This window comes from Paenibacillus hodogayensis (genome assembly GCF_039536325.1).
Taxonomy (GTDB): domain Bacteria; phylum Bacillota; class Bacilli; order Paenibacillales; family NBRC-103111; genus Paenibacillus_AB; species Paenibacillus_AB hodogayensis.
The window spans coordinates 558668-674010 of sequence record NZ_BAAAYO010000010.1 but is presented as its reverse complement, the minus strand read 5'-3'; the positions used below and the strand labels follow the sequence as shown (position 1 = coordinate 674010).

Below are 115343 nucleotides of genomic sequence, written 5' to 3'. Positions count from 1 at the left end.
AGCAGGGCAAATATGATGGCGAAGGCCGCAACGAATGGCGCGATGGCGTCGATGGTCTGATCGATACGTTTCTGCCGGAATACGAAATATTGCCAGATTTTACGGCCGAGCAAATCTTGGCCGCCGGCGTCGAGTCTTTGCGCCCGCAATGGCGCCATCTGCTTAACCCCGACGAGATCGCGGGACGCATCCTGCATGCCCTCGATACGCGGACTCCGTTCTCGCTCGTCCGGGTCGGCGACGGAGAGGTGCTTGCGCTGGCGCAGGGCACCGTGCTCAGCGTGGAGCAGGTGCGGGAGCAGGGGTCTTTCCTCGGCTACGCCGGCATCGACGTCCCGGATTACGAGGCGCGCGATCAATTGAAGGAAGCGATCCGACAAGCCTCGGTCGTAGGCATTCCGAAGCTGCGGGTGCGCAACTTCCAACCGCTCGCGCTGTCTTCCTTCAAGGCGAACGGCATCGACCACGGCTCGCTGACGCTGACCGATTCGCTGATCAATTATTATTTGTACCAGACGGGCTACATGTCCCGTATTCTGAGAGGGCGCCGGGTGCTGATTGCGGGCAAGCTTGGGGAACCGCTGGCCGACTATATGCGGACGAATGGCATCAACGTAACGGCAGTCGTATCCCCGGTCGAAGGGGTCAAGGACGTCCCTCGCGTCATGGAGGAGATCGCTGCCCGCGACTTCGATATTGCGCTCGTAGCCGCAGGCATCGCCGCCGTACTCATCTCGCAGCGAATCGCTACGCAACTCGGCAAGGTCGCCATCGACTTCGGGCATTTGGCCAATGCGATGATCAACGGCGAAGCGCCCTTCAAATAAGCGCGGAAGCGCAGCTGCCCAAAGCGGCCCATTCGGCCGGAACGGAGGAGAGTCATGGCTGCAACAAGGAAGCGAAAGGGAACGCGGGTACGCGTTTCCTTGAACCAAGCGTACGACAACGGCTACAACACGGGATACAATGCCGGGCATTCGCACGGCTTCAACCTCGGTTTTCAAAAAGGAGGCGATGCCTTTGCCGCCGGTTTCGACGGTACGAGCATCGTGATTCCGACCTATAACCAGCACAAGTATTTGGCCGATTGCATCGACAGCATAGGGAGACATACGCCCGAGCCTCACGAAATCATCGTCGTCGACAACGGCTCGACGGACGGCACTGCCGCTTATTTGCGCTCGCTTAGGCGCAGCAACGTGCGATACAAAATATGCGATCGCAATCTCGGGTTTGCCGGGGGCGTCAACCAAGGGCTGATGATGGCTCGGGGCGCTACGGTGCTGTTTCTGAACAACGATACGGTCGTCACCGAAAGCTGGCTCGGCAACCTGCTGGCATGTCTGAACGGCAACGAGCGCTTCGGTCTGGTCGGTCCGGTCACGAACTATATTAGCGGGGAACAGCTGATCGAGACGAAGTACGCTTCGATGGAGGAGATGCACCGGTTCGCCCGGAACAACAACCGGTCTGATTCGGGCAAGTGGAGCGCCGTAGACCGGCTGACCGGCTTCTGCGTGCTGATGCGCCGGGACGTGTTTCAACGCATCGGCTATTTGGATGAAGGATTCGAGATTGGCAACTGCGAGGACGACGATTTCGGCTTCCGCAACCGGCTGCTCGGCCTCGATCTGGTTATCGCCAAAGATACGTTTATTCACCATGTCGGCAGCACGACGATCCGTACGCTGACGCCGGAGCAATTCGAGGAAATGTACAATCGCAATCTGGCCTTCTATTCGGACAAATGGGGAGAAACGCATTCGCTGCTGCATGAGGTAGCCGTACACTGGAGCGGTCGTCCGCTGGCGGTCAACGATTTGTACCCGTCGCATGTGACGGTAAAGGGCACCGGACCGACCGCGTTCTGGGTGGAGCAGGGAATACGGCGTCCGCTGGAGCGATCCGAAGGGATTCCGGCTGTGCGCTTGTCGCAGATCGAGCTGAAAAACTGGCCGACCGGCGACCCTATTTCCGTTGCCGAATGGACAGCCAAGCAGAGCGCGCTGGGGGCGGTGGGAAGCGAGAGCGATCCGTTGACCGAAGGGGGGATCGTGCGCACGCCGGACGGACGGCTTCACCAGCACCGCAGCGGCAAGCTGCACCGTATCGCTACGGACTGGGTATACCGCGTATGGGGATTGGACCGGTACGGCGTCCGACCCGTATCGGATTCGACCGCGGTACAGCATCCGCCGGGCTTGCCGGTTATCGCGCCGCCGGTCATCAAGGCCGACAATATATAAGACGGGGGGGATCGTTCGTATGAAGGCTGTCAGGAAAAAGCCTGCCGCCGCTAGAACGGGAAAACGGCGCGCTGCCCGCCGGTTGAAACGAATCGGCGCCAAGAAACGGCCGGTTGGCCGCCGGCGCCGGCGTCTTCCAAGGCGCGCGGCAGCAAGTCAGGCGGCTGCGCACCGTCCGGGCTTCAAGATGACGTACGACGAGGGCTACAATCTAGGCTATAACGAAGGCTTCGACGTCGGCTTCGCCCAGGCGTTCGAGGAAGGCTATCAGCAAGCCTACGTATCCTGAGGAGCCGCTTCGGGAGACGATAAAACGCATGGTTTGGCCGGCAAGCGACTTGCCGGCCTGTTTTGCGCTGCCCGGATCTGGGGCGGCGCCTCTCCCATTCTTAAGGCCATATATGAACGATGTTCGCTTTCGGCTTGGACATGTATCCGGCGGCTCGTGCGCATTTTTTTTTCGCGACCCGATGTAGTTGTCTATACGGCGGCGGGTACATCTACATATCGTAAAGCAAGCCGAACATGCCGAATTTCGCGAGTAGAAGGAGAGATCAGGATGGACCTTGCCGACAAATCGATCGTCGTTACCGGCGGAGCCGGATTTTTGGGCAAACATGTGATTCGACGTCTGGAACGGCTAGGCTGTAATCGAATCGTTGTACCTCGCAGCAAGGAATACGATCTGCGCAAGGAGTCGGATATTGCGCGGATGCTGGAGCAATCCCGGCCCGACGTCGTGTTTCATCTGGCCGCCGTCGTCGGGGGCATCGGAGCCAATCAGAAAAATCCGGGTTCGTTTTTCTACGATAATCTCGTCATGGGAGCGCATCTGATGGAGCACTCTCGGCGAAGCGGCGTGCAGAAGTTCGTCGCGATCGGCACGATCTGCTCGTATCCGAAGTTTGCTCCGGTTCCGTTCAGTGAAAGCGAGCTGTGGAACGGCTATCCGGAAGAAACGAACGCCCCTTACGGGCTGGCCAAAAAAATGATGCTCGTGCAATCCCAGGCCTACCGGAAGCAGTATGGCTTCAATTCGATTTATTTGCTGCCCGTCAACCTGTACGGCCCGGGAGACAACTTCGATCTGGAGACGTCCCACGTCATTCCGGCGATCATTCGCAAGTGTACGGAAGCGAAAAGACGCGGCGACGCCTCCATCACGCTGTGGGGCGACGGGACGCCGACCCGCGAATTTCTGTACGCGGAGGATGCGGCGGAAGGCATCGTGATGGCGGCGGCCGGCTATGAGGGCGACGAGCCGGTCAACCTCGGCTCGGGCCAGGAGCTGCGCATTCGAGAACTGGCGGACACCATCAAGGAACTGACCGGATACGAAGGGGACATCGTCTGGGACGCTTCCCGCCCGAACGGGCAGCCGCGCCGAAAGCTGGACGTCCGGCTTGCCAAGGAACGATTCGGCTTCGAGGCGAAAACCGATATGCGAACGGGCCTGGCGGCGACGATCCGATGGTTCGAGGAGGATTGCCATGAGCCCCAGCCATGAGCAGCATGCCGGCAAACCCCTCGTCACCGTCGTCACGCCTTCCTATCAGCAAGGCGGCTTCATACGGGAAACGATCGAGAGCGTCATGTCCCAGGATTACCCACATATAGAGATGATCGTCGTGGACGGAGGGTCGCGCGACGGCACGTTATCGATTTTGGAGAAGAGCGCGCGCAAGTACGGCAGCCGGTTCCGCTACGTATCGGAAAAAGACAAAGGGCAATCCGACGCAATCAATAAAGGGCTGGCCATGGCCGAAGGGGAGTTGATCGGCTGGCTCAATTCCGACGACACGTATATGCCCAAAGCGATCAGCCGCGCGGTGGCCGCGTTGACCCGCCATCCCGAATACGGCCTCGTTTACGGCAAGGCAAACTTTATCGACAAGAACGGCGCCGTCATCCGCCCGTATCCCGTAGAACCGGACGTGAGCCGTCGGCGGCTGTTCGATGTATGCACGATTTGCCAGCCGGCCGTATTTATGCGCAAAAGCACGCTCGACCGGGTCGGCCGCATCGACGAAAGCTTGCAATTTTGCATGGATTACGAGCTGTGGGTGCGAATGTCCGAACGCGAGAAGCTTGGTTATGTGGACCACGTGCTGGCCAATTCCAGACTTCACGACGATTGCAAAAGCGCAACGCAATATTTCTCCGTGGGACTTCCGGAAATTATGCGTACCGGCGTCAAGCATTACGGCTCCGTTTCCGCTCATTGGCTCGCGCAATATATTTCCCATTATGTACAGGAAGGCGCGGCATGGCTGATGGACCAGCTGAAGCAATTCGGCGTATTCGGCGACGGCCTGCTCGTCCGGGAGTCCGACCGGTTCGAAGACGGCTGGGTTCCCCCGCACTGGACGCTGCGCGTCGACAATCCTGCCGGTCAAGAGGCGAACGGAATCCTCATCCGAGGGGAGCATCGGCTGCCGAGGCTGGCGGGCAAGTCGACGGGCGATCTGCAATTGACGGTGCGCGTGAACGGCCGCGGCGAGCATAAAGCGCGTTTTGCCGGGGGGCCGTTTACGCTGCATATTCCGCTGTCCGGCAAGGAACGCGCCTATACGGTCGACATTAGCTCGAACACGTCTTTCGTCCCCGCCGAGCTGAAGCTGAACGACGACCGCAGGCGGCTCAGCTACCGGGCCGCGCCTGCGATCGCGCTCACGACGCTCGAAGGCGGCCTGTACCGGGTACTGGACGAGGAGCCGGCTATGGCCGGTTCATGGATCGTGAAACACCTCCGGCGGAAGTGAGCGGGCAGGGCAGGTGCCAATTTAACGACTGTCGGGCAATATGTCCACGTACCCGGCGGATGTCAAGCATAGTATATAAGCAAATTCCGGTGCCTTGCGCATATTTCCGGAAGATGCCTGCGATTCCGGCTTTGCCCGCAAAGCTGGGCGATTGTTGCCGAGGCGAGCTAGCATCGGGCAAAGCTCGGCAGGCGCTTACGAAGTCAGCTTCGCACCCGGCAAAGCTCGGCAGATGCTTACGAAGTCAGCTTTGCTGGAAGCAAAGTTCTTGGGAGGGGAGCATTTTTGAAAATCGTCATACTGGCCGGAGGCTCGGGAACCCGTTTCTGGCCGAGAAGCGTCAAGCAGCGGCCGAAGCAGTTTCTTGCCCTCACTTCCGACGAGACGATGCTGCAGCAGACGTATCGCCGTTTTTTGCAAGTGCTGCCCGCCGACAAGCTATTTGTCATTACCGCCAACCGCTATCGTTCGCTCGTCCAGCGGCAGCTTCCGGAATTGGCCGCTAGCCGCTTGCTGCTGGAGCCCGAGCAGCGCGATACGGGCCCCTGCATCGCGCTGACCGCATTTCACTTCCTATCCCGCGATGACGACGAGGTGCTCGTCACAATGCCCTCCGACCATTTCATGGAGGAGCCGGAGCAGTTGATCGAGGCTTTGCGCCAAGCCGAACAGGCCGCCGTCAGCCACAGGACGATCGTTACGCTCGGCATCGTGCCGACTCGGCCGGAAACCGGCTACGGCTATATGCGGACCGCGGTGCGCAAGACCGACGAAGCGATGCTGGAAGTCACGGCGTTCGTCGAGAAGCCGCCTCTCGCCCAAGCAGAGGAGCTCGTTCGCGATCCCGGCGTGTTCTGGAACAGCGGCATCTTCGTCTGGAAGCCGTCGACGATCGCCCACTATATGCGGCAGCATCAGCCGTACATGTGGAACCTGCTTTCGGGAGGGGAAGATGCGGCTAGCGTCTACGCGCTGCTGCCGAAAATCTCTGTCGATTACGCCATTCTGGAGAAAGCCGATTCCATTCTTACGCTGCCGGTCCGGTTCAGGTGGGACGATGTCGGCATATGGACCTCGCTGGAACGCATCCAGACGACCGATGCCGACGGCAATATCGTGGGCGGCCGGGGGAAGACGTTTGTCGATTCGACGACCGACAGCATCATCTACTCCGACCATCCGAAGACGATGATTATCGGCGTTCGCGATTTGATCGTCGTCTCGACGGCGGAAGGACTGCTCGTTTGCCGCAAATCCGACGAGCAGCGGATCAAGACGATGCTGAAAACCATCGAACAAGACGAAGGAGGAGCATAATCGGATGAAAGCTTTGGTAACGGGTATTTCCGGTTTTGTCGGAAGCCACATGGCCGAATTTCTGCTGCAACGAAACGTAGAGGTCATCGGTACGATCCGGCATCGGAGCCGTATGGACCACATCAAGCATCTGAACGACATTCGCCTCGTCGAATGCGAGCTGAGGGATCCGTTCTCCGTGGAGAACCTGATCCAGGAAATCAAGCCCGATCTGATCTTCCATCTCGCAGCGCAAAGCTTCGTGCCGACTTCGTGGAACTCGCCGATCGATACGATCCACAACAACGTAGCCGGCCAGGTGAACATCATGGAAGCTTTGCGCCGGTTCGATCTGCCGGCCAAAATGCAAATCGCCTGCTCCAGCGAGGAGTACGGCCACGTCGAGCCGCACGAGACGCCGATCCTGGAGACGAACCCGCTGCGTCCCTTAAGCCCTTATGCGGTCAGCAAGGTGGCGCAGGATTACTTGGGCTATCAATACCATAAAAGCTACGGCCTTCACATCATCGCCACCCGCACCTTCAACCATACGGGGCCGCGCCGCGGCGAAAACTTCGTCACCTCGAACTTCGCGAAGCAAATCGCCCAGATCGAGAAGGGCAAGAAGTCGCCGGTTCTGCATGTCGGCAATTTGACGGCGAAGCGGGATTTCACCGACGTCCGCGACGTCGTCCGGGCTTACTGGCTGGCGCTGGAGAAAGGAAGACCCGGCGAGACCTATAACATCGCCTCCGGCACCTGCTGCACGATCCGCGAAATGCTGGACCTGCTGCTCTCGTACAGCAACGTCAAAATTTCGATCCAGGAGGACCCGGCCCGACTGCGTCCGTCCGATGTCGAGATTTTGCTCGGCGACTACTCCAAGTTCCATGCCGAAACCGGCTGGAAGCCGGAAATCCCGTTCGAGACGACCATGAAGGACTTGCTGCAATATTGGAGAGACCAGCCTTAACCGGCTGGTTTTCAACCCCATTTTAACCGACAGAAAGGGTGGATATGATGAAAAGTGCGAGTCATGCCTCGCCGCGCAAACGGACCACAACGAGGGCTAAGACGGTGAAACGCAAGAAGCGGAAGCTGCCGCTCCGTCGCAGAGTGAGGCTGAAAAAACGCAAAAGCGCAGTGCGCGGCAAGCTCCGCCGATTGAGAAAGCGCAAGTGGCGGCTGTCCAAAGGAAAGAGACGGTTTCGCAAAAGCAAGCTGCGGGCGCGCAGAAGACGGCGCAAGGTAGACGCTCCCGTCATCAGCGAAACCGTCGAGCCGATCGTCCAGCCGATCGTCGAGGCGGTGCCGGAAGCTCCGCCCGAGCCTGGCTATGCCAAAGGCGTGAATATTATCGGCTTCATCCGGGCCGAGATGGGCATCGGCGAATCGAGCCGGCTGGCTGCCCGAGCAGTGTCTGCTGCGGAAATTCCGTTCGGCATCCTCAACTTCCCGGTCACGTCGATCCGGATGGAGGATATGTCCTGGTCGCACAAGGAAATTCAGGACCCGGCCTACAAGGTGAACATCATTCATACGAATGCCGACACGCTGCGTTCGGTGCATCATCATTTCGGCCAGGATTTGTTTAACCGGCGGTTCAACATCGGCTACTGGCACTGGGAGCTGCCCGACTTTCCGGATGAATTCTGCGACGGCTTCAACTTCGTCAGCGAAGTGTGGGCCCCCTCCAATTTCGTCAAGGAATCGATCGCAGCCAAGTCGCCGGTTCCGGTCGTGCGCATTCCGCACGGCGTCGAGGTCCATCCGCCCGGAGACGTTAACCGGGGCACCTTCGGTCTGCCGAACGACAAGTTCCTGTTCTTCTCGATGTACGATACGCACAGTTACCAGCGTCGCAAAAATCCGCAGGGCGCGATCGAGGCGTTCAAGCAGGCGTTCTCGGCTGACGATCCTTCCGTCGGTCTTGTCGTCAAGCTGAACCATTCCCACGCCAATCCGTCGGACCTCAACGAAATCCACAAGCTGATCGGCGGGTATCCGAATATTTACGTGATCGACCGGATCATGACGCGTCGCGAAGTTGACGGCCTGCTGAACAGCACCGACTGTTTCGTCTCGCTGCACCGCTCGGAAGGCTTCGGACTCGGTCTTGCCGAGGCGATGTACTTGGGCAAGCCGGTTATCGGCACGTATTGGTCGGGCAATACCGACTTCATGAATTCGACCAACTCCTGCACAGTCGACTACAACATCGTCAAGGTCGGCGAGGATTGGGGACCGTACAAGGCGTATCAGACGTGGGCGGAGCCCGACCTCGGGCATGCCGCGCACCATATGCGCCAGCTTGCTTTCAACGAGACGTTCCGCCACTCCATTGCGGTCAACGGCAAGCAGCATATCCAGACGCACTTCTCGCCGCAGGTCGTGGGAGCGATGATCAAAGAACGGCTGCAGCACTTCGGATTTTTGTAAACCATTGCCGGCGGGCGGTCCCTTTCGGATCGTCCGCCGCATTCGGCAGGGAGGGGACGCAATGGACGATTATAAGCGCATCACGGTCAAACCGGTCATCATGGACGGAAAGAGCAAACTGGAGGTGCACAACCCGACCTCCTATCCGTTGATCGGAGCGGGCGCGCAGGGAGCCGTATTTCTCCTTTCCGCAAAACGGTGCGTCAAAATATACGAAAGCCCGCACAGCGCGGCGGCAGAGCGGGCTGCGCTGGCTGCGGCGAGGGGCTCGGCCTTTTTCCCGAAGCTTTACGAGAGCGGAGAAAAATACGTCGTTATGGAATATATCGAGGGGCCGACGCTACAGGATGTGCTGCGCAAAGACACGTCGCGGTTCGACGATGCGATCGCCGCCCAACTGATCGCCATCCTCAAAGAGATGCGCAGCATGAATTTCGCCCGTATCGATACGCGGATCGGCCATATTCTTATACCGTCGACTGGCGGCATGAAGGTGATCGATCATAGCGGAGCGTTCCGGATTACAAGCAGAGCCCCGTTCCGGCTGATCAAAAGCTTGCATCAGGCGCATGTTCTGCCGGTGTTCCTGCGCTATGCCGCCCGGCATGAGCCGAAGCTGTACAGGAAGTGGCTGCGCAAATGGGAGGAAGGAACGAATATCGAGGGCGTGCCGCCGCTGCCGCCGCTCGAGCAAATGCTCACCGAAGCCGGCCCGGAAGGTCTGTTCTAGACCTCCGGGCGGTTTCTTTTTTTCAGGGCCGTTCCTTCCAAAGAAATGGAAACAACAAGGCATCCCGTTCTTCGCAAGAGGAACGGAATGCCTTGTTCGCGGTTACTTTCTCGCATCCTTTGCCTGCTTCTTCAGCCATTCCAGCCGATTGTTGAATTTGACCCAGTCGTTATTCTGGACCGCCCCCATCATCGAGCTAAACTTCAGCAGATTGGCGTAAAACGTCATGCAGCGGCTCAGAAAGGTCGGATCCGACGGGCCCTTGTAATAACGCAGCACAGCGCGCGAGAACGGTTCTCCGTAGGTGATGCATAGATCGTGGTAGTCATAAGCCGGATCGCCCATCTTCAGCTGACCGAAGTCGATAATGCCGGTCAGCTTGCCGGCGGCGGGGTCGTACAAAATATGATCGTTTTTGAAATCGCCGTGAATGAGGCAAGGCCGGAATTCGAAATGGCCGGGCGGGTACAAGTAGCGGTAGAAGACCTCCATAATCCAGAGCTGCTCCCGCCGCCCGATTCGCGGGAACAGAAGCGTCTCCAAGGAACGGTAATAACCTCCCCAGTTCTTTCTCCAGGACGTTTGAAACGAACCGGTATCGACCCGCGTGATCGGATCGTCGTCAAACAGGTGCAAAGCGGTCAGAAAGCCGGCGATTTGCCGGGCCAGCGCTTCCTGCGTCCGCTCGTCCAGTGCAGCCAGCTTCCCGCCCTCCAGCGATTGCCCGGGCACGAGCGGATAGCCGACGTAGACGGCCGGCTCGGCCGGCTCGGAGCTGTACAGCAGCTTAGGAATCGGCAAGGGAAGCCGTTCCGCCAATTGCGGCAAGATGCGCTGCTCCAGCCGCAGCGAGGATAGGTCGGACGTTAACGGGAAGCGGAAAACGATCCGTTCGCCGACTACGATAATTAAATTTTGACGGCCGGAATCGACGATTCGGAACGTTTCCGCGGCCAGCTCCGGATACTTGGCGCGCAGGTGCGCCACCAGTTTTTCCTTCTTCAGATCCACCATATTGGACCACCACGCTTGTTATGGAGTTGTCGCCGTTGCCGCTCAGTTATAGAAGCTCAAAATAAGCTGATCGAGCGAGCGGCGGGCAAAAGCGTATTTGTCCAGCGTAATCAATTGCTGAAATTCGTCAGACAGGACAAAACCGGCAAATAGGGACGCCCTGGACTGTCCGCTGCGCAGCATGCCGATATAGTTGCCGTAGCTGGCCGTATCGGGGGCGCGCAGCAGGATGTAGCGAAACAGGTCGCCGACGAACGAATCGTCTTTTTTGGCGAACAGGCGCTGCAAGTCTCCGCATACGTGTTCTCCGCCGGAAACAGGCTGTCTCCGGCTGTATAAGGCGAGCGCCTCGTCGCTGAGCAGGAAGCCGGTCATGATCCTGTATTTCGATGTACCGGTCCGCAATTGATGCGCATGTCCGGCCGCTCCGCCAGGATCAGGCTCTCGGTCAAGAAGGCTGCGGTACAACTCGCCGATGAATGCTTCGTTGTTGAGCTGCAGCAGCCGGTGCAGCTTATGGGCAATATTCATGCGTGTCCTCCTTATCGGTCTCGATTCGGAATGCAAGGCTTTATCTGATATATGTATGCAAGCTTGGCTTCGGACGAACCCGGCAATAGCGGAAGGGGAAGCGGACCCGTGCGATGTATCGGACAAATGCCCATTTTGCGTCACGCCGGGGTATCGGTCCATGTGCTCCCGACCGGACCGCATATGATGGAGGAGTGGACTATCTTTGCACAGGTGGTGAATTTATGAATATCGAGCGGTATGCCGCGGATCAAAAGCCGACTCGGTCAGAAGCGACGGAGCCGGTATCGATTCAAGCGGGAACGCCGAGGCCGGCAAAAGCGCAGCCGCCGGAGCGGGAGACGGCGGGACCGCAGGCGCCGGACGCGAAACCGGCAGAGCCGAAGCTGTTGGAAAAGCAGGAGCCGGCAGAGCCGAGACGGCTTCGCCTAGCGGTTGTTGCCGCTATCTCGCCACAATGGGCCGGGAGCGATTCGATCGGAATCGCCCGTCTCCTGCTGCCGCTGCTGGCCGAGTCGTACGATTGCGACTTGTTCGAAGCCGGGAAAGGGACCGTTATACCGGAAGAGGAGAACGGACGGCTTGGCCGTCCCGCTGCGGAATCGTTTATGGAGCGGGCCGGTCGCTATGACAGGCTTATTTATATGCTGGAACATCCGGGGCAGCTGCTGCCGCTGCGCGAATGGTTCGTCCGCCGGCCGGGCATTGTCGTGCTGGAGACGTGCGACTCCATTTCGTTGGGGGCTTTGCAAGAAGGGGGGCAGCCTGTCGGGCAGGAGATACTCGACCTGCTGAAGCAAGCGGACAGCGTGATCGTCCACGAGGTAGGAGTGGCCCGTTACTTGCGGATGAATGGGCTCGGGCGGGTAGCCGTGTACCCGGTTCCGCGCAAGCTGCCCATCATGGTCACCGCTCTCAGCAAGCCGGAAATCGTCTTTGCTTGTCTCGGCGGAGTCAAGCCGTTCTCGCGGCTGGAGCAAGCGATTGCCTGCATGGCCCAACTGGTGGCTATGGGCTGGAACGTGCGGCTGTGGGCGGCAGGAGCTTATGGAGCGGAATACGGGAAACGGCTGCGCGGCATCGCTTGCGCCTACGATATGACCGAGCGTCTGGAACTGCCTGGCCGGCTTGAGCCGGAAGCGTATGCCAGCCGGATGAGCCGCTCCGACATTTGTCTCGGTATCGGCTCCTACTCGGGCAAAGCTCCGGGAGACGAGCTGCTGGACGCAATGGCTTACGGAAAAGCGGCAATCGTGAGCGCGGTTCCGGCCCATCAGCGTCTGCCGGACGATTGCGTCTACAAAATGAGGCCGGAACCCGACGAAGAGAAGGAACTGCTGGCCGCGATGCTCGAGCTGGTGCGCAACGGGCAGCTGCGCAACCGGATGCGCAGGCAGGCGCGCGCTTATATGAGCGCCAATCATTCCGCCGCCAAGTATATGAAACGGCTGAACGGGGAAATCCGGGGAGTCGGCTGCGGCAGCGAGGAAGAGGACCCGGAAGGGGAGTACGACGCGGAGGAAACGGTTGTGCTCCCGACCGCACGGCAGCCGGGCAACGGCGCTTCGACAGCTTTGTCTGCGGCCGCGTCCGTCTCTCCAGTGCTGGGCCGCACGGATTTGCAGCTCGCCCCGAGCAAATATCGCCGCGTACGCAAGGGGCGGGCGGTAAAGTGCTTTTTTTCGTTCGATTTGACCGGTTTGCCGCCGAACGCATCCATTCGCTCCGCGGTCATGCATATCCCGGTCCGAGGCAGGAAGCTGCGCGTTCATCGGATCAGCGCGTCTTGGAATTCGGCGGGCAAGCTGCGCCGACTGCCCCGCGTCCGCCCGAAGCCGATGCACAGCCAAACGCGCCGGGCTTCGAAGGGGACTGCCGTGCTGCAATGGGATTGCACGACGCTGGCGCGCGGCTGGCAGAGCGGGGCGGTTGGCAATTACGGCGTGTACGCCACAGCGGTATCCGCCATGCGTCAGCCTTGGCTGCTGGTCGAGCTGGCGGAGGGAGCGGGGCATTCGCATCCTAAAGAGGGGGAAACGTCATGAGCAAGGCGCTTATTACCGGAGCAGCCGGTTTTCTCGGCTCGCAACTGGCCGCCCGCCTGCGCGCCGAGGGCCAGACGGTCGTCGCCATCGACAATATGAGCAGCGGAACGGAGCAACGGCTGCGGCCATTTGCCGGGGACGAGGGCTTTACGTTCGTCGCGTACGACGCCGCAGACGCCGGGCTGCTGGCGCTGCCGGAGCTGGTTGGCGTGACGGACATTTACCATCTGGCTTCGCCGGCCTCCCCGCGCTTCTATCAGGCGCTTCCGTTCGAGACGATCGAGGTCAATACGACAGGAACCCGGACGCTGCTTGAGCTGGCTCGCCGCACTGGGGCGAAGCTCGTGTATACGAGCACGAGCGAAGCGTACGGAGATCCGCTGGAGCATCCCCAGAACGAAGAATACCGGGGCAACGTGACCACATGGGGGCCGCGCGCCTGCTATGACGAAGCGAAGCGGCTTGGCGAGGTGTATTGCTACGAATATGGTCAACGGTTCGGGGTGGCGGTCAAGGTCGCCCGGTTATTCAATACGTATTCGGCTGCGCTGCGCAACGACGACGGAAGGGTCATCTCCAACTTTGTGGGCCAGGCGCTTGCGGGCGACGATTTGACCGTGTACGGCGACGGCAGCCAGACCCGTTCGTTTTGCTATGTGGACGATACGGTTCGCGGGCTGCGCCTCATGATGGAGAATCCGGCGGCAAACGGTCAGATTATCAACATCGGCAACCCGGTCGAGCATACGATACTGGAGCTTGCCCATACGGTCATCCGATTGAGCGGCTCGACGAGCGGTATCCGGTTTATGCCGCTGCCGCAGGACGATCCGAAGGTGCGCCGGCCGGATATCGCCAAGGCGCAATCTCTGCTCGGCTGGAAGCCCGACATTGCGCTGGAGGAAGGGTTGATGCGTACGATCGAGGTATATCGCGGACGTCGGGAAGGAGGAGGGCCATGAAGGTTGCGGTGATCGGAGCAGGCTATGTAGGGAGCGTGACGGGAGCGGCATTGGCGGATGCCGGACACGAGACGCTCATCGTCGACATCGATACCGCGAAGACCGACCTGATCCATGCAGGCCGCAGCCCGATTTTCGAGCCCGGCCTGGAGGAACTGATTGAACGGACCGTGCGGAAAGGTACGCTTGCCGCCTCCGCCTCGTTCGACGGCATCGGGGAGGCCGAGGTCGTCATGATCGCGGTAGGTACGCCGACCGGTCCGTCCGGCCAGGCGGATTTGAGCTATGTCAAGGCGGCTGCCGCAGCTATCGGCCGGCATATGAGCAGGCAATCGTTTACCGTCGTCGTCAATAAGTCGACCGTACCGGTTGGCACGGCGGATGCGGTCGCGGCGATTATCGAAGCGGCGTCAGGCCTACGCGAGAACGAGCATTTTGCCGTAGCCAGCAATCCGGAGTTTTTGCGGGAGGGCTACGCGCTGGAGGATGTGTACTTCCCGGACCGGATCGTCGTGGGCGCCTCCAATCCGGCGGCCAAAGCGGCGCTCCGGGAGCTATACCGGCCCCTTTTGGAACGGACGGGCACGCGCTTGCCAGGCGAATATTTCGAGACCGACGCCAAGAGCGCTGAGCTGATCAAGTACGCGTCCAATGCATTTTTGTCCGTCAAAATCAGCTACGTGAACGAAATAGCCCGGTTGTGCGAAGCGCTTGGAGCGAACGCGCTGGATGTGGCGAAGGGGATGGGACTGGATTCGCGCATCGGCGCCAAGTTTTTGCAAATCTCGAGCGGCTGGAGCGGAAGCTGCTTTCCGAAGGATACGGCGGAGCTGCTGGCGACGAGCCGCAAATACGGAAGCGAGCTGTCGCTCGTCAGCGCGGCCATCCAATCCAACGAAGCAATGCATGACTTTTGTCTGGATAAGCTGCGCCGCAAGCTGAAATCGATGAACGGCAAACGGATCGGCATTCTCGGGCTGACGTTCAAGCCGAATACGGACGATGCCCGTCAAACGCAGGCGTCCTATATTGTCGCCCGTCTGATCGAGCTGGGAGCCGACGTTGCGGTTCACGATCCGAAGGGAGCGGAGTCGTTCAAGCGGTTGAACGGCCATTTGCCGGTCCGTTACTGCAGCCGGGGCGAGGAGGTCGCCGGGCGGGCGGACGCTGTCGTGCTGCTGACCCATTGGGACGAATACCACCTATTGAACTGGGAGGAGATGGCCGGGACGATGCGCAGGCCGTACGTGCTGGACACGCGCAATGTTTTGAACCGCGAACGGCTCTTCGCCTGCGGGATGGAGTACGAGGGGCTCGGCGTATAATGCCAAATACAATAAAATCCGGCCCAGGCAGCCGGATTTTTTGTTGCGAGAAAGGGAGTCCCGCGAGCTTGCCTGAAACGGGACTTGGAAGAGGCGTACTGCCCGATCCGCAGGAGGAACGGCCGTATGCCACGGCTCGCCGCCGCTCTACAGGCCGGCGAGCCGCAGCAGCCGCTCCAGCCGTTTCGGGCTTATCGTCATGTCGGGCCTGCCGTTGGCAGGAACGACACCCGCCGGCGGCCTTTCGCCTTCTCCGACTTCATAATAATGGCGGTGTCCGAGCGCCCCGCTCAAGATCGGGAAAAACGTATGGACAAAAAGCGGGGAAAACAGCTCGACGACGGTCGTCCCCGGCGGACTGAACACCATATTGGTCAGGCCGGACCCATGCGGACCGGCGATCACCTCGGCCGAGGCGAACAGCTCGATCTGCCGGTCCAGCGGCAGGTGCTCGGGGGTTACGACGTCGAAGCCGAACCGTTTCAGAACGGGGAGCAGCTCGGCCTCGTTCAGTACCCTTCTCTTGCCGGTATTGGCCCGGCTTATATACAGCCGCTTCTTCGTAGGGAGCGGTACGATGCCGCGGGCGGTCATCAGGTCGCGACGCAAAAACTCGTAAACCCAGCGCGGGCGCAATTTTCTCGTCAGCTTTGGGGTGACAAGCCTGCGGGCTTGCATAAAAAGCTGCGGGCCGCTTGTGACGACCTTCCGTTCCGGAATGCCGAGCGCCGCCAAAGCGGCATATTGAAAGTCCGCATTGCGTTTGCCGTAAATGACGTACCGGTCCGGCTCGATCCCGCATTGTCGGAGAATATGAATGCGGGGCAGGACGTCCAGCAACCAATGAAAATAAGCGCCGCTCGTTTTGTCCGCGATAACCGCGACGGTATCGTCCGTCCGCTGCAGAGGCGGTCTGCCGCTGCTCCAGGGCGACTCGGGCAATCCGCCGGAATCGGTCGTCTGCCGGCCATAGCCGAGAATAAGCTTGCCGTCCGGAGTCACGATATCCGCATAAAGGCCGCATACTTGGCCCTCCGGCACAATGGTGACCGTCTGTTCGTTGTTTGCGCCAAAAACGCCGCCCATCTGCTCGAGCCGCCAATGCAGCGGCTGCTCGAGGCCGATCGGGGGCGCGAGCGCGATCGGCTGTTGCCCGCCGATCGGCACCTGCTTCACCCAATCGTGCGGATTCAGTCCCGTGGTGGCCAGCCATTCGCGCGCAGACCGGTAAGCTCCGTTCCATGGAGCGTATTCTTCGCATTCGGTCATAAGTCACCTCCATTGTCATTCGGGTTTTCGATAGCCGGCCGTTACCGGATTCCCGCCTTGTGCAGCAGTCGTGTCAGCTTGCCGACATCCACGACGATATCGTCGCGGCGATCGGGGGGGCGCTCCGGATCAGGCAAGCCGGACGACTCTCCGATCAGGCAATAGTAGTCGGCGTCGAGGTAGCTGCTCAGCACCCAATAATACGGCTTGACGTAGTTGGGCGAGAATAGCTCGATCAACCGGACGCCCTGCGGCGAGAAGAGCAGATTCGTCAAGCCTGCTCCATGGGGGGCGACAATCGTATGCGCCGAGCGGAACAACCCGATCTGCTCCGTTAGCGGCATGCCCTCCAGCTGCGCGATGTGAAAGCCGTGCCGCTTCAGCAGGGAGGCGACCTCTTCTTCGTTCACTATCTTCCGCTTGAGGGCGCCGGCCCGGCTAATGTACACATACGAAGGTCCGTCCGGCTGCCCCTCGGGCACGCTTCGGGCAAACGCCCCGCGGAGGAAGTCGAACGACCAACGCGGGTACAGCTCCTTCCTCGACACGTTGGGAACGACGACCAGCCTGTCGGCCTGCCAATGACTGCCGCTGTATGCGATCAGGAGCTTTTCCTCGGAAATGCCAAGAAGACGCAGCGTTTCAACGTACGGATAAGGTCCCTGCGGGCTTATGATGTAGCGGTCGATCGGCCATCCGCTCAACCGAAGCGGCAGCAGCCGCGGCAGGACGTCCATCATCCAGTGGAAATAGTTATTGACGAATTTGAAAGCAAGCGGGGCGACCGTTCCGGACAACCGTTCGGCCCTGGGCCAGACGCCGAGCGCCCGCATCTCGTTCGCCGCGGAGACGTCCTGCAGCAGCGTCCCGTCCGGCGCGAAAATGACGCCGCGTTCCCCGCGGAATGCCCCGTCTTCGATTGCCGCGGCGAACGGCACCGGAAGTCGCCGGAAGCGGCAGCGGCCGAAGGCCGGATGGGCGACTTCGAGCCCTTTCGGCTGCCGAGGCTGCGGCGGTAGAGAGAAGGGAAATTCCCGGTAGTAGCCGGATGCGAGCCCGGCAGTCTCCTCCATCCATTGTTTCACCGTCCTTGCTGGGGCGGCAGGCATAAGCATTCCTCCCGACTCGCGCCGTGTCAAGCACCACACTCTCTATTCTATGTCGATCGGCGGCAGCGTGTACAAGGCGTTCGTAACGCGAGGACAAAAAAGGGCAGCCGGGGATGGACATATGCGGGTGTCGCGGGGCTATTGGCGGAAATACGATAAAACAAGAAAACGCCCCTTTCCGCAAGGAAACGGTACGAAGGCGGTGCGTTTTATGAATATTTTATTGGAGGGAATGTTTTACAGCGGACACGGTTTCGCCGAAGGAAACCGGATGCTGCTGCGTTTCTTGCATCAAGCGGGACACCGGGTGCGTATAGCCGCGAAAGACGGAAAGGACCGCGATCTCGTGTTAGGGGCCGAGGAGGCCGACGCGATTGCGGCTTTCGAGGAAACCGAGCTGGACTCCCGCGATTTGTACTTGTGCAACATGGTCGGCACGGAGGTCAAGCATAATCCCGATTACCGCTTCAGCATCGTCCGTACTACTTTTGAAACCGACCGTATTCCCGAGGAATGGGTACCGGAGCTGAACAAATTCGACGAGGTATGGGTACAATGCGAGTTTAACCGGCGTACGTTCGTCACTTCCGGCGTGACCGTTCCGCTGCGCCTGATGCCGAATTTTTTCGATCTCGACCGGTTCGTTCCGCAAGGCGACAAGTTGAAGCTGCCGATCGCTCATTCCTTCAAGTTTCTGTCCGTCTTCGACATGCAGCTGCGCAAAGGCTACGATCTGCTGCTAGAGGCTTACTATGCCGAGTTCTCGCAGCGCGACGACGCGGCTCTTATTCTGAAAGTCCGCGACCCGGAGCCAGTCCATAAGCTCACTTCGCTGATCGAGCGGTATACGGCTACCGGCGTGGAACTGCCGGCCGTTTATTTGATCGATCAGATGCTTCGCGAAGAAGAGCTGCTCGGCCTGTACCGGACTTGCGACGCCTTCGTGCTGCCGACGAGGGGGGAAGGGTGGGGGCGTCCGTTTTTTGAAGCGATGCTGATGGAGAAGGCGACGATCGGAACGAACTGGAGCGGTCAAACCGAGTTTATGCATCCCGGCAATTCGTATTTGATCGAGGTAGAGCGGCTCGTTCGGATCGAGGCGCACGAAAATCCGATTTTCAACGGCCATTGCTGGGCGGAGGCTTCCGTTTCCGATCTGAGAACGATCATGAGGCGGGTCTACAAGCGGCGCGAGGAGGCGGCCGAAAAAGGCCGGCGGGCGAGAAGCGAATTGCTGGCCCGATACGGCATGGTGAAGGTTGCCCGCCAAATTGACGAGGAATTGGATAAATACGTTCGGCAATTGGAGAGAAGGGGGGCGGCTGATGAACATCTTACTTGAAGGCATTTTCTATAACGGGCACGGGCTGGCCGAAGGAAACCGGATCCTGCTGCGTTTCCTCGATCAGGCCGGCTACCAGGTGCGCATCGCGGCCAGAGACCGCCAGGAAAAGAATCTGGTGCTCACTCCGCAGGAGACCCGGTACATCTCTTCTTTCGAGCATACCGAGCTGTCTTCTCACGATCTGTACTTGTATAACGGGGTCGGTTCGCATGTGAGGCACCGTCCGGAGTTTTGCGTCAATATCGCCAGAACCACCTTTGAAACCGACCGTATTCCGGCTTTCTGGGTGCCGGAGTTGAACAAATTCGACGAAGTTTGGGTGCAAAGCTCGTTTAATTTGCGCTCGTTCCGGGCGTCCGGCGTGAACGTGCCGCTCAGGCTGATACCCAACTTTTTCGATATGAGCCTGTACGAGCCGCGAGGTCCGGCGCTGAAGCTCCCCGTATCCGAACCGTTCATTTTCCTGTCGGTATTCGACCTGAAGGAACGCAAAGGCTACGATGTGCTGCTTGAGGCGTACTTGAACGAATTTTCCGCCGCCGATCACGTTGCCCTGGTCGTGAAAATCCGCGACCATACGAAAAGCGACAAGGTCGAGGAACTGATCGCCCGCCATCCGAAGCCGGCCCGCGACCGACCGTCCGTGTACGTCATCGACCAGATGCTGACGACGTCCGAGATGCTCGGGCTATACCGGGCAAGCGACGCTTTCGTGCTGCCTACGCGGGGTGAAGGGTGGGGGAGGCCGTTTTTCGAAGCGATGCTCATGGAGCTGCCTTGTATCGGCACCGACTGGAGCGGTCAAACCGACTTCATGCACGGCGAGAATTCGTTCCTGGTCGCCGTCGAGCGGTTCCGGCAAATCGCCAACCACGAGAACGATATGTTCAACGGCCACTATTGGGCGGAACCGTCCATCAGCGACCTGCAGCGCAATATGCGCATGGTCTTGAAACGGAAAGTGGAGGCGAAGCGGAAGGGGCGTACGGCCCGGGCCGAATTGCTGGAGAAATACGCCATGCCGAAAACGGCGGCAAAAGTCGTTGCGGAAATCGCCAAATACGCCACGCGAATACGGGAGGTGAATGAAGCGAGATGGCAGACAACCTCGAACCTTTTGCCATATCGATCTTTGGTCTCGGATATGTAGGCTGCGTCTCCGCCGGTTGTCTCGCGCAGATGGGCCATCGCGTCTACGGGGTCGATACGAACCCCCATAAAGCCGAGCTGATCCGGCAAGGGAAGCCGACAATCGTCGAGAAGGGGATGGAAGAGCTTATCGCTTCTCAAGTTGAGGAGGGCCGATTGCGGATCGAACCGGATATCCGGCGCGTCGTCGCCTTATCGGACATCACGATTGTGTGCGTGGGCACGCCCTCCGGCCGGACGGGGCTGCCGGATTTAAGCTACATTTGGCACGTTGCCCGGCAAATCCGCGATGCGCTAACGGGCCGGGAGCATGGCCGGTTCTATACGGTTATGATCCGCTCCACGGTGCCGCCCGGCACATGCCTAGAATTCGAACGCATTCTGGCCGAGTCCGGGCTTGCGCCCGACCGCGACTTTGCCGTCGTCAGCAATCCGGAATTTCTGCGCGAGGGCAGCAGCATTCAGGACTATTACAACCCGCCGTATTCGCTGCTCGGCACGACCAACCCGCTCGCGCTCGCCATGCTGCGCCGGCTGTACGAGCCGCTAGGCGCGCCGGTCCTGGAGACGGAGAGGGAGACGGCGGAGATGATCAAATACGTCAATAATTCCTTCCATGCGCTCAAGGTCGTCTTCGCCAACGAGATCGGCGCGCTGTGCAAAGCGTACGGCGTCGACTCCCATCGCGTCATGGAGCTGTTCTGCCACGACCGCAGTCTTAACATCTCTCCGGCGTATCTGATGCCGGGCTTCGCATACGGCGGCTCGTGCCTGCCTAAGGATCTGCGGGCGCTGAACGCCCTTGCCCGGCAACAGCATGTCGAGCTATCCGTTCTGTCCAGCGTCGAGCGAAGCAACGAGCTGCAGATCGAACGGGCGCTGGAGCTGATTATCGCTTCGGGCCACGAGCGAATCGGCGTGCTCGGGCTGGCGTTCAAGTCCGGAACCGACGATCTGCGCGAAAGCCCGGTCGTCAAGCTGCTGGAGCTGCTGATCGGCAAAGGCTACGAAGTCATGATTTACGACCCGCATGTGCTCGCGTCGCGGCTGGTTGGCGCGAATAAGCAATATATGGAGACGGCCGTTCCGCATCTGACGCGTCTGCTGGCCCGCGATCCAGAACAGGTAGCCGCGTTTGCCGACGCCATCGTCATTGCCCAGCGGAGCGAGTCTTTTCGCGCCTTCGTCGGCAGCCTGCCCGCATCCAAAACGATTATCGATCTGGTCCGCGCGCTGGACCCGACGCCGGAGGGGAGCCGCTATCACGGACTCCTCTGGTAACCCGTCCGCGGCTTCCGCCGACTTTAGGGCGGATGTCCGCGGGCAAGCCGCCGTTGCATGCCCGAGAGAGTTCGCATGTGTTGGATAGAGCGTTTGCGCCTTGCACATACGCAAGTGAATTTGAAAGGAGAATGAGTCATTCATGAATAACGAGCAGTTTGTTACCGGTATATCGTTCCGGTTCGTTCAGCCGCAAACGCCGGTACCCCAGGAAAAGCTGTACGGCACCGACGCATTGCTGGAGTTTTCCAACACGACATTGCCGGAGGACGAAGAACGGTTCAGAAATGCCGTTAACAGCATATGGAAAATGCCGAAAATGTCCTCTTACGCCATCGCTTCGATCATTAACCGGACGGTCAGTCAATTGCCCGGCGGGCAAAGCTTCGTCAACGTCGGCGTATGGAACGGCTTCTCCTACTTGGCAGGATTGCTGAACAACCCGACCAAGCTATGTATCGGCGTGGACAATTTTTCGCAGTTCAAGGGGCCGCGGGCAGCATTTATGCAGCGCTTCAACAAGCACAAGGGACCGGCTCATTCGTTTTACGATATGGATTATGTGGACTACTTCACCCAGGTACACCGGCTGCCGATCGGCTTGTATTTCTTCGACGGCCCGCACGATTATGACAATCAGCTGAAAGGACTTCAAGTGGCGGAGCCTTACTTCCAGCAAGATTGCATCATTCTCGTCGACGATACGAACTGGCCGGAGCCTCGTCAGGCGACATTCGATTTCATGGAGGCCCATCCCGGGCAATACAAGCTGTTGTTGGACGAGACGACGGCGAGCAACGGGCACCCGACTTTCTGGAACGGACTGATGGTGCTGCAGAAGGTGAACTGACCGAGGGGAGGGCAGGTCGGCATGAAGCAGGAAGCGCCGGGGATCTATGCTACGCTCTGGGATTGGATCAAGACGACGCGGGATGGCAAGAGCACCATCCCCGACATGCAGCAGGTTTTGTATCCGGAAGAGACGCTTAGGCTAATCGCCCCGAAAAGCGTGCACACGCCGCTCCACCCGGCTTTCCGGGCCAGCTCGCTTTACGTGCCGAAAGCCTATGTGGGCGTGCTTCCGCAAGGACGATACCGGGTAGCGGATAACGGAGAGATGACGATCACCGCTCCGGACGGCAAGCCGGTACGGGACGTATCGCTACAGTACGAGCGCTCGAAGCGCAGGCTCCGGGTGGAGGCGGAGGAGGGCGGGCCGCCCCCGGTGAAGACGGAGGAGACGGTCGCCGTGCTTTCCTTCGTCTGGGACTCGAACTATTACCATTGGCTGGGCGAGGTGCTGGCCCGGCTGCACCTGCTTGAGCGAAGCGGCATTGCGATCGACCAATACATCATTAATCGCAAAGGCTCCGCCTCTTTCCAGATGGAGACACTCTCCATGCTGGGCATTCCGCGGAGCAAGACGATACGGAGCCGGAAGGGGATGCATCTGCAGGCCAAGCGTCTTGTCGTGCCGTCGCTGGAAATGTTCCGGCTGGAGCCGTTCGTGCCGCATGCTCTGGCGCCATGGGCATGCCGCTACTTGCGTCAACGGCTGCTCAGGATCGTGAAGCCGGAGCCGCTGCCCGGCTTCGAGCGCATCTATATCAGCCGCGCGGACGCCAAGGTGCGTCCCGTGACCAACGAGGACGCGCTGTACGGTATACTTGCGGCACGCGGCTACCGCAAGGTGACGTTGGCCGGGATGCCGGTAGCCGAGCAGGTGCGGCTATTCGCGTCGGCGCAGGCGATCGTTGCTCCCCATGGAGCCGGTCTGGCCAATCTGATGTTTTGCCGGCCGGGAACGCAGGTGCTGGAGCTGTACGCCCCGGGCTATATGAACCCGGTGTACTGGTATTTGAGCTGTCAGACCGGTTTGGATTATTACTATGCCGTCGGCCGCGGCGAGCCGCAGGCTGCCCACACGGCCAAAGAAGACGTCGAAGGCCGTACGGACAGCATTACGGTCGATCCGGATCTGCTGCATGCGACTCTTAAGCTGATGGAAGCGGGTGAGAAGCATGCGTGAAGTTCCAACGGGCGTCCATGACACGCTGATGGACTGGATCCGGGAGGCGCAGGCGGCCGGCGCGAAGGATTCCGCGCTGAGCCGCGTCCTGTTTCCCGCCCGGTCGCATAGACTGACGGTTCCGCATACGGTGGACCCTGCGCTGCACCCGGTATTCGCCGAGCGGTTGCTGCGTGTGCCCGAAGCCTACGTGGGGGTCATTCCGGGCGGCCGGTTCTGGGCGGACAAGGACGATGCCGCAGCAGTCATAACGCCGGACAACAAGCTGATCCGGGACGTGTCGCTCAATTTCCTTATCCCGGACTGGCCGCATCCGGTATTCCGGCGCCGGCAGCTCGGCGAACCCATGCATAGGGCGGAGACGGTCGCCGTTGTCACATTCGTGTGGAGCCGCAATTATTTCCATTGGATGACCGATGTAATCGGCAGAATCCGGCTGCTGGAGGCAAGCGGTCTGTCCATCGACAAATATATCATTGCGGGAGGGGAGACGGCGCCGTTCCAATTGGAGACGCTGGCTATGCTCGGCATAGGACCGGAACGGATTATTCGGGCGAACGAGGGACTTCATCTCCAAGCCGAGCGGCTGGTCGTTCCTTCGCTGCGTCCTTACCGGCTACTGCCCTTTACGGTCAATCCGCTTCCCCGCTGGTCGGTCGAATATATGCGCGAGCGGTTGACGCAGGCGGTGCGCCCCGAGCCGTTGGGCGGCTACGAGCGCATCTATATCAGCCGCGGCGACGCGAAGCATCGCAGGGTGCTCAACGAGCCGGACGTCGTCCGTCTGCTGGCCGCGCACGGCTTCCGCACGGTAGCGCTGTCGGGCATGAAGGTGGCCGAGCAGATTCGACTGTTCGCGTCGGCCCGTACAATCGTCGCTCCGCACGGGGCGAGTCTGACGAACCTGATGTTTTGCCGGCCGGGGACCCGCGTTGTCGATATATTTGCCCCCAATTACATGTATCCTTGCTTCTGGCACATCAGCAGCTATACCGGACTGGATTATTATTATCTGATTGGCCAAGGGAGACGGTTGACCGCGCAGGAAGGGGTCGGCCTGGTCGGGCACGTTCATGACGATCTGACGGTCGATCTGGCCCAGCTTGCGGCCATGCTCCGTTTGCTCGGCCCCTGAAATGGGCCGGGCGCGCCGGACGAACGTGCGCCGGAGCGAGCGTCTTTTTATCGGCAAAATGCGTTTGTCGCAAGGATAGGAGCACATTCATGCTGGATCGTTCATAAAATAAGGGGAAGCAGAGTCCCGCTCGGCGGGGCTTATAAAGGAGAGGTGGGCTTCGTGCAGGAGGAAGTGACGTTAATTATCGCTCATATGGCCAAGTCGCATTGTGAAATGGCCCGGATGCTCGAAGCGAAGCGCCAATCGATCTTCAACCTGTCGCATATCGTCTCGGCGCTGCCGAACGAAACGGTTCAGTTCGACGGGACGGACGCCATTGCCGGCAATTCGATCGACCTGACTAAAAACGTATCGGCGTATTTGAGCAGCCTCGCGGACCTGGCCGATGCGATCGGTGATCATCTGGAGATGGTCGTAAAGGAAATGTCCGAGCAGGACGAGGAATAAGAAGCGGCGGCGGCTCAGGCTGCCGGCCCGGCAAGGGGGGAGCACGGTGGAACGGTCGGAATCGTTCATGTGGATGCTGCGGGCTTCGGCCAAAATGCAGCACGACATCTCGCTGATTCTGGAAGCGAAGGCGAATGAGGCGGAAAAATCGCGGGACTGGATTTGTGTGCATTTGAATCATCAATGCTACAACAACCACGAGGATCAGCTCAAGAAGCCGCTGGAAATGCACGAATCGTTTGTCGAACTGATCGATGGCTTGACCAAAATGGAAAACGCGCTGGCCAAAAACCTGAAAGTCGTGCTCAACAAAAGCGAAGATTCGGGTATGGACAGCATGGGCGGCTTGGGAGGCTTGTTCGGCGGCATGGGAGACGATACGTAATGGGATGGCTGGAGCGGGAGCGGGAGTTGAAGCTCGATATTCTGGAATCGTTGGCCCGCAGCCAGAAAGCGATGGTCCGCATTATTGAAAGCACGGCCGACTCCAAGGCGGCCGGAGCGGCCGCTGAAGACGGGGAGCAGCTGCGCAAGGATATCGGCGCCATCGTGCGCTTCCAGCAGGCGATCGCCGACAAGCTGATCGGCATCCGCATCGGGGAAGTGCGGTTTTCCCCGCCGCTTGCGCCTTGGACGAACGAAGAGCTGCGCGTCGCCGCCCTATACGGACGGGCCGGCGGCGAACCGCACTAAGAAAAGCACCCGGACCGCTGAACGTGCAAGCGGAGGGTGCTTTTTTTGCCGTAGATCAAATCGAGAATTTGCTCAGCGATTCCTTCAGCGAGTTGGACAGCAGCTCCAGCTTCTCGGACAGTCGGACGAGACCGCCGCTGATGCTCAACTGCTCGGAGCTCAACGATGCGACCTCCTGGGAAGTCGCGGACGATTCCTCGGCTACCGCGCTGACGTTGCCCATCGCCTCCGAGAGCACGATTTGCGAATCTTTCAGCTGTTGGACGGAGACGGTAACTTCCTGCAGCTTGCCGGCGAAGCCGTCCATTTGGGACTGCACCTGCTTGAAGATGTCGTCGGCGTTTTTGACCGAAGAGATCTGCTCCTGGAAGATCGGGTAAGCTTTCGACAAGACGCCTACCGTTTCTTTCATTTCCGTCTGGATACGATCCGTAATTTGCGCTACCACATCGATCGACTGCTTCGACTGGTCGGCCAGCTTGCGGATTTCGTCGGCGACAACCATAAAGCCTTTGCCCGCCGCGCCTGCCCGCGCCGCTTCGATCGTGGCGTTCAGCGACAAAATGTTCGTCTGCTTCGTAATATTGTTGAGCATATCGAGAATTTTGCGGATCGAGCTGGTGCTTTCCTGCAGCTTCTCGACCTTCTCCGCCATGGAGCGGATCATATCCTCGGTCGTGCCTGTCTTCGTGATCAGCTCGGACATGTAGTCGGCGCCCTTGCGGCTGGCCGCCTGCACTTCCGACGCCGCCGTCTCCATCAGGCTGTTCGCGTCCACGACATGATTGACTTTAAGGCTGATGCTTCCGGTCAAGTCGCTGCCGCGTTCCGCCTCGACGGCCAGACTGGAGGCGCCGCTGGCGATTTCTTCCGTCGCAACGGCGATTTCCTTCGCCGAGAGGGACGTTTTCTTGGAAGCGTCGGACAACTCGGTGGCCGTGTTCAGCACTTCCTGGGCGGATACGTTCGTCTGCGAGACAAGCGATGTAATCTGCTCCATCATTTCATTGAAGCTGATTGACAGCTGGCCGATCTCGTCCCGGCGCGAGCTCGTCTTCGTCCGGACGGTCAGATTGCCGCGAGCCCCTTCCACCATCAGATTGCGCACCGCTACGAGCGGACGGGCGATCATGCGGATGATCAGCATCCCGACCGCAATGGCGAGCACCATGGCGACGATCACCATGCCGATCGTCAGTTTGTAGATAATGGAAGCGTCTTTGACCAGCTCGCTGACCGGAATCATGCCGACCAGCAGCCAGCCCGACCTATCGATCGGGTCGTACACGGCGAGAATGGAGTCTTTGTCCCGCGTCGTCTCGAAATTGCCCGACGGCTTCTCTTCGCCGGCAATACGGCTTTTCATATCGAGTATGTAGTCGCCCTCAATCTTGTCCAACTGCTCCGAGAAAATAAGTTTGTTGTCCGTGTTGACGATGCTCACATCGCTTCCTTCGCCAATGGACACGACGCCGAGCGCGTCTCTCAATGCGGCTACCTTGACTTCCATAACGAGGAGACCCTCGATGGTCGTCGTTTTGATGTTGCGCAGCACGCGCGCAACCGCGAACGTATTCGGGGATGTGATGTAGCCCGCTTTGCTGGACGGCAGGAATACCGCTTTGCCGTCCGCTTCGACGACCTTTTTGAACCAGTCGGACTTGAAAACTTCCTCCTTCAGCGTCGAGGAGGTGGTGTACGAGTCGGTGACGCCCGCGCTCATAGGCACGATGTTGATATCCGCCAGTTTGTTGTTCGTCAGCGTGTAGCTTTTCAGACGGTTGTTTATATTTTGTCCGACCTGCAGCTTGTCGAACTGGCTCAGCGATTTGTCCTTATATTTGCCGAGGTTTTCGGCTACCGCATCGTCGGACATGATCTGAACGCTCATGTTCTCGAGGCTTTCCAACAAGAAATCGACCTTGTCCGTCGCTTGCGAGATCGTCTGCTGCGAAGCGTCGGCGACCTTGTTCTTAATGACGCTTTTGGAAATCTGATAGGATAAAATGCCGACCACGAGCACTAACGACACGATGCTCACGAAAAAGATTAGGAGAAGCTTGGTGCCGACCGATTGGATCGGGTTTTGCGCTTTCAATTGTTGCCCCAGCTGCCGCATGTCGGTTGAGGACACGTTGTCTCTCGCCCTGCCCCATAGTCCGGACAGCCGCGAGAGCAATTTCGACAACGTCCCTTTCATAAAAATCCCACCTTCGCTATAGTCATCCTTGCCATAAACCAGTATTCGACAAGAAACTGCATACTCCTTTTCCAAAACGACAAATTTCGTAGAAAAAAGTTCCAATCCGTTCCGGGACAATTCGGGACTTCAAGCTGATAAGTGTGGAAGATGATGGATAACATCGGCGAAATACGGGTAATAGGACCTGATCGGATAGGCCCGGAATCGGAAAAAAGGGTGGTCTCGTCGTCGCTTTTGGCGGGAGGGGGCGAAAAAGCCGGGATGGACAAGTCTCATCGGGAGAACGTGGCGGAATCGGCGGAAGAACGGGCGGCAGCGAGCGTGCAGCGTGTGCAGCGCGCAAGGGGGAATGGCGGCGCAAAGCGGGCGCCGGCAACGCAAACAAGCCTTCGTACGCGAAGGCTTGTCGAAGCCGATTCCATAGAGCGAGCGGACTGGGCGGCGCCTACTAGGACTTCGCAGCTGCGCAAGCTTCCGGCGTGAAGGCGTGAAGGCCCGCTCTCGGTATGCCCGAAATCGTTGACTCTCCTTTATGCAAGCTCCCGGACGCGGAGTCAATCCTTGGCCAGAATATCCGCCATCCGGCCTGCCAGCGATTCGGCCGATTCGAGTCCCGCCCAGAACAAATCCATCTCCGTATCCAGTTCGTCCAGCTTGTCCAGATCGGCGAACAGCTCGTGGGCGAACAAACCGTTCTCGATGCGGCCGCCGGCGATGTTGAGCAGCGCGAGGCTGGCCGGGTCCCATACCGCCTCGTTCACGCCGGGAAGGCAGGACAGGAAGCCCGTCTCCGCCGCAATCCGCTTCTGCAGGGCCGGATCGAGCGCCAGCCGCAAAAAAGCCGCCGCCAGCTCGCGGTCCGGGCACTGCTCGGGCATCATGAAGGCGTTGGCGACAAGCAGCGTCGACGGAACCGGACCGAACGGCAGCGAGGCGATTTTGGCCTCGAAGGGAAGATGCTCGCTGCGCCAGCCGGCCATCTCGATCGTGGTCGTCATCACCATAGCGGCTTTGCCGCGCGGGAAGGCGTCGGCGTTGATGCGCGAGCGCCAGTTCTGGTAGAGCGTCGCGACCCGTTTGCGGTAGATAGCGTCGTGGAAAAAAGCGAGCGATTCCGCCAGCTCGGCCCGTTCGCGTTCGCCTACGCCGCCGAACTTCACCCCGTTTTGCAGCGCGACGACCGGCCAGCGGCTGAAATACGACGAGAGCGACAAACCGTAATAGTCGATCATGCCGTCGCCGTCGAGATCGACGGTCAATTGTCCGGCTGCTTCCAGCAGCTCTTCCTTCGTCCAGCCGGGCCGGGGCTCCGCTACGCCGAACCGGGCGAACAACTCCGGATTGTAGGCCAAATAGACCGGGGAGAAAGTTGCGGGAACGGCCAACTGCGCCCCGCTTTTGCGGAAAGGCTCGATGACGCGCGGGTACATGTCGCCGATCGTTTCGGCCATGATCGCGCTTAGATCGCAAAATGCGGCGGAACCGTCCGCCTCGGCGAAATTGCGGTCGGTGACGAGCACCAGATCCGGCCAAGGGCCGAGTTCCCCGCCCGCGCTCAGCGAGTCCCAGAAGTTCCAGCTCGGAAAGCTGAGCAGCTTGACGTCGACGTGGGGGTAGCTGTTCTGGAACGCCTCGATCATCAGGCCAAGGCAGTTATCGACAAAGTGCGAGGGGGAGGCGGCCAAGATGCGCAGTGTGCGCCGTTCACCGGTCGGAATGACGAGGTCCGGCGCGACGATCGTGCCTTGTCCGACTTTTTTGACGATAAGCCCTTCCTTTTGGAGCTGCTCCAAAGATTTGCGCACCGAGGTGCGGCTCAGGCCGTAATATTTGCACAGCTCGTTCTCCGAGAGCAAGTATTGACCCGGCTTGATAAAGCCCGACATAATCTGCTCGCGAAGAATATGCGCCAGGCGAGAGTAGCGGAATTCGTTGTCGCGTCTCATGCATACCTTCCGTTCTCGTCGTTTTTTTACCAATTATAACGGAAAACGAGGCAATCGAGAAGCGGAATGCGAAATGTCTCTTTATGAAGCGGCCCAGGTGTGATACAACTAAGATGCAGGTTCGGGCGAAGCGGGACGAGTAAAGAAAGCTAACGAAAAAAAAGCTAACTCCGATCGTAAGAAAGATCAACATTTCCCCGTCCAACCTTGGTATAGTTAAAAGGAAAGCTGCGGGCTCATCAAGCGCCCGCGCGAGTCGAAGGGAGAGAGCGGTTTTGGTACTGGATCGGCTGGGGATATTGACGGATGAGGTGTATCCGGATCAATTCGTAAAATCGTTGGACTGGATCGTGGAGCAAGGACTCAAACACATTGAATTGCGCGTCGTAGACGGCGTCAACATCGCGAATATGACGGACGAGCAAGTGGACAAGGTGCGCGCGGAGGTCGAAGCGAGAGGGCTGTCGGTAACCGCTGTGGCTTCGCCGGTCTACAAATGCGCGCTAGACCCGAACCGGCCGGTCGCATCGGGCGACGTGTTCGGACAGGCCGAGGAGAGCGTCGAGGCGCATCACGAGAAGCTGGAGCGCGTCATCGCGATCACGAAGCGGCTCGGAGCCAAAAACATCCGTATTTTTTCCTTCTGGCGGGAAACCGAGCCGGAGTTGCATTTTGAAGAAATCGTCAAGCATTTGAAGAAGGCGGCGGCGATTGCCGAGCGTGAGGGTGTCATTCTGCTTCAGGAAAACGAACCGGCCTGCAACGGCGGATTTGCCGAAGAAATTGGCAAAATCGTGCGCGCGGTCGATTCACCGGCAATGAAGGCGCTGTGGGATCCAGGCAACGAGGCATATGGCGGCAGACCGGCATTTCCGGAAGGATACGGGTTCGTCAAAGACGTTCTTGCACACGTTCACATTAAAGATGCCTATGTGCTGCCCGACGGTTCCTCGCGCTGCGTGCCGGTCGGTTCCGGCAATGTGCCGTTTATCGCCCAGCTGCGCGCTCTGCAGGAAGACGGCTACGACGGCCTCTTTACGATCGAGACGCACTATAAGCCGGAAGGCGGCACGAAGGAGGCGGGCTCGCGGATGACGCTGGACGCGCTGCGCGTGCTCGTACGGGAAGCGGGGGAGCGGGCGTGAAGACTTGGGGATTCGGCATTATCGGCACTGGCTCGATCGCCGATTTTCACGCCGCAGCGATCAAGGAACTGGAGCGCGGCAAGCTGGTTGCCGTCGCCAACCGGACGGAGGAGCGCGCCAAGGCGTTCGCCGATAAGGAAGGCTGCGGCTATGCGACCGATTACAAGGAGCTGCTCGCGAACCCGGAGATCGACATCGTCTGCGTCACCACCTCGAGCGGCAGCCATGCCCCGATCGGCCTGGACGTGCTTCGCGCGGGCAAACATCTGATCGTGGAGAAGCCGATCGCGATGACGACGCAGCAATCGCTGGAACTGATCCGGGCGGCGAAGGACAACGGCGTGACGCTTTCGGTCATCTCGCAGCGCCGCTTCGAGGCCCAGCATGTCGCCGTGCGCCGGGTGCTGGACAGCGGAGCCCTCGGCAAGCTGCTGCTTGTAGAAGTTTCGCTGCCGTTCTTCCGTGCGCAGTCGTACTACGACAGCGCCGAGTGGCGCGGCACGATCGATCAGGACGGCGGGGCGCTGATGAATCAGGGCATCCACTCCATCGATCTGCTGCTCTGGTTCGGCGGTCTGGTCGATACAGTGTACGGCAAGACGGCGACGAATACGCATCGCATGGAAGCGGAAGATCTGGGGCTTGCGCTGCTGACGTTCAAGAGCGGGGCATTCGGCACGATTATGGCGTCGACCAGCATTCAGCCCGGCTTTGCCACCGTGATGAATCTGTACGGAGAAAACGGCACGATCAAGCTGGAAGGGTCCGATATTACGCACTGGACCGTTCCGGGCGTGGAGAAGCCTGATCTTGGCAGCAATACGAGCTACGGCGGCGTCTCCGATCCACGCAGCATTTCCCACGTCAACCACCGCGTTCAGATGGAGAACGTCATCGCTGCCATCGAAACGGGCGAGAAGCTTTATTTGGAAGGTATTGACGGCCTCCGCGCGGTTCAGCTTGTCGAGGCGATCTACGAGTCGTCCGCGAAAGGAGTACCGATTAAGTTAGAAGAGGTGTCCGGATGAGCGAAGCAGTCGAACTGCTGCTTGGGACCGCAAAGATCGACATTACCCCGGAGCAGCCGGTGCCGCTGGCGGGCTTCGGGCATCGGAAAGGACCGTTCGAAGGGATCAACCGGCGGCTCTTCGTCCGCGTCAACGTGTTTGAGCAAGGGGAAGGAGCGGCCCGCCGCAGGGTGCTGATCGCCCAGGGCGACATCATCTGGTGGGGCAGCGAGCGGATGGAGGGTATCCGCCTCGCGCTTGGCGAACGATTCGGCATCGGGGCGTCGGATATTATTCTGAGCGCCCAGCATACGCATGGCGGTCCGCAAACGACCACCTTGTTTTGCGATACGCTCGGTTTGCCGGACAGCGCTTATCTGGAGCGGCTGGACGGGCTGCTGCTGCGCGGCGTGGAGGAGGCGGTCGCCGGACTGGAGCCGGTGACGGCCGAGCGCGGCGTCGGCGAATGCCGGATCGGCATCAACCGCCGCAAATTCGTCGGGGGCGTCATGGCGATGGCTCCGAACTTCGACGGCTTGTTCGACCCGGCGGTCAACGTCGTCCGTTTCCGACGCGGAGACGGCTCGGCCAAGGCGGTCTTCGTTCATTATGCGTGCCACCCGACGACTACCAATACGAACTTCGTCACGTCGGAGTATCCCGGCGCGGCGGCCGAACGGCTGGAAGCGACGCTCGGCTGCGGCACGGTCGTCTCGTTCCTGCAGGGCTGCACGGGCAATATACGTCCGGCCTTGCACCGAGAAAACAAGTTCTATGCCGGCAGCGAGCGCGACGTGGCCCGGCTCGGCCGGGCGCTGGCCAATGAGGTCGAGCGTGTACTCGCCATGCCGATGCAGCCTCTGGCTGCAGCTCCGGTAACCGGCCGGCGAATCGTGGCGCAGCTGCCGTTCCAGACGGTGCCGACGCAAGCCGAGATCGATGGGGCGATTGCCCAGGGCGGCGTCCGGGCGGAATGGGGCGAGAAGCTGAGGAGCCCATCCGGCAAGCTGGGGACACATATTCCGTTTGAGCTTACGTTTATCCGGTTGGCGGAACAATTGTCGTTTCTGGCCATGGACGGGGAAGTCGTGCTCGAATACGGTGATTACATCAAGCGGCTTGCCGGCAACCGCACGCTTCCGATGGGGTACAGCAACGGGATGGTCGGTTATGTGCCGACCGCCGCGCAAATAGCCGAGGGCGGCTACGAAGGGAAAGAGTCGGCTGTCTATTTCGCTTTGCCCGCGGCGTTCGCGCCGGAAACAGAGATTATCATCAGACAAGCGATCGAAGAATTGATTCGAGAGGAAGATTGACATGAGCTTGCAGCCACAACCGATCAAAGCGGAATCAGTAGACAATTTGAAGGTAAACGTATACGCGAACCGGCAGGATTTGGGCACGTCGGCGGGCCGCGCGGCGGCAGCCACGATCAAGGAGCTGCTTGGCACGCGGGACCGGCTGCGGATTATTTTTGCCGCCGCCCCTTCGCAGAACGAATTTCTGGAGACGCTGGCCGCCGACCCGGACATCGACTGGTCGCGCATCACCGCCTTCCATATGGACGAATATATCGGCTTGCCGAACGACGCGCCGCAGAAGTTCAGCCGGTTTCTGTGCGAGCGCCTGTTCGACAAAGTAAAGCCGGGGCAGGTGAACCTGATCGACAGCTCGACCACGATCGAGGAGGAATGCCGCCGGTACGGCGAGCTGCTTCGCGAAGCTCCGATCGATATCGTATGCCTCGGCATCGGCGAGAACGGACATATCGCGTTTAACGATCCGCCTGTTGCCGATTTTGCCGATCCGTATACGATCAAGGCGGTGGAGCTCGATGACGCTTGCCGTCAGCAGCAAGTGAACGACGGTTGCTTCCCGACGTTCGACGACGTTCCGACCCATGCGCTGACGCTGACGATACCGACGATGATGTCTGCATCCTACTTGTACTGTATGGTGCCGGGACCGACGAAGCGCAACGCGGTACAGCGCACCCTGAACGGAACGATAACGACGGAATGCCCGTCCACCGTGCTGCGCCGCCACCCGGCATGCACCTTGTACGTGGACCGCGATTCCTATGGAGCGTGAAACGATGAGCGGGAACGAAGCAGACAATCGGACGACGGTGCTGGAAGGCATTCATTATGCGACCGGCCGGGCCGTGAGGATCGCCGTAACCGGCGGCCGCATAGCCGCGGTGGAACCGCTTACGGCTGGAGACGGGGACAAAGCCGGGGCGCTCCCTTTTATCGCCCCCGGACTCGTCGATTTGCAGATTAACGGCTACGACGGCGACGATTTCAACACGCTGCCGTTTACGGCGGAGATGGTCGTCAAGGCGAGCCGCGCGCTGTGGCGCGAGGGCGTCACGTCCTACTATCCGACGATCATTACGAACTCGCCGGAGGCGATCGAGGAAGCGGCCGGAATCATCGCGCAGGCTTGCGATAGCGACGCCCGTACGAACCGCTCGATCGCAGGCATTCACGTGGAAGGTCCGTTCATCTCCCCCGAGGACGGAGCGAGAGGCGCGCATAGCGCCGCTTACGTACGCGCCCCGGACTGGGATATGTTCGAGCGGTGGCAGCGCGCCGCCGGCGGGCGCATCCGCATTCTCACACTGTCGCCGGAATGGCCGAACAGCGCGGAATTTATCGCCAAATGCAGCGCCAGCGGCGTGACGGTGTCGATCGGCCATACGGCCGCCACGCCGGAGCAAATCCGCGAGGCGGTGCGGGCAGGCGCGCGCATGTCGACGCATTTGGGCAACGGCGCGCATCTCACGATGCCCCGCCACCCGAACTACATCTGGGAGCAGCTGGCGCAGGACGACCTGTGGTCGTGCGTGATCGCCGACGGTTTCCACTTGCCGGAAGCGGTGTTGAAGGTCATTTTCAAGACGAAAGGCGCGCAGGCGCTGATGGTAAGCGACGCGGTGTACTTGTGCGGCATGCCGTCCGGCGAATATACGACGCATGTCGGCGGCAAGGTCGTGCTGACCGAAGAGGGCCGGCTTTCGCTGGCCAGCAATCCGAAGATACTGGCCGGCTCCGCGCAAATGCTGCTCTGGGGCATCGAGCACGTCGTCCGCACCGGGCTGGCCGGCTTGGCCGACGCCTGGGAGATGTCGTCGGTGCGTCCTGCCGGCTTCATGAAGCTGGACGCCGGCTCGGGATTGACGGCCGGGGCGCCGGCCGACATCGTCCTGTTCGACCGGCAGGGAGACCGGATCCGGCCGCTGCAAACGTATAAGGACGGCGAGCTCGTATACGAACTGGAGGAGAAGCGGGGATGAAATTAGCGGCATTCAGCGGCGTTTTGATCGACCACAGCATTCAGGAAGCGATGCATCTGACCAAAAAAATCGGTTTCGACGGCATTGAGATTGCGGCCCGCGAACCGCATTTGTCGGCGACGACAAGCGCGGCCCGCATCAAGGAAATGCGCGCGGTAGCCGACGGCATCGGGCTGGAAATTCCGGTCATTGCCGGCTACATGGGCGGCTTCTCCACCGGAAGCGACAAGGATAGCGAGCAGGCGTTCAGCGACTTCCAGCGCATCCTGGAGGCGTCCGGCACGCTGGGCGCAGACTTCATCCGCGTCAATGCGGGAGGTCCGAACGCTTTTCTGGCCCAGAACTACCACTACGAAAAAGCGGCTTTCTGGCTGCGCAAATGCGCGGTGGAAGCGGCCAAGCTGAATAAAAGCATCGTGCTGGAAATTCATAACGTCTCGCTGGCCGAGTCGGTCGAGTCCGGCTTGCGTTTGGTGGAGCTCGTCGGCGAGAGCAATATCGGCCTGATCCACGACGCGGGCAACATGTACATTACCGACACCGACTACGGGCGCGATTCCGTAATCGGTCTCGGCAAGCGGATGTTCCACGTCCACGTGAAGGACGAGAAGCGAGTAGCCGAAACGGGCGCGCCGGGCACATTCGCGAACTTGACGAAGCACGGGAACGAGAAGTTTCTGCAATGCCGCTTGGGCGAAGGTGGAGCCGACCATCAGCCGTTGTTTGACGCGCTGAAGGAAACCGGGTATAACGGCTGGATTACGCTGGAATGCCATGCGCCTTTCCCGGCTGTCGAACGGCTGGAGCATGATTTGAGCAAAGTGAAGCAAATGCTCGGCCTGGCATAATAGCATAAAGTCCGAAGAAGCGGAATCGCCGCCGGTACTACCGATCACCTGACGGGGATACGGAGTTCCGGCAGGCGGTTTCCGCTTTTTTTGGCATGCATGGAGGGGAACGGACCGGAAACTTTGGTACAATGAAGGAAAAGGTCGACAAATCGGCCGTCGAACGGAGGAACGAGGATGATGGATCAGCCTCCTCCCAGATACAGCGGCTCGAATTATTTCCGAGCCGGAGAACTGTTCAGCATCGTCCGATATCACGAGCCCATGAAGGAACATCGCATCTATCACTCCCACGATTTCGTGGAAATTTGCTATGTCGCGGGCGGCAACGGGTACCATATTTTGGACGGAAAGGAGCACCGTGTCGCTCGCGGCGACTTGTTCGTCATCAACTACGAGGTGTCCCATGCGTTCTATCGCGAGAGCGCCGACAACAGCCTGGTGCTGTACAATATATTGTTCAAGCCCGGATTCATCGACGAATCCTTGATCGACTTCAACGACTTCGACAGTCTTTCTTTGTCGTACTTGTTCAACGGGCTTCTGGAGAAGCCGATTCATCCGAAGCTCAGCTTGCCGTATGAAGAGGTACAGCAATTCGAGGCATTGATTGACAACATCTATGCGGAGTATACCGGGCGGAAATCTGGATATATTTCAATCATACGCGCCTATGTCATCGAGTTTATTATCCATATGATGCGCTGCATGGACCGCAGCCCGGACAACCGGGAGATGGGCCGTCGGCTCGACGCCATCCACGCGGCGATGAACGAGCTGAAGCAAAACTATGCCCGGCCGTTCCATCTGGGGAGTCTCGCTTCCAAATCGTTTTTCAGCAAAAATTACTTCTGCAAGCTGTTCAAAGAAACGGCCGGCATGACCGTAACCGACTATGTGCAGAAGCTGAGAATCGAAGAAGCGTGCAGAAGGATGGAGGACCCTTACGCGAAAATGACGGACATCTCCGCGTCGGTCGGGTTTGCCGATTATAAATCCTTTTATTCGGCATTTACGAAGCGGGTCGGCATGCCGCCGAGCGAATACCGGAAACGGCTGGAGCAATCGGCGCTCCGTACGTAACCGAAGCGAACGGGAAAGGAATATGGACCATCTATCCGAGAACATCCGCCATGTGCATCTCGACCTGCGGACGTTATCCTAATGTTGTTGATTAAGGAGCGAAGGGATGGTTGAGATGGACGTGGAACGCACCGAATGGATCATTGAAGATTTGCGCGTCAACGGGATTGGACAGCCGATGGGCGCAGACGGCGATTCGATCGCTTTCTCGTGGAAGCTGAGCGGGGGGCGCCGGGGAATTTCGCAGGCCGGATACCGGATTCTCGTCTCCGCCGAAAGGCAGGAGGCCGGCCGGCTTCAAGGCGAAATATGGGACAGCGGGTACAAAGAAGGCCATCCGCTATTCGTGCCGTACGAAGGGATGCCTCTCGGCGGACAGAGACGATATTGGTGGAAAGCGATCGTACGGGACGACGAGGGCGGCTTAACCGAATCGGAATCCGTCCGCTTCGATACGGGGTTGTTCCCGGAGCAATGGAAGGCGATGTGGATCTGGAAGCCCGGCGACGTCCGTACGAACGATTTCGCCTACTTCCGCAAAACGTTTCGCGCGGATCGGGAAATCGGGCTCGCCAAGCTGTTCGTATCGGCCCATCACGTGCTGGAGCTGTTCGTTAACGGGCGGAGAGTGACCGGGTACGGCTCGCCGGCGCCGACCAATCCGGAGGAGACCAAATATTACTTGGCCTACGACGTAACGGAGCTGCTGCGCACGGGGGACAACTGTCTGGCTGCCATCGTCCACTATCTCGGCGGAGACGGGCAAAACTACGTGAACGGGTACCCCGGCTTATTATTGCAGGGTCATATCGAGTATGCGGATCGTACCTCGACATCCGTCGTGACGGACGAATCGTGGGATTGTTTGGCCGTGATTCCCCATCGTGCGGGCACCCCCTATCAGCAAAACCGCCGGATCACGGCGGTAGAGGCCTACGATGCGCGCCTGGCGGACGAGCGCTGGACAAGGAGCGAATACGAGGGCCGCTGCACGAAAGCCGTTCCGGCCCTTCAGAACGGGGAATGCCGCTGGCCGATGAAGTGGCAAGCCGTTCCCGAAGGTAACGTTGACGAGATCATCGTTCCCGTGCCGAAGGACGTACAGGAAATCGGGTGTCAGGTGTTCGATGCGGGCAAAATCGTCTCGGGCTGGCCCCGTCTGACGGTCAAAGGATTTGCCGGGGCGACAGTCCGCATGCGCTACTCCGAAGATTTGGACGAGCGGGGATACGTCAAGCACAACGTATGCAACGAAACGTCGGAGCATTATTATGACGAATATACGATGACCGGCGCGGAGATTGAAATATGGGAGCCGAGCTTGTCCTTCAAAGCATTTCGTTATGTGGAAGTGACAGGCTTCCAGGAGCTTCTCGGAGAAGGCGGCGTTCAGATCGTGTCCGCCCATACGGCGCTTCCCCGGACTGGGGATTTCCGCTCGTCTTCCGAATTGCTGAACGACTTGTACGAGGCATGTGTCCAGACGCAAAAGAACAACGCCCTCGGGCAACTCGTCGACTGCCCGCACCGCGAACAGGCTCAATATTTGGCCGACTCCGATCTGCAGGCCGAACTGCTGCTGAATCAGTTCGATTCCGCGGCGATCGTGGAGAAGGTGCTGGCCGACTTCACAGACGGCCAATTGGCCGACGGCACGTTCCCGTTCGTCTATCCGTCCAATTTTGAGCATCACGATTTCCATATCCGTATACCGGAATGGGATCTGCATTTCCCCACGCTGCTGCACAAATTGTACCGGCATACGGGCGATACGAGGCTGCTGCAGCGCTTTTACGGGCCTGCGCGGCGGATGGCGCTGCATTATACCGGCCTTGCGGACGCAGGGACGGGGCTCGTCCCGAGAAGCCGGATCAAGAAGCCGCGGCATTGGCATATCAGCGATCACCCTTACCCGGAAATCGACCATAGCGGCGAATATTTGACCGTCCAGAACATGAAGCTTGCGCATGACCTGAACCTGATGGCCGAGATGGCCGACGCAATGGGCGACGGAGCAGAGGCGGCGCTGATGGATTCGCATTCGCGGGCGCTGAAGGGCGCGATTTTGACTCATTTGTACGATGCCGGCAACCGACGGTTCCGGGACTGCTACGGGTCCGAGAATAGTCATCAAGGGACGAACGCCGTCGCCCTGCATTACGGTTTCGTTCCGCCCGAGCACAAGGAACAAGCGCTGGAGACGGTGGCGGCCCAGGGTTTGCAGACGAAGACGCTGCTGTCTCTCGACTTGCTGCATGTGCTGTTTCGGCAAGGCAAGGCCGAGGAGGGGTACCAGCTTCTGACCAAAACCGATTTCCCCGGCTGGGGGTATATGATCCGCCAAGGCTCCCGGACCATATGGGAAGGCTTTCGCGATATCGAATCCCACTGCCACGCATGGAACGCCTATCCCGCAAAAATGATGGTCGAGTACTTGGCCGGCATTCAGCTGGCGGAGACCGGATGGAGGCGAATCCGGATCAAGCCGTTCGTGCCGGAAAACCTCGATCGCGCCGAAGGCTCCGTCACGACCCCGCGCGGCAAAGTCAAGGTCCGCTGGGAGAAGGGGGCCGGGGGCGCGGAGCTGAAGCTGAACGTGGAGATTCCCGTCGGATCGGCGGCGTCCGTCTGGATTCCGTCGCACCATCCCGGCGCCTTGACCGTATCGGAATCGGGCATGCCCGTATGGACCCGAGGCGCTTGCGTCCCGGACGGGCAGCGGGCTTCGGCAAATGAGGCGTCCGTCTCCCGCAGGTCGAGCGCGGCAGGGATAGACAGCGTGGAAGCCGTCCAGGGAGCGGTCGTCATTCATGTCCGTCCGGGCCGCTACGTCTTTGAAAGCCGGCACGCCTAACCAGTCTATTCCCGATTGCCTCATTTCTTTCGGAGCGCCCGTTATGGTATAGTTTTTAACATAAGGGATGAATGACTGAAATGAGGGACTTGAATCTATGAATTCGACGTTTGAATCGCTCGGCATCGGCTTAGTGCTGTGCGAGACGCTTGCCCGGCACGGGATATCCGAGCCGTCGCCGATCCAGAGAGAGGCCATTCCGGCCGCCTTGGGAGGAGCCGATCTACTCGCCCAATCGCAGACCGGAACGGGCAAGACGCTGGCCTATTTGCTGCCTATATTGGAGCGCATCGATCCGGCGTCCAAGGAGCTGCAGGCAGTCGTGCTGGCGCCAACCCGCGAGCTGGGCGTGCAGATTGCCTCCGAGATCGAGAAGATCGGCGGTCCGGCAGGCATTCGCGGACAAGCGCTGATCGGCGGGGCGGCCATCAGCCGGCAGATCGACCGGCTGAAGCTGCACCCGCATATCGTCGTCGGCACGCCGGGACGGGTCGCCGAGCTGCTGCGGCTGCGCAAGGTGAAGCTGCACCGCGTCCGCACGATCGTCATCGACGAGGCGGATCAGATGTTTGCGCTCGGCAGCGCCAAGGAAGCGGAGGAAATCGTCGAAGGCGCGCTGCGCGACCGCCAGCTGCTGTTTTTCTCCGCCACTCTGCCGCCGGAGGTGCGCCGGATGGCCGGCAGATGGATGCGCGCGCCGAAGGAAATCGAGATCGATCCGGGCCAGCGTACGGCCGGCGGCATCGAGCATCTCGTCTTCGTCTGCGAAGAGCGCGAACGGATCGATACGCTGCGCAGACTGGTCCGGCTGTACGAGCCGAAGTCGGCGCTTGCCTTCGTGAACGACCTCGACGTCATTGCCGAAGTCGCCGCCAAGCTTCAGCATGCCGGGCTGTCGGCGGATGCGCTGTACGGCGATGCGCCCAAGCAGGAACGGACCACGCTGCTGAACCGGTTCCGCACGGGACGGTTGAGCACGCTGATCGCCACCGATGTCGCGGCCCGCGGGCTGGATATCGAAGGACTAACGCATGTGTTCCATCTGCAGCCGGCGCTCGACGCCGACCATTACGTGCACCGGGCGGGCCGGACCGGACGGATGGGCCGCAGCGGATGGTCGATCTCGATCGTGACGGAGCACGAGCTGTTCATCATCCGCAAGTTCGAGAAGCAGCTCGGCATCGTCATTCATCAGAAGGCGATGTTCAAAGGCAAGATCGTCGAACCCGATCAGGTTCGCGGCGCGGCAGCGCGTACGGCCGGACGAACGACGGGCGGCGGCAAGCCGGAAGCGAGCAAACCCGTGACCGCTAAAGGAGCGGCAGCGACCGGCAAGCCGGGGGCGAGCAAACCCGCCGAGGCTTCCGTGAGGGCCGCGCAAGAAGAAGGCGCGCCACGCCGTTCCGGTTCCGGGGAGCTTCCGCCGCTTCGTTCGCGTACGGGCGGCTTTCGGACGCTCGGAGCGGCCAGCCTGCGCAACGAGAGAGAGCTCGATCGGCCGGCGGCCCCGCCTCAGCCGGCCAAGCGTCCGGCCGGCAAGCCGAAGGCCGCGCGGGAAGCCGACCGCAAGAACAAGGGCGCTCCGCGCTGGCTAAAGGAGAAGCGCGAGCAAGGGCAGAACGGCCCCGGCGCACAATAACCGGGCAGGACAGAGAACGGTCAAAGTCATCATATAGAATCCCAGGGGAGAGGGACACCGTTGCTGCGTAAAACGATGATAGGGTTGGCCGTACTGCTGCTGGCCATCGTTGTGCTGTGCGGCGCGGCGATCATGTACGTCAAGCCGACGGAAGCGCTGAACCTGGACTACGAACAGGTGCCCGTCGCGCAAAAGGCGCTGGAGATGATCAAAGCCCGCAAGCTGGAGGTGCGGCTGAGCGAGCGGGATTTGAACGACATTCTGAAGAAACAGCTGGCGGCCCGCGCCAAGATCGGTCCGAACGCAACGATCGAGGGAGCGCGGTTCGAGCAGCGCGGCAGCCGCTTGACCGCTTATGTGAATATAAGGACGGTCGGCGGCATCGCCGTAGGCGGAGCGATCGATTTCACGCTGGAGTGGAAATCACCGGAGCTGATCGTCCGCCCGACGGAGCCGCGCATCCGCGGCCTGAGCGTTCCGGATGCCTGGTTGCCGCTCGAGCCGATCGTGATCCGTGCGGACGAGCTGCTGCCGCCGCTCGTGACGATCAAAGACGTTCGGTTCGAGGACGCCGGCATTACGATTGCCTTCAAGCTGGAATAAGAACAGCCCGCAAGCCAAGCAAGCCCCCGCCGCGCCGGTTAGACACCGGAGCGACAGGGGCTTGCTTGCATGGGGGGTCTTGCCGCAATACCGTTGTGAAGCTAGGTTTACTTGACCAGACCGGCTGCTTTAATCTGCTCCGCGTAAGCGTCGAACAGCTTGCTGCCGCTATACTTGCCCATCAGCTCTTCGCGATAGGCCGGCCAGTTTTTGCCTGATTTTTCCTCGAACACCGCTTTGGCTTGAAGCTCGCGCTGCCGTTTGCGGAAGGCGGCGAGATCGAAGCCGGCGGGAGGCGTCAGACTGGTGCCAAGGAAAGGAGCGCTCGGAATCGAGGCGAGCGTCTTCAGAATGGCGCGGTCCCGGTCCGTCTGCCGCGGGTCGATGACGTTCAGGCCGAAGACGGACGGCGTCTCCGGGGTGAAGAAATCCCAGATGGTCAGCCAGTCGCCCTTCTTGACGATGTCTGCCTGGATGACGTCCGGCTTGAGCGTGATGGTCTTGCCTTCGCGCGTATAATGCTTGCCTTCCTGGCCGTAATGAGTGAGCAGGTAGCCTTCCTCCCCGGCCAGCCAATCGAGAATTTCCGTAATCCGCTTCACTTTCTCCGGCTGCTTCTCCACGATGTTCTTATGGAACAGGAACGGGTTTGCCGGTGCGATGCCGGATTGAAGCGGCGCGTCGCCGAACGGCGTGAACGGCACCCAATCGGCGTTCGGCAGAATCGCTTTCGTCTTGCTTTGCAGACTTTGCGGATTGGAATCGAGGGCGAAATCCTTCGTCGTCCCGAGCACGACGCCGACTTTGCCTTGAGCCGCCTTGTCGACGTGCTGCATCGATTTGTTCAGGAACCAGTCCGGATCGACCACGCCTTCTCCGATCGCTTTCGCGATATCGCTCAACACGCCTTCCATGCGCGGATCGGTCTGCATATCCTTGAACTGGCCGTTTTCCAGGAACGTCGCGAAAATAAGCCCGTTTTTGCGGTATTCCGGCCAATCCAGCCCGATGCCGTCGCCGCCCGCCGCCAGAGAGAAGCCGTACGTATCCTTCTTGCCGTTGCCGTCCGGATCGTTGTTCGTGAACGCCCGCAAAGCCTGCATATAGTCGTCGTACGTCTTCGGTACCGGGAGACCGAGCTTGTCCAGCCAGTCTTTGCGGATATACCAAGCGCGGTAAATTTCCTTGCTGTAAGGAATCGGCGCCCGCACGAACTGGCTATGGATTTGGTAACGCTGAAGCGTCGTTTCGTCCACCCAATATTTAAAATAATTGGGCATCGCCTGAGGCGTGACGAACTTGCTCATGTCGCCGAGCAGGCCGTCCAAGGCGTATTTGGAGCCTCCGTCGCCGTTGGTGTCCCGCCACATGTCCGGGGGATCGTTGGACGTCAAATACGCGTTGATCTTTTTGGTGTAATCGTCACCGATCGGCATGTACTCGATCTGCAGCTTCACATTAAATTTCTTCTCGATTGCCTGTTTGACGAAGTCGTCCTGCTCGGGCGGCAGCAAGGCGCTTCCCGGCCCGTCGATGAACAGCCGCAGAGGCAGCTTCTCTTTGGCCGCGGATTCTGCCGGCTTAGCCGGGTCCGCGCTCTTCGTCGATCCGTTGCCCTCTTTAGCCGAACAAGCGGCCAGCATGGCGCCGGCGAGCAGGAGAGCGGTTCCGGTTTTCCAGGTTCGTTTCATCCGTCGTTCAACCTCCCTTTTGTAGTCGACCCTGTTGCCCCGATGTTGCCTCGATAGCGACCGGTTCGGGTTCGCTTGCCGGTATCGTAACGCGAGATGCCGTTTAATGGATATAGAGCGTTTTTGCGGCGTTCGCCTTTTATGGAAAGCGCGCCGGAGGCGGAAATGGTCCGTTTTTGCGGAATGAATCATTTTTGGAACGTGCCGGAGGCGGCTTGACGCGCCGCCGTATATGCGAAATAATAACGGTAATTAAACGCCCGCGCAAGGTGGAAGCGGTTTCATAATCAGACGGCACGTTCGTAAGCAGGAGGGGAGCAAGGTGAGAAAAAACTGGTTTTACCGCATGCTGTTGTCTTACCTGCCTGTTTTTCTGGCCGTCTGTGTGACGTTGCTGCTTATCACGTTTATCAGCGTCCGGCAGCTGTCGGAGCGTTCGGCCGTCAAGTCGAGCGAGGCGGTAACCAAAAACGCTGTTCAACTCGTCGAGCAGTCGCTTCGCAACATCGAGAATACGCTGTATGCGACTGTTCTCGCCGATCCGCGCCTGACCGCATTCTACGGAGACGCCCAGCCAGATTCCCATAAAAATACCTATGCGGCCGCCAAGGCGCTGGAAGAGTTGGAATACCGGCTGCCGCTCTTGCATTCGGCTTATTTGTACCGGCCGCAGGACGGAACCGTGCTGGGGTCGACGAGCATTGCCGAAATTGAAAATGCGACCGATCAAGCATTTATTTTGGCCAAAATGTCCTCGGATATTCGCTACGCTTGGGGCGATCTCCGCCCGCTTGCGGCTCCAAGAGGAAACGGAGAGGGCAGCCGGGATGTCATATCGCTGGTGAAAATCGCCGACCTGCGCACGAACGGTCTCATTGTGGTCAACGTAAACGTGGACGCGTTGCGTACGTTTCTCGTCCAATCGACCGATACGTCCAGCGCCTACCTGGAGCTGACCGATGCTGCGGGCGTCCGGATCGTCTCGACGATCGCGTCCGACGGTCCGGCGGCCAAGCAGGAACGCAACAAGCTGGCCGCTGCGGCTATGCCCTACACCGGCTGGCACGTTGAAGGCGGCATGCTGCAGCCCGGCCTATTCGGCTGGGTATCTCCTATCCTGTACGGCTCCGTCTCGCTGGGGGCGTTATGCATGGCGCTCGGCTTGGCGTGGATCGTTTACGTAACGCGCAGGCATTACCGTCCGGTGGAATCGCTGCTGAGACAGGTCGGTGCCTTGACATTGAAAAAAACACCCGCCGCCGATACGGAGACGCGCGACGAGTTCAAGACGATCGGCTTGGCTTTGGACAACTTGTGGGACCAATCGAACCGGTTGAGCCGGGAAAACGAGGAGAATCGTTCGTTCAAGCGGGCTCATCATTTCCGCAGGCTGGCCGAAGGGCGGATGGACCCGCAATCCAAGGAAGCGCGGAGGGAAGCGGAGCTGCTCGGCTTGAAGCTGGATGGCGGTCCCGCCTCCGCGGCGATTGTGGAAATCGACCGCTATTACGCCGATGTATGCGGCCGTTTTACCGACCGCGACCGTCAACTGCTGAAGTATGCGCTCTATTCCGCAATGCGGGAAACTATGGCGGCGGCTTGTGTCAACGTATGGGCCGACTGGCTCGGGGAGCATCAGTTGGGCATCATTGCCGCCCATGGGGACAAGCACGGGGCGGAACGCGGGATTGAAGAAGCGCTGGAACGGCTGCGCGGTTGGGCGGACGGCCAATTGCCGTTTACGGTGACGACCGGGCTGGGCACGCCTGTTCCGCATAGCGACCGGATCGATTTGTCCTTTCAGGCGGCCCGCTCGGCGCTCGCCTACAAGGTGCCGCTCGGCCGCAACCGACTGATCCGGTTCGCCGACTTGCCGGGGGAAAGCCAGCCGGGCGTGGCGCGGGAACTGCAGCGCATCAAGGAGCTGAGCCGGATGTTCCGGCTCGGCGAGCCCGGTTGGACGGCGGAGTGGACGGCGCTGCTGGAGTCGCTTCATAGCGGCGGCTTCACCGCCGAACAAATCCGGCACCTGCTGTTCGTGCTGTTGTTTCATGTCCAGCGCGAGCTGATCGAGCTGCCCGCCGAGCTGCAATCGGCTTGGCTGGCGGCAAGCTCCCACCTCGAGGACGCGCTTCGCGAGGGCGAGACGCTGGAAGAGATCGGAGAAGCGTTTGCCGCCGTATTCGCTTCGGTGGAGGAACGGCTGCGCGAGTGGCGCGAGTCGAAGCAGAGCCACAGCGTCCTTCAGGAGGTAAAACGGTACATCGACGAGCATTATGCCGATCCCGGCTTGTCCCAGACGATGCTGGCCGAGGCGTTCCGGCTGCATCCGACGTCGATCAGCCGCTTGTTTAAGGAGGAGTTCGGGGTCAAGTTTGTCGAATACGTCAACTCCGTCCGTCTGGATCGGGCAACCGAGCTCATGGAGACTACGGACCTGCCCGTACATGAAATCGCTCAGGCAGCAGGCTTCACGCATAGCCAGACGTTTATTAAAATGTTCAAAAAAAGCACCGGCTTTACGCCCGGCTCTTACCGGAAGGGGAAACCGGAAACCGGCTGACCGCACCCGGTTCTCGCGTTTCCCTTTTCGACCATCCGGGGTAGGGCGAACGATGGGCGGGCGCAGCCCGTGCGCAATCGGTCTGCAGCAGGAGGCAAAGCCTTCCCGTTTCTGTTACACTGAGTGACGGATTGCCGCGTTCCCGGCAATAATTCGTTACGGAATACGGAGGTTCATCCCATGCCTGCCATTAGCCATTACGCGCTCCCTGCGGTGCTGATCGCTTGGATCATCTACCGGCGCACCCGCAGAAGCATCGGTTTTCAAAAGTTGTCCGTCCGCCGCATGAAGGTGCGGCTCGGATTTTTCGGGCTTGCCGCCGTCATGCTACTCCTGCTTGCCTTCCAGCATCCGGTCATGCTTGTCGGATACGCCGTCGGCATCGCCGGTGGACTCGTGCTCGCTTATTACGCTACCCGCCATTTGCTGACCGAGGTCCGCGATGACGGTTTGTATTACCGCACCCATATCTGGATCGAGGCGACCGTTCTCGCCTTATTCCTGGGCCGCATCGCTTATCGTCTGATCGAAGCGGTAGTCATGCAGGGGGATACGGCGTCGATGTCCGATCCGAGCGCGTTCGCGAAGGACCCGCTTACGGGAGGCATTCTGTTCGTCATTCTGACCTACTATTACGTCTATTACTTGTACGTCATGCGTGCGGCGAAACGGATCGGAGTTCCGGAATAAGCGCACAGCGCAGCAGCCCGCACACTTAAAACGAGCCCGCTTCCCCGGCAAAAGGGAGGCAGGCTCGTTTGTTTTTTTCTCCCCGCTTTTGCGTCCGTCCCCGCATCCGAATTCAATGACGCGCTTGAGCCCCTGTTCCCGAATGATGTCGTTAATGACCTGAGCTTTAAAATCGGCCAGCACCCCGTAAGATCCGCTGCCCGATGTACCGCCATGGGTATAATTGTTTTCCCAATACGACTTGTAGTCGAAAGGGGATTTTTGTTCTCCGGACATGTCGGTCGCACGCCTCCTCTTATTCTTCCTTTCTTCCTTCCCTTGCCATCCATCAACCGGGCTATAGCGAGAACTGCGTCGTACGAAAAAAACACGAAGAGTGGCAAGCGGGGCCGCATATATTTAGAAATGGGGATTGGCCGTCTTCATCGGAAGCTTCGCCGCATACCGTAAAAAGCGGGGGGATCGGTCCGGCATCATGCGAGTCGATGGGAACGGAAACGAATAGTCAGGGAAAGGCCCAAAACACGATGGAAAAGGAGCTGCTGGCATGAATGGACGAAACGGCAAGCTGACTCTTTCCATGATCGTCAAAAACGAAGGCGGGCGCTACTTGCGCCGCGCTCTCGAAGCGCATCGGGAATGGATCGACGAAGCGGTCATCATCGACGACGGAAGCACCGACGATACGACTGACATTTGCGAGCAGGCGCTGGCCGGCATTCCGCTTCGGCTGATCCGCAACCCGCAATCCCGTTTTGCCAACGAGGTCGTGCTGCGCAAGCAGCAATGGGACGAAACGGTCGGAACCGATCCGGAATGGATTCTCAATCTGGACGGAGACGAGATCATGGAAAGCGGGTTTGGCGGACAGATTGGCGGCATTATGGAGGGCGGGTACGACGCCATCTATTTTCGGCTGTATGACATGTGGAGCGAGACGCATTACCGGGAAGACGTTTATTGGAAAGCCCACCAGATGTACCGTCCGTTCCTGATTCGCTATAAGCCCGGGCTCGCCTACGAGTGGAAGGAGACGCCGCAGCATTGCGGCCGGTTCCCGCTGACCATCGGCACGTTTTCGTATTGGTGCCATCCGGCGCGTGTCAAACATTTCGGCTGGGCTCGCCGCGAAGACCGGCAGGCCAAAGTGGACCGTTACTTGGCTCTGGACCCGGGGGCCCGCTTCGGCTGGCAGGAGCAATACGACTCCATTCTGGATGAACATCCCCATCTTGTGGAGTGGGAGGAATAAAGCATGCTTGTTCGGGATATCGAGAAAGCGTACGCGGCCTTTGCGGAAATAAGCTGGAACTACGGTCCTGCGGTTCCTCGCGGCGCGCTGGTCCATCTATGCAGGCGCATCGACGCATGCAAGGGCCCCGTCCGCGTGCTGGAGCTCGGCGGCGGCTTCTCGACGCTGCTTTGGCAAGCGCTGGATCGGCTAGGGCTGCTTGAAGCGCAGGTGACGACGCTGCTGCACGAACCCGGGGAAGCGGAGGCGCTGCAGGGGCTTGTTCGGGAAAGCGGAATCGTCGACATCCGGCTTAGAGGGCTAAAGCAGCTTACCGACGAGGAGCGGGAGCGGGTATTCGCCGATCCGGCTTCTTCGGCGGCGCAGTGGGCTTCGTTCGGGTCGCCGGTCCCGCCCGACCAGTACCGGCATTATACGATTCGCAACGCTTTTTACGACGATATCGGGCTCGAACTCCCCGATCATGCGGTCGATGTGCTGATCGTAGACGGCCCCCACGGCAACGGCCGTTCGCTCGCATACCCGCTGCTCGGCCTCAAGCTGAAGCCGGATGCGCTCGTGCTGGTGGACGATTTCGACCATTACCCGTTTCTGGCCGATATGGCCCGCATTCTGCCACATCGCGAGCTGTACCGCGATATTGTCGGCGACAAGCGGTGGGCGCTCGTTCGGCTGGAAGAAGCCCTTCCGGCGCTAGGGAAGGAGGAGAGCGGGCGTTGATCACGATTAGCTTGTGCATGATTGTCAAGAACGAAGAGAAGTCGCTCGGGCGTTGTCTCGAATCCGTCCGGGACATTGCGGACGAAATCGTCGTCGTCGACACCGGCTCGACCGACCGGACGAAGCAGATCGCTGCCGCTTTCACCGCCCGTCTCTACGATTTTGCCTGGGTGGACGACTTCTCGGCAGCGCGCAACTATGCATTTGCCCAAGCTACGCAGGAATATATATTATGGCTGGATGCGGACGATGTGCTTGAACGATCGGATCGGGAAAAGTTCATGGAGCTGAAGCAGACGCTCGACCCGGCTACGGATAGCGTGATGATGGACTATCATCTCGCCTTCAACGACAAGGGGCAGGTGACCGCCAGCCTTCGGCGCAACCGGCTCGTTAAGCGGGAACGCGGGTTTCGCTGGGAAAAGCCGGTCCACGAGCTGCTGATCGTCAGCGGCAACATCGTGCAGAGCGACATCGCCGTTACGCACCGGAAGGATAAAGCGCACACGGACCGAAATTTGCGCATTTATCAAAAGCGTGCGGAGGCGAACGAGGCGTTCGATGCACGGGACCTGTACTATTTTGCCAACGAGTGGAAGGATCACGGTTTCTATGCCGAGGCGATCGACTACTATGAACGGTTCCTCGACACCAAGCAGGGCTGGAGTGAGGATTGCATCGCCGCCTGCATCAAGATGGCCGACTGCCACGGACGGCTGAACGACCGTCCCCGTCAATGGAAATCGCTGCTCCGCTCGCTGATTTACGGGTCTCCGCGAGCGGAGATGTGCTGCCGGGCAGGAGCCTTCTTTTTGGAGGACAACCGGCTCGACCAAGCCATATTCTGGTTTACCGCAGCGACGAAACTGGGTACGCCGGACGGAATTGCCGGCATGGTCGAGCGCGAGGCGTGGACGTGGCTGCCGCATTTGCAGCTGTGCGTCTGTTACGATCGGTCCGGGGATACGGTCCGGGCCCGGCAGCACAACGATATCGCGTACGGTTACTATCCGACCCATCCGAGCATCGTTCATAACAAAGCCTATTTCGACCGCCTGCCGACTTAAGCCGACGGTAAAAAGGAGGGACCCCGTTGTGAGAAAGAAACGCGTGCTTGTGGCGAGCCCGGTGCACCAGCGTCCGGCTGTTCTGCAGCTGTTTCTCGAGTCGCTGTCGGGGCTGGAGCAGCAGTCCGCGAGCGTCAACTTTTTGTTCATGGACGACAATGAAGATCCCATCTCCAGCGCCCTGCTCCGGAAGTTTGCCGCCGATCGCGGCAGGACTGTCGTCGAACGGTATACGGAGGGCGAAGCGTCCGCCTATAGCCGAGACGAGTATACGCATTACTGGAAAGAAGAGCAAGTATGGAAGGTCGCCGGGATGAAGGACGCCATGCTGCGCCATGCCTGCGACCGCAAATACGATTACATCTTCCTCGTCGACTCGGATCTGGTGCTTCATCCCCGCACGCTGGAGCAGTTACTTGCGGACAACAAGGAGATCGTGTCCGGCCTATTCTGGACCCGGTGGCAGCCGAATACGATCGAGATGCCACAAGTCTGGGTGCGCGACGAATACGACATGTTCGTCAAACGGCGCCATGAGACAGTTTCGGAGGCAGAGGCGTCCGCCCGTATGACGGCTTTCTTCGACCGGCTGCGCAAGCCGGGGGTGTACGAAGTCGGGGGCTTGGGCGCTTGCACCTTGATCAGCCGCAAGGCGCTCCAGGCCGGCGTCAAGTTTGCGGAGATCGACAATGTCTCGTTCTGGGGGGAGGACCGTCACTTCTGCATACGCGCCCGCGCGTTAGGGATCGGCCTGCATGTCGACACTCATTATCCGGCCTTTCATATTTATCGCGACTCGGACATCGTCGGAGCCAGGGAGTTCCGGCGCCGGACGGAGACTGGCGCGGAACTTGGGGCTAGCGATGTGCCTTCCGTCTCCGATGAGCGGCCCGGTATTTCGGTGAGCGTGTGCCTGATCGTCAAGAACGAGGAGGACTCGCTGCCGCACTGTCTGGAGTCGGTCCGGAGGATTGCCGACGAGATCGTGATCGTGGATACTGGCTCGACCGACCGGACGAAGGAGGTGGCAGCCTCCTATACGGATTGCATTTACGATTTCGTCTGGATCGACGATTTCTCGGCGGCTCGCAATTATGCCTTCTCCAAGGCGACCCAGTCGTATGTGCTGTGGCTGGATGCCGACGATGTGCTGAAGGAACGGGACCAACGGCTTCTTGCCGAACTGAAACGGACGCTGGACCCCGAGGTGGACGCCGTCTCCATGCACTACCATCTGGCGTTCGACGAGGAAGGACGCGTGACTCAAAGCCTTAGACGCAACCGTCTAGTGAAACGGGAGCGGCACTTCCCTTGGATCGGTCCCGTCCATGAATATTTGGCGGTGGGCGGGAACATCTTGCACAGCGAGATCGCCGTCACCCATGGCAAGCAGAAAGCTTATACCGACCGCAATCTGCAAATTTACCGCAAGCGGGAACGACTTGGGGAAGCGTTCTCCCCGCGCGATCAGTATTACTTTGCCAACGAGCTGAGGGATCACGCATTTTATGAAGAGGCGGCGCAGCAATACGAGACGTTTCTTTCCTCCTCGCTCGGTTGGAAGGAAGACTGCATTGCGGCGTCCATGAAGCTGGCGGACTGTTGGGGGCATCTGTGCGAGCGCGAACGGCAGATCGCCGCTTTGCTCGATTCCTTCGATTACGACTTGCCTCGGTCGGAAATATGCTGCCAGCTCGGTGCCGTATTTTTGGAAGAAAATCAGCTTCAGCAAGCGGCCTATTGGTATAGACTGGCGACGACGCTCGTGCCTGGCGAGCAGCAGATGGGCATGATCGACCATGCCTCCCGCACCTGGCTGCCCCACCTTCAGCTATGCCTCTGTCTCGACCGGCTTGGTCAACGCGAGCAAGCAAAGCTTCACAACGATATCGCCCTCGGCTACAACCCGACTCACCCCAGCATGCTGCACAACAAACGGTACTTCGAGCAAGCGTTTGGCAAGCAAACGAGCTGAACCTGCGGCGACTACGGTGGCGAGGTGCAGCAAGAAGAGCGGCGTAGGTGACCCCCCTTTTTTCGACGAGCCCGTGCCAAATGCAACCTGCCGCATATAGTAGTACATGCTTTGATCCTCCTTCTATTTAGTCATGCTCAGGGAAAAGCAAATCCTACAAAGACGGATGGTGAAAAAAAAGCATGCCAGTCTATAACCTCGTGATTAACGGTGACTTTGAGACCGGTTCTCTCAGTCCGTGGCTTACTCTTAACACCTCGATCACGACAAGCGGCACGCATAGCGGATACTACGCAGCCCTTTTGCAAGGGGGAGAAGTCGATGCGGTGCTGTCGCAATACGTACCGGTTTCGTCGGGCGAAGCTTTCCAACTGTTCGCTTCCCTGGCCACGGCGGGCTCCGCTCCGAATCCGCTTATTCTGGTAACGGTCAGCTTTTACGACAATGCCTATAATTTCTACGGATTCAGCGTGGTGGATGCAATCTACCCGGGGCGTCTGCCGAATGGCTTGGACAATCAATGGATAACCGTATATCCGACCACAGATATAGTAGTACCGGCCGGCGCGACGCAAGCGCTGGTCGTGGTGAATAAAATCGCTACACCCGGGGCTGCCGACACGCTGGTAGATAACGTTCTACTGGTGGAAGGCGGAGCAGGTGGCGGCGTGGAGGGTGCCACGGGGGCCACAGGCGCAACCGGAGCCACAGGTGCTACTGGTACGACCGGAGCGACAGGAGTAGGTTTGGGCGGAGCGGTCGTGTATAATCCGGCCTTAGCGCCGACGTATCCGGTCGGTCAGGTGGTGCTGTACGACGGCAGCACGTATATTGTGAATATGGCGCCGCCGACGGGAACGCCGAGCACGTCGCCGGACTACACGCTGCTGGCTGCTGCGGGTGCAACAGGTGAAACCGGAGCTACAGGTACCACGGGCGCAACAGGAGCTACAGGAGCAACCGGTGAAAAGGGAGCGACAGGAGTAGGCTTGAGCGGAGCGGTCGTGTTTGATCCGGTCTTAGCGCCAACGTATCCAATCGGTCAGATTGTGTTGTACAACGGCAGCACGTATATCGTCAATAACGCGCCGCCGACGGGAACGCCAGGCACGTCGCCGGACTACACACTGCTGGCTGCTGCGGGTGCAACAGGTGAAACCGGAGCTACAGGTACCACGGGCGCAACAGGAGCTACAGGAGCAACCGGTGAAAAGGGAGCGACAGGAGTAGGCTTGAGCGGAGCGGTCGTGTATGATCCGGTCTTAGCGCCAACGTATCCAATCGGTCAGATTGTGTTGTACAACGGCAGCACGTATATCGTCAATAACGCGCCGCCGACGGGAACGCCAGGCACGTCGCCGGACTACACGCTGCTGGCTGCTGCGGGTGCAACAGGTGGAACCGGAGCTACAGGTGCCACGGGCGCAACAGGAGCTACAGGAGCAACCGGTGAAACGGGAGCGACAGGAGTAGGCTTGAGCGGAGCGGTCGTGTATGATCCGGTCTTAGCGCCAACGTATCCAATCGGTCAGATTGTGTTGTACAACGGCAGCACGTATATCGTCAATAACGCGCCGCCGACGGGAACGCCGAGCACGTCGCCGGACTACACGCTGCTGGCTGCTGCGGGTGCAACAGGTGAAACCGGAGCTACAGGTACCACGGGCGCAACAGGAGCTACAGGAGCAACCGGTGAAAAGGGAGCGACAGGAGTAGGCTTGAGCGGAGCGGTCGTGTTTGATCCGGTCTTAGCGCCAACGTATCCGGTCGGTCAGATTGTGTTGTACAACGGCAGCACGTATATCGTCAATAACGCGCCGCCGACGGGAACGCCAGGCACGTCGCCGGACTACACGCTGCTGGCTGCTGCGGGTGCAACGGGCGCAACAGGCGCAACCGGTACAGGTGCAACAGGATCCACCGGAGCCACTGGAACGACAGGATCGACAGGATCGACAGGTGAAACGGGCTCGATCGGAAGCACGGGACCCACTGGAGCAACCGGAGCAACTGGAGCCACGGGAACGACGGGGGCGACAGGCGAAACGGGATCTACCGGCAGTACGGGATCTACAGGAGCAACTGGATCAACCGGAGCCACAGGAGCTAGGGGAACGACCGGAGTAACAGGTGAAACGGGTGCAACCGGCAGCACGGGATCCACGGGCGCAACAGGGTCCACCGGATCGACTGGAGCAACAGGAGCCACGGGAACGACCGGAGTAACAGGTGAAACGGGTTCAACCGGAAGCACGGGATCTACAGGTACAACAGGAACGACCGGATCGACTGGAGCAACAGGAACGACCGGAGTAACAGGTGAAACGGGTGCAACCGGCAGCACGGGATCTACAGGTACAACAGGAACGACCGGAACGACTGGAGCAACAGGAACGACCGGATTAACAGGCGAAACGGGTTCGACCGGCAGCACGGGATCCACAGGTGCAACTGGATCTACCGGAACGACTGGAGCAACAGGAGCAACGGGAACAACTGGAGTAACAGGTGAAACGGGTGCAACCGGCAGCACGGGAGCCACTGGGTCTACCGGAACGACTGGCGCAACAGGAGCAACGGGAACAACTGGAGTAACAGGCGAAACGGGTTCGACCGGCAGCACGGGATCCACAGGAGCCACTGGGTCTACCGGAACGACTGGAGCAACGGGGACAACTGGAACAACTGGTGAAACGGGTTCAACCGGCAGCGCGGGGGCCACAGGTGCAACTGGATCGACCGGATCGACTGGAGCAACAGGAACAACTGGAGTAACAGGCGAGACGGGTTCGACCGGCAGCACGGGAGCTACGGGAGCAACTGGGTCTACCGGAACGACTGGAGCAACAGGAGCAACGGGAACAACTGGAGTAACAGGCGAGACGGGTTCGACCGGCAGCACGGGATCCACAGGTGCAACTGGGTCTACCGGAACGACTGGAGCAACCGGAGCAACGGGAACAACTGGAGTAACAGGCGAAACGGGTTCGACCGGCAGCACGGGATCCACAGGTGCAACTGGGTCTACCGGAACGACTGGAGCAACCGGAGCTACTGGAACGACCGGAGTAACCGGTGAAACGGGTTCAACCGGCAGCACGGGATCTACAGGTGCAACTGGATCCACCGGAACAACCGGAGCTACAGGTGCTACGGGAACGACTGGAGCAACCGGGACTACTGGAACGACCGGAACGACTGGAACAACCGGAGCCACAGGTACGCCAGGGTCTGTTACAGCAACTTCCGCTTTCGCTGCCAATACAATCGCATCCGTAATTGCCGTTATTCTTGGTGGAACTGCGGTGCCTTTGCCGAACAACCACGTACTGAATGGCGGTATTACAGTAGACGGAACCAATACAATATTTACCGTACCAACTACAGGAAATTACTATGTCTCTTACCACGTCAACACGACGGCTGCATTGCTGGTCGGTACACGCTTAATCGTAAACGGGGCGACCAATCTTCAAACGACCGTTGACCCTATTTTAAGCCTCTCCAGCTTTTCTGCGGACGCCATTTTGCCACTGGCAGCAGGAAGCACGATTACACTGCAACTGTTCGGCTTGCTTGGAGCGGCTACGCTGTTGACTGGCGCTGGCGCAACCTTAACGATTATTGAAGTCGTATAAAGCAAGCTCGGAGATAACTTTCGGGAGAGACCGGTCAAGTCAGACGGTCTCTCCTTTTTCTATTTCTTAAACCGTCCACCGGAGCAGCAGTCCTGCCTGAGTCAGCCCTCCACCGAAGCCGTAGAGGAGCAATGTCTGCCCGGCTGACAAGCGGCCCGCGGCGGCGGCATCGGAAAGAGCAAGCGGAACGGTGGCTGCCGAGGTGTTCCCATACATAACCATGCTGTACAACGTTTTGCTTATCGGAAAACCGCTCTTCTCGCAGATGGATTCGATCATGCGCAGATTGGCGCTGTGCGGCACGAACCAATCCACCGCCTCCATGGGGATGCCGGCCTTGTCCAATAAAGAGCGCATTCCTTGGGGGACAGTCTGCACCGCCCATTTGTACACCATCGGACCGTTTTGGACAAGCAGCTTGGTGTTGCGGAGCGGGGTTCCGTTCAGCTCGCTGCGCAGCCCGGTCCGGTATACATGGCTGCCGCCGGTTCCATCGGACTCCAGCCGTGCCGCCAAAAAAGCGGGCTGGTCGCCCCGCGCTTCCACCAGGGCCGCTCCGGCACCGTCGCCGAACAAAATGCAGGTCGTTCGATCGGTGTAGTCGGTCACCCGCGACAATGCATCCGCGCCAAGGACAAGCACCTTGCGATGCAAGCCGGAAGCGATCATGCCGTTAGCCATATGCAGGGCATAGACAAATCCGGCGCAAGTCGCGTTCAAATCGATTGCGCCAGCGCTTTCGATACCGAAGTTGGCCTGCACTTGACAAGCTACGGAAGGGCAAGGGAAGTCCGGCGTATGAGTTGCGACCAGAATAAGGTCGACATCGTGCACAGAGACAGGGTACCGGGCCAACATATTGTCGACTGCCGCGCAGCACAGGTCACTTGTGTATTGGTCGGGTGCGCATAAGCGGCGTTCCCGGATGCCCGTACGCTGAACGATCCATTCGTCGTTCGTCTCGACCATCCCGGCCAACTGATCGTTTGTCAAAATCCGGTCCGGAACATACCCGCCGAGAGCCGTGATTTCGGCGTGAAGGAGTTGAGGTAAAGCCGTTTCCGATGGTCGCATAATGGATTCCTCCTTAATTTAAAAGCAAATCTCAAATTAAAAATAGTATCTGGTTATAGTATCTGGTACTAATATAAATAAACATAGCGATTTGTTCGTGTCATGTCAATATCGAATTTCGTCTGCGTCTCTCTGCAGGAAGCGCATAGGCCGCCCGAAGTTATGGCATATTAGGGGTAAAAAACCGCAAGACGATAAGGAGTGGGGCTCATGTCCTTTCATCGCCAGTGGAAACAAACATGGATCGTCGTTCTGGCATCGTTCGTCCTCGTATTCGGCGCATCGTCCGTCGCTTCGGCATTCGGCAAAGGAGCCAAAGGCCCGGATGTGTTCGCCGTTCAGGGGATGCTGAAATCGCTGGGGTATTTCAACGGAACGATTACCGGCTATTACGGTTCGGAGACCGAAGCGGCAGTGAAACGGTTTCAGCAAAAATACAACCTCCCGGTAACCGGAGCGGTCGACAACAAAACGCTCGAATCCATTCTGTGGGCTTACGCCAGTGTTAAAATACCGCGGCAGGCGCCTTCGCCGGGTCCGCGCATGCCGACGCCAGCGCCGCAAATTCCGCCCGAGCGGCTGGAGCCGGAGCCTGCTCCCGAAAATCCTCCTTCTGAAGGCTTGAGCGCCGAGGAGCGGCAAATGATCGAGCTGGTCAATACAGCCCGACGGGAGGCCGGTTTGGAGCCTCTGGAGGCCGATCTGAAGCTTGCCGAGGTTGCCAGACTGAAGAGCCGTGATATGGCGGACAACGGTTACTTTTCCCACCAGTCGCCGACTTACGGTTCGCCTTTCGACATGATGCAGCAATTCGGCATTGCGTATTCGAGCGCTGGCGAAAACATTGCCTGTAACGAGGCGGTACAGGCCGCTCATGAGGCGCTGATGAACTCCCCCGGCCACCGCGCGAATATATTGAGCGGGACATTCACGCGGATCGGGATCGGTATTGTGGACGGAGGCTCGTGCGGAAAAATGTTTACCCAGCAGTTCATCGCAGAGTAGCCTGAAGCCGGGCAACCGTCCGAGCTCCCATGGATTGGTTTGCCGAACGGAGCATGCGGGTTTGAAAGGTCGAGCATCCTAGTACACAATGGCGCAAAAACATACCCGTTTCTTATGGTCCGTTGTAGAAGCAGTACGGCCATAAGCCTGGCGGATTTGCGCCATGTTGTACGCATGCAAAGTCAGAGCTTAGTTCGCTCTGCCCCTTTGCACGAGGATGTTCGGCCATTTTACATTCATAAGGACGGGAGCTGATTGGATTGGCAGCGAAATCGATCCGCTTGGCGTTGCTCGCTTCGCTTGTTGCCGTATCGGCAGCAGGCTGCGCCAACGCCCGGCACGAAACCTCGGGAACGAACGACGGCGTCAAAGCGAAGAATTATCGTTCCATGTCGAACCGGGGAGACGGCTACGGAGACATGAGGCTGGGGCTGGACCGGTACCGGGGAGCCGATCCGAATACGTTCCGGAATGCCGACAGTTTGCGAGACGGGTTGACCCGCGATACGGGAATGACGAGCTATAATCACGACGGGGTTAACCGCTGGAGCGATTACAGAGGGGCTACTCCCGATATGACCGTACACCCGTCAAGCGAGGGCGTTCAGTCGGCCAAAGAAGTTGCCGATTCGCTGACAGGACTAGGTCCGGTACAAATGGCGAATGTGCTGCTGGCGGGGAACAATGCCTATGTGGCGGTGATGACCCATAATGGTCAGGACATCGACAATGCTGCCGACGTCAAATCGCAGATTGCCGAGAAGGTCAAGGCTGGCCGCCCGGATATTCAAAACGTTTATGTTTCGGCTAATCCGGATTTTGTGAACAGCGTCAAGCGGTATACGGAAGACTTGAATGCCGGCAAGCCGATCAGCGGCTTGGGCGAAGAATTCATGACGATGGTACATCGGCTGTTTCCGACCAATGCCGCCAAGACCGGAACTGGCGCAACCCGGTAAACGCAAGATATGCATATGAAGGAAAAGGGGCTCCCGATGCGAAACGTATCGGGGGCTCTTTGGCGATTGGATATTCCGGACAAAAAAAACTTCCTCCCACCCGCATCAATACGGACATGGAAGGAAGATTTCGGCTTGCCTGACTCGGCACTCAATCAAATTTTTAATTCCCCAAGCTTGATCAACTCGACAACCGCCTGCGATCGACCTTTTACGTTCAGCTTCTGCATAACGTTAGAAATATGGTTTCGCACGGTCTTTTCACTGATAAACAGTTGTCCAGCGATGTCTTTCGTCGTTTTGTCCTGCACGAGCAGTTCAAAGACTTCGCGCTCACGGTTGGTCAGAAGAAATTTGTTTTTGTGGTCGTTGCCCTTCAATATCGCCACCCCTCCTTGCTTGGGTTTTGTATATGTTACAAGGTGTAGGGATACAGTCAAATCCATGATATGAGGGAGCAACGCCTTTGGTGCGACACGGCTGAAAAATAGGCGAAGGAGCCGTTCAACTCCAAGTAAAAATGGTCTTCTGTTTAAGACTGACGTGGTTTCCGAATAAGTTTAATGCGAAGCTCAGAAGTCTGAATCCAATAACTGCCGATCAAAGTCGTTCCTTCATGTTTGCCGACCCACCCCCGCTGTGCAGCAAACCGCTTTTTACGCTGAATGACGCGCTTTCTGTGATGCCGAATATAGGCTTGATTTCGATTTGTCCGATAAGGTTTGATAACTCAACATAAAATCATCGCCAAGTATGCCGTCAAAACCGTTGCGGCACATCCTGTATCAAATAAGACGTTCGGTAAAACAACCGCTTGATTTTTTTGAGTTAAAGTCAACGAGATAATAGGCAAGCCATGCTGGAGTTGTATTTTCATGTGCGCTGCCGTATGCCCAAGAAAAACTCTTCAACAACCTCAACATCGCTTCGGCTGGTATGGAATACGTACAGCTCACGTGTCGGATGCAGCTTGTGAAAATGTTTGTATCCGCTCCACGCTTCTTGAGGATTGTCGTAATCCTGAATAACCGAAAAGTCCTCCAATTCGCGAACACGGTTATTGGAGCTTGCTTTTATCGCCTCAACCAGAACAAAACGACTCGGATGCAATTCGGTAATTCAACTCTAATAAATTGGCAAAATAAAGCAACTATTCTCCATCTCCGGTCGTCTCCATAAGTAAAGATGAAAAATGGAGGAGAGCGAATGAAATGGTGGATTTGCTTGGGCGCGGCTGTGCTTATGCTTGCGGCTGCCGGCTGCGAAAGCGGGAAGGAGGCGAGTTCGGAGGAGGCCGTTAACCGCCCTTCGGCGAGTCAGCTCCAGCCTTCGCAAGAGCCGGCAAGCCCGGCAAAAACGCCCGAAACCGGCCATGCGGACGTTCCCCAGGGCGGCAGCGGCGAAACAACCGTTCGGAACGTCGAACCGGAGCGGAAACGGCCAAGCGTCGCCATGACGTTCGAAGGCGATGCCCGGCTGAAGGCCCCGGCCACGACGCTCGTTCCGCCGACCCCGCAATCGTTCCGCATCGCCTTCGGGCAGCCGATGGACCGGGAATCCGTCGCCCTGGCGATCGTCCAGGCGAATGCGAGCATGCGCGGCCAAGAGCAGGTGGACGGGGCGGGCAAATTCGTATTCGACTGGCAAAGCGACACCGAACTGCGGGTGCAGCTGCAGCTTACCGCTGACGATTTCGTCGAGGACATGAACCGGATTTACGCGGTGAACGTTAGCGGCGCGAAAACGAAGCAAGGCGAAACGATGCCAGACGATTCCGGCTACCGTCTCGTCGTAACCGCTCCCGACCAATTGTGGCGAGTGTCTGCCGACGGAAGCAAGACGGAGCGACTGGCCGCGTTTGGCGTGCCCTACGGAATTCATCTGCTGGACGAGGGAGCGCGGTTCGTGCTGCTGACCCGGCCGACCCAATATTGCGAATGCGACGCCCGGTCGGTTCCGCTTTATTCGGTGTATGACGCGGCCGCGCGGTCCGTGATCGACTACCCGGTTCCGCTGTTTACCCGGTACGTCGGGACGGGGGACATCGCGGTCGATAGGCGAGGCTTCCTCTTCGCCGACACGGGCGCTCCGAATGTACCCGCTGGCAAGGATGTGACGCATATCCGGTTGGACGGCTATGTCCAGGGCGCGGAATTCACCAAAGACCGCAGTGCAATCATCGCCGCCGTCGGCAAAGATGCCCGGCAAACGGCCGACCTCGATCTCGTCTGGATCGATTTGGCTAGCGGGGCGCAGCGCAGATGGGATAAGGCGCTGATCGGCAGCATGGAAGGCGATATGGTCAGCGACGGAGTGATGCCCGTAGCCTTTTACGACGACGGCAAGCGGGTATACACGCGGATGTTCGACGCGAACCACCAAGAGATTCGCTATAGCTACGACCGGGCGGAAGACCGGATCGGCACTTGGAACGCGCCGCAGGAAGCGGCGATCTGGTCGGGCTTCGTAGCGTCCGAAGACGGAACGTACCGCATGTATGCGAACGGCGGGCTGTACAAGGGCGACGAGAAAAGGGCGGGCGTCCCGGACGGCATGTCCGGTTATCCGGTGCAGTGGCTCGGAACGACTCATTCGTTCGCGTATAAAGCGTACGAACAGGCGGAGAGCAGCGACGTGCAGCATTTGTACGTGTACGACGCGGACAGCGGGCGGACGAGAACGATTCTCTCCGGCGTATCGCCATACAGCGAATTGATCGGTGCGTCTGCGGACGGCAAATGGCTGTACATGCAGACGAGGCACGACCTTAAGCCGGATTGACCCGTTGCGGGCGTCTCGAGCCTCCCGGAATGAGGCAAGAGCACGGAGGCTTTTAAGCTTTATGTGTGCCGCTTCGCATGCTACACTTAGAGTAACAAGGCGAGGGGGACATCCGGTGCGACCGCCATTTCATATCCGGCCTTTGGAGGTTCATTACAGCGAAGGCGCGACGAGCATGAAGTTTCATTCCCATACGCATTTTGAAATTTACTATTTCCACGAGGGCAAGGCGAATTATTTGATTGGCGATAAAATATTCGTGCTTTCGCCCGGCGATCTCATTCTCATGCACGGCATGACCCTCCATTGTCCTAACGTGGATTTGACGATGCCTTACCGGCGGACAATCGCCCATTTCGACCCGGCATTCCTGAAGCCGTTCGTCGATATGCCGTTTACGGTCAACATGCTGCAGCCGTTCTATGAATGGAAAAACCGCCGTATTCACTTTCAGGGGCAAGACCGGGCGGAGGTCGAGGCACTGCTTGCCCGGCTGTGCAGGCTGACAGATAACCCGCAAGCGCGAGACCGGCTGGTCGCGGCGTTTCTGGATTTACTGCTGTTGGTCTATGAGCGCTGCCAGTCAGCGGGTGCGGCCCCGACCTATCCATCCGACAAGGAGCGTCATGCGCAGAACATTATTGACTACGTCGAAGAGCATTACCAGGACGATCTGCATCTGGAGCATCTTGAGCAGGAGCTGCACTTGAACAAATATTATTTGTCCAAGCTGTTCAAGGAGGTAACCGGCGCGACCATATTCGATTACGTATACCATCGCCGGATCAACCAGTCCAAGATCCATTTTTTATTGGAGCGGGATTTGACCGTTACCGAAGTATGCTACAAGGTCGGCTTCAAGCATCCGTCGCATTTCACGCGGATGTTCAAAAGCCGCGTCGGCTGCACCCCCGAGCAGTACCGCAAGCAAACGGTTCCGACCTGACGGAAAGCGCCGTTGGCGGAGTCCGGACGTTCCGGTAAGACGGGCCAGCGTAGAGATAGGACAGCAGACCAATCACAGTCAATCGGGGAGTCGCGATTCGGCAACGAGGGTTAAGAGACCCGTTTCCCTTTATGGTAGGATGAAAGGAGCGGCTTACACCAAATCGTTGCTGCAAAGGAGCGGAAGCAGACCATGAGTGTGGTAAGAATCGGAATCGTGGGTATCGGGAATATGGGGACGGCCCATGCCAGGAATATCGTTACCGGGGGAATAGACGGAGCGGAGCTCGCCGCCGTGTGCGACATTAGCGCGGACCGGCTGCGCTGGGCGAAGGAGCAGTTCGGCGAGAAGCTGCAGACGTTCGAGACGGTGGACGCCATGCTCGATTCGGGTGCGGTGGACGCGATTATGATCTGCAACCTGCATTTCGATCATCCGGGCACTTCGATGAAGGCGTTTGCGCGCGGAATTCACGTTTTGTGCGAGAAACCGGCCGGCGTTTATACGAAGCAGGTGCGCGAGATGAATGAGGCTGCGGAAGCGAGCGGCGTCAAATTTGCGATGATGTTCAATCAGCGGACGAATCCGCTTTATATTAAGCTGAAGGATCTGATCGACAGCGGCGAACTGGGCGAGATCCGCCGCACGAACTGGATCATTACGACCTGGTACCGGACGCAAAGCTACTACGACTCCGGCGATTGGCGCGCGACCTGGGCGGGCGAAGGCGGGGGCGTATTGTTGAACCAATGCCCGCATCAGCTCGATTTGTGGCAATGGACCGTGGGCATGCTGCCGACGCGGGTACGCGCCTTCTGTTCGTTCGGCAAGTACCGGGATATCGAGGTCGAGGACGAAGTAACGGCGTACGTGGAATATCCGAACGGAGCGACGGGCGTGTTCATTACGACGACCGGCGAGACGCCGGGAACGAACCGTTATGAAATTACGGGCGATCGCGGCAAAGTGGTAATTGAGAACGACAAGCTGACGTTCTGGCGTCTGCGCGTGCCGGAGCCGGAGTTCAACCTGACGGCCAAGAGCGCCTTCGGCCAGCCGGAAAACTGGAAGATCGACGTGCCGGTGGCCGCCGGCCCGAACGGGCACAAAGCCGTGACCCAAAACTGGGTAGACGCGATCCGCAAAGGAACGCCGCTTGTGGCGCCGGGGCAGGAAGGCATTCGCGGCTTGTCGCTGTCCAACGCCATGTATTTGTCGGCTTGGACCGACGACTGGGCGGAGCTTCCGCTCGACGAAGAACGGTTTCACGGACTGCTGCAGGAACGGATTGCCGGCTCGCGGTACAAAAAGTAAAGGGAATGTGCAGGAGACGTGCGCGGTTTTGACGACCGCAAACGTCTCTTTTCGTCGTTCGCGAGAAACGCTTCGAGGATTAGGAGCATTTTCCCGGAGGCCGTCCAATGGTATAATGCGGTAACAAGCGATGCTGCACCAAGCCGGCTTGAGGGAACGGACGAGCGAAGAAGCAGAGGCTCGCCGGGATTTCTCGTTGCCGCTGGAACCAAGGAAGGGAATGGAAATCCGTGATTAAACCGTTTATAGAGTGCAATGAAACGATTGCGCAAATCAAAGTGCCCTTGCCGTTTCCGCTGCGGTGGGTAAACAGCTACATCGTACGCTCCCGCTCCGGCTGGACGCTGATCGACCCCGGTTTGCGCACCCCCGAAGCCGAGGAGCTGTGGGAACGCGCCTTGGAGCATTTCGGCCTATCGCTTTCCGGGCTGGACAAAATCGTGTTGACCCACCATCATCCCGACCATTACGGGTTGAGCGGCTGGTTCCAGGAGCGCTCCGGCGCGCCGGTGCATATTTCCCGGACCGGTCTGGAGCAGACCCGCGCGTTATGGGGAGAGGGCGAGACGATGAGCGCGAAGCTGCTCGGGCTGTTTGACGCGCACGGCATGGACGTAGCGACGCTCGAGCGGATGGCCGAGCACATGACCGGCTTCCTGCCGCAGGTGAGTCCGCAACCGGAGCTGACCGTGATCGAACCGGAGAAGCCTTTTGCGATCGGCGACCGGCTGTATCGGCCTATACTTACGCCGGGCCATGCCGCGGGGCATTTATGCTTTCTCGACGAGGAGCGCGCGGAGCTGTTTTGCGGCGATCACGTTTTACCGCAAATTACGCCCAATGTGGGCTACATCCCCGGCTTCGACGAAAACCCGCTGGGCTCCTACTTGCACAGCTTGCGGGAAGTCTCCGGCCTAAAGGTAGTCCGGGCGTATCCGGGCCATCGGGAGCCGTTCGCCACATTCGGCGACAGAGCGGCGGAAATCGTACGCCATCACGAGGAGCGTCTGGCCGCGATGGAGGCTGTCTTGAACGAGCCGCGTTCGGCCTATGAGCTGTGCCTGTCCTATTTTGGGGAACGATTATCGATTCATCAGCTCCGGTTTGCGCTGTCGGAGACGATCGCCCATCTGTTTTATTTGCGCAATGAAGGCCGGATCAACGAGTTCGAACGGGACGGCGTCACGTTGTATCAGGTGGATTGACATCCTTCATTTATTATTATAAACTAACTTACATAAAGTAAGTTACTAAATGATTTGGAGGGATGCAGCATGGTTCCATCTTTGTTTTTGGCGCACGGCTCGCCGATGCTTGCGATCGAGCAGACCGAATATACCCGTTTCTTGTCCGAATTGGCCGGAACGATCAAGCCCAAGGCGATCGTTTTGTTTACCGCGCATTGGGAGCAGGACGTGACGACAGTGTCGTCCTCGGACGGGATTTACGATACGATATACGACTTCGGGGGTTTTCCCGACGAGCTGTACCGGGTCCGTTATCCGGCAAGGGGCTCGTCGATCGTCGCCGGACTGGTCAAGGAGCGTCTGGAACGCAGCGGAATCCAAACGGCCTCCGATTCGTCGCGGGGACTGGACCATGGGGCATGGACGCTTCTGTACCGCATGTACCCTGAGGCGGACATCCCGGTCGTGCAAGTTTCCGTCAACCCGTATTTGCCGCCTGCCGACCAGTACAAGATCGGCGAAGCGCTGCGGGGATTTGGCGAAGACGACATACTCGTAATCGGCAGCGGCGTGACCGTTCACAATCTGCGTGTGCTGAAATGGGGACAGAAAACCGCAGAGCCATGGGCGGTTGAGTTCGACGATTGGCTGCTGGAGCGTATGAACGAGGGCGATACGGCGTCGCTGTTCGACTACGCCGCGCTTGCTCCTCACGCCCGTCAAGCGGTACCGCGTGCGGAGCATTTCGTTCCGTTGTTTATCGCGATGGGAAGCGGCGATCCCGGGCGGAAGCCGGAGATCGCTTATCGCGGCTACGATATGGGGACGTTAAGCTATTTGTGCATGCGCTTCTGATCGCAGAGCAGTCCCGGCCCTGACGAGAACGGCGGACAGCTTCAGACGATCGGACCCGTCAGCCGCTCGTGCAGTTCGCGTTATTGGGATGGCGATCGAAGAAGACGCCCCGACCCTCCATGAAAGCGGAGGACGGGGCGTCTTTTTCACGCGGGTACGGCGCAATACCGGTACAATGCTGCGCCGCTGTTGAAAAGGGACTCCGCCGCGTATCGCTTAGTCAGTCGTCGTCCGGCTGAATGCCTTGCTTCTCCTTCTCCGCCTGCTTCCGGTGGGCGATGCGGCTGCTTGCTGCCGCAGCGATCGCGCCGACGATATCGTCGAGGAACGTGTGGACGTCCTTGCCGTTTTTTTCGTTCAGCCGCTTCAGGACGCCCGGCTTCATTTTATCGATATAACCGAAGTTTGTGTATCCGATGCTGCCGTAGACGTTGACGATTGCCATCGAAAGCACCTCGTCGCAGCCGTACAACCCCTCGTCGTTGAACACGATATCCTGCAGAGGCGGCAGCAGCTTGCCCTGCTCGGCCAATATATCCAACTGGATGCCGGTCAGAATGGCATTTTGCACCTCCCGTTTGGACAATACCCGCTCTACCGACTCGAGACATTCCTCCATCGTCAGCTCGGGGTAATACGTTCTTTGCAAATGCATGACGAGTTCGCCGATTTCCTGCTTCTGCACCCCTCTCCGTCTGAGCCATTCCTCTGTAGCCTCCGCTACCTTGCGGCTGTTCAGGCTATATTCCAACGTATCGTCCTCCATTTCGGGCAATTGCGGCAACCGGACAAAGCGCCCGGCAGCATTTCTTTGCATTATTGCCCAAGCGAGACGTTTTCATGAGTCGAAAAAACGTTTGGGACGAATCCTCAAACCGTTGTTATAAAACGGCAATGGGCTCGTATACATAATAGTACAAGATACGAAGAGGAGGGATTCCCCCAATGAGACTCACAAGATGGACCAAATGGGCCGCGATCGCCGGGGTTACCGTTATGCTGGCTTCCGGCTGCTCGGCGTTGAAATCGAAGGAGAGCATGGAGATCGACCCGCCGCCGGCGCTGCCGGGAGCGGCAGGCAAGAAGGACGGCGCGGTCGCTACCGGCGCCGGCGTGCAGCAAAGCTTGAAGGTGACGCTGTACATGAAGGACCGCAACAATTATGTGGCGCCGGTTACCGTGCAGGTGCCCAAAACCGAAGCTGTCGCCCGCACGACGCTCGAATATATGATCGATGGAGGTCCGGGCCAGGCGGTCGTGCCGGCGGGCTTTACCGGACTGCTTCCGAAAGGCACGATCGTCAAGGGTATCGATATTAATCCGGACAAAAAAGTAGCCACGGTCGACTTTTCCAAAGAGTTCACCAGCTATAATCCGGCCGACGAACGCAAGATCGTCGAAGCCGTCACCTATGCGCTGACCGGGTTTCCGAATGTAAGCGAAGTGCAGCTATGGGTAGAAGGCAAGCAATTGAAGGAAATGCCGCAAGGCAAGCTGCCGCTCGGAGGCACGCTCAGCCGGGCGATGGGCATCAACATCGAGCGGGCGGAAGGGGCGGATTTCGGCCAGACGACGCCGGTCACGCTGTACTTCCTCGGCCAGACCGACGAACGCCAAACGTATTACGTGCCGGTGACCCGTATGGTGAAGCGGACGGACGATAAAGCGAAGGCGACGATCGAGCAATTGATTGCCGGGCCGATGCAGAACAAGCTGTTTTCCGTCATGGGCTCAACGGTCGAGCTGCCGAAGATCGAATCTGCTAACGGGGTCATTACGGTCAATTTCAGCGATACGCTGCTCGGTCCGGACCACAAAGCTCCGGGCGAAGCGCTGCAGGCCGTCGTGCTGTCCTTGACGGAAATTGCCGGAGACGCCAAGGTGCAGATCAAGGTCAACAACGATGTCAAAGTAAGCTCGACCGACAATCAAAGCTACAGCAAGCCGGTATCGCGGCCGACGAACGTCAACGCCATTAAACTGTAACGTTCTGTGCATCGTACGGGAGTAACGCTTCACCTTATATGACGAGCCTCGGGGGCTGCCCGAGGCTCGTTTGTTACGAACCGATCATCGTTTATTGCCTCAAGGCGCCGATGCCGGTCGGTGAACGTTTCCGTTATTTATTGGCATCCGCCTTGATTTGTTTGTTCGATTCTTCCTCGGCCTCGCGCAGAACGGTGTTGATATCCTTCTCCCCCAATATGACGCTGAATAGTCCGTTTTCCAGCAAGATGCGGATGCTGCTGTCGAATTTCGTAATATTGGCGGGAGAAGCATACGTTTGCGGCAGAAGCGCCTTTACGTTTTTGCCCTTATAGATGGAGCCTTCTCCCTGCCCGAAGCCGTTGCGGACTTCCGGGTCCTTCAGTATCGTCAGCAGTTGCCCTTCCTTCGATTTTTGCAGCTGATATTCCTTCGTCGTCAAGAAGGAGATGGCGTCCACCGCATCCTCTTTATGCTTGCTGGTCGAGGTGACGTAGAAATATGTCGGATACGGCTGCGGGCCGGTCTGACCCAGTTCCGGGAATGTCGGGAAGGTGGCGATATCCCAATTCAACGATGGGCTCAGCTCCGGCGTCGTATGCAGGTTGGTCATCGCGAGCCACATGCCGGCGTTCTGGTTTTTGAAAAACGCGTCCCGCTGCGCCTGCTGATGCACGTCGTTCTTATTGGCCGCGGAGTTCGGAAGTTTATAAAACCGCGCCAGATTATCGTACAAGCCTTTCCACTTCGTGGAGCTGAAGTCGGAGCGCCCGGAAGCCGGGTCGACCATAGGCAGCGACGGTTGGTTAATATGCAGCAGATGGCCGAGCGAGCCGCGCAATCCGACATATTTTTGACCGCCTTCCGTACGGCTCAGCTTGGAAGCGAGCTGGTACGTATCGTCCCAAGTCTGCCCGTCCTTCGGATAGGCGAATCCGAATTTATCGAAAATGTCCTTGTTGTAGTACATGGTGGCGGGAACCGTATAGACCGGCAGGCCGTAAAGTCCCCCCTGGCCGATAATGCGTCCTGCGGCGAGCGTCTGCGGCTCGATGGCCGATTCGTCGAATTTGTTCTGTTTTAGCATAGGGGTAATATCGTACTGCAAACCGACTTCCAGCAAACGCGAGCTCAGACCGGTCGACACGAACACCACGTCGATCTGCTCGCCGGCCGCAACGAGCTCGGGCAGCGTGGTGCCTTTGCCGCTCTGAAGAAATTTGGGCGTAATATGAGGGTATTTTTGCTTGATCGGGTCCCCGAACGTCCGCATAAACGACTGTTCGTTCCAATCGGTCGTCGAGGTATAGTAAAAGACAAGATCTACGGGTTTTTTCGGGGCTTCCCCCGTCTTCGGGGAACTGCCGGCGTCGCCTGTAGAGGCTCCCGAGCAAGCGGCCGCAAGCGAAGCGACGGACAGCAGAACGGCGAGGGTAAGCGGTTTTCTAATCAAGTTTCAAGACCTCCCTTTGACATCGGTACTGCTCTTTTTTTAGGTAAACGGTTAACCGGTAAGCGTTGTACACCCGGGATTTGTAAGCGCTGTTTCCAGTTAGAAATAACTTATCACGGCAGCCGGAACGACAAAATAGCGGCAGTGGCAAAAAATTTATAGTGAAAGACCAAAAAGGGCAGTTATGCTAAAATAGGGAAAAAAGAGTGGGGGATTACGGATGAGGGAGTGGCGTGATGCCCGCTTTTCAAGCAGTCGGGAATTCGGAAAAACGGAATGCGGCGATTCCTGGAGCTGGACCCGGACATCGTTTCCCGATTTCGATATATGGTATGTGCTTGCAGGAGAAGGGGAAATCCATATTAACGGCCTCCGCCATGAAGCGCGACCGGGAACCTGCTGCGTGCTCCGGCCCGGGGACAGCGTGTCCGCCATTCAAAACCCGCAAAACCGGATGTCGCTTATTTACTTTCACTTTAGAATGCGTGACCTGGAGACCGGAGTCGAGCTGCCCGACGACGCCACCTTGCCTCCGCGATACAATCTCGTCCACGATTACTGGCTCGAGCAGCATTTGAACTCTTTGCTGGAATTTGCCGGAAGGGACGATCCATACAGCGAAGAGATGGTCAACTATTTGCTGAAGCTGATTATGACGCAGCTATTGTACTTGCAGCATGAAGCCGGGCATAAGACGCGTTTCCGGCACCGGCATCTGATGCAGAAAATAATTGACTATATCCGAATGGGTGTCCCCCGCCCGATTACCCACGAGGAGTTAGGACGTCTCGTTTCCTTGTCCCCGCGTTACGTCAATCGGCTGTTCAAGGAGTTTACCGGGCTTTCGCTGAAGGAATACTTGAAACGGGCCCGGCTGGACAAAGCGCGCACTTTGCTTACGGTAGCCAATAAAAACGTAACTCAGGTAGCGGAGGAGCTTGGCTACAAGGACATTTATTTGTTCAGCAACCAGTTCAAGCAGCAATACGGCATCTCTCCCTTGAAATACCAGCGCAATATGCGCAAAAGCCAACTAATGGCGCTTCCGATAAAAAGATAGCTTGAAAGAGCGGATGGGCACGGGAAAAGCTGTTGAAAAATGCCGTGGAAAAAAATGGACCCATTCGTATTAGCCGTAGAAGATGCTTTTCGGATCAGGGTTTGGTAAAATGAGGTAGTCCATGAGGAAGTCCGATTCAGGTGACGAACACAATCGATGATATGCAGACAGGGGTGCCCTTTTGAGAAACGACGGAAGAAATTACCAACAAACGCGACCGGTTAAAATTACGCCCAACTATATGAAGCATGCGGAAGGCTCCGTTCTGATCGAGGTAGGGGAGACGAAGGTGATCTGCACGGCCTCGATCGAGGAGAAGGTGCCGCCGTTCATGAAGGGTCAGGGCCGCGGTTGGATTACCGCCGAATATTCCATGCTGCCGCGGGCTACCCAAGTGCGTAACCAGCGGGAAGCGACCAAAGGCAAGCTCGGCGGGCGGACGATGGAAATTCAGCGGCTGATCGGCCGTGCGCTCCGTTCGGCCATCAGCCTCGAGGCGCTTGGGGAACGGACGATTACGCTGGACTGCGACGTCATTCAGGCTGACGGAGGCACCCGCACAACGTCGATTACAGGCGCTTTCGTAGCGTTATGCTTCGCCGTCAACAAGCTACTGCAAAACCAGAAGCTGAGCAAGTCGCCGATAACCGATTATTTGGCTTCGGTCAGCGTCGGGGTAGTGAAAGGCCAAGTATGCCTCGATCTCAATTACGAGGAAGATTCGCAGGCCAAGGTCGACATGAATGTCGTCATGACCGGGCAAGGCAAGTTCGTGGAGGTGCAGGGAACGGGCGAGGATTCACCGTTTACGCGCGAAGAGCTGGACGCCTTGCTCGCCTCCGCCGAAATCGGCATCCAGTCGATGATCGAGAAGCAGAAGGAAGCGCTTGGGCCGGTTGCAGCGATCGTGGGGTCCTGAGCGATGAGCCTGCAACCGAACGGCAGCACGGTCGTCATCGCCACCCGCAATGCGGGCAAAGCGAGGGAATTTGTCAGCTTGTTCGGCCCGCTGGGCTGGACCGTGCGAACCTTGAACGACTACCCCGATATTCCGGACATCGTGGAGGACGGGGAGACGTTCGCCGACAATGCGCTGATTAAAGCGAAAGCCGTGGCCGACCGGCTGGGCGTGCCGGCGCTCGCCGACGATTCCGGCTTGTGCGTGGACGCGCTGGACGGGCGTCCGGGCGTTTATTCCGCGCGGTATGCGGGAGAAGGGGCGAAGGATGCGGACAATATCGCCAAGCTGTTGGGCGAGCTGAACGGTCTGGCGAAAGCGGGCCGTCTCGAGCCGAAGCCGGAGAACGTGGACGGAACGGCCGTCCGTCTGCTAAGCACGGCGCGTTTTGTCTGCTCGCTAGCGTTGTACGATCCCCACAAGCCGCTGCTTCAAGTAGAGGGGCAATGCGAGGGGTTCATCATCGATCGGCCTCTCGGGGAAAAAGGATTCGGCTACGACCCGCTGTTCTATGTGCCGGAATTCGGCCGGACGTTTGCCGGGCTGCCGATGGAGCGCAAAAACGCGGTCAGTCACCGGGCCCGCGCGCTGGACAAGCTGCTGCGTCTTCTTCAAGCGGAGCGGCCTGTGTGAGAGCCATAGAGTTAGCGGCAAGAAGGGGCTGTCCGGCATCGGACGGCTCTTTTTGCCGTATGGATGCCTATCGTCTCGCTCTGAGAGAGGTCGAGCGGCATTGGCCGCTTGCGGTTACGATAAAAAGGCGAGCCCGGGTGTAAATCTCGGCTCGCCTTTTCCATATGTTTCGAGAATACCAGAGCATTGGAGCAGCGGTTACCGGATGGACACGTTGTACTCCCGCATCCAAGCGTCGAGCTGGCCGATGTAGGCGAACAGCTGCGGACCTGACATGAGCTGGCCGAACCACGGCAGGTCGATCGAAGCCGCCTCGGGAGCCGACAGTCGCCGGAGATGATCGGCGTTCAGCAGCGGCAGCACCGGGGAGGAGGAGTCGTTCAGAATGTCCTGCACCCAGGCACGGGTCGCAGCCAAGTAATTCGGGTTGTGCGTCTTCGGGTATGGGCTTTTTTTGCGGGTCAGCACGTCGTCGGGCAAAAGGCCTTTCAGCGCCTTGCGTAGGATGCCCTTCTCGCGGTCGCCCGACGTCTTGATTTCCCACGGAACGTTCCAGACGTATTCGATCAGCCGGTGGTCGCAGAACGGAACGCGCACCTCGAGGCCGACGGCCATGCTCATCCGGTCCTTGCGATCCAGCAGCGTCGGCATAAACCGGCTAATATTCAAGTAAGACATCTCGCGCATCCGCCGCGCCGTCCCGGTTTCTCCGGCAAGATGCGGCACTTCGTCGAGCGCCTGGCGGTACCGTTCGTCGAGATACGCCTTCGGCTGCAGCCAGTCGGCGGTCTCCTTCGACATCAGATCGGTGCGGATGCCCGCCGACAGCGACCACGGGAACGTGTCCGCGTTCAACGATTCCTCGCGATGGAACCACGGGTAGCCTCCGAATATTTCGTCGGCCGCCTCGCCGGATATGGCGACGGTCGCTCCTTTCTTGATTTCCCGGCAAAACAAATAGAGCGAGCCGTCCACATCGGCCATCCCCGGCAAATCGCGGGCCCGCATCGCCTCGATCAAGGAAGCGAACAGCTCCGGCGTATCGAAGAAAACGTCGTGGTGCTCGGTGCCGAGCTCGTCGACCATGCGTTTGATCCAGGGAGCGTCCGAATTCGGTTGAAAGACGTTTGCCTTGAAATGCTTGTCGTTATCCACGTAGTCGACCGAATACGTATCGACTACGCCTTGCCCGGTCCGGTTGTAATAGTCGACGGCAATGGCCGTCAGCGCGCTCGAATCGAGCCCGCCGGACAATAGCGTGCATACCGGCACGTCGGAGATGAGCTGGCGCTCTACGGTATCGAGCAGCAGTTCGCGGATGCGCGCCGCCGTTTGCTCCACGTTCTCTTCATGCGGCCGGCTTTCCAGCTTCCAATACGGTCGAATGGAAAGTCCGGAACGATCGAACACCATGTAATGGCCGGGCTTCAATTCCGCCATATGCTCGTAGATGCCGTGCCCGGGCGTACGGGCCGGCCCGATGACGAGCAGCTCGGCGAGCCCTTCGCGGCCGATCCGCGCCGGAAAATCCGGATGGGCGAGAATGGCCTTCGGTTCCGAGCCGAAGGCGAACACTCCGTTTTTCTCGGCATAAAACAGCGGCTTGACGCCAACCCGATCCCGCGCCAAAAACAGCGACTGCTCCTCATCGTTCCAGATGGCGAAGGCGAATATGCCGTTCAGGCGGTCGAGGCAGGCGCGCCCCCATTCGATATACGAGACGAGCAGCACCTCGGTATCGCAGTTGGTCGAAAAGGCATGGCCGCGCTGCTCCAGCTCCCGGCGCAGCTCGAAGGCGTTGTAAATTTCCCCGTTGTACACGATGGTATACGCGACGTCCCCTTTTTTGCGGATCATCGGCTGCGCGCCGTTCTCCGGGTCCATGACGCTCAATCTGCGGTGACCGAGCGCGCAATGCCGGGTAAGCCATGTGCCGGATGCGTCCGGGCCGCGAAGCGCCATCGTGGCCGTCATATCCACCAGTACGGAGGAACGCTGAGTCAAATCGCTTTGCCAGTCGATCCAGCCGGTTATTCCGCACATATATCCTCTCATCCTTTCGATAATCAAAATCCTTGTAAAGGGTATGCGGCAGCGCACGGTTTCATGTCTGTCTCTGTCTGATAGGCAAAGGAGACGGCCGAAAACGGATCAGCTGTTTTTTCCGAAGTTCCTGATAGAACCGGAAAATTTTGCGCAACCTGTATGTATATGCGCTTTCCGAGAAGGAGTGGTAGGACGATGGGCAGCTTGATCCGTTTTTCCTTGAATAACAAATTCGCCATACTGATTTTGACGCTGATCGTGACGGTAGCCGGATTGTACGCCGGAGCGAATATGAAGAAAGAGACGATCCCGGATATCGAGGTGCCCATACTGACCGTGTCCGCCGTATTTCCGGGAGCCGCGCCTCAGGAAGTAGCCGACAAACTGAGCGGACCGCTGGAGCAGCGAATCCGCAACCTGAGCGGGGTCAACTCGGTAAGCTCCACCTCGATGGAGAACGTCTCTTCGCTAGTCGTCGAATACGGTTACGGGACGAAGATGGACGATGCCGAGAACGAGCTGCGCCAGACGCTGTCGTCGTTCGTCAAGCCGCAGGGCGTCGCGGATTTGCAGGTGACGAAGATCAGTCTGAACGCGTTCCCGGTCGTCTCCTTGAGCGTATCCGGGGAAAATCGTCAGCTCGACGAGCTGACAAAGCTGGTGGAGGAGCAGCTGAAGCCGGCGCTGGAAGGCATCGAGGGCGCGGGCTCGGTCGCGGTTTCCGGACAATATGTGCGCGAGGCGGAGCTGGCGTTTGACAAGGCCAAAATGAGCTCGCTCGGGCTGAGCGAGGAAACGGTGAGAGGAATCGTCCAAGGCTCGGCGATTCAGGTTCCGCTCGGGCTGTTCGAGCTGGAAAATGCGGAGAAGAGCGTGCTCGTGGACGGCAACATGACGACGCTGGACGATCTGCGCAACCTCGCCGTGCCGGTTATCCCCTCGGCCGGAAGCGCGGGAGGAGCCGCTTTAGGCGGCCCGCCGGCCGCAGCGGGGAACGGTGCCGCGCCTGGAGGGGCTGCCGGAGGGAATACCGGAGCCGGAGCGCCGGGAACTGCTGCCGGAGGCAACGCCGTCGGCGGAGGCGCAGCAGCCGGTGCAGCGGGCGGTGGCGCTGCGGGCGGCACGGGAATAGGAGCCGCTCCCGGAGCGGCCGCGTCTCCGGCCGGCATCCCGACCGTCAAACTGTCGGAGATCGCCGACATCCGGCTGGTCGGCAAAGCGGAGTCGATCTCCCGCACGAACGGCAGCGAGTCGATCGGCATCAACGTGACGAAGACATCCGACGCCAACACCGTCGATGTGGTCGAGGCGGTCAAGGCGAAGGCGCGGCAGTTCGAATCCGACTATCCGGGCATGCATGCGCTTATCATGCTTGACCAGGGCGAGCCGATCGAGGAGTCCGTCAGCACGATGCTGAACAAGGCGCTGTTCGGGGCGATTTTTGCCGTCGTCGTCATTTTGCTGTTTTTGCGCAACCTCCGCACCACGCTCATCTCTGTCGTCTCTATCCCGCTGTCGCTGCTGATCGCCCTGCTTGTGCTCAAGCAGACCGGCGTGACGCTGAACGTCATGACGCTCGGAGCGATGACCGTGGCGATCGGCCGGGTCGTGGACGATTCCATCGTCGTCATCGAGAACAACTACCGGCGAATGGGACTCGGCGGCGAGAAGCTGTCCGGCAAGGCGCTCGTGCTGGATGCGACCAAGGAAATGTTCATACCGATTTTGTCCTCCACGCTCGTCACCATCGCCGTTTTCGTGCCGCTTGGCACGGTCAGCGGACCGGTGGGCCAGTTGTTTATGCCGTTTGCGCTGACCATGGTTTACGCGCTGCTCGCCTCGCTGCTCGTAGCGGTATCCGTCGTGCCCGCTCTCACCCACTTGATGTTTCGCAATGGCACGGGGAGAAAAAGCGGCCACGAGGACAAGCCGGGCGCGATTGCGCGCTTTTACCGGCGCGTGCTGAACGGAGCGCTCAACCATAAGGCGCTGACCTCGCTCGGCGCGGTCTTCTTGCTGGCGGCGAGCCTGGCGCTGACCGGGGTTGTCGGCGTCAGCTTCCTGCCGGAGGAGGAGCAGAAGTATGCGATGATTACGTACACCCCCGGACCTGGAAAACGGATAGCCGATGTGGAAGCGTCGGCGCTCGCAGCGGAGAAGCTCGTGCTCGGCCGTCCCGGGGTAGCGAACCTGCAATATTCCGTCGGCGGGCAAAATCCGATGGGCCGAGGTTCGGGCAAGTCCGCGCTGTTCTACGTGCAGTACGACAAAAATACGGCGGATTTCAAGCAAGTGAAGGAAGCGCTGATCGGCGATTTGCAGAACCTGGACAAGGACGGCAAATGGAGCGAGCTGGACTTCGGCGGGGGATTTGGCGGCAACAAGCTCAGTTTGACCGTCTATGGCGACTCGCTCGAGCAGATCAAGCCGGCCATCGAGCGCATCCGTCAGGAGCTTGCTCAGGAGGGCTCCTTCGAGAAGGTGGAGTCGAGCCTGTCGCAAACGTACGAGCAGTATGCCATCGTGGCCGATCAGCCGAAGCTCGCCAAGCTCGGCTTAACCGCAGCGCAGCTGGCGATGAGGCTCAGCCCGATGCGCGAGCGTCCGGCTCTCGCCGAAGTACAGATTGACGGCAAGCCCTACCCCCTGTACGAGAAATCGGACGCTCAACCGTTCTCCTCGCTTGGCGATATCGAGAACGCCAAGCTGTCGTCCCCGCTCGGCATCCAAGTGCCGATCAAGAACGTGGCAACCGTGCGCCAAGGCACCTCGCCCAACACGATTACGCATAAGGACGGCCGCTTGTACGTCGAGGTAACGGCGAACATTACAGCCAAGGACGTCGGGCAGGCGTCCAGCACCGCGCAGAGCCGGATCAAGGATCTCGGCCTGGGAGACGGCATTCGCGTCGATTTCGGCGGCGTCACCGAGCAGATTAACGAGACGTTCACCCAGTTGGGGATGGCTATGGCGGCAGCGGTGGCTATCGTCTACTTGCTGCTCGTCATTACGTTCGGCGGGGCGCTGACGCCGTTCGCGATCTTGTTCTCCCTGCCGTTCACCATTATCGGCGGGCTGGTCGGTCTGTATTTGGCCAAAGAAACGATCAGCGCTTCGGCGATGATGGGGGCGCTTATGCTGATCGGCATCGTCGTGACGAACGCCATCGTTCTGCTCGATCGGGTGCTGCACAAGGAGCGCGAAGGCCTGAGTCCGCGAGAGGCGCTGCTGGAGGCTGGGTCTACCCGGCTCAGGCCGATTCTGATGACGGCGCTGGCTACGGTCGGGGCGCTGCTGCCATTGGCGCTCGGCTTCGAGAGCACGAGCGGCAGCCTGATCTCCAAAGGGCTTGGCGTTACCGTGATCGGCGGCCTGATCAGCTCCACGGTGCTGACGCTAGTCATCGTTCCGATCGTTTATGAGTTTTTGGCAAAGTTTCGCAGAAAAATGGTACCGGAGACGGGCGCCGAATAGACAACCGACAACCCGATGCGGGGACCGCCGCATCGGGTTGTTTCGTCTTTCCGCCGGATACTTTGTTAAAGTTTGCGAATTTGCCAAAATGGACTTTGGTAATCTTGTCGACAAGGCTCTATGAAGGACGCGGAATCTTTGTAAGATTGGACAAAAAACGTCCCACTATATTAATAATTTATGAAATTCCCGTTGACAATGGGCAAACACTTCCCCTAAAATCAAGTCATAACGAAACTTTGTTAGTAACCTTAACTAACAAAAGGAGGTGAAAAATTGATTGGTCGCGCTCAGCCGGGAAGTACCAAATTGATCAAACGAATGAACCGGGAAAATATTCTCCTCAGCCTGAAAGCCAACACGGGAGTATCCAGAGCCGATCTCGCCAAGCTAACGGAGCTGAGTCGACCTTGCGTTTCCTCGTTGGTCGATGAAATGATTCAGGAAGGCCTCATCCACGAAATCGGCATGGGGACGTCCAAAGGCGGCAGAAAGCCTATATTGCTGGAATACAACTTCGCGGCCTTCGGGGTGGTAGGGGCAGTATTCGAAGGAAGCACGATGCAGCTGGCTATTGCGGACTTGAAGGGCGACACGCTGTACCGGCACCAAATTTCGCTGTCGTCGCCGATGGATGGGGAGAAGGCAATTGAAAGCGTTGCCGAAGGCCTCAAGGTGCTTCTGGCCCGAAGCGGCTTTGATAAAAGCAGGCTGTTGGGGATCGGACTTGGTTTGCCGGGTATTACCCGACGCAGAGACGGCACGATCAGTTATGCACCAAGTACGGGATGGATGGGATTGCCTGTCCGGAAAGAAATCGAGGAGAAGCTCGGTCTGCCCGTCATAATCGATAACGACGTCAACTTGATGACTTTGGGAGAATACCGCAGGGGTGCCGGAATCGGCTATTCCAACCTGGTTTACATGTATGTGGGCACAGGGATCGGGGCCGGAATCGTTATAGACAAACAATTATACAGAGGGGCAAGAGAGGCCAGCGGTGAAATCGGTTACATGATGATCGGTCCAATTGGAAAACGCTTACAAGGGGAGTTCGGGGTATTCGAAAAAAACTACTCCGTCTCCGCCGTCCGCGAGAAGGCGAGGTACATCCTTCCTTACGTGGGAAGCGGCAGCATCATCAGACAAATCGCCGACTATGCGGACCGGGGGATGAAGGAAGCGCGTCAGCTTCTCGACGACACCTGCAAGCATTGGGCGATCGGTATCGCCAATATGGCAAGCATGCTCGATCCCGAGCTGCTCATCTTGAGCGGGGAGCTTATTCATCTCGGCGAGGAAGGATTGCATTCGATCAAGAAGTCGTTGTCCGATTGGGTGCCGTCCGTTCCCGAACTGAAGCTTGCTTCGCTTGGAGAGCACGCGGGCATTATGGGGGCCATTCACAGCGTTCTGGAGGCGTTCCCATCCGAGGCCGCATCCAGAGTATGATAAAAAAGGGAGGCAATACAAACATGAAAAAATCTTCGAAATGGCTGACGGGCGCAGTGCTCAGTATCGCCATGTTCGCTGTAACCGCTTGTGGCGGGGCGACAACGGGAGGAAACCAATCCGGGGAAGCTCCCAAGCAGGAAAACAACTCGGGGCAGACGGCCAAGCCGCCTGAAAAGCAAAAGCTCGTCATCTACACGGCCAGAGACAAAAACGTGGTCGACGAAATTATTCCTAAATTCAAAGAAAAAAATCCGAATATCGAAGTCGAAGTGCTGACGATGGGCGCCCAGCAAGTTCTGGAGCGGGTACGCGGCGAAAAAGCGAATCCGCAGGCGGACTTCTGGTGGGGCGGCACGCAGTCCGGTCTGATGACGGCAGCCAACGAAGGCTTGCTGGAAAGCTTCAAGCCGAGCTTCGCCGACCAGGTGCCGGCGCTGTACAAAGACGCTCAGGACCGCTGGTACGGCGAGATGCTGCTGCCGGAAGTCATCATGTACAACCCGAAAGCGCTGAAAAAAGAAGACGCTCCGAAAGATTGGGACGACCTGCTCGATCCGAAATATAAAAACAAAATCATCATCCGCGGCGTACTGGCTTCCGGAACGATGAGAACGATCTATTCCGCGATGATTTTGCGTCAAGGCACCGAGCCGCAAAAAGGCTACGACTGGCTGAAGAAGCTGGACGCGAACACGAAGGAATACGCGCAAGACCCGACCAACCTGTACCTGAAGCTGGCGCGCGAGGAAGGCTCCTTGTCGCTGTGGAACCTGCAGGACATCATGATTCAGAAGGAAACGAAAAACCAACCGTTCGACTTTATCTATCCGGCAAGCGGCGCACCGATTCTCGTCGACGGCGTAGGCATTGTCAAAGGCGCCAAAAACATGGCGGCCGCCAAAACGTTCTACGAATTCCTGTTTGATTCCAAGCTTCGCGTAGAGCTCGCGGAGAAGCTGTACCAGATTCCGACCCGTACCGACCTGAGCAAAGATATGCCGGCATGGCTCAAAGGCCTCGAGTTGAAGCCGTTGAACCTTGACTGGACGATGATGGCCGACAAAGAGAAGGACTGGATGCAGTATTGGGATGAGAACATCAAGGGCAAGGGCGGAAAATAACAGCTGGGCAAGGCCGTCCGGGCGGAGCGTTCCTCCGCCCGGTCAATTCATCAAGGGAGGAACCGTGCTTGATTGATGTAATGCTCGATCATGTAAGCAAGCAGTTCGGAAATGTAAAAGGAGTGGCGGACGTTCACATCCATATCCAGCCGGGAGAGTTTTTCACGTTCCTGGGCCCGAGCGGATGCGGCAAAACGACAACACTGCGCATGATAGCGGGATTTTATTTTCCGAGCGACGGACGCATTTTATTCGGCAATCAAGATGTGACCAACTTGCCGCCCAACAAGCGGAATGCGGGGATGGTATTCCAGAACTACGCTTTGTTCCCGCATATGACCGTATTCGAAAATATCGCGTTCGGCCTGCAGGTGCGCAAAGTGCCGAAGCGGGAGCTCGTGGAGCGGGTGGAGCGCGCGCAGAAGCAGGTGCATCTGGAAGGATTCGGCAGCCGGCGCATCGACCAGTTGTCCGGCGGACAGCAGCAGCGCGTGGCGTTGGCGCGGGCTCTGGTCATCGAGCCGAAAATCTTGCTCCTCGACGAACCGTTGTCCAACCTGGACGCCAAGCTGCGGGAAGAAACCCGCCTGGAGATCAAGCGACTCCAGCAGGAACTGGGCATTACGACGATCTACGTCACCCATGATCAGGCGGAAGCAATGTCGATGTCCGACCGCATTATGGTCATGCAGGGCGGCGTCGTGCAGCAGATCGGCGTACCTGAAGAAATTTACAACCGTCCGGTCAACCGGTTCGTGGCTTCATTTATCGGCGAATCGAACCTGTGGGAAGGCACGGTGGAACGGATCGACGGCAAGGAAGCGACGGTCTCCATCGCTCCGGGCTTGCGTCTGACCGGTATAATCGGCAATGCGGCTCCGGCCTGTCGGCTTGAGGTCGGAGGGAGCGTCGTGCTGTCCGTCCGCCCGGAAGCGATCCGCGAAGCAATGACAGAGGAAAAGGACGGGCCCAATATAATGAAGGGAACCGTTTCGATATCCGAATATACCGGCATTAGCGTCAATTATGTCGCCTCCGTCGGCTACACCCCGGTTCGGGCGATGTTCGTCCATCAGGGACACCGGCTCCGGCAGCGCGGGGAAGAGCTGGTGCTGCATATTCCGAAGGAGAGCGTTTATTTCCTGGGAGGCGAACGATGAAAGCGAACGCGAAATCGTCGACTTCGTCCGCCGGTTTTTGGAGCTCGATAACCACTTCCCGCTATTTCGTTTATGTGCTCGTCGCGCCGTTGTTTCTCGTGCTGCTCGCTTATGTCGTCTATCCGCTGTTCCAGACATTCGTGCAGAGCATTATGGCGGACGACAAGTTTTCGCTGAAAAACTATGGGGCATTCTTCAGCCTGGAGCATAGGTCCAATCTGGAGGCTCTGTGGACGAGTGTGTACTTATCCGTCCTCAGCGTGATCACGTGCGCGATTGTCGGCGTGGCCATGGCGTTCCTGCTGGAACGGTACGATTTTCCCGGCCGCAAGCTGCTCGTCGTGCTGGCTATGGTACCGATGGCGCTGCCGCCGCTCGTCGGCGTGCTTTCCTTTACGTTTCTGTATGCGGAAAGCGGCATTATCCCGCGCTCGCTGAAATGGCTGTTCCAGCTGGATCAGGTGCCGTTCTCGTTGAAAGGCGTGTGGGGCGTACTGGTCGTGCATACGTTCACCATGTACACCTACTTCTATATGACCGCTTCCTCGGCGATCAAAGGGCTCGACCCTTCGCTGGAAGAAGCCGCGGCCAGTCTCGGGGCGGGTCGGCTGTATGTGTGGAGGCGCGTCATTTTGCCGATGCTGACCCCCGCGATCGTAGCTTCCTCGCTGCTCGTATTTATGATTTCGATGGCTTCCTATACGGCGCCGCTTATTTTCGGCATCGAACGGACCATGACGATGCAAATTTATTTGTCCCGGACGAACGGGAATTTGGATATGGCTGCTACGCAGTCCACGATCTTATCCATCGTGTCCATCGTGTTCCTGATGGTGATGCGGTGGTACCAAGGCTTGCGCAATTATCAGAATATGAGCAAAGGGATCAGCGTCCACCGGACGGAAGTGAAGAGCAAGGCCGGCAAATATGTATCGATGGTCTTGTCGTTTATCGGTGTCGTTGTATTAATGCTGCCCATTCTCGTGCTTGTGCTGATCTCGTTCTCAACAGACGGGACATGGACGACGCAAATTTTCCCGCCGTCCTATACGCTTCAGCATTATATTGATCTGTTTACGGATAGCCGGACATGGCGCCCAATCGCCAACAGCTTCAAGATGAGCTTCATAGCGACGATCGGCAATATCATCTTCGGGGTAGCCGCGGCATATGCGCTCGTTCGGATGAATTTTAAAGGAAAAACGCTGCTTGACGTGCTGATCATGCTGCCTTGGGCTTTGCCAGGTACGGTCGTGGCTGTCAACCTGATCGCCGCATTCAGCGAACCGAATGTATTCAGTTTTAATCAGGTGTTTATCGGCAGCTTCTGGATTTTGCCGCTTGCTTATTTCGTACGGCATTTGCCGCTTGTGTTCCGCTCCACGTCGGCCACGCTGATGCAGATGGACGGTTCGGTGGAAGAAGCGGCGCGCAATCTTGGCGCTACTTGGTGGTACAGCTTCAGACGGGTCGTCTTTCCGATGGCGCTTAGCGGAATTTTGGCCGGCTCTTTGCTCGCCTTCGTGCAGGGAATCGGCGAGTTTGTATCTTCCATTCTGTTGTTTACGGCGCGGACAACGCCGATTTCGGTAGAGATTTTCCAAAGAATGTATTCGTTCGAATTCGGAACGGCTTGTGCGTACGGCGTGCTGCAAATTGCTCTGATCATCATCGTCCTCTTCATTTCCCGCAGATTAACAGGTGACAAGGCGGGAACGGCAGTATAAACGTTGGTCATAATGTGGCGACCTCCTAGGGGTTACATCCACGTCATGATAGTGGCGGGGAGCTGGCCACTGCCCGCCCGCTAATATCGGTATGTATAAGGAGGAGTTAGGTTGAACAAAACTCAAGCGCGTACGAAATTAGTCACGATCGCCACCAGCGCAGCGGTAACCGCAAGCTTGCTGCTGCCGGTTATGCCGGCTACACCCGCCTATGCGGATCGGGGTGTCGTCGATCTGTGGAAATCGATCAAGCCGCTCACGACCGTGGCCAGCGCCATGAACACCGGCGCCCACCCGGACGACGAGCACAGCGCGACGCTCGCCTATCTGTCTCTCGGGAGAGGCGTCGACACCTCCAGTGTCATTGCCAACCGGGGGGAAGGCGGTCAGAACGAGATCGGCAGCGAACTTAACAATGCGCTAGGCATGATCAGAAGCCGGGAGCTGCAGGAAGCGTCCAAAATAACGAACATCAAGCTTGGCATGCTGAGTGAGAAAGTGAACGACCCGATTTTTGACTTCGGCTTCTCCAAAAGCCCGGACGAAACGCTCAGCATGTGGGGCGATTCGGTCGCTTACGAGCGTATCATCCGCAAAATCCGCGAATATCGCCCGGATGTCGTCTACCCGTCGTTCCTCAACGAGGACTCGACACACGGCCATCATAGAGCGATTAATGTGATCACGACGCGGGCGTTCAAGGATGCGGCGGACGAGAAAGTGTTCCCGGAGCATCTGGAGAAGGGGCTGCAGCCTTGGCAGATCAAGAAGATGTATTTGCCGGGCAGCTCCAAGGACTATACGGTAGCGGTTCCGGTCGGGGATTATGACGAAATTTACGGAGCCTCCTATACGCAGCTTGGCGAAGAATCGCGCTTCATGCACAAAAGCCAGGGGATGGGCCGCATTTATGACGAAGGTCCTTCCAACAGCTTTTACAAGCTCGAATATACGACGGTAAAAACAAGCGATAAAGAAAAAAGCTTCTTCGACGGCATTGCCTATACGTTCGACGATCTGGCCAAGGAAGTGGCAGCGAAGCATAAGGACAGCCAAGTGGCGAAAAACCTGCAATCGCTCCATAAGGATGCGGAGGACGTCATCGCCGCTTATCCGAACTTCGCCAAAGTGGCCGAACAGGTGCACCATATGAAGGCCGACGTGCAAACCGCTCTCGCGGCCGTTCAGTCCGCCGATCTGGAGAAGAGCATGAAGACGGATTTGCTGTACCGTCTCGGCGTCAAGGAAGAGCAGCTCAATAAAGCCAGCATGGAAGCGGCATCCGTCGTGGCCAAGGTCAAGCCGGCTACCGGCGAGCTGGTTCCCGGACAGAAGACCAAAGTCCAAGTAACTGCTTATAACGGCGGCTCTGTTCAACTGAAAAGCATCAAGCTCGGCTTGAACCTCCCGAAAGGGTGGGAAGCGAAGGCGGAAGGAAAAACCGACTTCGACAAGCTGTACAACGGGGAAACGGTATCAACGACGTTCGAGGTCAGCGTACCGAAGGATGCCGAGGATTTTCAGCCTTACGCTCCTGCAATCTTGAGCGCTAACGTGGAATATACGGCGTTCAATACGTCCGCCAAGCTGAACGTCGTTCCGCAAAATGCGGTTGCGGTGCTCCCGCCGTACTCGATGACGCTCAGTCCGGGCGCGACGGTGGTCAACACGCTGAAGGCGGATCAGCCGATCCCGGTCAAAGTGACGGTGCGCAACTATACGCCTGGCGCTTCTACGGCTTCGGTATCGCTGGACGTACCGCAAGGCTGGAAGGTGGAGCCTGCCGCAGTGGACATTCGCTTCGCCGCCAAAGGAGAAACGAACTCCGCCGCGTTCACGGTCATTCCGTCGGCCGCTACGGCTAACGGCAAGTATGTCATCTCCGCGAAAGCCCAAAACGGCGAAACGGTTAGCACCAAAGGCGCGCAAGTGATCGATTACCCGCATATCGGCAAAACATACTTAATCGAACCGGCTCAACTGCAAATTCAAGCGTTCGACCTGGCTTTGCCGGAGAAGCTGAAAGTCGGCTACGTCTCCAGCGGCTTCGATACGATCGACCAATATTTGCGTCAAGTCGGAGTAGACGTCACGAAGCTCAGCGCCCAGGACATCGAGTCCGGAGACTTGTCGCAATACGATACCATCGTGCTCGGCATCCGCGCTTACGCCTTCCGGCCGGAGCTGATTCCAAGCAATCAAAGACTGCTTCAATTTGTGGAAAACGGCGGCAACCTCGTCGTGCAATACCATAAGCCGGAAGACAAGTGGACGCCGGAGCTGGCGCCGTATCCGATCAAGATCGGCACGCCGCTCATCAAGTTCCGCGTCACGGACGAAAATTCCAAAGTGACGACGCTCGCTCCCGAAAACCCGATGTTCAACACGCCGAACAAGATTACGGAAGCGGATTGGGCGAATTGGGTGCAGGACCGCTCCGCCTACAATCCGGCAGAGTGGGGCAAGGAGTACGTGGAACTGATCTCGAACGGAGATCCGGGCGAGGCTGAATTCACGGGTACTTTCCTGACCGCGCATTACGGCAAAGGCGTGTACACGTACAGCAGCGTGGCCTGGTACCGGCAAGTTCCGTCCCTTGTGCCGGGCTCCATCCGGATGTTTGTCAATATGATCAGCCAGCATCAGTAAAACCAATACGGGAAGGCCCTATCCGGGGCCTTCCATATTCCATTCCGAATGGAGGCTTATATCCGCATGCTCGCTACAAACGTACACGGCCGGGAGATCGCCGGGACATTAGAGAAAACCCGGTTCGCGGTCATACCTCTAGGTTCGGTTGAATACCACGGCCCTCACTCGCCGCTCGGCACCGACATCGTCTTGTCGGAAGGGTTCGCGGAGCGGATCGATCCCGAGCTTGGCCCGTTGATCTACCCTGTCGTTCCTTATACCGCTTGTCCGGGCAAAACCGAGCATTACCCGGGGACGATTTCGATTCGTCCGTCGGTGTTTATTGACTATTTGTCGGACATTGCGGAGGACATTTGCCGGTTCGGCATCCGCAATATCATTTTGCTGAACGCCCACGACGCCAATATGGGCCCGTCGCGGACCGTTGCCGAGTATGTGACCGGCAAATATCCGGACGCGAGCTTCCTGCTTATCAATTGGTGGCAGATGGCCGCCATTTCGTTTACGCAGGAGAAAGGGTATTTCGGAGGCGCGCCGGGCCGAGGTCATGGCGGTCCTTACGAGATGTCCGCCGTGAAGGCGTTTCGTCCGGACCTCGTATCCGTTGAGGATGGCGACGAAGATCTGGATTCCCCGGCGGCTTTATCCCCGCTGCCCTATGTGCTCGTGGAAGGGACGCCGCAAGGCTGGGACGGCTACACCGGACAAATCCGCCATACGTCGCTGGAAGCGGGACAAAGCATCGTAGAGGAAGCCGCTAAAAACATGAACGTGTTGATCCGGAACTGGCTGACAACAAGAAGCGGAATATAGAGAGGATGAAGATGAGGATGGGATACCGCGATAATTGGATGAGAACCGAAGGAAGCGCCTTTCCCGGCAAAACGTATGCGGAGGTCGTGCTGGCGCCGGCTTTTAACGAAGCCAAGACGCATCTGCTTGGGCCGATGATGGCGATTAACAAAGCGCACCTGATCATGCTGCTGGAGCAAGGGCTGGTGTCGGGGGACGAGGCGAAGCAACTCGCCGAAGCGATCCGCGGCCTGGATCTGGAAGCTTTGCGGGAAGCCGTGTATACCGGACAGTTCGAAGATTTGTTTTTCCAAGTCGAGCATATGCTGCTGGAAAGCGCGGGCGATATCGCCGGCAATCTGCACTTGGCGCGCAGCCGCAACGACATGGGGATCTGCATTTACCGGATGGTGCTGCGGGAAAAGCTGCTCGTCGTACTCGGTTCCGCGCTTCACCTGAAGGAGCATTTGCTCGTATTCGCCGAAGAGCATGCGGACACGGTCATGATCGGCTATACGCACACCCAGCAGGCGCAGCCGACGACGCTCGCCCACTACATGATGGCCGCCGTTGATTCGCTAGACCGCGACATCCGCCGCATCGTGGCCGCTTATACGAACTGCAACCGCAGCAGCATGGGAGCGGCGGCGCTGACGACTTCGGGCTTTGCCGTCAGCCGCGAGAAAATGATGGAGCTGCTCGCGTTCGACGAGCTGATCGAAAACTCGTACGATGCGATCGGCGGTGCCGATTATTTGGGCGAAGCGTCGACTGCGATTCAGCTCGCGGCGATCAATCTGGGCAGGCTCGTGCAGGATTTGCTGCTCTGGTGCACTCAAGAGTTCGGCGTGCTGAAGGTAGCCGCTCCGTTCGTGCAGATCAGCTCGATTATGCCGCAAAAACGCAATCCCGTGTCGCTTGAGCATATGCGCGCGCTGTTGTCCAGTTGCGTAGGCAACACGAATACGGTATTGACGATGATCCATAACACCCCGTTCGGGGACATCGTCGATACGGAAGACGATATGCAGCCTTATATGTGGAGAAGCCTGGACATTATGGACAACATGTACCGTCTGCTGGCAGCCGTCATCGGCACGGTGGATGTGGATAAGGACGTGCTTCGCAAACGGACGGAAGCCAGCTTCGCTACGGTAACCGAGCTAGCGGATACGCTCGTCCGGACCGACGGCCTGTCTTTCCGCAAGGCGCACCATATCGTCAGCGGCGTCGTGAAGCAGGCGATGTCCGAAGGAATTGCCGCCAATGAAATTTCCCTTCCGCTGTTGAACGCAGTCGCCCGGGAAGTGATCGGACGCGATTCGTCTTTGACCGCAGCAGCGCTTGCCCTGGCGCTGGACCCTGTGCATTTCGTCCATATCCGCAGCTTGCCCGGCGGTCCGAATCCGCAGGAAATGAAGAGAATGATCGACGACCGACAGCAAACGCTGGCTTCCCGGCGTTCCTGGCTGCAACAAACCGGCGACAACGTTCATGCGGCGCTAAGCCGGCTGGACGAGACGCTGCTCGGCTGGAGTGAAGATTGATGAGCCAAACGAAGCTCCCTTTATTGGCCATTGACGGAGGAGGAACCAAGTGTCTTGTCGTAATCGCCGATACGGAAGGCAATACGCTGGGGCAAGGAAGGGCAGGCTCGTGCAACTATCAGGGGAACGGTCTGGAAGCGGCCGGAGAGGAATTGACTCAGGGCATCCGCGAAGCATTGGCGGACTGGGCCCGGAATGCCGGCGTATCCCCGGACTACGGGCAGATTGAAGTGGACTGCGCCGTGTTCGGCATAGCAGGCTTGGATACGGACTACGACAGGGCGATTATTTCCGGTTTCGTATTGGAATCGTTGGAACGGCTTTCGATCCGCGCGAACCATATTATGATCGAAAACGACGGATTCGCCGCGCTCTCCGGGGCGACAGCGGGTCAACCGGGGATTCTGGTCATCGCCGGCACGGGCTCGATCGTATTCGGCATCAACGAACGCGGGGAAACGGCAAGAGCCGGCGGCTGGGGCCATATCGTCGGCGACGAGGGGAGCGGCTACTGGATCGGCAAACAAGCGGTCACCGCCATTCTCAAATCATACGACGGCAGAGGCCGGCCAACCGGGCTGGCGAGCTTGATTTTGCCCCGTCTTGGGTTGAACAACGAAGAAGACCTGTTCAATTGGGTGTACGGTTCCGATTATTCGGTCGATAAGCTTGGCGAGCTGTCCCGTCTGGTCAGCCAAGCCGCTTCGGACGGAGACCCGGAAGCGGAGCGCATTTTGTCCGATGCCGTTCAGGAGCTGTATACCGGCGTTAGCGCAGTCGTGGAGCAATTGCAGTTGAAGGATAAACCGTTTAAAATCATCCTGCAAGGCGGGGTATTGCAAAACGATATTCTCGTCCGGGACCAGTTGATCCGCAAATCGAAGGAATTCGCCCCGCTCGTCGAACCGGATACGGCGAAGAAAGACCCCATTTACGGCGTTACGGCGATGGGACTGGCTTATTTGAAATCCAGGGGCTGAATGCAGTCCCGCCGTAGCCCCTGATGTGTTCCGCGCTGCCGTTCATTTATGGTACAATAAGGCCTGGGTACCGACATTCAAGGGGCTGTGAGAAAAAATGAAGAAGAAAGTACTATTGGTGTTCGCCCATCCGGACGACGAATCTTTTGCTGCTGGAGGAACGATAGCCAAAGCCAGCGCCCATGGCCATCAAGTATTCCTCGTTTGCCTCACGTCGGGTTGCGGGGGGAAATCGGGGAGTCTGGACATTCGTTCCCGGGAACAGCTGGCCGCACATCGGGAAGAGGAACTGCAAGAGGCTTGTTCGGTTTTGGGAATATCCGATTTGATTTTATACCGGTATGCCGACGGAACGTTGAAGGATGAAGATAACGACAGGCTGGCTCGCCGTATTCGCGATACGATTGCCGAGATGAAGCCCGATATCGTCGTGACGTTCCCGCCGGATGGCGTGACCGGGCACCCCGATCATATTGCGGTGTCGGAAGCGACGGAGAAGGCGGTCGCCTGGGCGGAAGCGGACTATTTGCCGGGAACTCTTCCCCATTTTTATTACGTATGCATTCCTCATTATTACGATCATTGCCAAGAGAAAGGTCCCCGGCCCTCGTGTCGCTTAACCGGCAAGGTGGATATCGGAGACTACCGAAGCGAGAAGGGACGGGCTCTCCAATCGCACAAAAGCCAAGTGTACTCGGTGAACCGCGCTTATCCCGGCGTGATGCAGGGCGATTTCTCGGTCATCGGAAATTATGAATATTACGCTCTGGCGCGTGCGGAAGGAAAGGCGGTCCAGCCTGGCGATTGCAGCGAGGCGAAGGGCCCGATTCCGGTCATATCGATGTGGTAGGAAGGTCCCCTGATTGGAGGGGGCCTTTCTTCGGTTTCGGCGATTTTCTGAAACGCTGCCTCGGAAGTAGCGTACATAACAGAAGGAGGGGATCGAGCGATGTTTACGATGGAGGAGAAGGAATACATGCTCAAGCTGCTCGCGAAGGAACGGCGGGGCTTGTTCGGGCTGAAGAAGACGCCGGCGGTTCACGTCAAGCTGAAGGAGAAGCTGGAGCAGATGATCCGCAACGAGCAAGTAAACCGCAAACATCTGTAGGAGCGGAGGCTTCCCTGGGAGCGCGGCTTACGCATCCGGGTCGGGGCGTTTGCCGCGGGAGGCCGACGAGGCGTGAATGCCGCGGGCGATGTAATAAATGAAGCCGAAAATAATGCCGATGCCGGCAAAGGTGTAGACGATCGTGAACAGCTTGCCCATATCGCTATGCGGCGCAAGCTCGGCCGTGCCTACGGTCGTCAGTGTCATGACGCTGAAGAACAGAGCGTCGATAACGGTGAAATGCTCGACCCGGTAATAAAACAGCGTGCCGGACAGTAAAATCATCACCGTCAAAATGAACAAGGTGCGAAAATTTTTCTCCTTAAAGGCATGAATCAAGCCGGTCAGCATGCGCTTCAAAGTCAAGGCGAACGAAATCATCGATTTTATTCACTCCATCGGTTTGGGGGATACGGTACGGGTTGGCAAGCACAAAAAAAGACCCTCGCCGCAAGTCGGTGCAGGAAGGAACGTAGCGGTACGGGAAACTAGAACTGTTGCGGCCGGCAGCAGACTTACAGCCGCTCAGACTCGCGTTTTTGCTTGGCCGACAGCAGCCCGTCCAACTGGTATACATAAGAGCCGTTCTCGGCGACGCGCAGCTTGGCGTATCCTTTTTGCCGCAAGCCCTCCAGTATTTCCCCGGCTTGCTCCAGCGTCATATCGGAGGCGAGCACCACGTCCATCGGAGTAACCAGCCCTTCGTTCAGAGCGGCGACCCGGAGCACGATTTTTTCTGCGGTTTCGCGGATTTCCGTTTTATTTTGTTCCTGCCCTTTACGATTATTCATCGACTTATTGCGGTACCAATAGATGCCCGCAGCCGCAGCCAACAGAAGGATCACCCAGCCATAGCGGGCGAGCATTCCCATAAAGGTCAAGATAATTATCGAAGCGAAAAACACCGTCAAACACCCGACGCAAGAACTCCCCTGTCTCATCTCCCACACCCTGTATCCTTGATATGTTCTACTATACCGCAAGCCCGCCGTGCATGTCACCCCTTAAACGGCAAAAAGAAGGGACGGGGTGTCCCTTCTCGACCGGTTGTTTATTCATGGAGCGCTGAACGTCGCGGTACCGTCCGCCCAGTTGCCGACCGGGGTCACGGTGTAAGTCGTACCCGCCTTCAGCTTCCCGTGCTGCTGCACATCGAACACGCCGTCCGTTCCTGCCCGGCTGGAATAACGATACGTTGCCGACAACTTGTCCCCGTCCGGCGACGTCAGCTCGACGCTGCGTCCGGCGAACAGCTCGTCGCCCGGATCTTCCGCCAGCGATACTTGAAGCGATGTCTCGCCAAGCGCCTTGGCGGATGTAAGCTTAAGCGGCTCGATTGTCTTGGCGGTGAAGGTCGGATTGGCTATCGTTGACCAGTCGGACGTGACCGTGTAGCTGACCCCCGGTGTCAACGTTTGCCCTTGCGGCAAGCGGAATTTGGGTAGCTGACGTCCGTCCGTGGATTGCGTAAACGGCACGTATGCCGCTGTAATCGGTTGTCCCCCTTGCGGCGTAATCGTCACCTGCCGGGCCTGCATGGAGGAGATGACCTGATACGTTTTTCCGTCGGCGCTCAGGTTGTCGTCGGTAATAAAGGCGTAAGCGCCTCTCCCTGCACTGTAGGCGGCGATCATATAGCCGTAATCGGCGACGCCGGCGGACCGCAGCGATTCAAGCTGGAACGTGTCATTCGTCACTTGCCGGGCTTCCGTCATGTCGATCTTCGCGGAGCTGCCCTGGAACGAGCCCGACGGGCTGCCTTTGTACGTCAGGCTGTAGGTGACGTCCGGCTTCTGCACCGACGTCGGAACGATATAGGAAGCGATCGAGCCGGTTTTGAGACGCGGCAGATTGGTTAGCGTCAAACCGTCGTTGAAGACGAAGTCTTCCTTTGCCTTGGCGAACAGTTCGTCGTCCGCGGTCAGCGGCGCGTCGAACGTGACCAGCAGCGCGATGGCGTTCAGCGATTTTACGCTCGTAATGCGTGCCTCGGCCGAAGGGATCGCCTGATGCGCCTGGCTGAGCAGGAGAGCCACTTCGCCGCGCGTTACCGCCCGGTCAGGCGAGCCGTAGCCGGACAGCCAGTGGCGGACGGACATGACGTCGCGCTTCAAGGCTTTGGCTACGATCTGCACAAGCTCCTCACCGGACACCGTCGCCTGCGGCTCAAACCGGCCGCTGTCGGCCTGCATGAGCTCCAGCGCGACCATGTCGGAAGCGTACGAGCGGTACCACGCGTTCGGATCGACATCGGTCAAAGCGGTTGCGTTGGCGCTATGTTTCAAGTTGAAAGTCATGGCGGTCATTTTAGCCAGCTCGGCGCGGCTCACCGGTTGGTTTTCGCGGATCGAGTTGTCCTCGTAGCCGTCCAGAATGCCGAGGCGAAGCAAGCTTTCAATCGCCGCGCGAATGACGGTATCGGACGTGGAGATCGACGCCGCGACCGCCGCGGGACTCGCCTCCGCCGCCTGCACGCGGACCGCCGCATATGGAACGGAGGTCGCTCCGAGCGCTGCGGCTATCAGCATAGCTGCTACTTTATTGGCATATTTGTTCATCCGTGGTTCCTCCCCTTAAAGTGGTTGGCGTTATGCTCTACACTTGTAAGGATAACGGATAAAGGTAAACTTTCCGGAAACGCCGGATTACGGGCTTCTTACATCTTTATTAACAAAAGATTAACGGCTTTCCCGCCCGGCTTCATACGGTCAACCGGTAGCCCGCTCCCCAAACCGTCTCGATGTATTGCGGATTGGACGGATCGGGCTCCATTTTTTCCCGCAGCCTGCGGATATGGACCGTAACCGTCGCGATATCGCCGTTCGCATCCATGCCCCATATACGCTCGAACAGCTCTTCCTTGCTGAATACGCGGTTCGGGTGGGTTGCCAAAAATTCGAGCAGGGCGAATTCCCGCGATGTAAAGACGACCTCCGTGTCGCTCACGTACACCCGGCGCGACGCTTTGTCGATCACAAGCCCGCGTATCCGGATCGTCTCGTCTTGGCGGGCTCGCGCCTGCTTGCCCAGCAGCCGTTCATAACGGGTCAGATGAGCTTTGGCGCGGGCGACGATCTCGCTCGGACTGAACGGCTTCGTAATGTAATCGTCGGCTCCCAGATGGAAGGCGCGCAATTTGTCGATCTCTTCCTTTTTGGCGGAAATGATCAGGATCGGCACTTCCTTCGCTTCTCGAATGAGGCGGCACAGCTCGAACCCGTCCATCCCGGGCAGCTGCAAATCGAGAATAATCAGGTCGTACTCGGTCCGGAGGGCGAGATCGAGCCCTTCGGCGCCGTGGTGGCATAGGTCGACGGAGAAGCCGTTCAACTCGAAATAGTCGCGTTCCAATTCGGCGATCGTCGTTTCATCCTCGATGATCAGCAAGCGGGCCATGCGGATCGGCTCCTCCTTCGTGCGCGTGTCGCGGCAATGTAAAAAACAGGCTTGTTCCGACGCCCGGCTCGCTTTCGGCCCAGATGCGGCCTCCGTGGCCTTCGATGATTTGCCGGGCGATGGCGAGTCCCAGTCCGCTGCCGCCGGTCAGGGCGCTGCGCGACGGCTCGGCGCGGTAAAACCGTTCGAAAATATACGGAAGCGCCTCGGGCGGAATACCGGGGCCGTTATCCCGGAGCTCTACGGTGACCGATTCCGGGTTGGCGCGAAGCGAGACGTCGATCCGTTTGTCGGGCTTGTCCATATACTTGACGGCATTGCCGATCATATTGAGCACGGCCCGCTTCAGCTTCTCCCGGTCGGCTTTCACCGTAAGCGGCCCGGAACCCGGCGGCCGGTCCCAGACGACGGCAATGCTGCGCTCCTCCAGATCGTAACGCAGCTCCTCGATGCAATCGTCGAGAAAACGCATTGCATCCGTTCGTTCCAGGGTGAAGGGCACTTGCTTGAGATCCAGCTTGGAATACAGGAACAGCTCGTCCACCAGCTTGTCCAGATCGACCGCCTTGGCATGGATGATGCCGACGTAACGTTCCAGCTTCTCGGGCGTGTTCGTTACCCCGTCGAGAATGCCCTCCGCATAGCCTTTGATGCTCGTAATCGGCGTACGCAGATCGTGGGAGATGTTGGAGATCAATTCCTTGCGGTTTTCCTCGTCGCGCAGCCGCAGGCTGACGGATTGCTCCAGCCGTTGACGCATATTCTCGAACGCCTCGCTGAGCAAGCCGATCTCGTCCTGCGAACGCAAGTCCAGCTTGAATTGCAGATTGCCCTCCTGGATGCGTTCGGCGGAAGCCCGCAGCAGATTGAGCGGCTTCACGACGCTGCGCGTAATCCACCGGTAGAGCAGCATGTTGGCCACGACGAGGGTGCCGATCAGGAGCAGCGAGAGAACCGGCAGCAGCTTGCGCGACAGCTCGGCGAACGGGCTGCGTTCACGAATGACGAATACGGACCCTTTGGCCCCGTCGGTAAACGTAAAATCGAATTTGGCATAGGCGTAGAAGCGCTCATTAATGTTGAAGGTATTGCGGATTTGGCTGTTATTTAGATCGTAAGGAGGCAGCGCCTTGTCCAGCTCCGGCTGGTGGAACGTATACGATGCGAAGATCGGGTCGTTTTCCCTCCGTACGTACAAGCCGGCCCGGACGGTCCGCAGCTTGAAATCGTAATCGCGCAGCAAGGCTTCGTCGTGCAGCGAGTCCGGCTCGCTTTTGGCCATGGATTTTAGCTCGAGAAAAATCGATTCTTCCTGCTCAGTCAGCGGATTGAGCCGGTAGTGGACCTTGTAAAAATCCCGAAGGCCGTGTATATCCCCGGTGGAGGCGATCGTGAACAGCCCGGCGGTCAGGATGAACATCAGCAGGCTTAAGACGAGCATCCCCGTATAAGACAGAAGCAGTTTGACGCGAATGGACATGATCCGATCCTCCTCTCCCGACATGGGGCCAACATGCTCATTATAACGGATTTCCCCGAATTTCATAACGGCAAGAAGGATTGACGGACATGCAGAGCGCGGTAGAGAGGCCCATACATACAAAATATTGACGGGAATAGCAGAAACATGCATACGATCCATGGGAGTATGTTAAGATGGAGGCATACAAATCGTTGCGGGTGATGGAGCCATGACTTTCTATCCCAAGTATCAAGACGCGATGGGCCACAGCCATTTCGGCAAAAGCAAGCTTCCTTTCTTCATTATGAAAAATTTGGTTTCATCCAGTTGGCCGCTGCATCATCATAATTTAGCCGAGCTGACTCTTGTGGTGGAAGGCACCGGCACGGAAATTTTAAACGGCAATCAGCAGCATTTCAAGCGGGGCACCGCAACTATCATTTTACCGAATCATTTGCACGAGATCGTCGTAGGGCAAGGCCCCATCTATAAATACGACTGCATGTTCGACACCAACGTGTTGTTTCTGTCCCCGACCGAGCACGAGCTGGGGATGGCCTTCATGAAAACGGGAGTCGATTTCCCTTCGTTTTATCACTTGAACGAGGAACAGACGGTCTACTTGGCCGGATTACTGGATCAAATGCTGCAGGAGTACGAATCCGAACATTTCGGAAAGGAAACGGCGCTGCGCTCGAAGCTGCTCGAAGCGATACTGTTCCTTACCCGCATCCACTATCAGCAGTATGCGGACGATTCCGTCTCGCTTGATGCCAAAAACTGCGTTCAAACCATTTTACAGCACGTTCATTTACACTATCAGGACGATCTGACGCTCGCTTCGGTATGCTCGGAGCTGCATTGGAATTCCTCCTACATCAGCCGTATTTTCAAGCAGCATATGGGGCAGACGTTTACCCATTACGTACACCAGCTTCGTATTAATCGGGCGATCGCTTTGTTGATGTCCACAACGATGAGTATTTCCGATATTGCGCTTGAAGTCGGCTTCGAGCATGTCCGGACCTTTACCCGCGTATTTAAAGAAGTCCGCGGCATCCCTCCGAAACAATTTCGCGAGATGATACATACGAAACAGGAGCCGCTCGCGTCCCTGTCATCAAGTTGAACCGATTTGCGCAAAAAATGAAGAAAGCCCGGGAGTTAGCGAGTGATGGACGTTCGCTAATTCTGACGGGCTATTCCTGATCGTATCGTTGACGGACGGATTCGCGAAATTCGGTTTCTCTGTCTATAGATGCCAACATGTGACGAGTTCACGTGCCGCGAAGCTATGCGAGACTGTCGACTAGCTCTTCTGCCGTACGGAGAAGCCTTTCGGCGGTTCCTTTAGCGGCGAAGCACCATTTCTCGCCTGTTTCGTAGCCGCCAATCTCCTCGTACGCCTCGGCATTCGGCACATATTCGAGCGATGAATCCGTGTAAGCCATGACCATCAGGTGCAGATGGCTGAACTTCGTTTTAAGCTGAAGCGCGCTTTGAATAAAGCTTTCCCCGGGCAAAAACACCATGCGGACGTCTCCGAAGCCGATCGCCGTCACTTCCGAAGGCATGCTCAAATCGGGATATCGGTCCAACAGCACAATTCGTTCCATTAGGGTCAAAATGTTCGCGCTGCGGGATTCGCTCGGCACCGAAAGGAAATCGTCGTCGTTGCGGCACTGCGCGATCTCCGCATCCAGCATCCGCACCAGCTCATCTTTGTCATGGAATATGCGCAGCTCGGACGGTACCGTCTCGCTCGCATACAGCAATGCCTCAGCCCGCACCGGCTTGGCGGAGCGAAAGCTGCCGTGCGCGGCGTCCGCCACGCGGCGACCCATGCTTCGGCAATCCTCCAGCGGCTCCCCCACCGTATACTTGCCCGGGCTTATGTTGCCGGCGCATCCCTGAAGGAACAAGCTTATTCCCCCGATTTTACGCTCGATATCCTCTGTCGCAAACCCGGGATAATCCCAACAAATATCGTAAAATTGGTTAAAGGAAGTCGCATGGCAAGCATAGTTGACCAGGCTGCCCACGATTTGGCCGGACTTATCGGCAAACCATAAGCATTGGACCTCGGGATCGATAAGACCGTCCGGGTACCCCCGCAGCTCATCCGATACGCCTCGGCCGAAACGAATCCCGATCGAACCGTCGGGCAGCGGCACGCGGCGGTTGCAGGCAACCTCGCTGACAACGCCGGACGACGAATGCACATCGACCGGCCCCAGCTCCGCCAATGCATCGAGGGCAGCCTTTTCAACACTTCGTAAAACGCTTTCATAATAGTCGGAATCGAGAAACCGCAATTGCTTTTGCTCCAAGTAGTCCTGCCCGGCACGATGGAGATACGGCGATGAGTGCGTATGCGTCGAAACGACGATAATTTTGTCCGGCGCCGTTCCGGTTACAGCGGCAACCGTTCTGCGAATATCTTCAATCACGCAGCTGTAGAGAGATGTCGTATCCAGAGAGACGATTGCGGTCGACAGCTCCCCGGTGCCGATCAGGCATATCTTCGCCTGGAGCGGTGTCACGATCCGCTCAAGGGGCCTGCCGATAAATAGCGACGTTAGCGTCCCCGGCTTCGGCGTCATATCGGCCGTCCCGAACCCAGCCAGTATCACTCGGTTTCCTCCTCCATATAGGAATGGCTGTGACCATTCAATTTTTTGACGCCGCTTTTTCCGCTTCCAGCTTCAGCTTCTCATTCAACGATCTTAATGAGGTGTTGATATCGGCCTTGCCCTGCGCTACGTCCAGAAACGCTTCTGCCATCAAAGTTTGTTGGGTGCCGCCCGGTACTTCGGCCATGCCGGTTTTGCGTTTTGGCGTATAGGCGGCCGGCTGATAATAACTGATCGCTTTCACATTTTTTTTGCTGTATATAGGATGATCTTTTCCTAAGGCGTTCTGGATGTCCTTATTGACCAATACCGTTAAAATGCCTTTCCTCGAGTCCTCCATCTGTATTTCATCGGACAGCATTTCCGCAATGACTTGGAAAGCTTCGTCCTTATGCTTGCTCGTTTTGGTTATCGACCAGTAAGCCGGACCGCGTTGTCCCATTAATTTGGGAGCGCCTGCAATCGTCGGAACCGAAACGATATCCCAATTCAGTTCCTTGGGAATGCCCAAATATATGTCGTGCTGACCGACCTGCATGGCCACATTGCCTTTGGCGAAAGCGTCCGCTTCGGCCCATACCCCGTTCTTCTCGGGTTTATTGTCGGGGATGTCATAGAAACGCTTGTAGTTCGTGAATATCGTCTGCCACGTCTCGAAGTTGGCCAGTTGATTGGCAGCGGGGTCAAGGATCGGCGTAGAATACGGGTTGTCGCGAAGCATCGCCATCATATTGGCGCTAAAGCCGCGGTAGACTTGATTTCCGTCCACACGGGTCATCTTCTTGGCAATCTCGTATATTTCATCCCAACTCATGCCATCCTGCGGGTACGGAACGCCGAAGCGGTCGAACAAATCTTTATTGTAATATAACACTTGAGGGAAAAAGGGCGGAACCGGCAGTCCGTACAATTCGCCCGTTCTTCCGGCCGCGATGATTTCGTCGACAAATACTTTGTTGAAGCGGGTCAAATCGTATTTGTACTTCTGGACGTACGGATTTAAATCCTGTCCCAATTGCAGATCCAGGTAAGAATTTTTCAGTGTCGGAATGGAGGTGCGAATCAAGTCGGGCACATAGCCGGCGCCGACCAAATCCGCTATCGTCTGATCCTTGCCATTCGTACGGTACTCGAACGTAATGTGCGGAAATTTCTTCTCCAGCGCTTTTCGGAATCGATCGTCAAACTCTTCCGCCTTCACGTCTTCGGCGTAAATTGACAACGTAAAGGGCTCTTTCTTTTCTTTTTCTTCGGTGGCGCTATTATCGTTCTTCGTGCCGCCGCAAGCGGAGAGAAGGGTAACTATACTCATACATGCTAGGGTCATGCCGGCCTTTTTTTGCATCCCATGGACCTCCCGATTCGGACTTAGATCAATACGATTACTTCTGTTTGTACGCCCCTGTTAACAAGACATGACGGATTCGAACGGGATCTCCCCCTTACGGCTGCAAGTAGATTTGGTTAGCGTCAATGCTGTGTTCTTGACCTATGTTAGCCTACAAATGCACATTCCGTACGACAAATCGTTACTGCCGCATCACGATTTATTACCAGTTGAGGATGGAACGTGGACCTTACTTTCTTTCTATGGTCCTCCGAACAATTAGACATTTTGCAATTGTGTAATAAATGTAAAATTGGTAAAGTTTTAAAAATTATTTTCGAATGCTACTATGTGTTTACGCAGTAATCGCCCGAGAAATCGGAGCCCAATTCATGGAGGTAGGTAACGTATGAGTTTACTGGATTCGTTAGGAATCAAATCAGGACAGATGGTGCGGACAGACAACAGCATTGCTAATGAGGCAGATGGGATTAATGAGGATGGCAGCCAAAATGTACGCATTGTGGGCAGCAAAACCGTCGATCTTGCGTTTCATGACGGCGTAGCTGCGGCTGGGACAGGTACAATTTTTAATGTAGGAGGATACAAAACACTCACGATCGAGATAACCGGCACGAGCACGAGCAGGACAATCGTATTCGAGGGCGCCAGTGTCGGCGGAACGTATTACCCGGTTATGGGCATCAGGATGTCCGATATGTTTTTGAGCACGCAAACGACCGGCAGCAGCGAGTTGTGGCAATTCGACGCTACTGGCCTCGTGAATTTTCGCGCGCGTTTGTCCGCTGTTGCTGGCGGAAATGTGACGGTCAAAGGGAGGGCGGTTGTGTAATGGCAGATACAATAGCACGTGCGATGGCACATGCGGCCAAGATGGACCAATTAAGCGTAAGAGATTTCGGAGCAAAAGGTAACGGAACAAACGATACAGAAGCGTTCAAAGCGTGCGCGGCTGCGTTGATGTCTAGTGAGCACAAAGGAAAGAAACGCCTATATATCCCGCCCGGCGATTATGCATTAGAGCTTGCGGTCAACGAAGTTCTATTCGATTTCAACGGATGGAGTACAGTCGAGATCATCGGCGATGGTGCGTCTCTTGTGCGCAATAACAACCCGTTTTCATTGCGTCAAGCCGCATACGTATTTAAGTTTACGAACTGTAAAAACGTTACCATCAAGGGCATTACGTTTAAGACGGCGGCGAATTTCGTTACGCCGAACCTTGTCGACAACCCAAGCGGTACCGATTACGGATGGACGTGCCTTCACTTTTTCGACGGTAACGAAAACATCCGCATCGAGCAGGTGCACGCAGAAAATAACTTCCATTTCGCGCTGTTCGGTGACAAGACGAATTGGCGCAGTAATCGCGGAATCTATATCGACGCATCGGCCTATCGTTGTGAATACGGCCTGAACTTCGCCAATTCCGGCGACGATGCCGTTATTAAATTTCGCGGGGAGCTTTGCCATCGCGCTTATTTCGTTTATGGCGTCAGGAATCACGCTGTGGAATTGGCGGCGGTCCGGCCGCGCACATCGTCCGCGCTTATCTCGGCGTACGATTACGATACCGTTAACATTAACCTTCGCGCGACGCTTTATTTCGATGATACGGCGGAATCTTGGAACCGGTCGAATGGTAGCGTTGAACTCATGCCGCAAACGGAGACCGGTCAGACAAAGGCGGGCAACATCAAGCGCATTACCGTCGATTTGATGCTGATCGATACCGGCACCATTTTAACCGGGTACCGTCCAATATTCAACTATTACGCATTCCAGGGCACAGGCGCACCGGACCCCGGATATCTTGACGAAATCACCGTGCGCGCAGACATTCGAAAATGGCGCGGCCATACTTTGTGTCGATCTCCAATCGGGTTGGGAGAGATTAGCGGGTATGATACGAACGGCGTTGCGCAGTATCCAACGATATCGGACGGCGTGTATTTGGAACCGGTCTTACACAACATGACACTTGAAAACATCGTCATCCATTCCGATAAGCTGCACGCCAACCAACAGCATTCGCTCGAATTTTCGTTCTCGAAGCTGCACGGCACATTCACGTTGCGTAATTTTGACGGTAACATGAGCCCGAGCGTGCGAAACGTTGGTACAACCGGCCGTGTCGTCTTCGAGAACATCAACGTGAACGCACGTTTCGGCAAAAGCTGGCAGCAGCCGTCTCTTAATCGCGAATGGATGAAAAACAGCCGGAACCATGTCGTACGTAACGTTATTGAAGAGGTTCCTTCAGTTATTCCGGCCGGTAACCTCGTAAGATACTCGCAGCAAGTAACGGAGTTCTCGGAATCAGCAGCGTCTAACGGGTCACTGTTCGTAGATACTGCGGACGGAAAGCTTAAATATAAAAACTATTCCGGCGTAGTAACGACGTTGACCTAAGAGGGAGGACGGCATTATTGCATCCCGGTGCATGACGTTTTTTTACACGTGCTGTCACCACTTCTTCGCCATCTGTCGGGGAGCAATTATACCTTTTCGTGCTAAGTCGATATAACAATCTCATCCGGGTCACGGTCCAACGCTCTGGCGATGTCTTGCAAATGGGATTCTTGTTTCCACATCCGTCCATGACTTCACGGCTGTTCCAAACAAAATCCAAGTCTTCAGAGGCTATATAAGTACGTACCTTTATATCATCGTTTTCAATCTTAACGGTATGGTTTGTATAATATACAACAAAACCCCGAGAGCCCTTATAAAACAAGGGATTCGGGGTTTTCTTGTTAACATTAAAACGAACCTAAATACGTCCCAGAAGGACGTTAAAAAAAGGACTCTTGCGGAGTCCGGTCTTTGTGGAGTTTGTGGTATAGCCCCCTCTGGCCTCTAGTGCCCGGAGGGGGGGTATGGGGGCAAGGAGGAATTGCAGGTCGCACTTTAAACTATGCAACAGACGGTACTAATGACTGGGCGGCAGATTAATAAAGAAATCCTCTCGAAATGACTACCAGAAGAATGAAGAGAACGAGGATGATTGCTGTCGAAGTCCCAAAACCTCCGCAGCTAAAACCGCCAATTCCGCCAATACCACTCATGCTTATTCACCACCCATTTTCCTTTTTAACTACACCCACATCGTATGAGCAAGAATTTATTTGGTTTGGACTGCTACACATGATGCAAATGATTTAGGCCTCGACGCCTTTATCCCGCGCAAGCATTACATTGCCGCATGGCTTGTCCTCGTCTTGGGGGCTCTTGCTTGCGTAGGGTGGTGGTCCTTGTGGGGGTAATGCCTTATCATGTCAGACTCGCCGAACTGTTTTTTCTGCAGAAGCGCCGGCAGCTCACCGACACCGAAGTCCTTGATATGACCCATTGTCTCGCAGCCAGCGCCAAATACTGCTGGGACCTCGTAGCCCTTAAAAACATGTCCCTTGCAGCTTATCAGGTAGGGGACATGGAATGGCTGCATGATATCTGTAATCAGATAGACGCGCTTGAGGAAAAGCAGGCAACGATAAAAAGGCCGGACCGCAATGGGGCCGACCGCAAATAAGTGGCGTAATAGTATATAAATTTACAGGATTAATGACAATTACTGTAACATTTTACCACTAGAAAGAAGCAAGGTTACTCATCCTGCTCCTCAGCCTTTCGCAACATCGATAACGGAACATCAAGCCATTCATGAAGATCAGTCACATCGCAGTCCAATATTTTTGCCGCATTGACAGCCCTCTCAAGGGACATAGTGTGCTCTCCCTTGATAACCATCGTAATAAAAGACTGCCCAACGCCGAGGCGGTTGGCAAATTCCTTCTGAGTCAATTTTGCCCGCTTGATTCGATGTTTTAATAGGCTCCTCCCGATCTGGAGGGCCAACACATCACCTTCTAAATCTTTTATTTCTATTATATATCAAAGAATTTGCGAGTAAATGTCATTTAGAAATAGCATGACATTTCAGACAAAAAATAAGAACAAGTGTTCCTGTGTTGTCCTGAGTCGGTGCCTCTGTCGTTGGCGCTAAAGATTGCTTCGGTTTTTGGGGTCAGCATCGATTACATCGATTTTTCTGATGAGTAGCCAGTTAGTCTGTGTGTGCAAACAAAGTGCATAATGAATAAAAAACCTAACTTATTAAACGTCATTCTTGATGATTATAGCACTAACAAGAAAAACCCCAAATCCCTTTATTTATAAGGGATTTGGGGTTTTTCCTGTGTTTTTTAACGCGTTCAATCGAAACATATATACGTCCCAGAAGGGATTCGAACCCCTGACCGACGGCTTAGAAGGCCGTTGCTCTATCCTGCTGAGCTACTGGGACATTTTTGCGATACGCTGACCATTATATCACCGTGGCGATGTAAAATGCAATTTATTTTTTCAATGCAAAATGGACGGATTTACCTGAACATTCCGTCATTTTCAGCTTTGAAACAAGCAAAGGCGATAGCACGGTCAAGCGGACAACCCGGCGAATAAAATAAACAAACGGATGAAGGCAGGTGAGCAGAAATGACGAAAGGTTTCGATTGTGCAACACCTTTGACGGCGGCGACGGCGGCGGCTTTCCGAGGCGACGGATTCGAGTTCGCGGGTCGGTATCTCGTTCCTTCGGGCTGGAAGCGGCTGACGAAGGAAGAAGCGGATTTGATCAGCGCGAGCGGATTGAACATCGTCTCCGTGTTCGAGACGACGGCCGATCGGGCGCTCGGAGGACGCGCGGCCGGGCTGGCCGACGGGGCGACCGCCGTGAAAACCGCCGCGGACATCGGTCAGCCGGAGGGCAGCGCCATTTACTTTGCCGTCGATTTCGATGCTACCTCTTCGCAGATGCCGGCGGTTATCGAATATATTCGCGCCGCCAGCGAAGCGACTCCGAATTTTGTTACGGGCGTATACGGCTCGTATGCGGTTGTGCAAGCAGTCCGGGCGGCAGGGGCCTGCTCCCGGTTTTGGCAGACCTATGCATGGAGCAACGGGGCGAAAGCCGACTTCCTTCATATTTATCAATACGAAAACGACGTTGTCGTTAACGGCATCGGCATCGACCGGAACGAGTCGTTCGGCAGCGAGGGCTGGTGGAGCAAGCGGAAGGAAGAGGAAGAGGAAGGGGAAGGGAAAGGGGAAGACGACCTGATGCAGCTGGAACAGTGGCAATGGAAGATGCTTGGCGATTCGTTGGATGGCTTGTACAAAAAAGGGGTCATTACCGATTACCGCTGGGCGGAGAAAGCCTATACCGGCACGATGACGCAATCGGAGCTGGCTTGGCTGAATACGATTGTATTCGCCCGGGATAAAGGAATTCAGGTGTAACGCGGAGGGACTGGGAGGATGCAAACCGCATGGATAAAGCGACCTTCATAACCGCCATCGCTCCGCTTGCGGTCGACGGGCAGATCCGGATCGGCGTTCTGGCCTCCATTACGATTGCCCAGGCGGCGCTGGAAAGCGGGTGGGGGATGGCTGCGCCGGGCAACAATCTATTCGGGATCAAAGGGACGGGGCAAGACATCGTTACCGGCGAATACGCGGACGGACGATTCGTAACCGTCAAGGACGGGTTTCGCATGTACGCAAGTTGGGAAGAGAGCATTATCGATCACAGTCGATATTTGCTTGCGAACAGCCGGTACAGGGCGGCCGGTTTTTGGGAGCGTTGCGCGGAACTGGATTACCGCGGTGCCGCCCGGGCGCTTCAGACGGCCGGTTACGCCACCGATCCGAATTATGCGGGCAAGCTGATTGCGCTAATCGAAGCAAATTATCTTGCCCGCTATGACAGGGTGGCGGCCGCCCGCACCGATGAGAAGAAGCCGGCCGAACTGGAGGCGTGGCAGTGGAAGATGCTTGGCGATTCGCTTGAGGGTTTGTCCCGGGAAGGCTTCCTAACCGACAGCCAATGGACCCGGAAAGCCTATTCCGCTGCTATGACCGTGTCCGAGCTGGAATGGCTGGGCGCTATCCTGTTCGCTCGCGACAAAGGGATTGACGTATAAAGAGCGGTACGAAAAAAAGACGCCTCCGATCCTTTCACCAGGGGGAAGCGTCTTTTTCGTTTCGTTCTATAAGGAATATTGCGGTAAGCGGGTGATGGGAATCGAACCCACGCCACCAGCTTGGGAAGCTGGAGTTCTGCCATTGAACTACACCCGCGCAACAAAGCTGCGAGAATTACTATACCACACGGACTGGCCGATTTCAATAACGAAAACGCTTATCCGCCAAGGACTCCGCGTTTATTTGCAAAAGCGGATCGATCGGGGCAAACCGTGCGGTTTCGTCGTCGGGAAAATGGGATACTAAGGACATTCGGCAAAAAACCTCCCTCGGGCTGTAAAATTCTGCTACAATGATGGTGTGAACTTGCAACGAAAGGCGGTGATTGCAATCGGTTCGTCCAATCAGGACAACGTAATTCTGTTTCCGACGACGATCGAGTATTACCAGAACGAGCTGACCCGTATGCTGGAGGGGGAACGCTACGCCGAGGCGGCGCGCATGCTCCGTTTTTTGCTCCAATGTCAGAGCGAAGATCCACAGTATAAAGAAGAATGGCAGTCGCTGCTCGAATGGCTGACGGCCGCTTTTCCCGAGACGATGAAGGATTCGGCGGATTTTCAGCCGGGCATTGCAGATCTGATGGCCGGCATGGGCGGAGAGGACGACGAGAAGGACGGGGACGATCGGGCCAGTGAAGGAGAGCTGTTCAGGCGGCATATTCGCTCCAAGGCGGCGAACGACACCAAATTTGTCGGCAAGCTGCTGGATATGCTCGGCCCGCATGCAACGGCGGAGCAGCAAATTACGGCGCTGGAGCAGCTTTCCTGCCTGGAACGTCGAATTGTCGGAGAACCGATCCGGCAATGGCTGACCGATAGCCGGCTGCATCCGCTCGTCCAGTTCCGCGGACTGCAGGCGCTGCGCGCTATCGGAGAGACCGGGCAGATTGAGATTCGCAAGCTCGGGCAGACGATCGTAATCGCGATCGGAGACATTCCCCTCAGTTATGGGCAATATCCGGCGGCGATCCGCAGCGTTCCGGACAAGTGCCGGCCGATTATGGATGCGGACGAGCCCGGCCTGGCCGATTTTGCCGAGGCGACGTGGCGCGATTTCGTCGGCTTCGTGTTCGGCACGACCGTTTACGAGGAGCTGCTGGCGTCAGACGAGGCCGGACAGGCGGCGTGGGCGGCGGCTCTGCACCGATCGGTGCGGGAGACGACCTCGGGTCGGTCGGACGACGATCGGCTGGCCGCAGACTACGGTCTGGCCGAGGCCGACGCGAAGTACGTACACAAGGCGCAGCAGGTCATGAAGCTGTTCTCGACTGTATCGAGCCCGGGCGATATGTAACATTCAACGTATAAACTTGAAATGAAGACGCCTTATGTTATAATATAGTGGTTAAATGGCCATTTGAGAACGTGAGCCTGTGGCGACGGAGCCGGGCATGCGTTGGACCGGCAAATTTTTTGGAGGGGAAAGCATAAAATGAAAGCAACTTGGGAAAAAATAGAGAAGAACAAAGTCGTTCTTAACGTAGAGGTCGAAGCGGAGCAAGTCGCTACGGCTTTGGACCGCGCATTCAAAAAGGTTGTGGCTAAGGCCAACATCCCTGGCTTCCGCAAAGGCAAAGTGCCGCGGCAAATTTTCGAAGCGAGATTCGGCGTAGAAAGCCTGTATCAAGACGCTCTGGATATTCTTCTTCCTGAGGTGTACGTGAAGGCTGTCGAGGAATCGGCCATCGAGCCGGTCGATCGTCCGGACGTGGAAATCGAGCAGTTCGGCAAAGGACAAGCTCTTATTTTCAAAGCGACGGTTATCGTGAAGCCTGAAGTGCAGCTTGGCGAATATAAAGGCATCGAAGTGGAGAAGAAGGACGACAGCGTAACCGCCGACGAAATCGGCGAAGAGCTGAAGCGTCTTCAACAGCGTCATGCGGAGCTTGTCGTGCTGGAAGAAGGCACGGCAGAGAACGGCGATATCGCGGTGATCGATTTCGAAGGTTCCGTCGACGGCGTTCCTTTCGAAGGCGGCAAAGCCGAGAAACACTCCCTGGAGCTGGGCTCCGGCAGCTTTATCCCTGGCTTCGAAGAGCAAGTCGTAGGCTTGGCCAAAGGCGAAGAGAAGGACATCAACGTCACGTTCCCGGAAGAATACCAAGCCGAAGAGCTTAAAGGCAAAGCGGCCGTATTCAAAGTGCTTGTGCATGACATCAAGCGCAAAAACCTGCCGGAGCTCGACGACGAGTTTGCCAAGGACGTCAGCGAATTCGATACCCTTGACGAATTCAAGCAGGATATCGAGAAACGCCTGCAGGAGCGCAAGTCGAAAACGAACGAGCAAGAGCGCGAATCCGCGATCATCGAGAAGGCTGCCGCGAATGCGGAAGTGGAAGTGCCTGAAGCGATGATTACATCGGAAGTCGAGCAAATGTACAACGATTTCGGCAACCGTCTGCAAATGCAAGGCATGGAGCTTTCCATGTATCTGCAATTCACCGGACAAGACGAGGCGACTGTGAAGCAGCAAATGCGCACGGACGCCGAGAGACGCGTTCGCAACAACCTCGTGATCGAGGCGATTGCCAAAGCGGAAGGCTTTACTGCTTCCGAAGAGGAAATCACCGCCGAGCTGGAGCGTCTGGCTGGACAGTACCAACGGTCGGCAGAAGAGCTTCGCGCCATCCTGGGAGCCAATGGCAGCCTGGATTCGATCGAGAAAGACCTGATTACGCGGAAAACGGTTGAATTCCTTGTCGAGAAGAGCAAAGCAACGGAAGAAGTAGCCTAAGCATAAATCGAACCGTTCATAACGAAAAGGCACGTTGTTTCTTAAGCGTGCCTTTCGTTTATCCAAAAGAACGATTCCTGCATGCGGTCGCCGCCAAGGGCGCATTGTTTGAGCGCCGGCTACATAGATTGAGAACAGCGGCAAAAATGACATGAGCGTTTAAACGTGGTAAAATGGGTAATGTACCATAAGCTTACTAAAGAAATGAGGGAACGATATGGGCCTGATTCCTATGGTTGTCGAGCAGGAAAGCCGTGGCGAACGTTCGTACGACATCTACTCGCGCCTGCTGAAAGACCGCATCATATTTCTGGGCAGCGCCATCGACGACGACGTGGCGAATCTGGTTATCGCCCAGCTGTTGTTTCTAACCGCTCAGGATTCGGAGAAGGATATCAGCATCTATATCAATTCGCCCGGGGGGTCGGTTACCGCCGGCCTGGGCATTTACGATACGATCCAGTACATCAAGCCCGACGTGTCCACGATTTGCGTCGGAATGGCCGCAAGCATGGGCTCGTTGCTGTTGACTGCAGGCGCCAAGGGCAAGCGGTATGCCCTCCCGAACAGCGAAGTGATGATTCATCAGCCGCTTGGCGGAGTCCGGGGACAGGCGGCGGATATTAAAATCCATGCCGACTGGATTCTCAAAACAAAGCACAAGCTGAACGAGATTTACGTGCATCACACCGGCCAGCCGTATGATAAAATCGAGCGGGATACAGACCGGGACAATTTCATGAGTGCCGAGCAGGCAGTGGAATATGGGCTGATTGATAAAGTCATCACTCATATCAACCAACAATAGGAGGTGATCCTATGTTTAAATTCAACGACGAAAAAGGACAGCTGAAATGCTCGTTCTGCGGCAAGTCCCAAGATCAGGTGCGCAAGCTGGTGGCCGGTCCGGGCGTATACATTTGCGACGAGTGCATCGAGCTTTGCACCGAAATCGTTGAAGAGGAACTGGGCAGCGAAGAAGAGCTGGAATTGAAGGATGTGCCAAAGCCCAAAGACATCCGGGCGATCCTCGACCAATACGTTATCGGTCAGGAGCAAGCCAAAAAGTCGCTTTCCGTTGCAGTCTACAACCACTACAAACGGATCAACTCCCAGAACAAGCTGGAAGACGTGGAACTGCAAAAAAGCAATATCGCGCTGATCGGTCCAACAGGCAGCGGCAAAACGCTTCTGGCCCAGACGCTCGCCAAAATATTGAACGTACCGTTTGCGATTGCGGACGCCACTTCCTTGACCGAAGCCGGCTATGTGGGCGAAGACGTCGAGAATATTTTGCTCAAGCTGATTCAAGCTGCGGATTATGATGTGGAGAAAGCCGAGAAGGGCATTATTTATATCGACGAAATCGACAAAGTGGCCCGCAAGTCGGAAAATCCGTCGATTACGCGCGACGTGTCCGGCGAAGGCGTTCAGCAGGCGCTGCTCAAAATATTGGAAGGCACGGTCGCTTCCGTACCGCCGCAGGGCGGGCGCAAGCATCCGCACCAGGAGTTTATCCAGATCGATACGACGAACATCTTGTTCATTTGCGGCGGCGCCTTCGACGGCATCGAGCAGATCATCAAGCGCCGTATCGGCAAAAAAGTGATCGGCTTTAGCAGCGAAGGCCATAAAACCGACCTGAAGCCGGGCGAATATTTGTCGCTCGTGCTGCCGGAGGATTTGCTCAAATTCGGTCTGATTCCCGAATTTGTCGGCCGTCTGCCGGTCGTATCCACGCTGGAGCCGCTTGACGAGCCGGCGCTCGTGCGCATTTTGACCGAGCCGAAAAACGCCCTTGTCAAGCAATACCAGAAGATGCTGGAGATGGACAACGTAACGCTCGAGTTCACTCCGGAAGCGCTGGATGCTATCGCCAAGGAAGCGATCAAGCGGAACACCGGGGCCCGGGGATTGCGGGCGATTATCGAAGGTCTGATGCTCGACGTCATGTTCGAGGTGCCTTCCCGCGACGATGTGATCAATTGCGTCGTGACCAAGGAAGTCGTCATGGACAAAATATCGCCTGAGTTGAAGACGAAGGACGGCAAGTCCGCACCGGTCAAGAACAAAAAAGAAGAAAGCGCGTAAAGCGTATATAACTAGAGTACCAAGCATTCCTCCAATCCGCCCCCCCAGCCTTTTTTTGGCCGGAGCCGGAGCGGGGGATGTTTGGTATCATGGGAGAGGCCAAGCGATGTTCCATCGTACCGAAACGAGACCTGTCCGCGTCGGCGATCTGACGATCGGGGGCAGCAACGAAGTCATCATGCAAAGTATGTGTACGACCAAGACGGCCGATGTGAAGGCGACGGTAGCCGAAATACTCCGTCTGGAGGAAGCCGGCTGTCAGCTCGTACGCGTCACCGTTAACAACCGCGAAGCGGCTGCCGCCATTAAAGAGATCAAGAAGCAGATTCATATTCCGCTCGTGTCCGACATTCATTTTGACTATCGGCTGGCGCTGGCCGCTATCGAGAACGGCATCGACAAGGTTCGGATCAATCCGGGCAATATCGGCCGTCGAGAGAAGGTCGTCGAGGTCGTCAAAGCTTGCAAGGAGCGGGGAATTCCGATTCGGATCGGGGTCAATGCCGGTTCGCTGGAGAAGCATTTGCTGGACAAGTACGGTTACCCGACGCCGGAAGCGATGGTCGAGAGCGCCATGTACCATGTCGGCATTTTAGAGGAGCTTGATTTCCACGATATTATTGTGTCTTTGAAAGCATCGGACGTGCCTATGGCCATTGGCGCTTACACCCAGGCGGCGTCCCGGTTCAATTACCCGCTTCATCTGGGCATTACCGAATCCGGCACGCTGTTCTCCGGCACCGTCAAGAGTGCGGCCGGGCTTGGAGCGCTTCTCCATATGGGAATCGGCTCGACGATCCGCATCTCGCTCAGCGCGGACCCGGTCGAGGAGATCAAGGTGGCGCGGGAGATGCTGAAGGCGTACGGCCTGATTACGAATGCGGCCACGCTCGTATCGTGCCCGACGTGCGGACGGCTCGACTTCGATTTGTTCTCGGTCGCCAACGAGGTGGAGAAATATATCGAGAAGCTGAAGGTGCCGATCAAAGTATCCGTGTTGGGCTGTGCCGTTAACGGACCGGGGGAAGCGAAGGAAGCCGATATCGGCATTGCCGGCGCCCGCGGCGAAGGTTTGCTGTTCAGACACGGGGAAATGATTCGCAAAGTGCCGGAGGCGGAGCTGGTCGACGAATTGAAGAAGGAAATCGACGTGATCGTGGCCGAGTTCGAAAGGACGGGAACAATTCCCGGAAGACGGCATTAGTACAAAGTCAGACCTTAAACGGTATCCGTGGAATAGACCGAATCCCATGCCTGCAAGGGATCGAGCCTTCCCGAATACACAGGATTAGCTCTGACTTTGTACTAGAAACGGCCCGTCCCAAATCGGCGGCGTGTTTGGAGAAGCGGGTTGTCCATCCGGTGGCGGTACCGGACGCTCCTAGCTTTGGTATCTTAATGGACGTGAAAAGCAATCAAATAATCGACGATGGCGGAGGCGACAGCCTCCGCTATTTTGGTTTGCCCGGCTTTGCCGGTCAACATCTCGCGGTCGGACGCATTGCTGATATACCCCATCTCCACGATCACCGCAGGCGTTTTGGAGCGATGCAGCAAATAGAACGTATTGCCGGTATAGGGAACCGCCTTCGTGCCGTAAAGCGCATTGAGCCGGTCTGCCAGCAGGTGGGCCAAAATATGGCTTGGCTGATTCAACTGGTACAGAACGCCGGGCCCCCGCGCGGAAGGATTCTTGGCCCAGTTCGTATGGATGCTGACGGTCAGCTTGGGGTTCAGCGCATCGATTAGCAGCTTGCGCTGGGCAAGATCGCGGAGATGGCGGGAGCGGGTAGCTAACCAATCGTTATCGTCGCTGGGCGCAAAGTCGTGAGTACGGTTAATCGCTACGCGGATACCCATGGCGTTCAGCCGGTCATAAATCTTTTTGCCGACCATCAAATTCAACTGTTTTTCCAGCAAATCCCCGTGAGACGTTCCGCCGTCAATGCCTCCGTGGCCTACGTCGATCAGCACGTCGACGCCTGCGACGGGAGACGGCTCGGCGGATGCCGTCCGGTCCGTCAGCGGCAGCCACAAGGCGAGCCAAAACAGGCATGCGATAGCGCAGCGTTTCATGATTCCACCCTCCGTCTGAGTCTGGCTTCCTACGTGTAGGGTAGCTCAAACATTTTCTTCTCATTCGCCGATTAACGGGAATGCGGCAGGGGAATACTACCAAGTATGTGAAAGCAAAGCAGTCAGGAGGGATGGATCCAATGAGTTTGAGCATTATCCTCATGGTTATTCAGGTGTTTTTCGCGGTTGTCATCGGTTTGTATTTTTGGAACTTGCTGCGCAACCAGCAAACGAACCGCACGGCCGTCGACCGCGAGTCGCGCAAGGAGATGGACAAGCTGCGCAAGCTGCGCTCCATCTCGCTCACAAAGCCTCTGGCGGAGAAAACCCGTCCGGCCACTATGGGTGACATTATCGGCCAAAAGGAAGGGCTGCGGGCTCTGAAGGCGGCTCTGTGCGGACCTAACCCGCAGCACGTTATCATTTACGGCCCGCCGGGCGTCGGCAAGACGGCGGCCGCACGAGTCATCCTTGAGGAAGCGAAGAAAAATGCCGCGTCGCCGTTCCGCTTCGATGCGAAGTTCGTCGAGCTTGACGCGACGACCGCCCGTTTCGACGAGCGGGGTATCGCCGACCCGTTGATCGGTTCTGTGCATGACCCGATTTACCAGGGGGCGGGAGCGATGGGGGTAGCGGGTATACCGCAGCCCAAAGCCGGAGCCGTGACGAAGGCGCACGGGGGTATGCTGTTTATCGACGAAATCGGTGAATTGCATCCGATCCAAATGAATAAATTATTAAAAGTGCTCGAAGATCGCAAGGTGTTTTTGGAGAGCGCCTATTACAATTCCGAGGATATGAATATACCGGGTTATATTCACGATATTTTCCAAAACGGGTTGCCCGCCGATTTCCGCTTGGTCGGGGCGACGACGCGTACGCCGCAGGAAATACCGCCGGCGATCCGCTCGCGGTGCATGGAAATCTTTTTCCGCCCGCTGCTTCCTGATGAAATCGCCCAGATCGCGCGCAATGCCGTATCCAAAATCGGCCTGAAGGACGCTCCCGGAGCGATCGAGGTCGTCCAGCGCTATGCGACGAACGGACGCGAGGCGGTCAACATCATCCAGCTTGCCGCCGGCATGGCCATGACCGAGCAGCGCAGCGAGCTGACGGCCGCCGACGTTGAATGGGTGGTAAACAGCAGCCAACTGACGCCGCGACCGGAGAAAAAGGTGCCGCTGCTGCCGCAGGTAGGTTTCGTCAACGGTCTGGCCGTTTATGGTCCGAACATGGGGACGCTGCTGGAGATCGAAGTGACGTGCATTCCCGCGTCTGTTCCGCATCACGGAACCTTTACCATTACCGGCGTCGTCGACGAGGAGGAGATGGGCGGCGGCTCCAAGACGTTGAGACGCAAAAGTATGGCCCGCGGCTCGATCGAGAACGTTCTGACCGTGCTGAGACGGCTGGAGATGTGCCCGCAGGATTACGACCTGCATATCAATTTCCCCGGCGGCATTCCGATCGACGGTCCTTCCGCCGGCGTATCGATGGCGACCGCGATCGCTTCGGCGATCCGCAATATCCCGGTCGATAATCATATCGCGATGACCGGGGAAGTGAGCATTCACGGCAAGGTGAAGCCTGTCGGCGGCGTAGTGGCCAAAGTTGAGGCGGCCTTCCAGGCGGGCGCGACCAAGGTCATCATCCCCAAAGAAAATTGGCAGGAAATATTCGCCGGCCTGAACGGCTTGCAGGTCATTCCCGTCGATACGGTGGAGGAAGTGCTTCGCCATGCGCTTGGCATTGCCGGCGAAGGGGCATCGTTTAACGTAGCCAATGGGGCGGATGTGTTGATTGCGTCGCCGCTTCCTTATTTGCAGGCGCGCGAGCCCCGCTGAACGGTCGGTGCTCCGTAAATGGCCTCCGCTTAAAACAGCGGGGTCTTGTATCGCCCCGGCGTTTCGGCCGGCCCTGCTTCGGGCCGCCGTCCGCCCATTTGCCGCAACCCGGCCTCGCTTAAACAAGCAGACGGGATGCGGCAAATTGGTGTTTTACGTGCAGTTTTGATAGAATGTTGGGGAATCTTAAAACCGTTCGCTATCGATGAAGCTTGTGGAGGTGCGTAAAGCATGGGTCCGAATAAGCCGAAGGTACGCCGCTTGCCGCTTCTTCCGTTGCGGGGGCTGCTGGTTTACCCGAGCATGGTGCTGCATCTGGACGTTGGCCGCGAAAAATCGGTCAAGGCTCTGGAACAGGCTATGGTCGACGACGAAATGATACTTCTCTGTTCGCAGTCGGAGATTAATATTGAAGAACCGCAGAAGGACGATATTTACCAGGTTGGGACGATTTCCAAAGTGCGGCAAATGCTCAAGCTGCCGAACGGAACGATCCGGGTGCTTGTAGAAGGGGTTATGCGCGCGGAAATCGTGGAATACGTGGCGAACACCGAATACTACGAAGTGACGGTCAAAGAGCTGCCGGAGCAGGTAACGACCGATTCGGAAATCGACGCGCTTATGCGTACGGTGCTGAGCCAGTTCGAGAACTACATCAATCTGTCCAAAAAGGTGACTCCGGAAACGCTGGCCGCCGTCTCCGATATCGACGAGCCTGGCCGTCTGGCCGACGTCATCACAAGCCATCTGTCGTTGAAAATCAAAGACAAGCAGGACATTCTCGAAACGGTCGACGTACGGGAGCGGCTGGAGAAGCTGCTTAACTTCCTGAACAACGAGCGCGAAGTATTGGAGCTGGAGCGCAAAATCAACCAGCGCGTCAAGAAGCAGATGGAAAAGACGCAGAAGGAATACTTTTTGCGCGAGCAGATGAAGGCGATCCAGAAAGAGCTGGGCGAGAAGGAAGGGCGCGCGGGCGAGGCCGAGGAGCTGCGGACGCAGCTGCAGGAAGCGGGCGTTCCGGATAAAGTGCGCGAGAAGATCGAGAAGGAAATCGACCGGCTGGAGAAAATGCCGGCCACCTCGGCCGAAGGCGCGGTCATCCGCAACTATGTCGACTGGCTGCTGGCGCTGCCGTGGTCCAAACGTACCGAGGACGACCTGGACATAGGCAAGGCCGAGGACGTGTTGAATGAGGACCATTATGGTCTGGAGAAACCGAAGGAGCGGGTGCTTGAATATTTGGCCGTACAGCAGCTTGTTCAGAAGCTGAAGGGGCCGATTTTGTGTCTCGTCGGTCCTCCCGGAGTCGGCAAAACGTCGATCGCCCGCTCGATCGCCCGTTCCTTGAACCGCAAATTCGTGCGCATCTCGCTTGGCGGGGTACGCGACGAAGCGGAAATACGC

At 57.6% G+C, this 115343-nt stretch carries 96 protein-coding genes and 2 tRNA genes (2 of these 98 running past the window's edge); 74 read left to right on the top strand and 24 right to left on the bottom strand.

All coding sequences use genetic code 11. From position 1 onward, the window contains the following. From ABD796_RS22010 to ABD796_RS21970, 9 genes are all read left to right on the top strand, one after another. Positions 1 to 827, top strand: partial view of a GT-D fold domain-containing protein gene (locus ABD796_RS22010; RefSeq protein ID WP_344911852.1) — the 3' portion only. It extends 190 nt beyond the left edge of the window; 827 of the gene's 1017 nt are visible here — the last part of the coding sequence; its start codon lies beyond the left edge, outside the window; its stop codon occupies positions 825 to 827. Between the two features lie 54 nt (positions 828 to 881). Beyond that, positions 882 to 2246, top strand: coding sequence for a glycosyltransferase family 2 protein (locus tag ABD796_RS22005; protein ID WP_344911850.1), 1365 nt, complete (start codon positions 882 to 884; stop codon positions 2244 to 2246). A gap of 19 nt (positions 2247 to 2265) precedes the next feature. Continuing rightward, positions 2266 to 2535, top strand: coding sequence for a hypothetical protein (locus ABD796_RS22000; RefSeq protein WP_344911848.1), 270 nt, complete (start codon positions 2266 to 2268; stop codon positions 2533 to 2535). Between the two features lie 270 nt (positions 2536 to 2805). Then, positions 2806 to 3753 carry a GDP-L-fucose synthase family protein gene (locus ABD796_RS21995; protein ID WP_344911846.1) on the top strand — a complete coding sequence of 316 codons (948 nt, stop codon included), beginning with the start codon at positions 2806 to 2808 and terminating at the stop codon, positions 3751 to 3753. Continuing rightward, entirely contained in the window at positions 3737 to 5008 is a 1272-nt protein-coding gene (locus tag ABD796_RS21990; protein WP_344911844.1) for a glycosyltransferase family 2 protein, read from the top strand. Before ABD796_RS21995 ends, ABD796_RS21990 begins: the two co-directional genes overlap by 17 nt. A gap of 285 nt (positions 5009 to 5293) precedes the next feature. Next, complete coding sequence (locus tag ABD796_RS21985; protein ID WP_344911842.1) at positions 5294 to 6325, top strand: mannose-1-phosphate guanylyltransferase; 1032 nt, start codon at positions 5294 to 5296, stop codon at positions 6323 to 6325. A gap of 4 nt (positions 6326 to 6329) precedes the next feature. Next, complete coding sequence (locus tag ABD796_RS21980; protein ID WP_344911840.1) at positions 6330 to 7277, top strand: GDP-mannose 4,6-dehydratase; 948 nt, start codon at positions 6330 to 6332, stop codon at positions 7275 to 7277. Positions 7278 to 7381: 104 nt separating this feature from the next. Then, entirely contained in the window at positions 7382 to 8743 is a 1362-nt protein-coding gene (locus ABD796_RS21975; RefSeq protein WP_344911838.1) for a glycosyltransferase family 4 protein, read from the top strand. A gap of 61 nt (positions 8744 to 8804) precedes the next feature. Further along, on the top strand, positions 8805 to 9473 hold the full coding sequence (locus tag ABD796_RS21970; RefSeq protein WP_344911836.1) for an AarF/UbiB family protein: 669 nt from the start codon (positions 8805 to 8807) through the stop codon (positions 9471 to 9473). Between the two features lie 102 nt (positions 9474 to 9575). On the opposite strand, the gene ABD796_RS21965 is transcribed toward ABD796_RS21970, so the two are convergent. Beyond that, positions 9576 to 10487, bottom strand: coding sequence for a phosphotransferase family protein (locus tag ABD796_RS21965; RefSeq protein WP_344911834.1), 912 nt, complete (start codon positions 10485 to 10487; stop codon positions 9576 to 9578). 42 nt (positions 10488 to 10529) lie between these two features. Further along, on the bottom strand, positions 10530 to 11018 hold the full coding sequence (locus tag ABD796_RS21960) for a DUF4214 domain-containing protein (RefSeq protein WP_344911831.1): 489 nt from the start codon (positions 11016 to 11018) through the stop codon (positions 10530 to 10532). 224 nt (positions 11019 to 11242) lie between these two features. On the opposite strand from ABD796_RS21960, the gene ABD796_RS21955 reads away from it, so the two are divergent. The 3 genes from ABD796_RS21955 to ABD796_RS21945 are packed head-to-tail and all read left to right on the top strand — an operon-like array spanning position 11243 to position 15350. Next, positions 11243 to 13063 (top strand): glycosyltransferase, encoded by a 1821-nt coding sequence (locus ABD796_RS21955; RefSeq protein WP_344911829.1) that lies wholly within the window; start codon positions 11243 to 11245, stop codon positions 13061 to 13063. Next, positions 13060 to 14025, top strand: coding sequence for an NAD-dependent epimerase/dehydratase family protein (locus ABD796_RS21950; protein ID WP_344911826.1), 966 nt, complete (start codon positions 13060 to 13062; stop codon positions 14023 to 14025). Before ABD796_RS21955 ends, ABD796_RS21950 begins: the two co-directional genes overlap by 4 nt. Then, on the top strand, positions 14022 to 15350 hold the full coding sequence (locus tag ABD796_RS21945) for a UDP-glucose dehydrogenase family protein (protein ID WP_344911822.1): 1329 nt from the start codon (positions 14022 to 14024) through the stop codon (positions 15348 to 15350). Before ABD796_RS21950 ends, ABD796_RS21945 begins: the two co-directional genes overlap by 4 nt. 147 nt (positions 15351 to 15497) lie before the next feature. On the opposite strand, the gene ABD796_RS21940 is transcribed toward ABD796_RS21945, so the two are convergent. Both ABD796_RS21940 and ABD796_RS21935 read right to left on the bottom strand, forming a co-directional pair. Next, positions 15498 to 16619, bottom strand: a complete 1122-nt coding sequence (locus ABD796_RS21940) for a glycosyltransferase family 61 protein (protein WP_344911818.1) — start codon at positions 16617 to 16619, stop codon at positions 15498 to 15500. A 41-nt stretch (positions 16620 to 16660) separates the two neighbouring features. Beyond that, positions 16661 to 17728 carry a glycosyltransferase family 61 protein gene (locus ABD796_RS21935; RefSeq protein WP_344911816.1) on the bottom strand — a complete coding sequence of 356 codons (1068 nt, stop codon included), beginning with the start codon at positions 17726 to 17728 and terminating at the stop codon, positions 16661 to 16663. A gap of 211 nt (positions 17729 to 17939) precedes the next feature. Between ABD796_RS21935 and ABD796_RS21930 the strand changes: the two genes are divergently transcribed. The 9 genes from ABD796_RS21930 to ABD796_RS21890 all read left to right on the top strand — a co-directional run bounded on the left by ABD796_RS21930 (position 17940) and on the right by ABD796_RS21890 (position 25810). After that, the gene (locus ABD796_RS21930; protein ID WP_344911813.1) at positions 17940 to 19070 is read left to right on the top strand and encodes a glycosyltransferase; all 1131 of its coding nucleotides are present in this window, start codon (positions 17940 to 17942) and stop codon (positions 19068 to 19070) included. Continuing rightward, a complete protein-coding gene (locus tag ABD796_RS21925) occupies positions 19054 to 20223 on the top strand; it encodes a glycosyltransferase (protein WP_344911809.1) in 1170 nt (389 codons plus the stop codon). The genes ABD796_RS21930 and ABD796_RS21925 overlap by 17 nt, the downstream gene beginning before the upstream one ends. Then, positions 20169 to 21503: a UDP-glucose dehydrogenase family protein gene (locus ABD796_RS21920; protein ID WP_344911805.1), complete on the top strand. Its 1335-nt coding sequence runs from the start codon at positions 20169 to 20171 to the stop codon at positions 21501 to 21503. Before ABD796_RS21925 ends, ABD796_RS21920 begins: the two co-directional genes overlap by 55 nt. 142 nt (positions 21504 to 21645) lie before the next feature. Continuing rightward, positions 21646 to 22353 (top strand): class I SAM-dependent methyltransferase, encoded by a 708-nt coding sequence (locus tag ABD796_RS21915; protein WP_344911801.1) that lies wholly within the window; start codon positions 21646 to 21648, stop codon positions 22351 to 22353. A 21-nt stretch (positions 22354 to 22374) separates the two neighbouring features. Next, positions 22375 to 23532, top strand: coding sequence for a glycosyltransferase family 61 protein (locus ABD796_RS21910; protein ID WP_344911799.1), 1158 nt, complete (start codon positions 22375 to 22377; stop codon positions 23530 to 23532). Continuing rightward, positions 23525 to 24667 (top strand): glycosyltransferase family 61 protein, encoded by a 1143-nt coding sequence (locus tag ABD796_RS21905; RefSeq protein WP_344911796.1) that lies wholly within the window; start codon positions 23525 to 23527, stop codon positions 24665 to 24667. The genes ABD796_RS21910 and ABD796_RS21905 overlap by 8 nt, the downstream gene beginning before the upstream one ends. A gap of 162 nt (positions 24668 to 24829) precedes the next feature. Beyond that, on the top strand, positions 24830 to 25117 hold the full coding sequence (locus ABD796_RS21900) for a nucleoside-diphosphate sugar epimerase (protein ID WP_344911794.1): 288 nt from the start codon (positions 24830 to 24832) through the stop codon (positions 25115 to 25117). Between the two features lie 46 nt (positions 25118 to 25163). Next, positions 25164 to 25502 carry an alpha-helical endospore appendage domain-containing protein gene (locus ABD796_RS21895; protein WP_344911789.1) on the top strand — a complete coding sequence of 113 codons (339 nt, stop codon included), beginning with the start codon at positions 25164 to 25166 and terminating at the stop codon, positions 25500 to 25502. After that, positions 25502 to 25810 (top strand): hypothetical protein, encoded by a 309-nt coding sequence (locus tag ABD796_RS21890; protein WP_344911786.1) that lies wholly within the window; start codon positions 25502 to 25504, stop codon positions 25808 to 25810. Before ABD796_RS21895 ends, ABD796_RS21890 begins: the two co-directional genes overlap by 1 nt. A 55-nt stretch (positions 25811 to 25865) precedes the next feature. On the opposite strand, the gene ABD796_RS21885 is transcribed toward ABD796_RS21890, so the two are convergent. Next, positions 25866 to 28010 carry a methyl-accepting chemotaxis protein gene (locus tag ABD796_RS21885; RefSeq protein ID WP_344911782.1) on the bottom strand — a complete coding sequence of 715 codons (2145 nt, stop codon included), beginning with the start codon at positions 28008 to 28010 and terminating at the stop codon, positions 25866 to 25868. 264 nt (positions 28011 to 28274) lie between these two features. Between ABD796_RS21885 and ABD796_RS21880 the strand changes: the two genes are divergently transcribed. Next, positions 28275 to 28496 (top strand): hypothetical protein, encoded by a 222-nt coding sequence (locus ABD796_RS21880; protein ID WP_344911778.1) that lies wholly within the window; start codon positions 28275 to 28277, stop codon positions 28494 to 28496. 71 nt (positions 28497 to 28567) lie between these two features. Here the strand turns inward: ABD796_RS21880 and ABD796_RS21875 are convergent, their stop codons facing one another. Then, positions 28568 to 29959 (bottom strand): extracellular solute-binding protein, encoded by a 1392-nt coding sequence (locus ABD796_RS21875; protein WP_344911776.1) that lies wholly within the window; start codon positions 29957 to 29959, stop codon positions 28568 to 28570. 275 nt (positions 29960 to 30234) lie between these two features. Here ABD796_RS21875 and ABD796_RS21870 point away from each other — a divergent pair, with 275 nt between their 5' ends. From ABD796_RS21870 to ABD796_RS21825, 10 genes are all read left to right on the top strand, one after another. Then, positions 30235 to 31104 carry a sugar phosphate isomerase/epimerase family protein gene (locus ABD796_RS21870; RefSeq protein ID WP_344911774.1) on the top strand — a complete coding sequence of 290 codons (870 nt, stop codon included), beginning with the start codon at positions 30235 to 30237 and terminating at the stop codon, positions 31102 to 31104. Beyond that, a complete protein-coding gene (locus ABD796_RS21865) occupies positions 31101 to 32132 on the top strand; it encodes a Gfo/Idh/MocA family protein (protein WP_344911772.1) in 1032 nt (343 codons plus the stop codon). Before ABD796_RS21870 ends, ABD796_RS21865 begins: the two co-directional genes overlap by 4 nt. After that, the gene (locus tag ABD796_RS21860; protein ID WP_344911770.1) at positions 32129 to 33427 is read left to right on the top strand and encodes a neutral/alkaline non-lysosomal ceramidase N-terminal domain-containing protein; all 1299 of its coding nucleotides are present in this window, start codon (positions 32129 to 32131) and stop codon (positions 33425 to 33427) included. Before ABD796_RS21865 ends, ABD796_RS21860 begins: the two co-directional genes overlap by 4 nt. A 1-nt stretch (position 33428) precedes the next feature. Then, complete coding sequence (locus tag ABD796_RS21855) at positions 33429 to 34202, top strand: glucosamine-6-phosphate deaminase (protein WP_344911768.1); 774 nt, start codon at positions 33429 to 33431, stop codon at positions 34200 to 34202. 4 nt (positions 34203 to 34206) lie between these two features. Then, the gene (locus ABD796_RS21850) at positions 34207 to 35409 is read left to right on the top strand and encodes an N-acetylglucosamine-6-phosphate deacetylase (RefSeq protein ID WP_344911766.1); all 1203 of its coding nucleotides are present in this window, start codon (positions 34207 to 34209) and stop codon (positions 35407 to 35409) included. Beyond that, positions 35406 to 36257: a sugar phosphate isomerase/epimerase family protein gene (locus ABD796_RS21845; RefSeq protein WP_344911764.1), complete on the top strand. Its 852-nt coding sequence runs from the start codon at positions 35406 to 35408 to the stop codon at positions 36255 to 36257. The genes ABD796_RS21850 and ABD796_RS21845 overlap by 4 nt, the downstream gene beginning before the upstream one ends. A 177-nt stretch (positions 36258 to 36434) precedes the next feature. After that, the gene (locus ABD796_RS21840; protein WP_344911762.1) at positions 36435 to 37340 is read left to right on the top strand and encodes a helix-turn-helix domain-containing protein; all 906 of its coding nucleotides are present in this window, start codon (positions 36435 to 36437) and stop codon (positions 37338 to 37340) included. Between the two features lie 106 nt (positions 37341 to 37446). Beyond that, the gene (locus ABD796_RS21835) at positions 37447 to 40194 is read left to right on the top strand and encodes a family 78 glycoside hydrolase catalytic domain (protein ID WP_344911759.1); all 2748 of its coding nucleotides are present in this window, start codon (positions 37447 to 37449) and stop codon (positions 40192 to 40194) included. Positions 40195 to 40291: 97 nt separating this feature from the next. Beyond that, positions 40292 to 41833 (top strand): DEAD/DEAH box helicase, encoded by a 1542-nt coding sequence (locus ABD796_RS21830; protein ID WP_344911758.1) that lies wholly within the window; start codon positions 40292 to 40294, stop codon positions 41831 to 41833. A gap of 60 nt (positions 41834 to 41893) precedes the next feature. Beyond that, on the top strand, positions 41894 to 42436 hold the full coding sequence (locus ABD796_RS21825) for a hypothetical protein (protein WP_344911756.1): 543 nt from the start codon (positions 41894 to 41896) through the stop codon (positions 42434 to 42436). Between the two features lie 107 nt (positions 42437 to 42543). Here ABD796_RS21825 and ABD796_RS21820 read toward each other — a convergent pair whose 3' ends face one another. Then, a complete protein-coding gene (locus ABD796_RS21820; RefSeq protein WP_344911754.1) occupies positions 42544 to 44127 on the bottom strand; it encodes an extracellular solute-binding protein in 1584 nt (527 codons plus the stop codon). A 322-nt stretch (positions 44128 to 44449) separates the two neighbouring features. Between ABD796_RS21820 and ABD796_RS21815 the strand changes: the two genes are divergently transcribed. The 7 genes from ABD796_RS21815 (at position 44450) to ABD796_RS21785 (ending at position 56032) form a co-directional block, all read left to right on the top strand. Beyond that, positions 44450 to 46690, top strand: coding sequence for a helix-turn-helix domain-containing protein (locus tag ABD796_RS21815; RefSeq protein WP_344911752.1), 2241 nt, complete (start codon positions 44450 to 44452; stop codon positions 46688 to 46690). A gap of 180 nt (positions 46691 to 46870) precedes the next feature. Then, complete coding sequence (locus ABD796_RS21810) at positions 46871 to 47380, top strand: CcdC protein domain-containing protein (RefSeq protein ID WP_344911750.1); 510 nt, start codon at positions 46871 to 46873, stop codon at positions 47378 to 47380. Between the two features lie 547 nt (positions 47381 to 47927). Beyond that, positions 47928 to 48632 (top strand): glycosyltransferase, encoded by a 705-nt coding sequence (locus tag ABD796_RS21805; RefSeq protein ID WP_344911748.1) that lies wholly within the window; start codon positions 47928 to 47930, stop codon positions 48630 to 48632. Positions 48633 to 48635: 3 nt separating this feature from the next. Continuing rightward, positions 48636 to 49352 carry a class I SAM-dependent methyltransferase gene (locus ABD796_RS21800; protein WP_344911746.1) on the top strand — a complete coding sequence of 239 codons (717 nt, stop codon included), beginning with the start codon at positions 48636 to 48638 and terminating at the stop codon, positions 49350 to 49352. After that, complete coding sequence (locus ABD796_RS21795; RefSeq protein WP_344911744.1) at positions 49349 to 50419, top strand: glycosyltransferase; 1071 nt, start codon at positions 49349 to 49351, stop codon at positions 50417 to 50419. The genes ABD796_RS21800 and ABD796_RS21795 overlap by 4 nt, the downstream gene beginning before the upstream one ends. A 28-nt stretch (positions 50420 to 50447) precedes the next feature. Further along, entirely contained in the window at positions 50448 to 52394 is a 1947-nt protein-coding gene (locus tag ABD796_RS21790) for a glycosyltransferase (RefSeq protein ID WP_344911742.1), read from the top strand. Positions 52395 to 52576: 182 nt separating this feature from the next. Then, positions 52577 to 56032 (top strand): NTTRR-F1 domain, encoded by a 3456-nt coding sequence (locus ABD796_RS21785; protein ID WP_344911740.1) that lies wholly within the window; start codon positions 52577 to 52579, stop codon positions 56030 to 56032. A 66-nt stretch (positions 56033 to 56098) separates the two neighbouring features. Here ABD796_RS21785 and ABD796_RS21780 read toward each other — a convergent pair whose 3' ends face one another. Beyond that, a complete protein-coding gene (locus tag ABD796_RS21780) occupies positions 56099 to 57106 on the bottom strand; it encodes a ketoacyl-ACP synthase III (RefSeq protein WP_344911738.1) in 1008 nt (335 codons plus the stop codon). A gap of 210 nt (positions 57107 to 57316) precedes the next feature. Here ABD796_RS21780 and ABD796_RS21775 point away from each other — a divergent pair, with 210 nt between their 5' ends. Further along, positions 57317 to 58111 (top strand): peptidoglycan-binding protein, encoded by a 795-nt coding sequence (locus tag ABD796_RS21775; RefSeq protein ID WP_344911736.1) that lies wholly within the window; start codon positions 57317 to 57319, stop codon positions 58109 to 58111. 260 nt (positions 58112 to 58371) lie between these two features. Next, on the top strand, positions 58372 to 59070 hold the full coding sequence (locus tag ABD796_RS21770) for a YhcN/YlaJ family sporulation lipoprotein (protein WP_344911734.1): 699 nt from the start codon (positions 58372 to 58374) through the stop codon (positions 59068 to 59070). 155 nt (positions 59071 to 59225) lie between these two features. On the opposite strand, the gene ABD796_RS21765 is transcribed toward ABD796_RS21770, so the two are convergent. Next, positions 59226 to 59450: a helix-turn-helix domain-containing protein gene (locus ABD796_RS21765; RefSeq protein WP_138877617.1), complete on the bottom strand. Its 225-nt coding sequence runs from the start codon at positions 59448 to 59450 to the stop codon at positions 59226 to 59228. A gap of 826 nt (positions 59451 to 60276) precedes the next feature. Between ABD796_RS21765 and ABD796_RS21760 the strand changes: the two genes are divergently transcribed. The 5 genes from ABD796_RS21760 (at position 60277) to ABD796_RS21740 (ending at position 66153) form a co-directional block, all read left to right on the top strand. Next, positions 60277 to 61851, top strand: a complete 1575-nt coding sequence (locus ABD796_RS21760; protein WP_344911730.1) for a hypothetical protein — start codon at positions 60277 to 60279, stop codon at positions 61849 to 61851. A gap of 115 nt (positions 61852 to 61966) precedes the next feature. Further along, a complete protein-coding gene (locus tag ABD796_RS21755) occupies positions 61967 to 62797 on the top strand; it encodes a helix-turn-helix transcriptional regulator (RefSeq protein ID WP_344911728.1) in 831 nt (276 codons plus the stop codon). A 192-nt stretch (positions 62798 to 62989) separates the two neighbouring features. Continuing rightward, positions 62990 to 64111, top strand: coding sequence for a Gfo/Idh/MocA family protein (locus ABD796_RS21750; RefSeq protein WP_344911726.1), 1122 nt, complete (start codon positions 62990 to 62992; stop codon positions 64109 to 64111). A gap of 230 nt (positions 64112 to 64341) precedes the next feature. Then, the gene (locus ABD796_RS21745) at positions 64342 to 65316 is read left to right on the top strand and encodes an MBL fold metallo-hydrolase (RefSeq protein ID WP_344911724.1); all 975 of its coding nucleotides are present in this window, start codon (positions 64342 to 64344) and stop codon (positions 65314 to 65316) included. A gap of 69 nt (positions 65317 to 65385) precedes the next feature. Then, positions 65386 to 66153 (top strand): DODA-type extradiol aromatic ring-opening family dioxygenase, encoded by a 768-nt coding sequence (locus ABD796_RS21740; RefSeq protein ID WP_344911722.1) that lies wholly within the window; start codon positions 65386 to 65388, stop codon positions 66151 to 66153. A gap of 220 nt (positions 66154 to 66373) precedes the next feature. Here the strand turns inward: ABD796_RS21740 and ABD796_RS21735 are convergent, their stop codons facing one another. Further along, positions 66374 to 66919, bottom strand: coding sequence for a phosphatidylglycerophosphatase A family protein (locus tag ABD796_RS21735; protein WP_344912918.1), 546 nt, complete (start codon positions 66917 to 66919; stop codon positions 66374 to 66376). A 179-nt stretch (positions 66920 to 67098) separates the two neighbouring features. Between ABD796_RS21735 and ABD796_RS21730 the strand changes: the two genes are divergently transcribed. Continuing rightward, complete coding sequence (locus tag ABD796_RS21730) at positions 67099 to 68139, top strand: GerMN domain-containing protein (RefSeq protein ID WP_344911720.1); 1041 nt, start codon at positions 67099 to 67101, stop codon at positions 68137 to 68139. Positions 68140 to 68272: 133 nt separating this feature from the next. Here the strand turns inward: ABD796_RS21730 and ABD796_RS21725 are convergent, their stop codons facing one another. Beyond that, positions 68273 to 69592, bottom strand: coding sequence for an ABC transporter substrate-binding protein (locus ABD796_RS21725; RefSeq protein WP_344911718.1), 1320 nt, complete (start codon positions 69590 to 69592; stop codon positions 68273 to 68275). Positions 69593 to 69812: 220 nt separating this feature from the next. Here ABD796_RS21725 and ABD796_RS21720 point away from each other — a divergent pair, with 220 nt between their 5' ends. The 3 genes from ABD796_RS21720 (at position 69813) to ABD796_RS21710 (ending at position 72243) form a co-directional block, all read left to right on the top strand. After that, the gene (locus ABD796_RS21720; RefSeq protein WP_344911716.1) at positions 69813 to 70652 is read left to right on the top strand and encodes a helix-turn-helix transcriptional regulator; all 840 of its coding nucleotides are present in this window, start codon (positions 69813 to 69815) and stop codon (positions 70650 to 70652) included. Between the two features lie 181 nt (positions 70653 to 70833). Beyond that, positions 70834 to 71571 (top strand): ribonuclease PH, encoded by a 738-nt coding sequence (rph, locus tag ABD796_RS21715; protein WP_344911714.1) that lies wholly within the window; start codon positions 70834 to 70836, stop codon positions 71569 to 71571. 9 nt (positions 71572 to 71580) lie between these two features. Continuing rightward, positions 71581 to 72243, top strand: coding sequence for a non-canonical purine NTP pyrophosphatase (locus ABD796_RS21710; RefSeq protein WP_379117686.1), 663 nt, complete (start codon positions 71581 to 71583; stop codon positions 72241 to 72243). Between the two features lie 198 nt (positions 72244 to 72441). Here ABD796_RS21710 and asnB read toward each other — a convergent pair whose 3' ends face one another. Next, a complete protein-coding gene (asnB, locus tag ABD796_RS21705) occupies positions 72442 to 74286 on the bottom strand; it encodes an asparagine synthase (glutamine-hydrolyzing) (RefSeq protein WP_344911710.1) in 1845 nt (614 codons plus the stop codon). 198 nt (positions 74287 to 74484) lie between these two features. Here asnB and ABD796_RS21700 point away from each other — a divergent pair, with 198 nt between their 5' ends. From ABD796_RS21700 to ABD796_RS21650, 11 genes are all read left to right on the top strand, one after another. Continuing rightward, on the top strand, positions 74485 to 77763 hold the full coding sequence (locus ABD796_RS21700; RefSeq protein ID WP_344911708.1) for an efflux RND transporter permease subunit: 3279 nt from the start codon (positions 74485 to 74487) through the stop codon (positions 77761 to 77763). Between the two features lie 276 nt (positions 77764 to 78039). Continuing rightward, complete coding sequence (locus tag ABD796_RS21695) at positions 78040 to 79215, top strand: ROK family transcriptional regulator (RefSeq protein WP_344911706.1); 1176 nt, start codon at positions 78040 to 78042, stop codon at positions 79213 to 79215. A gap of 23 nt (positions 79216 to 79238) precedes the next feature. Next, entirely contained in the window at positions 79239 to 80339 is a 1101-nt protein-coding gene (locus ABD796_RS21690) for an extracellular solute-binding protein (RefSeq protein ID WP_344911703.1), read from the top strand. A 68-nt stretch (positions 80340 to 80407) separates the two neighbouring features. Continuing rightward, positions 80408 to 81499: an ABC transporter ATP-binding protein gene (locus ABD796_RS21685; RefSeq protein ID WP_344911700.1), complete on the top strand. Its 1092-nt coding sequence runs from the start codon at positions 80408 to 80410 to the stop codon at positions 81497 to 81499. Further along, positions 81496 to 83226: an ABC transporter permease gene (locus ABD796_RS21680; RefSeq protein ID WP_344911697.1), complete on the top strand. Its 1731-nt coding sequence runs from the start codon at positions 81496 to 81498 to the stop codon at positions 83224 to 83226. Before ABD796_RS21685 ends, ABD796_RS21680 begins: the two co-directional genes overlap by 4 nt. 192 nt (positions 83227 to 83418) lie before the next feature. Beyond that, on the top strand, positions 83419 to 85875 hold the full coding sequence (locus ABD796_RS21675; protein WP_379117683.1) for an NEW3 domain-containing protein: 2457 nt from the start codon (positions 83419 to 83421) through the stop codon (positions 85873 to 85875). 66 nt (positions 85876 to 85941) lie between these two features. Then, positions 85942 to 86691 (top strand): creatininase family protein, encoded by a 750-nt coding sequence (locus ABD796_RS21670; RefSeq protein ID WP_344911690.1) that lies wholly within the window; start codon positions 85942 to 85944, stop codon positions 86689 to 86691. Between the two features lie 17 nt (positions 86692 to 86708). Further along, positions 86709 to 88217 (top strand): argininosuccinate lyase, encoded by a 1509-nt coding sequence (gene argH, locus ABD796_RS21665; RefSeq protein WP_344911686.1) that lies wholly within the window; start codon positions 86709 to 86711, stop codon positions 88215 to 88217. Then, positions 88217 to 89197 (top strand): N-acetylglucosamine kinase, encoded by a 981-nt coding sequence (locus ABD796_RS21660; protein ID WP_344911684.1) that lies wholly within the window; start codon positions 88217 to 88219, stop codon positions 89195 to 89197. Before argH ends, ABD796_RS21660 begins: the two co-directional genes overlap by 1 nt. Positions 89198 to 89294: 97 nt before the next feature. Next, entirely contained in the window at positions 89295 to 90047 is a 753-nt protein-coding gene (locus ABD796_RS21655; RefSeq protein WP_344911681.1) for a PIG-L deacetylase family protein, read from the top strand. Positions 90048 to 90146: 99 nt separating this feature from the next. Further along, positions 90147 to 90305, top strand: coding sequence for a hypothetical protein (locus ABD796_RS21650; protein WP_344911677.1), 159 nt, complete (start codon positions 90147 to 90149; stop codon positions 90303 to 90305). Between the two features lie 27 nt (positions 90306 to 90332). Here the strand turns inward: ABD796_RS21650 and ABD796_RS21645 are convergent, their stop codons facing one another. From ABD796_RS21645 to ABD796_RS21625, 5 genes are all read right to left on the bottom strand, one after another. After that, positions 90333 to 90686 carry a potassium channel family protein gene (locus ABD796_RS21645; RefSeq protein ID WP_344911673.1) on the bottom strand — a complete coding sequence of 118 codons (354 nt, stop codon included), beginning with the start codon at positions 90684 to 90686 and terminating at the stop codon, positions 90333 to 90335. A gap of 134 nt (positions 90687 to 90820) precedes the next feature. After that, a complete protein-coding gene (locus ABD796_RS21640) occupies positions 90821 to 91246 on the bottom strand; it encodes a hypothetical protein (RefSeq protein WP_344911671.1) in 426 nt (141 codons plus the stop codon). Positions 91247 to 91360: 114 nt separating this feature from the next. Next, entirely contained in the window at positions 91361 to 92863 is a 1503-nt protein-coding gene (locus tag ABD796_RS21635; RefSeq protein ID WP_344911668.1) for an S-layer homology domain-containing protein, read from the bottom strand. A gap of 142 nt (positions 92864 to 93005) precedes the next feature. Then, a complete protein-coding gene (locus ABD796_RS21630; RefSeq protein WP_344911666.1) occupies positions 93006 to 93701 on the bottom strand; it encodes a response regulator transcription factor in 696 nt (231 codons plus the stop codon). Beyond that, on the bottom strand, positions 93673 to 95181 hold the full coding sequence (locus ABD796_RS21625) for a sensor histidine kinase (RefSeq protein ID WP_344911664.1): 1509 nt from the start codon (positions 95179 to 95181) through the stop codon (positions 93673 to 93675). Before ABD796_RS21625 ends, ABD796_RS21630 begins: the two co-directional genes overlap by 29 nt. Before the next feature lie 211 nt (positions 95182 to 95392). On the opposite strand from ABD796_RS21625, the gene ABD796_RS21620 reads away from it, so the two are divergent. After that, on the top strand, positions 95393 to 96292 hold the full coding sequence (locus ABD796_RS21620; protein ID WP_344911661.1) for an AraC family transcriptional regulator: 900 nt from the start codon (positions 95393 to 95395) through the stop codon (positions 96290 to 96292). 163 nt (positions 96293 to 96455) lie between these two features. Here the strand turns inward: ABD796_RS21620 and ABD796_RS21615 are convergent, their stop codons facing one another. Beyond that, positions 96456 to 97796 carry a hypothetical protein gene (locus ABD796_RS21615; protein ID WP_344911658.1) on the bottom strand — a complete coding sequence of 447 codons (1341 nt, stop codon included), beginning with the start codon at positions 97794 to 97796 and terminating at the stop codon, positions 96456 to 96458. Positions 97797 to 97833: 37 nt separating this feature from the next. Next, on the bottom strand, positions 97834 to 99141 hold the full coding sequence (locus ABD796_RS21610; RefSeq protein WP_344911655.1) for an ABC transporter substrate-binding protein: 1308 nt from the start codon (positions 99139 to 99141) through the stop codon (positions 97834 to 97836). Between the two features lie 391 nt (positions 99142 to 99532). Here ABD796_RS21610 and ABD796_RS21605 point away from each other — a divergent pair, with 391 nt between their 5' ends. Continuing rightward, positions 99533 to 99976, top strand: a complete 444-nt coding sequence (locus ABD796_RS21605) for a hypothetical protein (RefSeq protein WP_344911652.1) — start codon at positions 99533 to 99535, stop codon at positions 99974 to 99976. Continuing rightward, complete coding sequence (locus ABD796_RS21600; protein ID WP_344911650.1) at positions 99976 to 101556, top strand: glycosyl hydrolase family 28-related protein; 1581 nt, start codon at positions 99976 to 99978, stop codon at positions 101554 to 101556. The genes ABD796_RS21605 and ABD796_RS21600 overlap by 1 nt, the downstream gene beginning before the upstream one ends. A 539-nt stretch (positions 101557 to 102095) precedes the next feature. On the opposite strand, the gene ABD796_RS21595 is transcribed toward ABD796_RS21600, so the two are convergent. Continuing rightward, the gene (locus ABD796_RS21595) at positions 102096 to 102212 is read right to left on the bottom strand and encodes a YjcZ family sporulation protein (RefSeq protein WP_344911647.1); all 117 of its coding nucleotides are present in this window, start codon (positions 102210 to 102212) and stop codon (positions 102096 to 102098) included. A 197-nt stretch (positions 102213 to 102409) separates the two neighbouring features. On the opposite strand from ABD796_RS21595, the gene ABD796_RS21590 reads away from it, so the two are divergent. Then, entirely contained in the window at positions 102410 to 102676 is a 267-nt protein-coding gene (locus tag ABD796_RS21590; RefSeq protein WP_344912916.1) for a DUF7667 family protein, read from the top strand. Positions 102677 to 102750: 74 nt separating this feature from the next. Here ABD796_RS21590 and ABD796_RS21585 read toward each other — a convergent pair whose 3' ends face one another. Both ABD796_RS21585 and ABD796_RS21580 read right to left on the bottom strand, forming a co-directional pair. Continuing rightward, positions 102751 to 103002, bottom strand: coding sequence for a helix-turn-helix transcriptional regulator (locus tag ABD796_RS21585; RefSeq protein WP_344911644.1), 252 nt, complete (start codon positions 103000 to 103002; stop codon positions 102751 to 102753). Positions 103003 to 103376: 374 nt separating this feature from the next. After that, positions 103377 to 103450, bottom strand: a tRNA-Arg gene (locus ABD796_RS21580). Between the two features lie 191 nt (positions 103451 to 103641). Here ABD796_RS21580 and ABD796_RS21575 point away from each other — a divergent pair. Both ABD796_RS21575 and ABD796_RS21570 read left to right on the top strand, forming a co-directional pair. Continuing rightward, positions 103642 to 104445 carry a DUF1906 domain-containing protein gene (locus ABD796_RS21575; protein WP_344911642.1) on the top strand — a complete coding sequence of 268 codons (804 nt, stop codon included), beginning with the start codon at positions 103642 to 103644 and terminating at the stop codon, positions 104443 to 104445. Between the two features lie 29 nt (positions 104446 to 104474). After that, positions 104475 to 105128, top strand: a complete 654-nt coding sequence (locus tag ABD796_RS21570) for a glycoside hydrolase family 73 protein (RefSeq protein WP_344911639.1) — start codon at positions 104475 to 104477, stop codon at positions 105126 to 105128. Between the two features lie 86 nt (positions 105129 to 105214). Here the strand turns inward: ABD796_RS21570 and ABD796_RS21565 are convergent. Beyond that, positions 105215 to 105285, bottom strand: a tRNA-Gly gene (locus ABD796_RS21565). A 210-nt stretch (positions 105286 to 105495) separates the two neighbouring features. Here ABD796_RS21565 and ABD796_RS21560 point away from each other — a divergent pair. The 5 genes from ABD796_RS21560 to ispG all read left to right on the top strand — a co-directional run bounded on the left by ABD796_RS21560 (position 105496) and on the right by ispG (position 111220). Then, positions 105496 to 106485, top strand: coding sequence for a hypothetical protein (locus ABD796_RS21560; RefSeq protein ID WP_344911637.1), 990 nt, complete (start codon positions 105496 to 105498; stop codon positions 106483 to 106485). Between the two features lie 138 nt (positions 106486 to 106623). Beyond that, positions 106624 to 107925 carry a trigger factor gene (gene tig / locus ABD796_RS21555; protein WP_344911635.1) on the top strand — a complete coding sequence of 434 codons (1302 nt, stop codon included), beginning with the start codon at positions 106624 to 106626 and terminating at the stop codon, positions 107923 to 107925. 217 nt (positions 107926 to 108142) lie between these two features. Next, a complete protein-coding gene (clpP, locus tag ABD796_RS21550) occupies positions 108143 to 108733 on the top strand; it encodes an ATP-dependent Clp endopeptidase proteolytic subunit ClpP (RefSeq protein WP_344911633.1) in 591 nt (196 codons plus the stop codon). Between the two features lie 11 nt (positions 108734 to 108744). Continuing rightward, complete coding sequence (gene clpX, locus ABD796_RS21545; RefSeq protein WP_344911631.1) at positions 108745 to 110016, top strand: ATP-dependent protease ATP-binding subunit ClpX; 1272 nt, start codon at positions 108745 to 108747, stop codon at positions 110014 to 110016. A 106-nt stretch (positions 110017 to 110122) separates the two neighbouring features. After that, a complete protein-coding gene (gene ispG / locus ABD796_RS21540; protein ID WP_344911629.1) occupies positions 110123 to 111220 on the top strand; it encodes a flavodoxin-dependent (E)-4-hydroxy-3-methylbut-2-enyl-diphosphate synthase in 1098 nt (365 codons plus the stop codon). A 191-nt stretch (positions 111221 to 111411) separates the two neighbouring features. Here ispG and ABD796_RS21535 read toward each other — a convergent pair whose 3' ends face one another. Beyond that, the gene (locus ABD796_RS21535; protein ID WP_344911627.1) at positions 111412 to 112092 is read right to left on the bottom strand and encodes an N-acetylmuramoyl-L-alanine amidase family protein; all 681 of its coding nucleotides are present in this window, start codon (positions 112090 to 112092) and stop codon (positions 111412 to 111414) included. Between the two features lie 140 nt (positions 112093 to 112232). On the opposite strand from ABD796_RS21535, the gene lonB reads away from it, so the two are divergent. Both lonB and lon read left to right on the top strand, forming a co-directional pair. Continuing rightward, the gene (gene lonB, locus ABD796_RS21530) at positions 112233 to 113936 is read left to right on the top strand and encodes an ATP-dependent protease LonB (RefSeq protein WP_344911625.1); all 1704 of its coding nucleotides are present in this window, start codon (positions 112233 to 112235) and stop codon (positions 113934 to 113936) included. A gap of 231 nt (positions 113937 to 114167) precedes the next feature. Beyond that, positions 114168 to 115343: the 5' portion of an endopeptidase La gene (lon, locus tag ABD796_RS21525; RefSeq protein ID WP_344911623.1), read on the top strand. 1164 nt of this gene lie beyond the right edge of the window; 1176 of the gene's 2340 nt are visible here — the first part of the coding sequence; its start codon is at positions 114168 to 114170; its stop codon lies beyond the right edge, outside the window.

Bases quoted from the DNA above. Each gene is read 5' to 3' on its own strand.
- ABD796_RS22005 (WP_344911850.1), top strand. From the start codon at position 882: ATGGCTGCAACAAGGAAGCGAAAGGGAACGCGGGTACGCGTTTCCTTG.
- ABD796_RS22000 (WP_344911848.1), top strand. From the start codon at position 2,266: ATGAAGGCTGTCAGGAAAAAGCCTGCCGCCGCTAGAACGGGAAAACGG.
- ABD796_RS21995 (WP_344911846.1), top strand. From the start codon at position 2,806: ATGGACCTTGCCGACAAATCGATCGTCGTTACCGGCGGAGCCGGATTT.
- ABD796_RS21990 (WP_344911844.1), top strand. From the start codon at position 3,737: ATGAGCCCCAGCCATGAGCAGCATGCCGGCAAACCCCTCGTCACCGTC.
- ABD796_RS21980 (WP_344911840.1), top strand. From the start codon at position 6,330: ATGAAAGCTTTGGTAACGGGTATTTCCGGTTTTGTCGGAAGCCACATG.
- ABD796_RS21970 (WP_344911836.1), top strand. From the start codon at position 8,805: ATGGACGATTATAAGCGCATCACGGTCAAACCGGTCATCATGGACGGA.
- ABD796_RS21965 (WP_344911834.1), bottom strand. From the start codon at position 10,487: ATGGTGGATCTGAAGAAGGAAAAACTGGTGGCGCACCTGCGCGCCAAG.
- ABD796_RS21960 (WP_344911831.1), bottom strand. From the start codon at position 11,018: ATGAATATTGCCCATAAGCTGCACCGGCTGCTGCAGCTCAACAACGAA.
- ABD796_RS21955 (WP_344911829.1), top strand. From the start codon at position 11,243: ATGAATATCGAGCGGTATGCCGCGGATCAAAAGCCGACTCGGTCAGAA.
- ABD796_RS21950 (WP_344911826.1), top strand. From the start codon at position 13,060: ATGAGCAAGGCGCTTATTACCGGAGCAGCCGGTTTTCTCGGCTCGCAA.
- ABD796_RS21945 (WP_344911822.1), top strand. From the start codon at position 14,022: ATGAAGGTTGCGGTGATCGGAGCAGGCTATGTAGGGAGCGTGACGGGA.
- ABD796_RS21940 (WP_344911818.1), bottom strand. From the start codon at position 16,619: ATGACCGAATGCGAAGAATACGCTCCATGGAACGGAGCTTACCGGTCT.
- ABD796_RS21935 (WP_344911816.1), bottom strand. From the start codon at position 17,728: ATGCCTGCCGCCCCAGCAAGGACGGTGAAACAATGGATGGAGGAGACT.
- ABD796_RS21930 (WP_344911813.1), top strand. From the start codon at position 17,940: ATGAATATTTTATTGGAGGGAATGTTTTACAGCGGACACGGTTTCGCC.
- ABD796_RS21925 (WP_344911809.1), top strand. From the start codon at position 19,054: ATGAACATCTTACTTGAAGGCATTTTCTATAACGGGCACGGGCTGGCC.
- ABD796_RS21920 (WP_344911805.1), top strand. From the start codon at position 20,169: ATGGCAGACAACCTCGAACCTTTTGCCATATCGATCTTTGGTCTCGGA.
- ABD796_RS21915 (WP_344911801.1), top strand. From the start codon at position 21,646: ATGAATAACGAGCAGTTTGTTACCGGTATATCGTTCCGGTTCGTTCAG.
- ABD796_RS21910 (WP_344911799.1), top strand. From the start codon at position 22,375: ATGAAGCAGGAAGCGCCGGGGATCTATGCTACGCTCTGGGATTGGATC.
- ABD796_RS21905 (WP_344911796.1), top strand. From the start codon at position 23,525: ATGCGTGAAGTTCCAACGGGCGTCCATGACACGCTGATGGACTGGATC.
- ABD796_RS21890 (WP_344911786.1), top strand. From the start codon at position 25,502: ATGGGATGGCTGGAGCGGGAGCGGGAGTTGAAGCTCGATATTCTGGAA.
- ABD796_RS21885 (WP_344911782.1), bottom strand. From the start codon at position 28,010: ATGAAAGGGACGTTGTCGAAATTGCTCTCGCGGCTGTCCGGACTATGG.
- ABD796_RS21880 (WP_344911778.1), top strand. From the start codon at position 28,275: ATGGACAAGTCTCATCGGGAGAACGTGGCGGAATCGGCGGAAGAACGG.
- ABD796_RS21875 (WP_344911776.1), bottom strand. From the start codon at position 29,959: ATGAGACGCGACAACGAATTCCGCTACTCTCGCCTGGCGCATATTCTT.
- ABD796_RS21860 (WP_344911770.1), top strand. From the start codon at position 32,129: ATGAGCGAAGCAGTCGAACTGCTGCTTGGGACCGCAAAGATCGACATT.
- ABD796_RS21855 (WP_344911768.1), top strand. From the start codon at position 33,429: ATGAGCTTGCAGCCACAACCGATCAAAGCGGAATCAGTAGACAATTTG.
- ABD796_RS21850 (WP_344911766.1), top strand. From the start codon at position 34,207: ATGAGCGGGAACGAAGCAGACAATCGGACGACGGTGCTGGAAGGCATT.
- ABD796_RS21845 (WP_344911764.1), top strand. From the start codon at position 35,406: ATGAAATTAGCGGCATTCAGCGGCGTTTTGATCGACCACAGCATTCAG.
- ABD796_RS21840 (WP_344911762.1), top strand. From the start codon at position 36,435: ATGATGGATCAGCCTCCTCCCAGATACAGCGGCTCGAATTATTTCCGA.
- ABD796_RS21835 (WP_344911759.1), top strand. From the start codon at position 37,447: ATGGTTGAGATGGACGTGGAACGCACCGAATGGATCATTGAAGATTTG.
- ABD796_RS21830 (WP_344911758.1), top strand. From the start codon at position 40,292: ATGAATTCGACGTTTGAATCGCTCGGCATCGGCTTAGTGCTGTGCGAG.
- ABD796_RS21820 (WP_344911754.1), bottom strand. From the start codon at position 44,127: ATGAAACGAACCTGGAAAACCGGAACCGCTCTCCTGCTCGCCGGCGCC.
- ABD796_RS21810 (WP_344911750.1), top strand. From the start codon at position 46,871: ATGCCTGCCATTAGCCATTACGCGCTCCCTGCGGTGCTGATCGCTTGG.
- ABD796_RS21805 (WP_344911748.1), top strand. From the start codon at position 47,928: ATGAATGGACGAAACGGCAAGCTGACTCTTTCCATGATCGTCAAAAAC.
- ABD796_RS21800 (WP_344911746.1), top strand. From the start codon at position 48,636: ATGCTTGTTCGGGATATCGAGAAAGCGTACGCGGCCTTTGCGGAAATA.
- ABD796_RS21785 (WP_344911740.1), top strand. From the start codon at position 52,577: ATGCCAGTCTATAACCTCGTGATTAACGGTGACTTTGAGACCGGTTCT.
- ABD796_RS21780 (WP_344911738.1), bottom strand. From the start codon at position 57,106: ATGCGACCATCGGAAACGGCTTTACCTCAACTCCTTCACGCCGAAATC.
- ABD796_RS21775 (WP_344911736.1), top strand. From the start codon at position 57,317: ATGTCCTTTCATCGCCAGTGGAAACAAACATGGATCGTCGTTCTGGCA.
- ABD796_RS21760 (WP_344911730.1), top strand. From the start codon at position 60,277: ATGAAATGGTGGATTTGCTTGGGCGCGGCTGTGCTTATGCTTGCGGCT.
- ABD796_RS21750 (WP_344911726.1), top strand. From the start codon at position 62,990: ATGAGTGTGGTAAGAATCGGAATCGTGGGTATCGGGAATATGGGGACG.
- ABD796_RS21740 (WP_344911722.1), top strand. From the start codon at position 65,386: ATGGTTCCATCTTTGTTTTTGGCGCACGGCTCGCCGATGCTTGCGATC.
- ABD796_RS21735 (WP_344912918.1), bottom strand. From the start codon at position 66,919: ATGGAGGACGATACGTTGGAATATAGCCTGAACAGCCGCAAGGTAGCG.
- ABD796_RS21730 (WP_344911720.1), top strand. From the start codon at position 67,099: ATGAGACTCACAAGATGGACCAAATGGGCCGCGATCGCCGGGGTTACC.
- ABD796_RS21720 (WP_344911716.1), top strand. From the start codon at position 69,813: ATGAGGGAGTGGCGTGATGCCCGCTTTTCAAGCAGTCGGGAATTCGGA.
- asnB (WP_344911710.1), bottom strand. From the start codon at position 74,286: ATGTGCGGAATAACCGGCTGGATCGACTGGCAAAGCGATTTGACTCAG.
- ABD796_RS21700 (WP_344911708.1), top strand. From the start codon at position 74,485: ATGGGCAGCTTGATCCGTTTTTCCTTGAATAACAAATTCGCCATACTG.
- ABD796_RS21690 (WP_344911703.1), top strand. From the start codon at position 79,239: ATGAAAAAATCTTCGAAATGGCTGACGGGCGCAGTGCTCAGTATCGCC.
- ABD796_RS21680 (WP_344911697.1), top strand. From the start codon at position 81,496: ATGAAAGCGAACGCGAAATCGTCGACTTCGTCCGCCGGTTTTTGGAGC.
- ABD796_RS21675 (WP_379117683.1), top strand. From the start codon at position 83,419: ATGCCGGCTACACCCGCCTATGCGGATCGGGGTGTCGTCGATCTGTGG.
- ABD796_RS21670 (WP_344911690.1), top strand. From the start codon at position 85,942: ATGCTCGCTACAAACGTACACGGCCGGGAGATCGCCGGGACATTAGAG.
- argH (WP_344911686.1), top strand. From the start codon at position 86,709: ATGGGATACCGCGATAATTGGATGAGAACCGAAGGAAGCGCCTTTCCC.
- ABD796_RS21660 (WP_344911684.1), top strand. From the start codon at position 88,217: ATGAGCCAAACGAAGCTCCCTTTATTGGCCATTGACGGAGGAGGAACC.
- ABD796_RS21655 (WP_344911681.1), top strand. From the start codon at position 89,295: ATGAAGAAGAAAGTACTATTGGTGTTCGCCCATCCGGACGACGAATCT.
- ABD796_RS21650 (WP_344911677.1), top strand. From the start codon at position 90,147: ATGTTTACGATGGAGGAGAAGGAATACATGCTCAAGCTGCTCGCGAAG.
- ABD796_RS21645 (WP_344911673.1), bottom strand. From the start codon at position 90,686: ATGATTTCGTTCGCCTTGACTTTGAAGCGCATGCTGACCGGCTTGATT.
- ABD796_RS21640 (WP_344911671.1), bottom strand. From the start codon at position 91,246: ATGAGACAGGGGAGTTCTTGCGTCGGGTGTTTGACGGTGTTTTTCGCT.
- ABD796_RS21635 (WP_344911668.1), bottom strand. From the start codon at position 92,863: ATGAACAAATATGCCAATAAAGTAGCAGCTATGCTGATAGCCGCAGCG.
- ABD796_RS21630 (WP_344911666.1), bottom strand. From the start codon at position 93,701: ATGGCCCGCTTGCTGATCATCGAGGATGAAACGACGATCGCCGAATTG.
- ABD796_RS21625 (WP_344911664.1), bottom strand. From the start codon at position 95,181: ATGTCCATTCGCGTCAAACTGCTTCTGTCTTATACGGGGATGCTCGTC.
- ABD796_RS21620 (WP_344911661.1), top strand. From the start codon at position 95,393: ATGACTTTCTATCCCAAGTATCAAGACGCGATGGGCCACAGCCATTTC.
- ABD796_RS21610 (WP_344911655.1), bottom strand. From the start codon at position 99,141: ATGCAAAAAAAGGCCGGCATGACCCTAGCATGTATGAGTATAGTTACC.
- ABD796_RS21605 (WP_344911652.1), top strand. From the start codon at position 99,533: ATGAGTTTACTGGATTCGTTAGGAATCAAATCAGGACAGATGGTGCGG.
- ABD796_RS21600 (WP_344911650.1), top strand. From the start codon at position 99,976: ATGGCAGATACAATAGCACGTGCGATGGCACATGCGGCCAAGATGGAC.
- ABD796_RS21595 (WP_344911647.1), bottom strand. From the start codon at position 102,212: ATGAGTGGTATTGGCGGAATTGGCGGTTTTAGCTGCGGAGGTTTTGGG.
- ABD796_RS21590 (WP_344912916.1), top strand. From the start codon at position 102,410: ATGCCTTATCATGTCAGACTCGCCGAACTGTTTTTTCTGCAGAAGCGC.
- ABD796_RS21575 (WP_344911642.1), top strand. From the start codon at position 103,642: ATGACGAAAGGTTTCGATTGTGCAACACCTTTGACGGCGGCGACGGCG.
- ABD796_RS21570 (WP_344911639.1), top strand. From the start codon at position 104,475: ATGGATAAAGCGACCTTCATAACCGCCATCGCTCCGCTTGCGGTCGAC.
- tig (WP_344911635.1), top strand. From the start codon at position 106,624: ATGAAAGCAACTTGGGAAAAAATAGAGAAGAACAAAGTCGTTCTTAAC.
- clpP (WP_344911633.1), top strand. From the start codon at position 108,143: ATGGGCCTGATTCCTATGGTTGTCGAGCAGGAAAGCCGTGGCGAACGT.
- clpX (WP_344911631.1), top strand. From the start codon at position 108,745: ATGTTTAAATTCAACGACGAAAAAGGACAGCTGAAATGCTCGTTCTGC.
- ispG (WP_344911629.1), top strand. From the start codon at position 110,123: ATGTTCCATCGTACCGAAACGAGACCTGTCCGCGTCGGCGATCTGACG.
- ABD796_RS21535 (WP_344911627.1), bottom strand. From the start codon at position 112,092: ATGAAACGCTGCGCTATCGCATGCCTGTTTTGGCTCGCCTTGTGGCTG.
- lonB (WP_344911625.1), top strand. From the start codon at position 112,233: ATGAGTTTGAGCATTATCCTCATGGTTATTCAGGTGTTTTTCGCGGTT.